General features: G+C 60.5%; 105 protein-coding genes, 1 tRNA gene, 5 pseudogenes and 1 riboswitch (2 of these 112 running past the window's edge). Of the genes and pseudogenes, 54 read left to right on the top strand and 57 right to left on the bottom strand.

All coding sequences use genetic code 11. The annotated features are described in order from the left end of the window. The 6 genes and pseudogenes from prsK to IPK20_03325 all read left to right on the top strand — a co-directional run. A protein-coding gene (gene prsK / locus IPK20_03350; GenBank protein MBK8015840.1) for a PEP-CTERM system histidine kinase PrsK crosses the window boundary here: on the top strand, window positions 1-516 show its 3' end. Its footprint begins 1,590 nt before the window's first position; only the last 516 of its 2,106 coding nucleotides appear in the window; the start codon falls outside the window, past its left edge; the stop codon is at window positions 514-516. Next, window positions 513-1,880: a PEP-CTERM-box response regulator transcription factor gene (gene prsR / locus IPK20_03345; GenBank protein ID MBK8015839.1), complete on the top strand. Its 1,368-nt coding sequence runs from the start codon at window positions 513-515 to the stop codon at window positions 1,878-1,880. The genes prsK and prsR overlap by 4 nt, the downstream gene beginning before the upstream one ends. Before the next feature lie 73 nt (window positions 1,881-1,953). After that, window positions 1,954-3,236, top strand: a pseudogene (locus tag IPK20_03340) (nucleotide sugar dehydrogenase). Beyond that, window positions 3,224-4,291, top strand: a complete 1,068-nt coding sequence (locus IPK20_03335; GenBank protein ID MBK8015838.1) for an SDR family oxidoreductase — start codon at window positions 3,224-3,226, stop codon at window positions 4,289-4,291. Before IPK20_03340 ends, IPK20_03335 begins: the two are co-directional and overlap by 13 nt. A 258-nt stretch (window positions 4,292-4,549) precedes the next feature. After that, window positions 4,550-5,659: a tetratricopeptide repeat protein gene (locus IPK20_03330; protein ID MBK8015837.1), complete on the top strand. Its 1,110-nt coding sequence runs from the start codon at window positions 4,550-4,552 to the stop codon at window positions 5,657-5,659. Between the two features lie 1,257 nt (window positions 5,660-6,916). Beyond that, window positions 6,917-7,360, top strand: coding sequence for a tetratricopeptide repeat protein (locus IPK20_03325; protein MBK8015836.1), 444 nt, complete (start codon window positions 6,917-6,919; stop codon window positions 7,358-7,360). A 64-nt stretch (window positions 7,361-7,424) separates the two neighbouring features. Here IPK20_03325 and IPK20_03320 read toward each other — a convergent pair whose 3' ends face one another. The 3 genes from IPK20_03320 to IPK20_03310 are packed head-to-tail and all read right to left on the bottom strand — an operon-like array spanning window position 7,425 to window position 10,022. Beyond that, entirely contained in the window at window positions 7,425-8,492 is a 1,068-nt protein-coding gene (locus IPK20_03320; GenBank protein ID MBK8015835.1) for an SDR family oxidoreductase, read from the bottom strand. Beyond that, on the bottom strand, window positions 8,489-9,616 hold the full coding sequence (locus IPK20_03315; GenBank protein ID MBK8015834.1) for an AMP-binding protein: 1,128 nt from the start codon (window positions 9,614-9,616) through the stop codon (window positions 8,489-8,491). Before IPK20_03315 ends, IPK20_03320 begins: the two co-directional genes overlap by 4 nt. 52 nt (window positions 9,617-9,668) lie before the next feature. Next, on the bottom strand, window positions 9,669-10,022 hold the full coding sequence (locus tag IPK20_03310) for an AMP-binding protein (GenBank protein MBK8015833.1): 354 nt from the start codon (window positions 10,020-10,022) through the stop codon (window positions 9,669-9,671). 541 nt (window positions 10,023-10,563) lie between these two features. Here IPK20_03310 and IPK20_03305 point away from each other — a divergent pair. Continuing rightward, window positions 10,564-11,148, top strand: coding sequence for a hypothetical protein (locus IPK20_03305; protein MBK8015832.1), 585 nt, complete (start codon window positions 10,564-10,566; stop codon window positions 11,146-11,148). After that, complete coding sequence (locus IPK20_03300) at window positions 11,145-11,438, top strand: PEP-CTERM sorting domain-containing protein (protein MBK8015831.1); 294 nt, start codon at window positions 11,145-11,147, stop codon at window positions 11,436-11,438. The genes IPK20_03305 and IPK20_03300 overlap by 4 nt, the downstream gene beginning before the upstream one ends. A gap of 142 nt (window positions 11,439-11,580) precedes the next feature. Here the strand turns inward: IPK20_03300 and IPK20_03295 are convergent, their stop codons facing one another. From IPK20_03295 to IPK20_03270, 6 genes are all read right to left on the bottom strand, one after another. Further along, the gene (locus IPK20_03295; protein MBK8015830.1) at window positions 11,581-12,282 is read right to left on the bottom strand and encodes a 2-oxo acid dehydrogenase subunit E2; all 702 of its coding nucleotides are present in this window, start codon (window positions 12,280-12,282) and stop codon (window positions 11,581-11,583) included. 189 nt (window positions 12,283-12,471) lie between these two features. Further along, entirely contained in the window at window positions 12,472-13,692 is a 1,221-nt protein-coding gene (locus IPK20_03290) for a glycosyl transferase family 1 (GenBank protein ID MBK8015829.1), read from the bottom strand. A gap of 15 nt (window positions 13,693-13,707) precedes the next feature. Then, window positions 13,708-14,919, bottom strand: coding sequence for an ABC transporter permease (locus IPK20_03285; protein MBK8015828.1), 1,212 nt, complete (start codon window positions 14,917-14,919; stop codon window positions 13,708-13,710). 34 nt (window positions 14,920-14,953) lie between these two features. Continuing rightward, window positions 14,954-16,246: an ABC transporter permease gene (locus tag IPK20_03280; GenBank protein MBK8015827.1), complete on the bottom strand. Its 1,293-nt coding sequence runs from the start codon at window positions 16,244-16,246 to the stop codon at window positions 14,954-14,956. A 92-nt stretch (window positions 16,247-16,338) separates the two neighbouring features. After that, entirely contained in the window at window positions 16,339-17,886 is a 1,548-nt protein-coding gene (locus IPK20_03275) for a hypothetical protein (GenBank protein ID MBK8015826.1), read from the bottom strand. After that, window positions 17,883-18,653, bottom strand: coding sequence for an ABC transporter ATP-binding protein (locus tag IPK20_03270; protein MBK8015825.1), 771 nt, complete (start codon window positions 18,651-18,653; stop codon window positions 17,883-17,885). Before IPK20_03270 ends, IPK20_03275 begins: the two co-directional genes overlap by 4 nt. A 180-nt stretch (window positions 18,654-18,833) precedes the next feature. Here IPK20_03270 and IPK20_03265 point away from each other — a divergent pair, with 180 nt between their 5' ends. Then, window positions 18,834-19,631, top strand: coding sequence for an outer membrane lipoprotein-sorting protein (locus IPK20_03265; GenBank protein ID MBK8015824.1), 798 nt, complete (start codon window positions 18,834-18,836; stop codon window positions 19,629-19,631). Between the two features lie 7 nt (window positions 19,632-19,638). Here IPK20_03265 and IPK20_03260 read toward each other — a convergent pair whose 3' ends face one another. Together IPK20_03260 and IPK20_03255 are read right to left on the bottom strand one after the other, a co-directional pair. Next, window positions 19,639-20,868, bottom strand: coding sequence for a hypothetical protein (locus tag IPK20_03260; GenBank protein ID MBK8015823.1), 1,230 nt, complete (start codon window positions 20,866-20,868; stop codon window positions 19,639-19,641). A 62-nt stretch (window positions 20,869-20,930) separates the two neighbouring features. Continuing rightward, window positions 20,931-21,872 (bottom strand): 2-oxo acid dehydrogenase subunit E2, encoded by a 942-nt coding sequence (locus tag IPK20_03255; protein MBK8015822.1) that lies wholly within the window; start codon window positions 21,870-21,872, stop codon window positions 20,931-20,933. 203 nt (window positions 21,873-22,075) lie between these two features. On the opposite strand from IPK20_03255, the gene prsT reads away from it, so the two are divergent. Together prsT and IPK20_03245 are read left to right on the top strand one after the other, a co-directional pair. After that, the gene (gene prsT, locus IPK20_03250) at window positions 22,076-24,877 is read left to right on the top strand and encodes a PEP-CTERM system TPR-repeat protein PrsT (protein MBK8015821.1); all 2,802 of its coding nucleotides are present in this window, start codon (window positions 22,076-22,078) and stop codon (window positions 24,875-24,877) included. A 434-nt stretch (window positions 24,878-25,311) separates the two neighbouring features. Further along, complete coding sequence (locus tag IPK20_03245) at window positions 25,312-26,070, top strand: PEP-CTERM sorting domain-containing protein (GenBank protein ID MBK8015820.1); 759 nt, start codon at window positions 25,312-25,314, stop codon at window positions 26,068-26,070. A 128-nt stretch (window positions 26,071-26,198) separates the two neighbouring features. On the opposite strand, the gene IPK20_03240 is transcribed toward IPK20_03245, so the two are convergent. From IPK20_03240 to IPK20_03205, 8 genes and pseudogenes are all read right to left on the bottom strand, one after another. After that, entirely contained in the window at window positions 26,199-27,215 is a 1,017-nt protein-coding gene (locus IPK20_03240) for a sulfurtransferase (protein ID MBK8015819.1), read from the bottom strand. Window positions 27,216-27,256: 41 nt separating this feature from the next. Beyond that, window positions 27,257-28,669, bottom strand: coding sequence for an apolipoprotein N-acyltransferase (lnt, locus tag IPK20_03235; protein MBK8015818.1), 1,413 nt, complete (start codon window positions 28,667-28,669; stop codon window positions 27,257-27,259). Between the two features lie 117 nt (window positions 28,670-28,786). After that, complete coding sequence (locus IPK20_03230; GenBank protein MBK8015817.1) at window positions 28,787-29,620, bottom strand: CBS domain-containing protein; 834 nt, start codon at window positions 29,618-29,620, stop codon at window positions 28,787-28,789. Between the two features lie 38 nt (window positions 29,621-29,658). Further along, entirely contained in the window at window positions 29,659-30,114 is a 456-nt protein-coding gene (gene ybeY / locus IPK20_03225; protein MBK8015816.1) for an rRNA maturation RNase YbeY, read from the bottom strand. Continuing rightward, window positions 30,114-31,050, bottom strand: a pseudogene (locus tag IPK20_03220) (PhoH family protein). The gene ybeY and the pseudogene IPK20_03220 overlap by 1 nt, the downstream one beginning before the upstream one ends. A gap of 24 nt (window positions 31,051-31,074) precedes the next feature. Further along, window positions 31,075-32,412, bottom strand: a complete 1,338-nt coding sequence (miaB, locus tag IPK20_03215) for a tRNA (N6-isopentenyl adenosine(37)-C2)-methylthiotransferase MiaB (GenBank protein MBK8015815.1) — start codon at window positions 32,410-32,412, stop codon at window positions 31,075-31,077. Between the two features lie 11 nt (window positions 32,413-32,423). Further along, a complete protein-coding gene (locus IPK20_03210; GenBank protein MBK8015814.1) occupies window positions 32,424-32,651 on the bottom strand; it encodes a hypothetical protein in 228 nt (75 codons plus the stop codon). A gap of 166 nt (window positions 32,652-32,817) precedes the next feature. Further along, a tRNA-Met gene (locus tag IPK20_03205) sits at window positions 32,818-32,893 on the bottom strand. Window positions 32,894-32,980: 87 nt separating this feature from the next. Here IPK20_03205 and IPK20_03200 point away from each other — a divergent pair. The 3 genes from IPK20_03200 to IPK20_03190 all read left to right on the top strand — a co-directional run bounded on the left by IPK20_03200 (window position 32,981) and on the right by IPK20_03190 (window position 35,701). Then, window positions 32,981-34,147, top strand: a complete 1,167-nt coding sequence (locus tag IPK20_03200) for a UbiH/UbiF family hydroxylase (GenBank protein ID MBK8015813.1) — start codon at window positions 32,981-32,983, stop codon at window positions 34,145-34,147. Between the two features lie 93 nt (window positions 34,148-34,240). Next, window positions 34,241-34,933, top strand: a complete 693-nt coding sequence (locus IPK20_03195) for a DsbC family protein (protein ID MBK8015812.1) — start codon at window positions 34,241-34,243, stop codon at window positions 34,931-34,933. A 321-nt stretch (window positions 34,934-35,254) separates the two neighbouring features. Then, the gene (locus IPK20_03190; protein ID MBK8015811.1) at window positions 35,255-35,701 is read left to right on the top strand and encodes an energy transducer TonB; all 447 of its coding nucleotides are present in this window, start codon (window positions 35,255-35,257) and stop codon (window positions 35,699-35,701) included. Between the two features lie 98 nt (window positions 35,702-35,799). On the opposite strand, the gene IPK20_03185 is transcribed toward IPK20_03190, so the two are convergent. Continuing rightward, window positions 35,800-36,963 (bottom strand): murein transglycosylase A, encoded by a 1,164-nt coding sequence (locus IPK20_03185; protein MBK8015810.1) that lies wholly within the window; start codon window positions 36,961-36,963, stop codon window positions 35,800-35,802. 121 nt (window positions 36,964-37,084) lie between these two features. Here IPK20_03185 and IPK20_03180 point away from each other — a divergent pair, with 121 nt between their 5' ends. Beyond that, on the top strand, window positions 37,085-37,243 hold the full coding sequence (locus IPK20_03180; protein ID MBK8015809.1) for a hypothetical protein: 159 nt from the start codon (window positions 37,085-37,087) through the stop codon (window positions 37,241-37,243). Window positions 37,244-37,273: 30 nt separating this feature from the next. Here the strand turns inward: IPK20_03180 and apaG are convergent, their stop codons facing one another. Further along, the gene (apaG, locus tag IPK20_03175) at window positions 37,274-37,657 is read right to left on the bottom strand and encodes a Co2+/Mg2+ efflux protein ApaG (GenBank protein ID MBK8015808.1); all 384 of its coding nucleotides are present in this window, start codon (window positions 37,655-37,657) and stop codon (window positions 37,274-37,276) included. Window positions 37,658-37,740: 83 nt separating this feature from the next. On the opposite strand from apaG, the gene rpe reads away from it, so the two are divergent. The 7 genes and pseudogenes from rpe (at window position 37,741) to IPK20_03140 (ending at window position 44,706) form a co-directional block, all read left to right on the top strand. Then, complete coding sequence (gene rpe / locus IPK20_03170) at window positions 37,741-38,406, top strand: ribulose-phosphate 3-epimerase (GenBank protein MBK8015807.1); 666 nt, start codon at window positions 37,741-37,743, stop codon at window positions 38,404-38,406. A 5-nt stretch (window positions 38,407-38,411) separates the two neighbouring features. Further along, on the top strand, window positions 38,412-39,092 hold the full coding sequence (locus IPK20_03165; GenBank protein MBK8015806.1) for a phosphoglycolate phosphatase: 681 nt from the start codon (window positions 38,412-38,414) through the stop codon (window positions 39,090-39,092). A gap of 158 nt (window positions 39,093-39,250) precedes the next feature. Beyond that, a complete protein-coding gene (locus IPK20_03160; GenBank protein MBK8015805.1) occupies window positions 39,251-40,729 on the top strand; it encodes an anthranilate synthase component I in 1,479 nt (492 codons plus the stop codon). A 12-nt stretch (window positions 40,730-40,741) separates the two neighbouring features. Beyond that, window positions 40,742-41,314, top strand: a complete 573-nt coding sequence (locus IPK20_03155) for an aminodeoxychorismate/anthranilate synthase component II (GenBank protein MBK8015804.1) — start codon at window positions 40,742-40,744, stop codon at window positions 41,312-41,314. Then, a pseudogene (gene trpD, locus IPK20_03150) lies at window positions 41,311-42,337 on the top strand (anthranilate phosphoribosyltransferase). Before IPK20_03155 ends, trpD begins: the two are co-directional and overlap by 4 nt. A gap of 11 nt (window positions 42,338-42,348) precedes the next feature. Next, window positions 42,349-43,137 carry an indole-3-glycerol phosphate synthase TrpC gene (trpC, locus tag IPK20_03145; GenBank protein MBK8015803.1) on the top strand — a complete coding sequence of 263 codons (789 nt, stop codon included), beginning with the start codon at window positions 42,349-42,351 and terminating at the stop codon, window positions 43,135-43,137. Window positions 43,138-43,476: 339 nt separating this feature from the next. Next, window positions 43,477-44,706, top strand: coding sequence for a porin (locus IPK20_03140; protein MBK8015802.1), 1,230 nt, complete (start codon window positions 43,477-43,479; stop codon window positions 44,704-44,706). A 132-nt stretch (window positions 44,707-44,838) separates the two neighbouring features. Here the strand turns inward: IPK20_03140 and IPK20_03135 are convergent, their stop codons facing one another. From IPK20_03135 to IPK20_03115, 5 genes are all read right to left on the bottom strand, one after another. Next, on the bottom strand, window positions 44,839-46,065 hold the full coding sequence (locus IPK20_03135) for an MFS transporter (protein ID MBK8015801.1): 1,227 nt from the start codon (window positions 46,063-46,065) through the stop codon (window positions 44,839-44,841). Between the two features lie 178 nt (window positions 46,066-46,243). Next, complete coding sequence (locus tag IPK20_03130; GenBank protein ID MBK8015800.1) at window positions 46,244-49,057, bottom strand: valine--tRNA ligase; 2,814 nt, start codon at window positions 49,055-49,057, stop codon at window positions 46,244-46,246. A 125-nt stretch (window positions 49,058-49,182) separates the two neighbouring features. Then, complete coding sequence (locus IPK20_03125) at window positions 49,183-49,734, bottom strand: hypothetical protein (GenBank protein ID MBK8015799.1); 552 nt, start codon at window positions 49,732-49,734, stop codon at window positions 49,183-49,185. Continuing rightward, entirely contained in the window at window positions 49,731-50,159 is a 429-nt protein-coding gene (locus tag IPK20_03120; GenBank protein MBK8015798.1) for a DNA polymerase III subunit chi, read from the bottom strand. Before IPK20_03120 ends, IPK20_03125 begins: the two co-directional genes overlap by 4 nt. 6 nt (window positions 50,160-50,165) lie before the next feature. Continuing rightward, on the bottom strand, window positions 50,166-51,653 hold the full coding sequence (locus IPK20_03115) for a leucyl aminopeptidase (protein ID MBK8015797.1): 1,488 nt from the start codon (window positions 51,651-51,653) through the stop codon (window positions 50,166-50,168). Between the two features lie 97 nt (window positions 51,654-51,750). On the opposite strand from IPK20_03115, the gene lptF reads away from it, so the two are divergent. After that, complete coding sequence (gene lptF, locus IPK20_03110; GenBank protein MBK8015796.1) at window positions 51,751-52,833, top strand: LPS export ABC transporter permease LptF; 1,083 nt, start codon at window positions 51,751-51,753, stop codon at window positions 52,831-52,833. Then, window positions 52,830-53,906: an LPS export ABC transporter permease LptG gene (lptG, locus tag IPK20_03105; GenBank protein ID MBK8015795.1), complete on the top strand. Its 1,077-nt coding sequence runs from the start codon at window positions 52,830-52,832 to the stop codon at window positions 53,904-53,906. The genes lptF and lptG overlap by 4 nt, the downstream gene beginning before the upstream one ends. Before the next feature lie 121 nt (window positions 53,907-54,027). On the opposite strand, the gene IPK20_03100 is transcribed toward lptG, so the two are convergent. Genes IPK20_03100 through IPK20_03085 form a run of 4 tightly spaced genes read right to left on the bottom strand, consistent with a single transcriptional unit; the run spans window position 54,028 to window position 55,839 of the window. Continuing rightward, entirely contained in the window at window positions 54,028-54,489 is a 462-nt protein-coding gene (locus IPK20_03100) for an RDD family protein (protein ID MBK8015794.1), read from the bottom strand. A gap of 5 nt (window positions 54,490-54,494) precedes the next feature. After that, entirely contained in the window at window positions 54,495-54,920 is a 426-nt protein-coding gene (locus IPK20_03095) for a DUF3106 domain-containing protein (protein ID MBK8015793.1), read from the bottom strand. Then, on the bottom strand, window positions 54,893-55,279 hold the full coding sequence (locus tag IPK20_03090; GenBank protein ID MBK8015792.1) for a DUF3619 family protein: 387 nt from the start codon (window positions 55,277-55,279) through the stop codon (window positions 54,893-54,895). Before IPK20_03090 ends, IPK20_03095 begins: the two co-directional genes overlap by 28 nt. After that, the gene (locus IPK20_03085; GenBank protein ID MBK8015791.1) at window positions 55,276-55,839 is read right to left on the bottom strand and encodes an RNA polymerase sigma factor; all 564 of its coding nucleotides are present in this window, start codon (window positions 55,837-55,839) and stop codon (window positions 55,276-55,278) included. Before IPK20_03085 ends, IPK20_03090 begins: the two co-directional genes overlap by 4 nt. Before the next feature lie 171 nt (window positions 55,840-56,010). Here IPK20_03085 and IPK20_03080 point away from each other — a divergent pair, with 171 nt between their 5' ends. From IPK20_03080 to xth, 8 genes and pseudogenes are all read left to right on the top strand, one after another. After that, window positions 56,011-56,574, top strand: coding sequence for a YqgE/AlgH family protein (locus tag IPK20_03080; protein ID MBK8015790.1), 564 nt, complete (start codon window positions 56,011-56,013; stop codon window positions 56,572-56,574). Continuing rightward, window positions 56,574-57,047, top strand: a complete 474-nt coding sequence (gene ruvX, locus IPK20_03075) for a Holliday junction resolvase RuvX (protein MBK8015789.1) — start codon at window positions 56,574-56,576, stop codon at window positions 57,045-57,047. The genes IPK20_03080 and ruvX overlap by 1 nt, the downstream gene beginning before the upstream one ends. Continuing rightward, window positions 57,034-57,543 carry a bifunctional pyr operon transcriptional regulator/uracil phosphoribosyltransferase PyrR gene (gene pyrR, locus IPK20_03070; GenBank protein MBK8015788.1) on the top strand — a complete coding sequence of 170 codons (510 nt, stop codon included), beginning with the start codon at window positions 57,034-57,036 and terminating at the stop codon, window positions 57,541-57,543. The genes ruvX and pyrR overlap by 14 nt, the downstream gene beginning before the upstream one ends. After that, window positions 57,533-58,486 carry an aspartate carbamoyltransferase catalytic subunit gene (locus IPK20_03065; GenBank protein MBK8015787.1) on the top strand — a complete coding sequence of 318 codons (954 nt, stop codon included), beginning with the start codon at window positions 57,533-57,535 and terminating at the stop codon, window positions 58,484-58,486. Before pyrR ends, IPK20_03065 begins: the two co-directional genes overlap by 11 nt. Window positions 58,487-58,489: 3 nt before the next feature. After that, window positions 58,490-59,758, top strand: coding sequence for a dihydroorotase (locus tag IPK20_03060; GenBank protein ID MBK8015786.1), 1,269 nt, complete (start codon window positions 58,490-58,492; stop codon window positions 59,756-59,758). Window positions 59,759-59,848: 90 nt separating this feature from the next. Beyond that, window positions 59,849-61,880: pseudogene (locus tag IPK20_03055) on the top strand (M3 family metallopeptidase). 33 nt (window positions 61,881-61,913) lie between these two features. Further along, window positions 61,914-62,531 carry a DUF4124 domain-containing protein gene (locus tag IPK20_03050; GenBank protein ID MBK8015785.1) on the top strand — a complete coding sequence of 206 codons (618 nt, stop codon included), beginning with the start codon at window positions 61,914-61,916 and terminating at the stop codon, window positions 62,529-62,531. Window positions 62,532-62,541: 10 nt separating this feature from the next. Continuing rightward, a complete protein-coding gene (gene xth, locus IPK20_03045; GenBank protein ID MBK8015784.1) occupies window positions 62,542-63,312 on the top strand; it encodes an exodeoxyribonuclease III in 771 nt (256 codons plus the stop codon). A gap of 47 nt (window positions 63,313-63,359) precedes the next feature. Here the strand turns inward: xth and ntrC are convergent, their stop codons facing one another. From ntrC to glnA, 4 genes are all read right to left on the bottom strand, one after another. Then, window positions 63,360-64,766 carry a nitrogen regulation protein NR(I) gene (ntrC, locus tag IPK20_03040; GenBank protein MBK8015783.1) on the bottom strand — a complete coding sequence of 469 codons (1,407 nt, stop codon included), beginning with the start codon at window positions 64,764-64,766 and terminating at the stop codon, window positions 63,360-63,362. Window positions 64,767-64,776: 10 nt separating this feature from the next. Continuing rightward, on the bottom strand, window positions 64,777-65,886 hold the full coding sequence (locus tag IPK20_03035) for a PAS domain-containing protein (GenBank protein ID MBK8015782.1): 1,110 nt from the start codon (window positions 65,884-65,886) through the stop codon (window positions 64,777-64,779). Window positions 65,887-65,986: 100 nt separating this feature from the next. Next, window positions 65,987-66,460: a DUF4124 domain-containing protein gene (locus IPK20_03030; GenBank protein MBK8015781.1), complete on the bottom strand. Its 474-nt coding sequence runs from the start codon at window positions 66,458-66,460 to the stop codon at window positions 65,987-65,989. A gap of 148 nt (window positions 66,461-66,608) precedes the next feature. Next, complete coding sequence (gene glnA, locus IPK20_03025; protein MBK8015780.1) at window positions 66,609-68,018, bottom strand: type I glutamate--ammonia ligase; 1,410 nt, start codon at window positions 68,016-68,018, stop codon at window positions 66,609-66,611. Window positions 68,019-68,094: 76 nt separating this feature from the next. On the opposite strand from glnA, the gene IPK20_03020 reads away from it, so the two are divergent. After that, window positions 68,095-68,304 carry a hypothetical protein gene (locus IPK20_03020; GenBank protein ID MBK8015779.1) on the top strand — a complete coding sequence of 70 codons (210 nt, stop codon included), beginning with the start codon at window positions 68,095-68,097 and terminating at the stop codon, window positions 68,302-68,304. Further along, a complete protein-coding gene (locus tag IPK20_03015; GenBank protein MBK8015778.1) occupies window positions 68,279-68,731 on the top strand; it encodes a rhodanese-like domain-containing protein in 453 nt (150 codons plus the stop codon). Before IPK20_03020 ends, IPK20_03015 begins: the two co-directional genes overlap by 26 nt. 58 nt (window positions 68,732-68,789) lie before the next feature. Here the strand turns inward: IPK20_03015 and IPK20_03010 are convergent, their stop codons facing one another. The 3 genes from IPK20_03010 to thiD form a co-directional block, all read right to left on the bottom strand. After that, window positions 68,790-69,614 carry an undecaprenyl-diphosphate phosphatase gene (locus IPK20_03010; GenBank protein MBK8015777.1) on the bottom strand — a complete coding sequence of 275 codons (825 nt, stop codon included), beginning with the start codon at window positions 69,612-69,614 and terminating at the stop codon, window positions 68,790-68,792. A 194-nt stretch (window positions 69,615-69,808) separates the two neighbouring features. Beyond that, window positions 69,809-71,680 carry a phosphomethylpyrimidine synthase ThiC gene (gene thiC / locus IPK20_03005; GenBank protein ID MBK8015776.1) on the bottom strand — a complete coding sequence of 624 codons (1,872 nt, stop codon included), beginning with the start codon at window positions 71,678-71,680 and terminating at the stop codon, window positions 69,809-69,811. Between the two features lie 126 nt (window positions 71,681-71,806). Next, on the bottom strand, window positions 71,807-72,658 hold the full coding sequence (thiD, locus tag IPK20_03000; protein MBK8015775.1) for a bifunctional hydroxymethylpyrimidine kinase/phosphomethylpyrimidine kinase: 852 nt from the start codon (window positions 72,656-72,658) through the stop codon (window positions 71,807-71,809). After that, window positions 72,643-72,731: riboswitch (TPP riboswitch) on the bottom strand. (Overlaps the previous gene by 16 nt.) Window positions 72,732-73,045: 314 nt before the next feature. On the opposite strand from thiD, the gene IPK20_02995 reads away from it, so the two are divergent. The 4 genes from IPK20_02995 to IPK20_02980 are packed head-to-tail and all read left to right on the top strand — an operon-like array spanning window position 73,046 to window position 76,013. Then, complete coding sequence (locus IPK20_02995; GenBank protein MBK8015774.1) at window positions 73,046-73,699, top strand: protein-L-isoaspartate O-methyltransferase; 654 nt, start codon at window positions 73,046-73,048, stop codon at window positions 73,697-73,699. Beyond that, on the top strand, window positions 73,699-74,022 hold the full coding sequence (locus IPK20_02990; protein ID MBK8015773.1) for a sulfurtransferase: 324 nt from the start codon (window positions 73,699-73,701) through the stop codon (window positions 74,020-74,022). Before IPK20_02995 ends, IPK20_02990 begins: the two co-directional genes overlap by 1 nt. A gap of 35 nt (window positions 74,023-74,057) precedes the next feature. Beyond that, the gene (locus tag IPK20_02985; protein MBK8015772.1) at window positions 74,058-75,395 is read left to right on the top strand and encodes a TolC family outer membrane protein; all 1,338 of its coding nucleotides are present in this window, start codon (window positions 74,058-74,060) and stop codon (window positions 75,393-75,395) included. Between the two features lie 12 nt (window positions 75,396-75,407). After that, on the top strand, window positions 75,408-76,013 hold the full coding sequence (locus IPK20_02980; GenBank protein ID MBK8015771.1) for a 5-formyltetrahydrofolate cyclo-ligase: 606 nt from the start codon (window positions 75,408-75,410) through the stop codon (window positions 76,011-76,013). Window positions 76,014-76,207: 194 nt separating this feature from the next. On the opposite strand, the gene waaA is transcribed toward IPK20_02980, so the two are convergent. Both waaA and waaC read right to left on the bottom strand, forming a co-directional pair. Further along, window positions 76,208-77,473 (bottom strand): lipid IV(A) 3-deoxy-D-manno-octulosonic acid transferase, encoded by a 1,266-nt coding sequence (waaA, locus tag IPK20_02975; protein ID MBK8015770.1) that lies wholly within the window; start codon window positions 77,471-77,473, stop codon window positions 76,208-76,210. Further along, on the bottom strand, window positions 77,470-78,492 hold the full coding sequence (gene waaC, locus IPK20_02970) for a lipopolysaccharide heptosyltransferase I (GenBank protein MBK8015769.1): 1,023 nt from the start codon (window positions 78,490-78,492) through the stop codon (window positions 77,470-77,472). Before waaC ends, waaA begins: the two co-directional genes overlap by 4 nt. A gap of 167 nt (window positions 78,493-78,659) precedes the next feature. Between waaC and IPK20_02965 the strand changes: the two genes are divergently transcribed. From IPK20_02965 to IPK20_02940, 6 genes and pseudogenes are all read left to right on the top strand, one after another. Then, complete coding sequence (locus tag IPK20_02965; protein ID MBK8015768.1) at window positions 78,660-80,057, top strand: FAD/NAD(P)-binding protein; 1,398 nt, start codon at window positions 78,660-78,662, stop codon at window positions 80,055-80,057. 12 nt (window positions 80,058-80,069) lie between these two features. Then, window positions 80,070-80,699, top strand: a complete 630-nt coding sequence (gene cysC, locus IPK20_02960; protein MBK8015767.1) for an adenylyl-sulfate kinase — start codon at window positions 80,070-80,072, stop codon at window positions 80,697-80,699. A 51-nt stretch (window positions 80,700-80,750) separates the two neighbouring features. Further along, window positions 80,751-82,257 (top strand): annotated as a pseudogene (locus IPK20_02955) (radical SAM protein). Between the two features lie 132 nt (window positions 82,258-82,389). Continuing rightward, the gene (locus tag IPK20_02950) at window positions 82,390-83,385 is read left to right on the top strand and encodes a kinase (protein MBK8015766.1); all 996 of its coding nucleotides are present in this window, start codon (window positions 82,390-82,392) and stop codon (window positions 83,383-83,385) included. 31 nt (window positions 83,386-83,416) lie between these two features. Next, window positions 83,417-84,442 carry a thiamine pyrophosphate-dependent dehydrogenase E1 component subunit alpha gene (locus IPK20_02945; protein MBK8015765.1) on the top strand — a complete coding sequence of 342 codons (1,026 nt, stop codon included), beginning with the start codon at window positions 83,417-83,419 and terminating at the stop codon, window positions 84,440-84,442. Between the two features lie 14 nt (window positions 84,443-84,456). Further along, window positions 84,457-85,497: an alpha-ketoacid dehydrogenase subunit beta gene (locus tag IPK20_02940; protein ID MBK8015764.1), complete on the top strand. Its 1,041-nt coding sequence runs from the start codon at window positions 84,457-84,459 to the stop codon at window positions 85,495-85,497. A gap of 61 nt (window positions 85,498-85,558) precedes the next feature. Here the strand turns inward: IPK20_02940 and IPK20_02935 are convergent, their stop codons facing one another. From IPK20_02935 to IPK20_02895, 9 genes are all read right to left on the bottom strand, one after another. Next, window positions 85,559-86,443, bottom strand: a complete 885-nt coding sequence (locus IPK20_02935) for a hypothetical protein (protein ID MBK8015763.1) — start codon at window positions 86,441-86,443, stop codon at window positions 85,559-85,561. Between the two features lie 148 nt (window positions 86,444-86,591). Continuing rightward, entirely contained in the window at window positions 86,592-87,296 is a 705-nt protein-coding gene (locus tag IPK20_02930; protein ID MBK8015762.1) for a glycosyltransferase family 2 protein, read from the bottom strand. Window positions 87,297-87,309: 13 nt separating this feature from the next. Further along, on the bottom strand, window positions 87,310-87,954 hold the full coding sequence (locus tag IPK20_02925; GenBank protein ID MBK8015761.1) for a TVP38/TMEM64 family protein: 645 nt from the start codon (window positions 87,952-87,954) through the stop codon (window positions 87,310-87,312). Between the two features lie 160 nt (window positions 87,955-88,114). Beyond that, window positions 88,115-89,977 carry a hypothetical protein gene (locus IPK20_02920; GenBank protein ID MBK8015760.1) on the bottom strand — a complete coding sequence of 621 codons (1,863 nt, stop codon included), beginning with the start codon at window positions 89,975-89,977 and terminating at the stop codon, window positions 88,115-88,117. A 69-nt stretch (window positions 89,978-90,046) separates the two neighbouring features. Continuing rightward, window positions 90,047-91,444: an ABC transporter ATP-binding protein gene (locus IPK20_02915; protein ID MBK8015759.1), complete on the bottom strand. Its 1,398-nt coding sequence runs from the start codon at window positions 91,442-91,444 to the stop codon at window positions 90,047-90,049. Continuing rightward, window positions 91,434-92,180, bottom strand: a complete 747-nt coding sequence (locus IPK20_02910; GenBank protein MBK8015758.1) for an ABC transporter permease — start codon at window positions 92,178-92,180, stop codon at window positions 91,434-91,436. The genes IPK20_02915 and IPK20_02910 overlap by 11 nt, the downstream gene beginning before the upstream one ends. Window positions 92,181-92,392: 212 nt before the next feature. Beyond that, the gene (locus IPK20_02905; GenBank protein ID MBK8015757.1) at window positions 92,393-93,370 is read right to left on the bottom strand and encodes a GDP-mannose 4,6-dehydratase; all 978 of its coding nucleotides are present in this window, start codon (window positions 93,368-93,370) and stop codon (window positions 92,393-92,395) included. A gap of 27 nt (window positions 93,371-93,397) precedes the next feature. Next, a complete protein-coding gene (locus IPK20_02900) occupies window positions 93,398-95,152 on the bottom strand; it encodes a hypothetical protein (GenBank protein ID MBK8015756.1) in 1,755 nt (584 codons plus the stop codon). Next, window positions 95,149-95,331, bottom strand: a complete 183-nt coding sequence (locus IPK20_02895) for a hypothetical protein (GenBank protein ID MBK8015755.1) — start codon at window positions 95,329-95,331, stop codon at window positions 95,149-95,151. The genes IPK20_02900 and IPK20_02895 overlap by 4 nt, the downstream gene beginning before the upstream one ends. Before the next feature lie 154 nt (window positions 95,332-95,485). Between IPK20_02895 and IPK20_02890 the strand changes: the two genes are divergently transcribed. Next, on the top strand, window positions 95,486-95,857 hold the full coding sequence (locus IPK20_02890) for a hypothetical protein (GenBank protein MBK8015754.1): 372 nt from the start codon (window positions 95,486-95,488) through the stop codon (window positions 95,855-95,857). A gap of 127 nt (window positions 95,858-95,984) precedes the next feature. On the opposite strand, the gene IPK20_02885 is transcribed toward IPK20_02890, so the two are convergent. Continuing rightward, the gene (locus tag IPK20_02885; GenBank protein MBK8015753.1) at window positions 95,985-96,560 is read right to left on the bottom strand and encodes a hypothetical protein; all 576 of its coding nucleotides are present in this window, start codon (window positions 96,558-96,560) and stop codon (window positions 95,985-95,987) included. An 84-nt stretch (window positions 96,561-96,644) separates the two neighbouring features. On the opposite strand from IPK20_02885, the gene IPK20_02880 reads away from it, so the two are divergent. The 3 genes from IPK20_02880 to IPK20_02870 all read left to right on the top strand — a co-directional run bounded on the left by IPK20_02880 (window position 96,645) and on the right by IPK20_02870 (window position 99,602). Further along, the gene (locus IPK20_02880) at window positions 96,645-96,953 is read left to right on the top strand and encodes a hypothetical protein (protein MBK8015752.1); all 309 of its coding nucleotides are present in this window, start codon (window positions 96,645-96,647) and stop codon (window positions 96,951-96,953) included. A 1,201-nt stretch (window positions 96,954-98,154) separates the two neighbouring features. After that, the gene (locus tag IPK20_02875; GenBank protein MBK8015751.1) at window positions 98,155-98,886 is read left to right on the top strand and encodes a hypothetical protein; all 732 of its coding nucleotides are present in this window, start codon (window positions 98,155-98,157) and stop codon (window positions 98,884-98,886) included. Next, a complete protein-coding gene (locus IPK20_02870) occupies window positions 98,883-99,602 on the top strand; it encodes an FkbM family methyltransferase (protein MBK8015750.1) in 720 nt (239 codons plus the stop codon). The genes IPK20_02875 and IPK20_02870 overlap by 4 nt, the downstream gene beginning before the upstream one ends. A gap of 25 nt (window positions 99,603-99,627) precedes the next feature. Here the strand turns inward: IPK20_02870 and IPK20_02865 are convergent, their stop codons facing one another. The 8 genes from IPK20_02865 to IPK20_02830 all read right to left on the bottom strand — a co-directional run bounded on the left by IPK20_02865 (window position 99,628) and on the right by IPK20_02830 (window position 108,064). Then, the gene (locus IPK20_02865) at window positions 99,628-100,449 is read right to left on the bottom strand and encodes a class I SAM-dependent methyltransferase (protein MBK8015749.1); all 822 of its coding nucleotides are present in this window, start codon (window positions 100,447-100,449) and stop codon (window positions 99,628-99,630) included. 139 nt (window positions 100,450-100,588) lie between these two features. Beyond that, complete coding sequence (locus IPK20_02860; protein ID MBK8015748.1) at window positions 100,589-101,251, bottom strand: hypothetical protein; 663 nt, start codon at window positions 101,249-101,251, stop codon at window positions 100,589-100,591. Window positions 101,252-101,296: 45 nt separating this feature from the next. After that, window positions 101,297-103,438: a glycosyltransferase gene (locus IPK20_02855; protein ID MBK8015747.1), complete on the bottom strand. Its 2,142-nt coding sequence runs from the start codon at window positions 103,436-103,438 to the stop codon at window positions 101,297-101,299. 69 nt (window positions 103,439-103,507) lie between these two features. Continuing rightward, window positions 103,508-103,873, bottom strand: coding sequence for a hypothetical protein (locus tag IPK20_02850; GenBank protein MBK8015746.1), 366 nt, complete (start codon window positions 103,871-103,873; stop codon window positions 103,508-103,510). Between the two features lie 11 nt (window positions 103,874-103,884). Then, the gene (locus IPK20_02845; protein ID MBK8015745.1) at window positions 103,885-104,952 is read right to left on the bottom strand and encodes a hypothetical protein; all 1,068 of its coding nucleotides are present in this window, start codon (window positions 104,950-104,952) and stop codon (window positions 103,885-103,887) included. A gap of 276 nt (window positions 104,953-105,228) precedes the next feature. Then, on the bottom strand, window positions 105,229-106,167 hold the full coding sequence (locus IPK20_02840) for an NAD-dependent epimerase/dehydratase (protein ID MBK8015744.1): 939 nt from the start codon (window positions 106,165-106,167) through the stop codon (window positions 105,229-105,231). 33 nt (window positions 106,168-106,200) lie between these two features. Continuing rightward, on the bottom strand, window positions 106,201-106,905 hold the full coding sequence (locus tag IPK20_02835; GenBank protein ID MBK8015743.1) for an NTP transferase domain-containing protein: 705 nt from the start codon (window positions 106,903-106,905) through the stop codon (window positions 106,201-106,203). A gap of 4 nt (window positions 106,906-106,909) precedes the next feature. Continuing rightward, window positions 106,910-108,064 carry a DegT/DnrJ/EryC1/StrS aminotransferase family protein gene (locus IPK20_02830; GenBank protein ID MBK8015742.1) on the bottom strand — a complete coding sequence of 385 codons (1,155 nt, stop codon included), beginning with the start codon at window positions 108,062-108,064 and terminating at the stop codon, window positions 106,910-106,912. Window positions 108,065-108,812: 748 nt separating this feature from the next. On the opposite strand from IPK20_02830, the gene IPK20_02825 reads away from it, so the two are divergent. From IPK20_02825 to IPK20_02800, 6 genes are all read left to right on the top strand, one after another. After that, window positions 108,813-109,169, top strand: coding sequence for a hypothetical protein (locus tag IPK20_02825; protein MBK8015741.1), 357 nt, complete (start codon window positions 108,813-108,815; stop codon window positions 109,167-109,169). Continuing rightward, window positions 109,159-109,746 (top strand): NUDIX domain-containing protein, encoded by a 588-nt coding sequence (locus IPK20_02820; GenBank protein ID MBK8015740.1) that lies wholly within the window; start codon window positions 109,159-109,161, stop codon window positions 109,744-109,746. The genes IPK20_02825 and IPK20_02820 overlap by 11 nt, the downstream gene beginning before the upstream one ends. An 87-nt stretch (window positions 109,747-109,833) precedes the next feature. Beyond that, entirely contained in the window at window positions 109,834-112,614 is a 2,781-nt protein-coding gene (locus IPK20_02815; protein ID MBK8015739.1) for a polysaccharide biosynthesis C-terminal domain-containing protein, read from the top strand. Then, the gene (gene gmhB, locus IPK20_02810) at window positions 112,611-113,165 is read left to right on the top strand and encodes a D-glycero-beta-D-manno-heptose 1,7-bisphosphate 7-phosphatase (GenBank protein ID MBK8015738.1); all 555 of its coding nucleotides are present in this window, start codon (window positions 112,611-112,613) and stop codon (window positions 113,163-113,165) included. The genes IPK20_02815 and gmhB overlap by 4 nt, the downstream gene beginning before the upstream one ends. Before the next feature lie 453 nt (window positions 113,166-113,618). Next, window positions 113,619-115,052, top strand: a complete 1,434-nt coding sequence (locus IPK20_02805; GenBank protein MBK8015737.1) for a hypothetical protein — start codon at window positions 113,619-113,621, stop codon at window positions 115,050-115,052. Between the two features lie 88 nt (window positions 115,053-115,140). Continuing rightward, window positions 115,141-115,343 carry the start of a DUF268 domain-containing protein gene (locus IPK20_02800; GenBank protein MBK8015736.1) on the top strand. It continues 583 nt past the right edge of the window, so only the first 203 of its 786 coding nucleotides appear in the window; the start codon lies at window positions 115,141-115,143; its stop codon lies beyond the right edge, outside the window.

Genomic DNA, 115,343 nt, shown 5'->3' with positions numbered 1-115,343 from the left:
CGACTGCTGATGCAGCTCCGATCGGGGGCCGACCCCGTGGAAAACGCCTCCCCTGTCGATCTTGGCGCGGTCATTGCAAGCATTCGTGACGTTTGGGCTCGACATGGGCGCAACGTCGCAGTCTCGTTGACGTCTGACTGTTGGGTGATGGGGCATGCGGAGAAGCTGGAGCGGGTATTGGGGCATCTTGTGCAGAATGGGTTCGATGCGATGGACGGAAGTGGGAGCGTAAAAGTCTCTTCACGGTTGGTTGATCGATTCATCGTCTTGGACGTGGAGGATCAAGGGAAAGGGATGACACAGGAGTTCATACGTGAGGAACTCTTCAAGCCATTTCGTTCCACAAAGTCCACTGGCATGGGAATCGGGGCCTACGAAAGTCAGCAGTATGTGCAGGAAATCGGCGGCCGGATTGCCGTTGACAGCCGGGAGGGCGAAGGTACGACGTTCAGTGTCTACTTGCCCGCGAGACATCGAAACGAGGCGAGCCGTCAAAGCGACTCTACTGTGGCATGACTGATAAGCGTAAGCCGTTGTTGGTGATTGAGGACGACCCAGCGCTTCAGAAGCAGATGCGCTGGGCGTTCGACCAGTACGAAGTCATCGTTGCCGATGATCGTGACTCGGCAATTGCCCAGTTGCGCCGTTTCGAGCCAGCCGTTGTGACCATGGATCTGGGGTTACCCCCGCATCCTGATGACACCACGACCGGCTTCTTGCTCCTGCAGGAGATTCTGTCGCTAATACCACAGACGAAGGTGATCGTGATCACCGGACAGCACGACAGAGCAAATGCGGTTAGATCGATAGCACTTGGCGCCTACGACTTCTGTGAGAAGCCGTTTCAGCCGGAACTGCTAAACCTAATAATAGAGCGTGCATATCGCGTCTATGAGCTGCAGGAGGAGAACGTCCGTCTCCAGAATGCCGCTGTCGCACCGGGAAACGCCGGAATCATCACCCGAGATCCTGACATGCAGAAGGTGTGCAGGACCGTGGAAAAGGTTGCGGGAACGAGTGCTACGGTGATGCTTCTAGGGGAATCCGGAACCGGCAAGGAGTTGCTGGCACGCTCCCTTCACGTGAACTCCCCGAGAAAATCCAATAAGTTCGTTGCCATCAACTGCGCGGCGATTCCTGACAATCTCTTGGAGAGCGAACTTTTCGGGTACGAGAAGGGTGCGTTTACGGGGGCCATCAAACAAACGCCCGGAAAGATCGAGACGGCCAACGGAGGAACGCTCTTTCTCGATGAGATCGGCGATTTGCCTCTTTCGCTACAGGCGAAACTGCTCCGCTTCTTGCAAGAAAGAGTCATCGAACGAATTGGTGGTCGAGACGAAATTCCCGTCGACGTGAGGATCGTCTGTGCTACGCACCAGGATCTCCATGCACTCAGTTCTACTGGAAAGTTTCGCGAAGATCTCTATTACCGACTGGCCGAAATCGTTCTAGAGATCCCGCCCTTGCGGTCGCGAAAGGGTGACGCAAGCCTGCTCGCACATGCATTCGTTCGTAAGTTCGCCTCTGAGCAGCGCACAGGTACCATCACTCTGTTGCCTGAGGCGATAGATGCCATCGAGGCCTATCAGTGGCCAGGCAATGTCAGAGAGCTTGAGAACCGCGCAAAGAGGGCGGTAATCATGGCCGAAGGTAGCGCCTTGAAGGCTGAAGACTTCGGGCTACGGCTTACGACGCCTGAGCCGGAACTTTTCAACCTGCGGCGTGTGAGAGATGAAGCTGAAAGGGAAGCGATCGTTCGCGTTCTTAGCCGTGTCAACAGCAACATCAGCAAGGCCGCAGAGATGCTGGGCGTGAGTCGCCCGACTCTCTATGATTTGATGGACAAGTACGGGCTCCGCGCCCCGCAAACGGCCTAATTCAAGGCGGGCGGCAACCGACACTACGAAGCAGGATTGCCTAAACATTAATCTAACGGATTGGTTCGAAAAAATGGTCGAGAACGTTGCTGTGGTTGGTTTGGGTTACGTGGGGTTGCCACTGGCAGTCGAGTTTGGAAAGAAGGGTCCCACAATCGGGTTTGATCTATCTGCGTCAAAAGTGGAGTCGTATCGGAAGCACATAGATCCCACTGGCGAGGTGAGTCGCGAGGATCTTGCCGCCGCGGTTCACTTCACTCCGACCACAGATCCGAACGCCCTCGCGAATGCCGACTACATCATTGTCGCGGTGCCCACGCCGGTCGACGACGCGCACCAGCCCGACTTCAGCCCGCTCGTTGGCGCGAGTAAGTCGGTAGGAAAGTACATGAAGAAGGGTGCCATAGTCGTCTTTGAATCCACCGTATATCCAGGCGCCACAGAAGAAGTGTGTGTGCCCATCATGGAAGAGGTTTCTGGGCTTAAGTGGAAAAGGGATTTTTTTGTTGGCTACTCTCCTGAACGTATCAACCCAGGCGACAAAGAAAGGACGGTCACCAAAATAAGGAAGGTCGTGTCCGGGGACACTCCCGAAACCCTGGATCGAGTCGCTAGACTCTACGAGTCCGTGATTACTGCGGGGGTCTACCGCGCCAGTAGTGTCAAAGTGGCTGAAGCAGCCAAGGTCATCGAGAATACGCAGCGCGACCTGAACATTGCTCTGATGAACGAACTCGCGCTCATATTTCATAGACTGGGCATCGACACAGTCGAAGTGCTCGAGGCGGCGGGCACGAAGTGGAACTTCCTTCCATTTCGCCCGGGGCTCGTCGGCGGGCACTGCATTGGAGTAGATCCCTATTACCTGACGTACAAGGCGGAAAAGGTCGGATATCACCCACAAGTGATCCTCGCCGGGCGCAGAATCAACGACGGCATGGGAAAGTACGTGGCAGAACAGACTGTCAAGAAACTTATCCATGCCGGATTCCCCGTGAGGGGAGATGACGTGATCGTGATGGGATTCACGTTCAAGGAAAACTGCCCCGACACTCGGAACACACGTGTCATTGACGTGGTTCAGGAACTCCAGTCGTATGGTGCAGAGTGCACATCTACGATCCCGTAGCTGACAAGGATGAGGCGCGACACGAGTATGGCGTCGAACTCAGCGAATGGGGAAACCTGCCCAAGGCGGCGGCGGTCGTCTTTGCCGTAGCTCATGATGACTTCCTCACCAAGTCGGCTGACGAAATGGTTTCGATGCTCCGTCAAGGTGGCGTGGTCATTGATGTCAAGAGCAAGACCAATGCAGATGCTCTTAAGGCCAAGGGTGTGGAAGTATGGCGTCTGTGACGCCGACCAATTCGGAGCCGGCGGCCCGGATCAGTGCCGCCCTGTCCGACCGAGCGAAATGGCTGGTTACCGGGAGCGCGGGTTTCATTGGGTCTCATTTGCTTGAAGAATTGCTCCACGCGGGACAAACGGTCGTTTCACTGGACAACTTCTCAACCGGGTTCAGACGCAATTTGGAGGAGGTGCGTCTGTCGGTCGGAGATGCGGCTTGGAGCAGGCATCATTTCATTGAAGGTGATATCAGAGACATTTCCACGTGCGAGGCTGCAGTCAAGGGAGTCGACTACGTTCTTCATCAGGCCGCTCTTGGATCCGTTCCTCGTTCGATCAAAGATCCGGTCGCATCAAATGCCTCCAATGTGACTGGATTCTTGAATGTATTGACAGCTTCCAAGAACGAGGGCGTCAAGCGATTCGTGTACGCATCCTCGAGCTCGGTGTATGGGGATCATCCAGGTCTACCAAAGATCGAGAGCAGTGTGGGTCGGCCGTTGTCACCATATGCGGTGACGAAGGCGGTGAATGAGCTCTATGCGGATGTGTTTGCGCGAACATACGGGCTTTCCGTTGTGGGGTTGCGCTATTTCAACGTTTTCGGGCCCCGCCAAGATCCTGACGGCCCTTACGCTGCAGTCATTCCGCGCTGGGTGAAGGCGGTCCTGAGGAATGAAGAGATTACCGTCAACGGTGACGGCGAGACATCCCGCGATTTTTGTTTCGTCAAGAATGTCGTGCTCGCGAACGTGCTGAGTGCCACCAGCCCATTTCCGGACAGAGCCGCCAGAGTCTTCAATATCGCCGTCGGACAACAGACCACCTTGAACGACCTGATCAAGAGAATTACGGCACTACTCTCCAAATGCGATGGCATTACAGCCAAGTCGTGCGTTCGCCATGGTGAGTTCAGGTCAGGGGATGTGCGGCATTCGCTAGCAGATATCAGCCGCGCCCGCAGCGAACTGGGATACTTGCCAGAATATGATCTTGTCCGTGGACTGGAAGCCGCTCTTCCCTGGTATCTGGGACAGTTTGGAAACGTCCCGTCCACAGGGTGACGTATCCCTTCAGTCATGCGATGTCGCGTTTCTGACTAGACGAAGTCGGGTTACCGATGCATCTCCTCACTGGACCAGTGTTCTGGGGTCTCCCTGTTTGTTCGACGATGACAGGCACTGCAAATGAGCTTCCGTCGATTGCTTCTCTTTCAAGGAATTCTTAGAAACTGATCATGAGGACCTACAAAGGTTTCTTGAACGTCGCCAATGAATCGCTGCCGTCCTAATAGCGGCCCGAGTCTACAGAGAGAACGTCTGATGATCCCACTTATGCCCTTGCACATTCGGAAGCTCTTCAGCTGGATCCTGTGCTTGTCGTTCGCCCTAGGAATGCTATCCGGTTGCGGCAAATCGGACGGTGGCGACTATCTCGCGTCCGGGTCCAAGCGGGCCGCCGATGGGGACTACATTGCTGCGCTAATCGATTTCCGCAATGCTGTGGCACGCGATCCACAAAGTGCGGAGGCGCGATTCAAACTGGGTTCTACGATGCGGTTGCTAGGTGACTATCCTGGTGCCGGGATTGAACTCAAGAAGGCAGAGGAATTGGGATACGACCGTGATGCGGTCATTCTCGAGCAGCTAATGCTGCACTTGAACGCAGGTCAGTTCGCCGAAGTGCTTAATGAAGGTAGCGCACGTGCGCTGTCGTCACCGGACGCAAGGGCTAGCCAGGCTGCAATAAAGGGTGAAGCACTAATTGCGACGACCAATGATGCAGAGGCTCGATTGTCGTATGACGAAGCCTTGAAGCAGGCGCCGGACAACGGGTTGGCGACCTTGGGTATGGTTCGCCTGGCTTTGATTTCGGGAGATACAAGAACTGCCACAGAAAGGATCGATTTCTCTTGCAGAAAAATCCGGGCACTAACGGGGCTTGGTATCTCAAGGGAATGCTCTTGGCCTCGCAAGGCGCAGCAGAAGGCCGCCGTTGCGTTTGAGAGCGCGGTGAAAGTCCGCCCCGGGGATCTGGCGGCGCGTTTCGCACTTGTTCAGGCCCGTATATCTATGGCCGACTTCGACGGAGCATTTCAGGAAGTTTCTCAACTGAAGAAGCACTATCCAAATGCCCCCATGAGTTCATATGCGGAGGCACTCGTTGCATACCGCAAGGGAAACAAGGGGCACGCGTTGGATGCGATCCGCCAGGCGCTGAAGTTGGCACCTGAAGATCAAGGCGTCTTGATGCTTGCTGGAATACTTGAGCTAGAGCGAGGAAACTTTGCGTCAGCCGAGAGCCTGCTCAGGAAGGTCGTGAGCGCGAGTCCCGATGACGCACAGGTCGGAGGCTCTGGCCGCCGCACTGCGAGGGCTCGGACAGTACAAGCAAGCGCTCGATCTACTGCAACCACTGACGAGAGGCGATAGCTCAGATGCCCTTTCCCTCGAAGTTGCAGGCGATGTCGCCGGAGCAATGAAGAATTTCTCCTTGGCACGGACGTACTACAAGCGCGCAGTCGAAGCGAAACCGCCTAACTTGGAGCTCGTCCTAAAGTATGCCGACTCGTCAGGAAGGTCGGGCAGCCTGGAAGACGCCGTCAGGATTCTGCAGTCTGCCGATGCTCAAGTTCTCGCCGCGAAATCGAATTCGATGGTCTTTCGACCTCAAACTGGCAGAATTATTTCTTCTCACTCGCCAGTTCGAAAAAGGCGCTCAGGCTGTTGGTGATCAACTCGTTCAGAGATTTCCATCGAACGCCAATGGCTACTATATCGTGGGAACGGCTCTGCTCGGTCGGAAGGACCAGAATGGCGCTCGAGCGGCCTTCGAGAAGGCCGTCGAACAAGATCCCGGAGTTCTTCCCTGCCATTAGGAGTTTGAATTCGCTGGATGTAGAGGGGAATTCGCACGCGCCAGGTCAAGACTAGCTGCATACCTTCAACAGCAGCCCCGCGACGAGGATGCTGGGCTCCTCTTGCTGGACGTTTCCAAGAAGATCGATCCGGACCCGAAATCGCTCGTATCAACCCTTGAAAGCTTGTGGTAGGGCCAATGGAACTTCTACCACGCTGCAGTCGATGTTTATCAGTACGCTTATCGCTTCGGGTGATTTCAAACGAGCCCTGGACGCTGCGCGAGCAGCCAAGCTCTCCTGCCTCGAGAAAAGGACATCAGGCTTTCCTCTTGGCCCGCGCTCAGTATGCCGCCGGTCAGACCTGCCAGGCATTGGCGACGTATGCAGGCTTGCAACAGAGCATCCCAAGTCTCCGATACCACTGCTTGGGGCAGGCCGAGGTACATGCATCAGAGAAGAAATGGGCCGACGCGGCTGTTGCTCTGGAAAGGCGCGCGCAGTTGGAACCGGAAAACGAGGGGATTGAACAGTCTGCGATTCAGCTCATGCTTCAAAGCGGTGACATGACTCGAGCGCTTGACCGTGCCCGCGCGTACCAAGCAAAGTGGCCCACTTCCCTTTCGGCTACGAAATCGAGGCCCGAGCGCTGGGGGCAGCGAATAAGGACTTGGTCGGAGCGGTGGCGGTTCTGCAGAAACGGGCTAGCGAAGACCAATAACATAAAGATAGCCGTGACATTGTTCGACTTGCTCCTCCCAGTCTGGAAATCAGGCGGGAGTCGAAGGGCCTTCTTCGAACCTGGAGCTCGAAAAATCCCAGAGATGATCGCTTGCTGGCTTTGCTGGGGACGCGACCGCTTCCAAGGAGCGACTGGAACCAGGCAGAAACCTACTACCGCAAGGCCTCGACGTCGATTCTAAGAACGTGCGAACCGCCAACAATCTGGCCTGGGTGCTCAGTCGAAAAGGGTTCACCCGATGCAGTCCGATTCGCGCAGCAACTTATTCAGAAGGCGCCAGACAATCACCTGATCCAAGACACCGTTGGAACGATCTACTTGGATGCGGGTGATACGCAAAACGCAGTGAGACTATTGGAGGCAGCGGCAAAGGGTTTACCGAATATGGCGTCGGTGAAGTTGAACTATGCACGCGCGCTCATCGCGACCAACCGAAAAGAAGACGCTCACCGTCAGATTGAATTGGCCCGGCCTCTGGTGAAGAGCAAAGCTTCGCAGCAATATCTGGACACACTGGATGCCCAAACACGCTAGGTCAGATCAGCTTTGAGGATACTTTGCTACCAGATAGGCATCGAGCACCCGGCCGAGATACTCGTCAGTGGATTGAAGCGAGTCCCGCTTCTGCAAGTAGCGGGACAGTGACAGTGTTGGCGAAATGTTGGTCACTCTCGAGATAATCCAGGAAAACCGGGAGAGTAGATAAAGCCTTGCGCGACTTCTTCGCCAATAGAAAGCCCAACACTGGAAGAACCATCCTCAGCAGGCGGACGGGCACGGGAAGTAGGTGAGGAATCCGTTGCCCTTTGGACAAGAACCGCTCCCTCGCGATCCGCTGAAGCTGTTCCAATCCGATCGCTCCCTTCTGCCCACTGCATAGGTGAAGTATCTTCCCATCGGTTGAATCGTTCATGCATGACCAGACGATCGCTTTTGCGACGAAGTCACAAGGCACAATGTCCAGCTGAGCTTTGCCGAAGTGCGGGTGGAATCCAAATGTTCGCCGCCCCGTCACGAATTCTACGAGATGATAGAACACTTGAAAGTGGACGCTCTTTCCAGTTCTTGAGTCACCAACGACCATGCTCGGGCGATGCACGGTAATACGCCAATCCTTGCAACCGGCCGACTCCAGGAGCGCTTCCGCTTCGGCTTTCGATTGTTCATAGGTGTTGTGAAATTCCCGCGGCTCACCGATCCAGCGCTCGGGAACTTCACCGGCCATCCTGCCACCCACGCCCACTGTGCTGATGAACTCCGTCTTCGGAGGGGATCCCGACGCCTGGCGGCAATCTGTTAGGAATCTCAAGAGGGCCTTCGCGGAGCCTACGGCAGACTTTCTCGCGTCTTCGAGTTCCAAGTTCATTCTTACCGCACCGGCCGAATGAATGACATGCGTGCAAGCGGAACATAGCCTATCGTAGGCGTCATCGCTCAGACCAAAGCGAGTGACGGAAGTATCGCCGATCAGTGCCGACACCCGCGTCGCGATAGATTCACGGTCGACCTCGCAGAACTCGAACAGTCGATCAACTCTCGAGTGCAACTCCGACTCGTCGGATGCGCGAACCAGCAGAACGACCTCGTCCACTCCCTGTGACACGAGCTCGCGCAACACTGCGCTGCCGACCACTCCAGTCGACCCTGTCAGGAAGATGCAGCTCACAGAAATATCACCACGGGTCCTTGAGACCCTGTCCGATTCTCCATGCGGTCCAGCATTGAGTATATGTCGTCCATGGCTTGAGCATACTTCGATTCAATTGCCTTCCGTCGCAACTTCAAGTTGGTAGTGATTTCTCCTTCTGCAACGGAAGGAGATCGGTTTATCAGGATCATCCCGGCGACCCGTTGATACTCGGGCAAGTCGCACAACCGCTCGTTGACCTCAACCCGGAGCCTACGCGAGTACTCTTCGCGTTCCGCAGAATCTGCAGGCAGGGTCGACGCAAAGAAGATCGCCAGGGCGGCCTTCTTGGCCGACCCCACGACGACTGGCAAGTCGATCCCTTGCACGCCCATCAGTCGCTCTTCGGTCTCTCGAGGCGATACCCAGCGACCCGTGGACAGTTTGAAATTCTCTGTCTTACGACCTTGGAGAAACAAGTAACCATCGCGAATGTAGCCAAGATCGCCGGTTGCCCAAGTTCTTGAGTTCTCTCCAAGGGTCTCGCACGCAGTGGGCGGGGCGTTGACATATCCGCCAAAAACTCCGGCGCCGGTAATATGAATCTCGCCATCATTTTTTATGACTAGATGGTTCTCTGGAAGGGGAATGCCGACGCTACCTGCCCGACGTTTGAACGGAACGTTCATGGCGATCGGAACAATGCACTCGCTGACCCCGTAAGCCTCATAGATTGGCAACCCGATTGACTCAAAGAAGCGACTCACATCCTGCGAAAGCGGAGCTGAACCGCTCATCAAGTAGCGGATTCTCCGGCCAAAGAGGCGCCTTACTCTTCGCAAGACCAATAGCTCAGCGAAGAAGAGCTTTATTCGTCTGGGAAAGCGTGAGGATCCGGCGAAGCAAGGTGGTTGTGACTGGCTTGCCACTCGAAGAGACCAATGTCCGAGTAGCCGGATTGGCAAGGGTGCTTTGTCAAAAGTGTCGAGGACTTGCCGGTATACGCGCTCATAAAATCGCGGCACGCCCACCAACAGCAGCGGTTCGGCCCTCTTGATGCCGCTGATTACGTCTCGGGATCGTTCAGGAGAAATGTAACAGCGCCCCGACGAACTGCGCAGAAGTTGATCATTCTCTGGAACAGATTGGCGAGAGGCAGCCAACACAATAAGGGACTATCCTGAGGAATGTCTTCGTAAGCATTCAGAATGCACTCTACGGCAAGCAGAACTTGACGATGTAGTACTGAATGGGTTTTGGGTCGTTTGTCGTCCCTGATGAAAATACGATGATGGCCGGATCGTCGGGGTCCGGCCCCATCAAGTCTTCGTCTGCCGGGCCACCGGTTGCACGTGATACCGGAGACTTCCCCGCGTCAAGGCACTGGTCAAGGCCGATCACAAAACTAGAAGGGAACTCTGACGCCAGACGTTTCGCTTGCTCTCTATCATAGACGAACAACCCTGCCAGACCGCATGTCTCAATCAACCGGTCAAGAACAGAAGCAGGGTAGTTAGGATCCAGTCCCACCACGCACGCCCCGCAATGCAAAGCGGCGTGCTGCACCACCTCCCACTCCGAGACAGTTCGGGGCGACTATTCCGATGCGGGTGCCTCTCCGAACTCCGTACTTTGACAGGCGTGTCGCGCAATCTAGTACGTTCCTTTGGAACTCCGTCCAAGTAATCCTTGACCAGTTCCCCAGATCGTGAGGTCTGGAAGTAGAAACCCACGGCATCCGGAGTGGCGGTCACTCTTTGATGGAGGAGTTCTTGGAGCGTATTCATCGAGGCGCAGTCAAGTTTGCAGGGCTATCGGGGAAACGTTGGCCAAAGGTTCCTTTGAGGTCAGCAGACGCATCACTTGGCGACCACGTCGGCAAAGTGGGGAGACGAATCATTATGCCTAGAACTGCGAACCTAACAGACGGCGCGCATTCTATCGTCTGCGGTGTCGCTTCGGTTTACAGGTCCGACAAGACTTCGGCTCGTGAAGTGCCAATCAGCTGTTTTTATAGAGAAAATGTGCTGGCATCCAAGATGCTTGATAGGGGTGTGCACGAAAGTGTAAGCCGTTTTAGCAACGATCAAATCCTCCTGAGGAGCAAATGATGAATCTGTTCAAGACCGCAATCGCGGGTGCCATGCTGGCAGCAGCCGCCACGTCGGCCCAAGCCATTCCCACGTTCACCGCTCCGGGCGGAGCCGTTTACGATCCGATCGGTAGAATCGATTGGTCGGCGGGTGGAACGGCGTGGACGAGTGACTTTAACCAGACGAAAGCAATCGCTGGGACCCCGTTTGCAATGACGACCAGCTACGCGGCGTTCGCGAAGGGGACGACCGGCATTGGAACAGGTGGCGCGTCGAATGTTGATTGGAACATTCCCAATCTGATCGGAGGCACTCCTCCCCCTGGAGGAAATGACTTCGAGTTGACCGTGTTTGCCACGTTCAATGAAGTTGCAACGTGTTTGGGTGGTGGAGCATTCTGCGGATTCACCGTGACTTCTGGTTCATTCACGGTCTACATTGACGAGACCCCGGATGCTCAAGAGGGCGCAGCCGAGGCGAATTTGTCAGACTATACGAACGGGAACGTACTGTTCTCCGGTACCATCAATCCGGGGGCCGGCAGGAGGTTTCTTCGCTTTCGTTCTCGAACAACGGCGCTCAGTCGTTCTTCGGACAAGTGACGTACACCAACCCCGCTTACATTACCCCTGCTTTGGTCGCTACCACGGCCGGTACGGAGATCAAGATCGGGCCCGCCACCACCAGCTGGCAGCGTTTCGGCTTCCTGCCGGCGGACGGTTGCGCGGTCAATGGAAGTGGTGACAACATCTGTAGGCTCAATTTCCAAGCCGACGGCAACCAATCTTTCGCCGTGCCGGAACCCTCAAGCCTCGCACTTCTTGGTCTGGCGGTGGCTGGCATCGTCCGCTGGACGCCGCTCGCAAGGCAGTCTAAGTTCCTGATCGTGTAGTAACTCCAGAAAACGCAGCCGGTGACACTGTCACCGGCTGCGTTCTTTGGATGGACGCAGTAGCATCGAATCGCAGATACAACATCCAACGAGTGACCAAATAGAATTGCGGTGTCGATCTTTGACTTGGGAACTCGGTTTACTATAACTTAGTTCCGCGACTCAAATTCTCCGTAAAATCGACAAAGAGACGACTCGCCGGCCCCCCTCCCATAATCCTCCGATCAAAGACCATTCCTACTGGCATCGTGCGGCGCGCTGTCACCGCGCTGTCGACAACTAGTGGTCTGTCCTTCACGACCCCAAAGGTAAAGGTGATCGGCCATGGCCACGTTGTCGTAACCGCATCAACGCCGGCTTTTGATGGCGCATTGACCCAGCATGCGCAGCCTCTATAGCGAACCCAGAGAGACGGAAACCAATGCGGTGCGTGTACGAGCCAAGTGCTGATGGGGCGAGGCACATAGCGCAGGACGCGCATATACGCTCGGTACTCTTCGGAGTTCTCCTCATTCACGTCGGGGAGTGCCCGCAGCGCCTCTGAAAGGTCGTCAAGACTTCGTGAATCCGCTGATCGCAAAGGTGCGATGAAGGCGTTCCCGGGCAAGTAAGGCAAGTGCTTCTCTATGGCCACGGCGATGTCTGCCGCCTCGAACTGGACCAGTCTGCGCCAGAACGGAGGGCCCAAGATCGCCCTGTTTGCCTCTGGATGACGCTTCATCGTCTGGCCAGCAGCCTTGATCACAAAGGCGGTGTACGATGGTGGTCGCTTTCCTTCGCGACGAAAGCCATCTCGGACCTCCTCGATGCCTGACGCATCGATTTCCCCGAACATGGTGACCATGTTCGCCGGGACAAGAATCCCATTCAGGCTCCACGCAGTTTTCTCAGCCCTCCCCGCGGGAAGCCATCGGTATGTCGCAGTCGCTCTTGAGGGTTCGCTCTCGCGGTCATGAGTCATTTCGAAGCCGTCACGAAAGTGAATAGAAGAAACTTGACGCGCATATTCGGCACCTTGAAAGCATCTGGGGAACTAAGATGTAAAGCGTGATCCGTCGCATTCCAGCAGTACCGATTCCAGCACCTCAACCGGTTTCCTTGCAGCGAAAATGCTCTGCATGCGTCGAGCTGCATTCGCGTAAGAGCTGTCCTGAAGCAAGGCATCGATGCACTTCGAAATGCGAGCGGACGTAATGGAGTCGGATCGAGCGGAAAGGCCGACTCCCGTCGACACGATCCCCTGCATGTTGAGTAACTGATCCAAGTTGGTGGGGATCCCGAGTACGGGCGTTCCCTCGAGCAGCGCCTGATGGCATCCAGGGCTCCCTCCGTTGCACACGACCACGCGTGACAGCCGGGCAAGCACGTCACCCGGCGCCAGAGAAACGAAGTGAATCCGATCCGAGGAGTCCAATCCCTCAACGGGCTGGCCCGCTACAACAACTTCAGCGTCCGCATGGGCGGTCAATGCCTTTACTACTGTAGACACGACGCTTCGGTCGCCCGAACTGCCAAGGGACACGTAAACGAGTGGCAGGCCATCGAGCCTTCGCGTCGAAAGATGGGAAGGCAGCGGAACTTTAGGTGACCAAACGACGGGCCCCACATATCGGTATCTATCCTGCGGCGCACTAGGCTGTGTGGGAGCCAACTCCGGGACATCTGCGAACAGGGTGACGTCAGCCTCGGTGAATACTTTCCTAAGGTCGGGTCCAAGAGGTGACATTCCGTGGGCTCGAAGCAATCGATTCATCGGGGCTGCATGGTGTCCCAGGATCAACCCACTGATGGGCCGAAACAGGGCGTTCGCAAGGCGAGCTCCCAAAACCCGGGTCGCGGGGTGTGCCGGAATCTCTATTCTTGTACTGGAAAAAGGACTCCAATATGCGTTTGAAATCAGAACGTAAGGTACTCGGGCGAGTCTCGCACTCACCGCTAACGACAAACGAAAATCTCCGACGATGACATCGGGCTTGAATGCTTCAATATGTTGAAGGTCCTCTCGAACGTACCCTTCGAGGACCTCATACGGAAAGACCACTCGACCACCGGCAACGGCGGCGAGATACCTTCTGGTCCCGATGGCATCAAGGCGCCGGACGCAAAGCCCCAGATCCCGTGCCACGTTCTCGAAATCCGGGCCCGTCGCGAACTCGACCTCGAACCGACTCTTGTCTAGCCCCGATGCGAGAACTGCCGGCCGTGCAACATGGGCAAGGGTCGCTGGTTCGCCGAAGAAGAGAATCTTCTTCACTTCGAGATCTAGGCCTCAGACTCCACTTCGGAGTGCGCGAGAAATATCGATTCTCGCCAAACGGATACCTGGCACCAGCGACGCTATCGTGGTCGTCGCGACACCTAGAGCGAACGCGAGGAGCACAGGGGGCCAAGAGAGCCGCACGAATGCGACGTACGAGAGATCGGAATTGGGGGGCGGGGGCATCGGGATTCCCACAATGGATACCAGATAGGAAACTCCAAGTGCGAACAGGATACCGACAGTTGAACCAGCAACTCCAAGAATCACGCTTTCCAACACGATGATTCCGAAAACGGTCTTCCCCCGGTTTCCCAATGCTCGCATGGTGCCGAACTCGGAGGTCCGCTCGAACACGGTCGTGTTTACGGAGTTCACCACGCCCAACAACACCATCAAGAGAATGATTGCCTGGAGACCTCCGAACTGGATGCGATACATGTCCACAGTTTTCGGATAGAAGTCATTGAGGTCTTGCCAGGTCTTGACGGTCTGATCGCGCCAAACCGTGCGTTCCCTGAGCAACCGGGCTACGTCGGCAGTCTTCTTCGTCTCATGAAGGGTCACGACCAAGGTATTGGCACCCTTGGTATTGAGGAGCTGCTGCGCGGCGCTCAAGGGAATCTTGATCGCGCGATTGTCGTACTCCTTGGAGAAGCTCTGGAACACCCCGACAACGTTGAGATCAAGACTGTTCATTGCGCCGTCGGAAGTACTCATGACGAGTACGACTGAGTCGCCCGGCGAAAGCCGGAGGGATTTCGCCACGCCCGCGCCCACCAGAGCACCAAACTGATCGCTGTCCGCGAGACGTCTACCGGTCACGATTCGCAGAAACGTCCCCAGTCTCGCTTCCTTCTCGGGTTCGATCCCTTCACCGATCACGGAGAGGTCGGCGCGACCATTGTTCAGAAGTCCAGAGAATGACAGGCGCGCCATGGCATCGGACACTTCCGGGATCTTCATGATGCGCTTCTTGTCCCCTTCAGGATCCTCGACTAGATAGCGTTCCGGCTGATGCGCACCATGCTCGAAGAATCCTTCGCGAGCCAACTGGATGTGCCCGGATTGCGAATGCACGATCGCTTCGCCCAATTGAACGAAAGTGTCCTCGACGAAACCCTTGGCAAGCACAATCGACGCGACGCCAAATGCGATCGCGGCAAGCGTCGTCGCCGTTCGGCCTTTTTGCCTCAGCACGTTTCGCCCTGCCAGCCGCAACAAGGCCAGAAAGGGCAATATTGTGCGCTTGGTGCGCTTAGCGGGCGTGACGGAGGGCATCGACGATCGGCATCCTCGACGCCCGCCATGCGGGATACAGTCCGGCGAAGAATGCGGTCAGAGTAGCAAGAAGCACGGCCTTCACGACGATCCAGGCAGTGACGAAGATGGCGGCGCGTATTCCAGTGGTCATTCCTGGCGGTGGAGGGAGGGGTATGCCGATCTTGCTGATGATCTGGGCGAGCACAATGGCCAGAACGACTCCAGCGACGGCACCGAATACCCCGATCAACGTTCCTTCCGCAAGGAATCTTCTCAATACGGTTCGCCGACTGTCGCCGAGTGCCATGCAGGTTCCAATCTCCCCGATGCGCTCTCGGACGTTGTTCATCAGGGTGTTGGAGATGCTGAGCACGATGATGATGGCGATCATGAATGTCAGCACATTTACTTGTCGCGTGAACAAGGTGACCGTCTTGCTATAGAAATCCGCGGCTGGTGTCTCATGCCAGGGCACAAGCTCGAGATCCGTGGATTTCATCTTTGGCGCCAGCTTGGAGGTGAAGCGATCCGTTCTGTCCGTATCGTCGAGCAGTACGAGCCAACTGTGAACGCCATTCACCTTCAGAAGTCGCTGGGCCGTCTTCACCGGAAGGCGAAGTGCGAAGTCATCGTATGCCTTGCTAACGGAACGGAACAGGCCGGCGATCTTGACTTCCACGGCGTTGATCCCGCTCTTCCCAGTGGAGCAGAGGAGAACCACTGTTTGCCCCACGTCCACTCCGAGGTTTTCCGCAAGACCTTGTCCTACGATCACCTCGTTTCCATCCGCATTGGAGAGTCCTACGCCCTTTACGATCGTCAGGCCGCCGCTCAATTCCTTTTCACGCGCCGGATCGATTCCATCTCCTATGAAGGCGACAGTCGAATCACCAGCGCTGATGAGTCCGGTCATGGAAAGCCGTGGTGCAACCGTAACTACGTTCGGCGCCGCCTCGAGGAGAGACCGGTCTTCGGAAGTGTCGGGTATGAGGTAGGCGAAGGGATCTGCCGTGCCGTCTTTCAGGAACCCCTTCTTTGCCACAACCACATGACCGATCTGGGCACGTATGATGCCCTCACGCATCCCGACAAAATTCCACTCGAAGAATCCCGACGCCAGCACGAGAGCAATGACTCCCGTGGCAACGGCGACCAGACCGAAGGCACTGCGCCTGAACTGGCGCAGGATGTTCCTGCTCGCCATGGTGTAGTCAAGGCGAGCGGTGGCCCATGCCGCGCGCAGTTGCTCGCGCCGTTCGTCGGTCAGGAATCGATCGAGAAGGCTCATTCGTTCAATCGAACCAGGGTGCTCGTCAGGCGTCGCCGTGAATGCAAGCCGAGATGCCCTCGTGCATGCGCTGACCTGCTCCAAGAAGTGGATCAGAAGTCATAGCGAGTCTCCACGTAGATGCGATCCCGATCCCTGAATCGGCCGATTGCTCCCGTGGAAGGGCCGTTGAATACGTCGATGCCTGCCGTCAATCGCAGATTCGACTGAACCTTCCAGACGACCTTGGGACGCAGCAAGTTCTCCCAGCGATTCAGGCTCTGAATCATGAGAAACTCCGCTTCGATCTTGGCGTTGATCTTCCGGTTGTAGAGCAGGGTGCCACCAGACTCGAAGCGATCCTGAAGCATGTCTTGATCATGCGAAAAGAATGCACGCTGGAAGAACTGCAAGTTAAGGCGACTCTCGTCCTCGAAAGGAAAATCCAGGCCCACGGCGAAATCCAGCGTCTTCGATCTCACAAGGCCGTTGGGAGCGCTCAATCGCGTGACCGAGAAACTCCGTCCGGTGGTCACTACAGCCTCCGCTTTGAGGACACTGCTTCCGAGGTCCTTGCCCAGCGTTCCACCAAACTGATTGATCCTGTCGTGGCGCGGGGTGTATGTGATCGTGGTAGTGGGTCCGGGCACCACGTCTCGATAGAACGTCGCGCCAGTGTCCATGCTTGAATAGAAGAAGGCCGAGAGGTCCCACCCCCCGTTGAGGGTAGAACCGCGAAATCCGAAGTTTGAATGGGAAAGACTGCGCGACGGAATTTCCTCACCACGGACCTGTTGGACCACGCCCGGCGTGGGGACGATTCGCAGCGGAAAGAACTCGGCTTCAGGCTTTCCGATGTTGTCGAAACTGGTGTACGGAACCCACACCATCTCCAGGTGAGAATCGCCGATGAATGACTCACCACGAACGGCCCATTGCGGGATGCGAATAAGCTCGAAGGCGGGCAAGACGAATGACCGCAAATCCTTTGCCGTCACGACATCGGCGAAAAAGAGTCCCACCATCTCGCCCCAGACGATGTTCTGGCGTCCGATTCGGAGATCAAGACCCTTGACCGCAGTGTCAATGTACGTCTCACCAATCAGCGCATCTGCACGTTGATCGTGTCGCACGGGGTCAGGATAGAAGTCAGTCCATGCATAGACCGGGTCAACCTCGCCTCGAATCGTCGCCTTCCATCTTATCTGATCAGACCACTGACCATTCGTGCTCACTTGCGCCCGGAACGCAGCTCGTGACCAGTGCGCGACATCGGCGTAGGTGTAGGCTGACTCTTGCATCAAGAAGCCGTGAAATCGGGATTCCTGCTTGTCAGGCTTCTTCAGTCCGAGTAGGTCCTTCCCCAGGTCGAGACTGACGTCTTCGTCCGCAGAACCTGGGGATGCTTCCTTTTCATCGACAGCAGTGTCCGGAACCGGATCGCTGTCATCGGTCTTGTCGGGCGTTGCCTGCGCGACCTTCAAGACGTGTTTCGATGGTGTCCCCCCAACTTCCTGCCGGCTCGCCCCGTGCTCAGGCGGCTTTGTGGATGCAATGGACCTGACTGGCCTTCCGGCAGCGATACCGTCGGGAATCACCAGGAGGAACTGCGACAGGCCCACTGAAATGGCGACTGAGAAACTAACCATCCGCGCGTTCATTGTTGAGGCTCTCCCGAGGGTCCCTGGGGCCGTGGCCCAGCGGTCGTGCGTGCCAGATTGGTGATCTTCCATTGACCGTCCTGACGCGCTCCCAGCAATCGAATCGTGCCATCTTCGATGCCGATCAGCCGATCCGCTGCATCAATGACCTTCTTGTCATGGGTGGAGAAGATGAAGGTGGTTTTCAGCTTGCGGTTGATTTCCCGCATAAGCGCCAGGATGCCTTCCCCGGTCTTGTGATCCAGATTCGCAGTGGGCTCGTCTGCCAGCACGATGTCCGGCTGAGTGACAAGCGCTCGCGCGATGGCAACGCGTTGACGCTGTCCGCCGCTCAGTTGATTGGGTCGATGCTTTCCAAATTTCTGCAACTGAACCAGTTCGAGCATCGCCTGAACGCGTTCCGCGCGGTCCTGACGATCGAGCTCGGGCATCTGCAGCAAGGGGTACTCCACATTCTCCTCCGCGGACAGAACTGGCAGGAGGTTGAACGTCTGGAATATGAACCCGATCGTGCGAGCACGCAGATCGGCCAACTGGTCTGGGGTTCTGCCGCTGACGTCATGACCTGCCACTTGGACCTTGCCGCTCGTAGGAGAGTCGATGCAGCCGATAATGTTCAAGAGGGTCGACTTGCCGCTGCCAGAAGGCCCGGCAATTGCGAGGAAAACGCCTTTCTCGATCGATATGGAGACGTCGTCGAGGGCCTTTACCATATGATCCCCGAGTCGATATTCTTTTGTAACGTGCTCTACGGTGACGATGGACATTGAAGACTGATCCAAGGTGGCGTGTGCAAGGTGGCTGGGCTTACCGTTTTCGGATCTGGAGCACGAAATGGGTGATGGCGTTCCGACGCCGGCAATGGTTTTTCGCCCAGATTCACGTGATCTTGAGAGCGACTTGCCGGACAATGATAAGGTGAATTCCGTGGGAATACGAGGGCTTGCATGAGGACATTAAAGTGGGGGTTGGGGATGATGTTCCGTTCTGCGTCCGGATGTCTTGTCGCGGCCGCCTGTCTCCTTGCCCAGGCCCAGACGCCGCCGCCCGAACAAGACGGAAAGGTCTCGGACGACTTTGCAAAGACAATTCTTCAGAAGGCCGACGAGATTCGTTTCCCTGCGCAGGGATTTGAGGTCAACGTGAAGATCCGATCCGTGGATGGGGGAGGCGAGCCGGAAGTGCGGGAGTACCGCATCCTGTCAAAGGGCAATGACAATACAATCGTTGTGACCACGCCGCCGGCGGCGGAAAGAGGGCAGATTCTTCTCATGAAAGGCAGGGATCTGTGGCTTTTCCTGCCGTCGGTATCGCAACCAGTCCGGCTCTCGCTGGCCCAACGACTGACGGGTCAAGTGTCGAATGGTGACATCGCCCGGGCCAATTTCTCCGGGGACTACAGCCCCCGACTGGTTGGCACCGAGAAGATCGGTGACGACAAGGCGTTCGTTCTGGAACTCACGGCAGTGGATCGGACAGTCACCTATCACCGGGTGAAGTACTGGGTTCGAGAGAACGGTTATGCGCCAATAAAGGCAGAGTTCTACTCATTGTCGGACAAGCTTCTCAAAGCTTGTAGCTATGAAGGCTACAAGCCGTTGGGTGGAAGGACCAGGCCTGCTCGCCTGGTGATGACGGACGCGATCAAAGCAGATACCAAGTCCGTTCTGGACTACGACGCGATGAAGAACGTAGATCTTCCGGACAAACTGTTCACGAAAGAATACCTTCGTAAACTTCAATGATGTCCGGTCACGCTCTTCCAGACGTCAAGTGGTCGAGCACTTCGCGGATTCGATTGACCGTCCATTGATCACCACCCGCCATCTCGAATTGACTGCGGCAGTTCTCTGCTGCACTTCGTGCCGGACAATTGCCGAGCATCGACTGCGCCATTGACCTGATCCGTTCTTCATTCATCGTCAAAGAAAGGTCACCGAAGACAGCGCCGGTTCGTGCGTAGTCCTCTACCGAGAGCGCCTGATCGAGGTTCGTGTAGAGAGCCAGATATGGTTTGCCGGTTGTCAGCGCAGCCAAGATCGTTGCGGTGCCCCCGTTTCCGATCATAAGATCGGTCACGCGAAGCGCAGATCCCACCGGAACGAACTTTCTCACAATCGTTCTTCGTGGGCGTATCTTCAGGATCGTGTCCGGTGAGGCATGCGTGACGATCAGTGTTCCCGGCCAGTCGGAGAATGCCTTTGCGATTCTGGGTACAAGCGTCTGATCGCCGGAACTGCCTAGCGATACGAAAACCGCCGGGCCTTCGATTTCCTCCAGTTCCTGGTCTGCTTCGCTGTTCGCCATTGTGCCCTCCCACACGAGCGGGCCGACCATCAGATGATTGGCGGGAAAAGACGAGAGCGCTTGTTGTGGAAGCCCGACATAGAGCACAAAGTCGCCATCACAATAGGCCTCGCGCATCGATCGGTATCTTGGAAAGTCGTGCCGTGCTCGAACTTGATTGAGAGGGTCGATCGCTTTCTTCAGAAGAAGAGGTGTGAGCCAGCGCGAGAACATGCTGGCCATTCGAACCCCGAACAGTCGGGTGGGCGCGGAATCCGGTACGGGATACCTGGAGCGGACGTATGTGCTCCAGTGCTGATTGACCAGCGTCAGACAAGGAACGCCCCGACTCCTGCAGGCCATCGGCAGAGTCATTCGAACATCGCCAATGGCTGCTGTGGGCGCAAATCGGTCCAGTAGCTGAATATTCTCGTGGAACTGTGACTCCAGTTCCGCAGTCGTTGTGAAGAACTTGCCGGTATCCAAACGCCTGAGTACTTCGGCCGTCGGAGGAGACGAGATCGTGATCTTCTCGACGCCCGGCAAGTCTCCGATGTACGGCAGATACTCCGCGCTAGTCCCGTAGACGACTTCGGCGCCCGAACGTGCTACCAACTCAGCCAATTTCGCGCATCTGGTTGGGTGGGCGAGTGTTCCACCTTCTGCAAGGACAAGGACTCTCTTATTCCGGGCCATGGCGTCTCCGCGTCATCATGTGATTCTGGTGGCTTCCCTGTACGAAAGGCATGATCGGAAAGTTAGCAAGCACTCCCCGGGTCAACGGTAGAAGTCTGGCAGTGGGGTAGCGTGGTCCTCTTGCCCATGGTAGGAAACGATAGAGTCACAAGTTCATCGACCAACTCCCGCTCGAGGGCTTCGCGGAATCTGTTCAGAAACTGTCCGGCATACCGGCCGTTGCAAACACGGTGGTCTACGGAACACGTTACCGTGCCCAAGCTCTTGATCGTGTCCCCATACGAGGATGATCTGCTGTTTGCGCCGCGATGGACATCTCCGATGGAGATTACTGGCCCACCAGAGATTCGTGCGAGATGGAACTCATCCAGAGCGGGTACGATCGTAAGAACCGGTATGCAGAATGTCATCGCGTTTGTCGTGGGGGACAGTCTTGCGGCCACCGCCACTGCCAAACCGAGCAGTTCCACAGGTACCCAGGACGGGATCCTCTTAAGAAAAGCGAAGGGACCGATTTCCCCGTTCCTGATTGCGTCGCCGCGAAGCCGCAAGTCGGTCGTCAGTTCTGTCAGGCTCTTTTCGTGGGCATTCTCGAACACTACGGGAACTGCGTATGCGTCGCTCAGGGCAGAATCGACGGGGACTGCGATCCGGACGATTTCTGGAATCCAATAGCTCCTGTTTCCCGGTACTTGCCGCATCAGCGGGTATGCGGAAAGAGAAATGCTTGCCGCCTTGATCAGGATGGCCGCCAAGGAGACATCTGCATCTGGCGGATTCAGTTCCGCTCTTGCCTTATGGACTGCACTGAAATCGACGGAAACTCGTGCAACGAAGTCGGCATCGCGGTTGACCCGACTTCCAATGGAGTTCATGTATCGATCGAATGGTGTCCGTGCGTACTTCTTCATCGAGATCGTCGCTCCCCATCCAAGTGTTGTCCAGAAACCACCCTGGTCGATGACGGCATCGGCCAGGCTTTGCAGTGACTCAGATGATTCCATTGCCACTACGCGTTCGACCGCGTGCGGGCGGATAGAATGAAGATCGTTCGTGGGCAGCGGTTATGGCGCTTGGGTACGGTTGCACAATTATTGCCTCATCCTACGGTTGCATGGATACCACAGTATCTTTCTTCCAACAAACTCGCGCTTTGTACAGATCCTCCAGGCCCGTAGCAGTATCGGTGAGGGAGGAGTCAAGGTCCGTGGTCAGGTTGTTTGCCGCTGGTCTTTGCAGTCTGCTTCTTCTCTGGGCACTTGGTGCATTTGCGAACAATGATCGCGCGGCCGGTTTCTACGAAGATGCCGTGAGACGGCTGGACCGCCGGGGCTTGGCGGGGGCGATCATCCAGCTGAAGAACGCGTTGCAGGACAATCCTTCCATGTTGGCGGCGCATGTTCTCATCGGCCGTGCTTTTCTGGAGAACTTCCAGCCCGAGGGAGCGGAGATCTCTTTCGAGCGTGCTATCAAGCTCGGCATTGACCGAACTGAAGTGGCCGTGCCGCTGGCACAAGCCCTCTTGATGCAAGGGAAGGCGAGGGAAGTATTGGAGCGTTTTGCACCTGAGGTGTTGATCGGTACCCAAAGGGCGCAGTTGATGGTTCTCCGCTCTCAGGCGCACAAGCAGTTGGGCGAACTCGGGATGGCGGCGACCGCGTTGGAGGAGGCGAGGGCGCAGGATCCGGGCTCCGTCCTCGCCCAGCTGGCCTTGGCTGATCTGCTGTCCGAAAAGGGTCAACAGAAAGACGCATTGGCGCTTGCGAGCAAGGCGCTCGAAGTGGCGCCTTCCGATCCTCGTGCCTGGTACGTCATTGGGTCGATTCATCATTTCAGCGGCGATGCACCCAAGGCGCTGCAGGCGTACGACAAAGCGTTGCAGCTGGCGCCCCGGTATGCGGATGCCCGGATCGCGAGAGTGACCCTGCTCATGTCCACCGGACGCCTGAGAGAGACAGCCGCGGACTGGGACTTCTTCAGGAAGGAGCATCCCGATGAACCACGAAGCAACTACCTACGCGCAGTTTATTCGGCCCGCATTGGAGACATCGCAGGTGCGAAAGAAGGTCTATCGAGAGCAGCGAAAGTCCTTGGCGCCATTCCGCTCGATGTGATGAAGCAGCGAGCGCCGGATGTTCTCGCGCTGACCGGCACCGTGTATTTTGGGCTCGAAGAGTACGAGAAAGCGCGCAAGTATCTGGAAAGCTACATCGCGATTGTCCCGAACGAGGTCCCAGGTCGCAGAATGCTCGGGGCTGTGTATATCCGACGGAACGATGCAGTTTCGGCCATCAAGGCGTTGGAACCGGCATACCGACTTGCACCCCGCGACCCGGGAGTATTGACCTTGTTGGGTGAAGCTTACCTGGCAAGGGGTCGTGGTCAGGCTGCGATGGAGCTGTTCCAAAAGGCGGCCGACATTCGGGGTGCGACACCCGCCTTGCAGACGACCCTGGCGTTGAGCATGCTGCAAGTGGGGCAGCCGGAATCCGCCATCGAGCAGCTTGGCTCGGTGTTGGGTCGGGATTCAGGGCAGCGCGGCGCGTCGGTGGTGCTGGCGTTGACGTACCTTCGTGCGGGGGAACCGCGCAAAGCCGTCGCGGCTATGGAGAAATCGGCGCTCAGACACCCCGAGGACCCCAATGTCCTCAACGTCCTGGGCGTTTCTCATATGGCCGCTCGAGACATCACAAAGGCCAGAGCCGCGTACGAGAAGGCACTCCAGTTGGCTCCGGCGTTTGAACCTGCAGCTCTCAACCTCGCCAAGCTGGAGGTTTACGAAGGCAAGCACGATAGCGCGCGAGCACGCCTGCGGACAGTCCTGCAATCCAATGGACGTTCAGTGCAGGCAATGCACGAGTTCGCAAAGCTGGAAGCCACAGCAGGCCGGGCGGCCGAGTCGCTTGCGTGGTACGAGAAACTGATCACGATGGACTCCCGCTATCTGCCTGGTTCGATCGGACTGGTTGAAGCGTATCGTGATCGGGGCGAGCACCAGAAGGCGTTGGATCTGGTCAGAAACCTCGGGAATGATTTTCCAGAGGACATGGACGTGCTTGCTGCGGAGGCATCAGTCCACCTGGCGATGTCCAACTTTCAGGCGGCCCAGACGGTTCTGGCCAGGATGGATAGATTGACGAAGGACCCTGTGCGCTATGTACAGGTGGCTTCGATGCAACTGCGCGCGGGCAATCCTGGGGGAGCGGCGTACAGTCTGGAAAAGGCCCTGTCGATCTATCCCGATCTCCTTCCCGCGCAGATTCTGCTCGTCGAGGCAGAGTCTGCGCGTGGTAATGCATCCGCCGCCGAGGCACGCGCTCGAGCTCTAACCAAGACGACTTCCGGCGGCGCGGCCGGGTACCGGCTGCTTGGAGACATCCAGTTTCGGCAGGGAAGATTTGCCGATGCGCTTGCGAGCTACCGCTCTGCCCTGACGAAGGAACGTACTACAGAGAACGCACTACGGAACGTTGCTGCAATGCTCAAGATGGGCAGCGGCCCGAAGGCCGTCGAGTTTCTCGATGCGTGGATCGCTGAGCATCCCCACGACCTGGTGGCCAGGCGCGGTTTGGGCGACTTGCATCTTCGTCTAGGAAATATCGCCACAGCGCAGGGTACATACGAAGCCTTGCTTGCCGTCAACGCTCGCGACGTGGCGTCACTCAATGGCCTGTCGAACGCGTTCATGCGTAGGGGAGAGTACGCGAAGGCGGTGCAAACGGCGGAAAAGGCGGCGAAGGTAGCCCCCGAAGATCCCATTGTTCTGGACACCCTGGGATGGGCGCTCGCGAAGTCCGGAGCAACTGACGCAGCTCTGTCCCGTCTTCGGGACGCCCGTTTGAGGAATCCCCGCCTCGAAGAGATCCGGTACCACCTGGCTGCTGTTCTGGCGAAACTTGGGCGGGACAATGAGGCAGTCGATGAAATCGGGAGCGCGATCGGTCCGAACGCAGACTATCCGGAAATCGAAGACGCCAGAATGCTGGCACGCAGACTTGGCTTGAGGTAGAGACTTGCTGTCGGCTTGATTGACACCGAGGAGCCAGCGAGCAAAGTATTCTAAATAAAGTAATGATTTATATAAAAAAAACTATCGGCTCGCAAATTGCTTGAATCGTGACATCGGAAACGGACTCCCAGTCCACATTCCCTCAGAGAGGAAGCCCAACAATGTCGCAGATTCTTTCCCGAGGCGGCCTACTGTTCGTGGGGATGCTTCTATCCCTTGGGGCGCAGGCCGCGACTACGTGGACTTTTGATATCCCACCCCCAGGCAGTGCCCCTTGCACTGCGAGCAGCACCACTTCCGTAACCTGCACGCCAAACGCAGGTACTACGGACGTTACGGCCAGCGCAATTGCAAATACCAAACGAGCAAGTCCCGTTTCGAGTTCCACCACATCTAACGGCGACACCTCGACATACACGATCGAAAGCGCCTATGTGACGGTGTATTCAGGGGGGGTGGGCGTTACCAATCAAGGGAAGTCATCAACGGCAGCGAATCAATCGAACGCTGTCGATGGCGGAGAGGGATCAGAGCCCGAACATGCGATAGATAACAACGGCACCAACAGCAATTCCACCTCTGCGAGTTCTTCGCAAAGAACGTCGAATGCCAACAAGGCCATCTATGACATGGTTCTCTTGGTTTTCGATGAAGCGGTGAAACTGACGGGTGTCAAGATTGGCTGGCCTACCTCGTTGAACGGTACTACTCGTGATTCCGATATCACATTGCTGGCTTATAACGGGACGCTTCAAGCCGGAAGCAGCATATCTTCGACGCTCTTGGGAAAAACTTACTCCGCCATCGACACTGCGGATAGCGGTGGAAATGGTTGGACTCACGTTGAACACATTTCCGATCTGGCGAGTGGCGTATTCAATTCGACCGCAGGGGATTTCTATTCCCGGTATTGGCTGGTCGGCACTTTCAATCCCGTCATAAACACGACAAGCGTGCTGAACAACAAGAGCTTCAACGGCATGTGCAAGGACGCCACGACTGGCGTGACGGAAGCCTGCGATGTTGGAAACGACTATCTGAAGCTGCTCGCCGTGCAAGGTGACGTTTATTCCCCGCCCCCCGGTCCTCCTGGGTCGGTGCCGGAGCCAGGCACGATCTCACTGTTGGCGGCCGCATGCCTTGGCGTATTCGGGGCTCGCCGTCAAATGGCCCGCAGGACGACTACCGGGTAACGGCCGTTTCTTGGTGGTACGCGAAGACGCGCGCCGTAGGCGCGCGTTCTTGTTTTCAAGGCGTAACCACGGGGACCGCTGTCGCTGACTCGCGATCAGTTTCGGACGCAGTGAGATACTTCCAAAGCTCATTTCTTGTGGCTGGTCTTCAGTTCGGAGATCTGCGACTCCAAGTCCTCGATTCTTGACTGAAGCGCATTGAGCAGGTTGTTCACCCGCGCGACGTTGAAGTAGGACACGCTCTCGGCCGGGGCGTCCAATGTATTGCCGTATCCCAACCAGGAAGAATCGTAAACCTTCACATTGGCGAATCCTAGAGACTGCAACACGGCGGCGGTATTTGATGCACGAACTCCGCTCTGACAATAGACGATCGTCTCCTTCTCCGGATCCAGTCCTGCGTACAGGTCCTTCAGCTGCTCTATCGGCTTGAGATTCATGCCGTCCTTGTTCGCGACCTGTTTCCGAGCCAGCTTCCGCGGCGTCTCTGGATCGACCCAGTTCGTTTCGTAGGGAATGTTGATCGCCCCCGGAATATGTCCTCCTCGAAGCGCCCGAATGTCGTCACCACTGAACTCCCGAGATGTTCTCGCATCCACGATTTGCACGTCCGGACGCCCTACGCGTTGAACGACTTGCGCGGTAGAGAAAAGGAGATCGTCGCGCGGATTGAGACTGAGGGATACTGTTTCAAGCTTGGCGGCTTCAGTGGACAATGACTTGCCTGCCGCCTTCCAGTCGTCGAGCCCTCCGTGATAGACACTTACATTCGTGCCACCGAGCCACTGCAAGGTGATCATGCCGAAATATGCAGACACAGCGGCTTTCGGGCCGTAGAGAATGATTTCTCTGCGGGGGTCAATTCCGTTCTCGGCAAGCAACCGTTCCAGCTGACTCACCGGAAGATAGTCTTCGCTCTTTGGCTCCCGGAACTGGGCCAAGATGTCATCGATGTTGATTGCGCCAGGTATGTGTCCACGGCGGTAGTCTTCCTCGGCACGGACATCCCATATGATCGCGCCTCTTTCCAGAGCTTGTTCCACTTCTGAGGTGCCGACGATGCCGGGCTGCTTCGCGGCAGCACCCGCAGAAACTGTCAGCAATACCGCTGCGAAAGCAATAGAATGTACAAGATTCGAGATCATCCCAGTCTCCGCTTGATGAATCGATGCTCTAGTTTGCCACGTCACCAGGATCGACTCTGCTCCCGTTCTCGGCGCCGTCTCCCGTGCCTTTCATGGATCAGCCAGACCATGACAATAAAGGATGAACCAAGAATGATCGGCCAGTTCGAGAGGCGCACATACGGTGTGACTCCGCTTCGCCCTTGGACCGGGAGCGAAAGAACACCCTTCTGAAACTGAGGGAGCGCGTCCAGCACGAATCCCTTGGCGTCAATCGCCGCCGTCACACCGGTGTTCGTCGCGCGCAGCATCCAGCGACCCGTTTCCAGGGCGCGCGCTTGAGAGATCTGAAGATGCTGATCGGCCGCCCACGAATGTCCGTACCACGCATCATTGGTCACGTTTGCCAGTGCATTCGCTCGCGGTAGTTGCCGAATGATCTCTTCACCGAATACGTCTTCGTAGCAGATGTTGACGGCGACTCTCAGTCCCGCAACGAGGAGAGGCTGCTGGTGCGATGCCCCTCGGGTTTGATCCGACAAGGGAATGTGAAGCCAATCGTGAATCACAGGCCCCAACACCGACTTAAGCGGGACGAACTCGCCGAACGGCACCAAGTGATGCTTCCGGTACGTCTGTCGGGGAGACGTGCCCAGGCTGATCACGGAATTGAAATACCGGTCGCTGCCTTGGGGATCGTTCTCGAAAACGCCGGTAACAAGATCTCCGCCACGGGATGTGACATGCCTGCGCAGGCGCTCCACGTATTCACCTGGAATCTCGTGAACGAAGAGAGGAAGCGCCGTCTCGGGTAATACAACGAGTTTCGCATCAGTCTGTTCGACGGCCTGCGCATACTCCACGAGGGTTCGTATCAGAACATCATCGCGGAACTTGATGTCCTGGTGAATGTTTCCCTGGACCAAGGCCACTCGCACAGGCTGGCCATCAACCGCCGTCCAGGGAATCGCGCCTACCAAGGGGCCGGTTCCAGCGACTAAGACCACTGCCACGAGAGAACTGACTCTTCCGGGCCCCTTCAGAATGCGCGGAAGAGATGCGCCAACAAACGTCGTGGCAAACGTAGCACCATAGACTCCCAGCAAGGGGACGAACCCTGCGAGCGGACTATGGGGAATTTGTGAGTACCCCAAGGCGAGCCAGGGGAAGCCAGTGAACAGCCATCCTCTCAACCACTCACTCAACGTCCAGCCGGACGCGAAGACCAGAGGCCAGACAGCGCCACCGAAGTGTGCTCCGATCCAACAGCCTAGAGCCGGGAAGACGGAGAGGTACCCGGCAAAAAGAAGCAAAGCCCCGGTAGCGAGGATCCATGGCATTCCGCCGTAGTCGTGCAGCGCAATGTAGATCCAACATATGCCTGCACCGAAATACCCGAGGCCAAAACTGAATCCAAGCCAGAACGCATCGGACCGCCTTGGTGCCCGTTCAAGGAGCTGCGCCAGGAAAGCAATGACCGCAACGGCGAGGGGGAACCACCCGACTGGCGCAAAGCCGAGGACGGCAACCGATCCGCCTCAGGAACGCGGCGAGGCGGCCGCGCCACTGACTCCGTTGACCGACCTCGGACGTCATTCCCCGCCGGGCAGCCGATCCACCAGCAGCGAATGGACACGGCGGCTGTCGGCGCGCAGCACTCTGAAGCGCAACCCTGCCAAGGTGATCTCTTCGCCCCGCTTCGGCACGCGTTCGAATTCGTTCACGACAAGGCCGCCGATAGTGTCGAAGTCCTCGTCGCTGAACTCGGTCCCGAACGCGGTGTTGAAATCACCTATTTCGGTGACCGCCTTGACGCGGAACTTGCCTCCGGCCTGAGAGACGATGTTGTCTTCAGTCTCGTCGAAATCGTATTCGTCTTCGATATCTCCGACGATCTGCTCCAGTACATCCTCTATGGTGAGCAATCCGGAGACGCCGCCATACTCGTCCACGACTATCGCGATGTGGTTGCGTGTCGATCGGAATTCCTTCAACAGCACGTTGAGCCGCTTGGACTCCGGAATGAAGATTGCGGGACGCAACATCTCACGCACATTGAACTCTTCGCCAGCGTAGTAACGGAGCAGGTCCTTGGCCAGAAGAATGCCGATGATCTTGTCTTTCGATCCGTCTATCACCGGGAAGCGCGAGTGCGCGGTTTCTATCACCTTTGGGACGAAAGCGTCTGGAGTCTCGCTTATGTCGATGACGTCCATCTGTGCCCGCGGAACCATGATGTCGCGTGCTTGGAGTTCGGACATCTGCAGCGCCCCCTCCACCATGGACAGGGCATCTGCATCAAGGATGTGTCTTTCGAACGCTGAATGGAGCAGCGAAATGAGCTGATCGCGGTCCTCGGGTTCACGCATCAGAAGCGCGCCGAGTCGCTCCAATAGGGAAGGCTTTTCCGGAGGGTTGCTTTCCATTGACGTGCGGGTCGCCAGGGGCGCACCCACTGCGGCATTCAAGCCGCTATGCGATATGGGTCAGGATACCCGAGTTCGCGAAGAATTTGTGTTTCACGGCTTTCCATGATCTCTGCATCCTCCGGGTTCTCGTGGTCGTAACCTTGAAGGTGCAGCATCCCGTGAATGACGAGGTGCGCCCAATGGGCCTCTGGGTGCTTGCCCTGCTCCCGGGCTTCGCGCTTGACGACCGTGGCACATAGCGCAATGTCGCCGTCGGTCAGCGGTTGGTCGGTGTACACGAAAGTGAGTACGTTGGTGGCGTATGAGCGCCCTCTGAATTGCTGATTCAGAGCCAGCGCTTCGGGGCGACCGACGATCCGAATGGTGACGCGGCAGTCCTGCTCGGCTGCGGCTCTTGCCCATGAGAGGACGATGTCCTGGGGAGGGACGCCCGTGCACCGGGTGGCCACTTGGAACTCCACCTGCACGTTCTTCTGCCGCTTGCTGCCCACTAGCCAGCGTCGCTCTTCCCGTTGAACGACTCGTACGCATTCACGATCCTTTGTACGAGCGGATGCCTCACGACATCATGGGATGTGAATCTTGTGAATGCGATGCCTCGGACCTGGGCCAGGACCTCCTGAGCCTCCTTAAGGCCGCTCTTCTTGACCTTTCGGAAGGTCGATCTGCGTGATGTCCCCGGTCAGAACGGCTTTTGATCCAAAGCCGATGCGTGTCAGGAACATCTTCATCTGTTCCGGCGTGGTGTTCTGGGCTTCATCGAGAATCACGAACGAGTGATTCAATGTGCGTCCGCGCATGAAAGCCAGAGGCGCAATTTCGATGGCCCCCCGTTCAAACTGTTTGCCGACCTTTTCGAATCCCATCAGATCATAGAGCGCGTCATACAAGGGGCGCAGGTACGGGTCCACCTTCTGAGTCAGGTCTCCCGGAAGGAATCCTAGTCGCTCCCCCGCCTCGACGGCAGGACGAACAAGGACGATTCGCTTCACCGCCTCCCGTTCCAGAGCGTCCACCGCGCAGGCCACCGCGAGATACGTCTTGCCCGTACCGGCAGGGCCTATGCCAAAGGTGATGTCGTGCGCGAGCACAGCGCGCAGGTATTCGGATTGTGTGGGGGTACGGCCGTGGAGATCGCGACGTTTGGTCGTAAGGACGGGCTCGTCCTGCTGGACTGGTTCGCCACGGCCGAACTCAATGAGTCCCAGTTGAACGTCTTCTACGGAGAGGTCGGCATCGGCGCGATCGTAGAAGCGCCTGAGCACATCTGCAGCCAGCTGTGTCTGCATCGAATCGCCAGAGATCCGGAAAACATCGCCTCGACGAGCAATGTTCACATCCAGCGCGTTCTCGATCTGCCGCACATTCTCGTCCAGCACACCACACAGTCGGGCGCGCCGATCGTTGTCCACTGGATCGAAGCTGATTTCGAGCGAGTCTCTGTCTGAACCTCAGTCGTCCCCCGACAACGGGAGTCGACCACGCAGCGAGTGCGGAAGGGCTCCAGTGATATCGAGGTCCACGAATGCGCCGACGAGACGTGCATTTCCGGCGAAGTTGACGATCCGGTTGTTCTCCGTCCGACCCGCAAGTTCACTGGGATCCTTTCTGGAAGGCCCTTCCACCAGAACGCGCTGGCGAGTTCCCACCATCGACCGGCTGATCGATTGTGCGTGTTCCTCCAGCTTGGCCTGAAGGACTTGCAGCCACTGGAGCTTGTCGTCTCTTGGCACCGGATCGGGAAGCGAGGAGGCGGGCGTACCGGGGCGAGCACTGTAGACAAAACTGAAACTCGCATCGAATCCAACGTCCTCCACGAGCTGAAGCGTCTGTTCGAAGTCGGAGCGGGACTCCCCGGGAAAACCTACGATGAAATCGGACGAAATGCAGATGTCCGGTCTGGCAGATCTCAGGCGTCGGATCACAGACTTGTATTCAAGAGCCGTGTACCCTCTTTTCATGGCCATGAGCACTCGATCCGACCCCGACTGCACGGGAAGATGGACATGCGACACCAGTTTCGGTAGTCGCGCGTATACGTCGATCAAGCGTTGCGTGAATTCCTTCGGGTGCGATGTGGTGTACCGGATGCGCTCTATCCCCGGAATCTCCGACACGTACTCGAGCAACAGGGCGAAGTCCGCAGACTCGCCATCAGACATTGTCCCCCGATAAGCGTTCACATTCTGTCCCAGGAGCGTGACTTCCTTCACACCCTGATCGGCGAGGTCCGCGATTTCGGTCAGGATGTCGTCAAAGCGGCGAGAACTTTCTTCTCCACGGGTGTACGGCACCACACAGAAGCTGCAGTACTTGCTGCAGCCTTCCATGATGGAAACGAATGCCTGGGCTCCCTCAACCTTGGGTGGGGGCAGGTGATCGAACTTCTCGATCTCAGGAAACGACACATCGACCTGCGGGCGGCCCGAGTTGCGTCGAGCGTTCAACATCTGCGGAATGCGGTGAAGTGTCTGTGGGCCAAAGATCAGATCAACAAACGGAGCTCGCGCAACGATGCCGGCCCCTTCCTGGCTGGCAACACATCCGCCCACGCCGATCAATACTTCCGGTCGTGCTGTCTTGAATTGCCGGACTCGTCCCAAGTCGGTAAAGACCTTCTCCTGCGCTTTTTCCCTGACCGAGCAGGTATTGAACAGAATCAGATCAGCCTCGGAAGGATCGTCAGTCTTCTCGAATCCGCCGTTTGCCCGAAGAACGTCGAACATCTTGTCCGAGTCGTACTCGTTCATCTGACAGCCGAACGTCTTGATATAGACCTTTTGTGTCATCGATCGCAGGGTCAGCGAGCCGTGTCTCGAGCTTCGAAGACCGCAATCTCCGACGGCGTCAGAAGCCATATGCCGAGAACCTGTCCGAGTTGATCCAGCGTGAAAGCGATCTTGCCTGAACGCGGCGCCGAGACGGGAACCAGGATGCGATTGTCTCGGTCGCGGAACCGGGACCCCGGCGCCAGCCGGAAAGTCTTGCCGCTGATCTTGATGAACGGAGGGGCCAGATCTTCCAACATGCCGAATGCTGCGTTCTGGGGCAGAACGCGGAATGCCCGGGCGGGACTGGCGCAGAGCGGAGCCAGCAGCGCCCCGGCTGTCGTGAGGAGCCATCGGCGACGCATGGAGGCAGACTTCTCGGGAATCTGGACCATACGCGCCAGCGTGAACTCTTCGAGGGAAGGATGGTGGCGAATCAGGGATTTGAACCCCGGACCAACGGATTATGATTCCGCTGCTCTAACCACTGAGCTAATTCGCCACGTGTCTCGCGACAGGGGCGCAAAATTTACTGACCGGATACGATATTGTCAACCTACGCAAGCTGGCTGTTCGCCACGGGCACGACGTGACCGTGCGGGATGTAGCGATCATCGGTTCAGGTTTGGTCGGCGCCACGGCCGCACTTGCACTTTCACGCGGGGGGCTGGACGTCGCTCTCGTGGGAGCCGACCTATCTGCGGCCGGTGAAAGACCGCCTGAATCCTGGGACCCGCGCATCTACGCGATCAGTCCGGGCAGCAGGAGCCTCCTGGAACGGGTGGAGGTGTGGTCGAGTCTGCCGGTCGACCGGATCCAGCCGGTGCGTTCGATGCGCATCCAAGGCGACGCAGGAGGTGTTCTCGGCTTCGAGGCCATGGATTCCGGGGTCGAAGCTCTTGCGTACATCCTCGAGTCCCGACTTCTGTCCGAGGCGCTCCACCGGAAGGCGCGGTCGTCAGGAATCGAACTGAAGATCCCGGCCCGGCCGGTTGCCATGGAGCAGGCCGCGGACCACATGCGGGTCGACCTGGACAACGGCGCGGCGATCACCGCGAGGCTGGTAGTGGGAGCGGACGGCGCTCGGTCATGGGTTCGTCGATGGAGCGGCATTCCTTGCGACGTTCGAATCTATCCTCAGACTGCCGTCGTGGCCAACTTCGAGTCAGAGTTGTCTCATGGTGGTGTCGCCAGACAGTGGTTCAGGGAAGACGGCATCCTGGCGTTGCTCCCGCTTCCTGGAAGGCGGGTTTCCATGGTGTGGTCGGCTGCTGAGGGCAAGGCCAAGGAGCTGCTTGATTTGCACCCTCAGGCTTTGTCAGCCGCCGTGAGCCAAGCTTTCCAGGGCGTTGCCGGGGAACTGACGTCCATTACAGCCGCGGCGAGTTTTCCGTTGCGTCGTCTGAACTGCGCTCGCTACATCGCGCCTCGACTGGTACTGATCGGGGATGCTGCCCATAATATCCACCCGCTTGCCGGCCAGGGACTCAATCTGGGTTTGCGAGATGTCCAATCGCTGGCGGACCTTCTGACCAACCGTGGCGCGGACAGGGATTGCGGCAGCCTTTCGCTGCTTCGCCGATATCAACGAACGAGAAGGGAGGACGTCTCAGGCATGATCGCAGTCACGGACGGTCTCCAGAGGTTGTTTTCCAGCCGGTCGCCGGGAGTGCCGACACTACGAAATCTGGGCTTGAGCCTGACGGGCCGTGTGCCGATGATTCGAAGGGCGCTTGCGCAACATGCACTGGCTTGAGCTGTCCAACCGCCGTACCCATTCTCCATCCAGACAATAACGGAGCTCACGAGCATGACCGTTTCGACATTCGCGCGCGCCTTGCCCCTGCTTATGCTTGCTTCGGCTCTATGTCATGCCGACGAGGCTTCCGTCAGAAAGGCGTTCTCCGCCCGGTTCCCGAAGTCTTCCGTGGAAAGCGTCACGCGGTTGCCCGACTTGAACCTCTACGAGATCGTCATTGCCCGAGGCGACGAACCGATCATCGTCTACACGGACGAGGAATTTCGTTTCATGTTCCAGGGCAGTCTCGTCGAAACCAAGACGATGACTGATATCACGGAGAAAACCCGGAATCGTCTGACTGCCATCGATTTCGAAAGCCTTCCACTCGACCGAGCGATCAAGAAGGTCAAGGGCAATGGGGCACGCAAGATTGCCGTCTTTTCCGATCCTGACTGCCCGTTCTGCAAACGTGTCGAGCAGGAGTTCGAGAAGTTGAACGATGTGACCATCTACATCTTCCTCTATCCTCTCGAGCAATTGCATCCCAAGGCTCCGGAACGCGCGCGCGCAATCTGGTGTTCGCCCAACCGGCTCAAGGCTTGGGACGATTACATGCTCCGGGGTACTTCGCCGACTGCCAAGGGAGACTGCAACAATCCTGTCGGTGAGCTTGCCGAACTGGGCCGCAAGAAAGGCATCAACGGAACGCCTACGCTTGTATTCTCCGACGGGACACGAATCGCTGCGGCGCTCAATGTGAGCCAGTTGGAAGCGCAGTTGGCGAATTCGGCCGGGAAGTGACCTCCGGATCTGTCCGGTCGGATGCCGGTACGGAGTGACGATTCGCCAACGTTCGTGAGCCTCGGGCCTGGTTCTCGTCTTGGGCTGGCGATCCTCTTCTCTGCAGGAGCCCATCTGGCGGTGTTCTTCGAGGCGCCAGTTTCTGCGCCCCATCGGCGATCTGCGCCGAGCTCGTACTTGGCGGTCGTCATTGCTCGAGACCCGGCCACGCGGGTGTCGGTCCCCGGGACAAGCGAACAAAAGGCAGTTGGCTTTGCGGATGGGTCGAGCGGCACGGACACGCTTGCACCTGGCGGGCCTGCATCCAAGGAAGCGGTTTCAGTGCCGGAACAGCCTCCTGTGCCGATCGACGTGCCTGCGGAGTCCGGTGCCGAGGCCGCGGAGGTCTCGGCTGCGGTTAGCGAGAGCGAACCGGTTTCCCGCACAATCGAGGTGCCCCACATAGAGGATCCGGAGTTCTTGCCGGCCCGGCTTCTGGATGTTGTTCCCCGCCCGATCGCCGAAGTTGATCTACGGTATCCGGAACAGGCCGCGGGGATGAACGTGAGTGGCATCGTCACGCTACTTCTCTACATCGATGAACTGGGCGTTGTGACGGACGTCACGGTCCTGGCCGCGGAGCCTCCGGGTTATTTCGAAGAGGCCGCCGTGGAAAGCTTCAAAGGCGCATTGTTCGCTCCCGGCCAGAGAAACGGCCGTCCCGTCAAGAGTCGGATTCCCGTCGAAGTCACGTTCGAAGCCAAGACCGACTCGACCAAATCGCCCTAGACGGTCGAGTCACGAGCGAGAAGGAATATCCGTCGTCTGCTTCACGAGCATGTCCGGGTGGGCGAATTGGGTCTAGGCAGGTCCAGTTCTAGTCTTCCTCATGGCACATCCGCGCGCGGCAGCAGTACCCACATCTCCAAAGGCTCGCGCATTCTGCCTGCGATTTCTTCCGCCTCCGGCCCGAAACCCCAGAACAGGTCGGCGCGGACGGCGCCTTTGATCGCCCCTCCGGTATCTTGGGCGACTGTGAGACGTCGAAGAGGCTTGCCGGAGCCGGGCATCGTGGAGGCGATGAACACCGGCGCGCCCAACGCCACTGCCGATGGATCTACTGCGATGCTTCTCCCCCCGGTCAGTGGAATACCCATCGAACCCGGAGGACCCTCCAGGCTGGGCGGAAGTTCGCGGAAGAATACGTAGGAAGGATTTTCGGCCAGCAGGGAGGCAAGGCGATCCGGGTGGCGTCTGCCCCACGCCTTGATGGCCTGCATGGATGCCTGGTCCGCGGTAAGTTCGCCTCGCTCAACAAGCAACCGCCCGATCGACCGGTAAGGATGCCCGTTCTGGTCTGCATAGCCGAGCCGCACCACATCGCCGTTCTCGGTCTGCACTCTTCCTGACCCCTGGACATGAAGAAAGAAGAGATCCACGGGATCGTCTACCCAGACGATTTCCTTGCCGGTCAACGGAGCTGCGCCTTCGTCGATCTCCGCTCTTGACCAGTATGGAAGGATTTTCCTGCCGACAACCCGTCCTCTCAGGCGCATCTTCCTGGTTTCCGGGGCGACAGAGGACAGATCCACCGATACGAGATCGTCCGGGGTAGAGTAGACGGGTACCTGGAAGGGCCCGGAAGGTGTACGGCTCCCGCGCAGCAACGGTTCGTAATATCCGGTCAGGAGGCCCTGCGCCTTGCCGTCAGGGCTCGTAACCCGGTGCGGGACAAGAGTGCGTTCGAGGAACTGCCGGGCCGACTCGGAACTCTCAACCTGGGATCTTGCGGCGGCCGTGCAAGCGGGTCGCCAAGATTCGCCTGTCGTGATTGCCGGGCAACTGCGCAGGAACGCGCGAAAGGCGGGGAGATGATCGTCCTCCCCCCAGCCAGGTACATCTGCATAGGTAACCGGAATCAGCTTTACGATCGGCACGGCGCCACCGGACTCCGCCTTCACGATCGCTGGAGCTGCCGCCTGCGGGCCGGGAGCTTGGCGGATCGTGGGCCGCTCCATCCGTGGTGTCGTGCACCCGGTACCGAGTGCCATCAGGAACCCGGCGAAAACTCCGAATCGCAGGCGTTCGAGAAACTTTGCACATCGTGCCGCACGATCAAGGCTCATGAGGTGCCCGTGCCCTTCCGGGGCCGGGGCCTTCGGGAGAAGAAGCATGGGATGGCTATTGCTGGAGGCGGGACTCGCTCTGTTCATCGGCCTGTTCATCGTGTGGTGGACATGGCCACGCACGGCAGCAAGGGGCGGCAATTCCGATCACGCAGTGAAGGAGGGTGTGACTGACGTCAAGCAGTCCAGTCGCCCGAACGGCTGACGCCCATCTTCTCTTCGGGGTGTTCAATCCTCAATGGAGGACCCGTGGCATGGACAGGATGAACTCGGGAATGACAGCGTCGAAGACATGCCCGTCGACCGCCTCCATCCGGTAGCTGCCGCGCATCGTTCCCACGGGGGTGAGGATCGCGGCTCCACTGGTGTATTCGAATTGCTGGGAAGGCTCGATCGTAGGTTGTTCTCCGACGACACCCGCTCCCCTCACCTCGTGCACGTGATTGTTGGCATCGGTAATGATCCAGTGCCGGCTGACGAGCTTGGCGGCGACGGTCCCGGTGTTTCGGATGGTGATGGTGTAGGCGAAGACGTACCGGCCTTGTGCCTCGTCCGACTGTTCGGGCACGAACTCGGTGCGCGTGGTGATGGCGATCTCGTAACGCTTGGGGCTCTCCATGCGCATATTCTGCCCGTCGCAAGGCGAAAGCCGCAATTGTGTCCTCCACCGTTAGAATTCGGGCTTTTCGAACACTTCCCGCCATGTACCGAATTGCACCCAGTATCCTTTCTGCCGACTTCGCCCGGCTAGGCGATGAAGTTCGAAACGTGATCGCGGCGGGTGCCGACCTCATTCACTTCGACGTGATGGACAATCACTACGTCCCGAATCTGACCATCGGGCCGCTTGTCTGCGAGGCGATCCGGCCGCATGCGACGGTCCCGATCGATGTGCATCTGATGGTGAAACCGGTAGACGAACTCGTCCCGGCCTTCGCGAAGGCCGGCGCGAACATCATCTCCTTTCACCCGGAGGCGTCGGAACATGTCGATCGCACATTGACGTTGATCCGCGACCATGGCTGCCGCGCCGGGCTCGTCTTCAATCCCGCGACACCGCTTCACTATCTGGACCACGTGATGGATCGGCTCGATCTGATTCTGATCATGTCGGTCAATCCCGGATTCGGGGGGCAGAGTTTCATCGAATCCGCACTGGAGAAATTGCGCCAGACCAGGAAGCGGATCGACGCGACTGGCCGAGACATCTGGCTCGAGGTGGATGGCGGCGTCAAGACCGACAATATCCGCCGGATCGCCGCCGCAGGTGCCGATACGTTCGTCGCAGGATCGGCGATTTTCAAGAGTGCCGACTACCGGTCGACCGTCGAGCAGATGAGATCCGAACTCGCCGCCGCCCGGGCTTGAACCGGATGAAAGGCGGCTTTGGGCGCATTCGGGGGGTGGCGTTCGACCTGGACGGAACGCTGCTTGACACTCTTCCCGACATCGCCAACTCTGGAAATGCCATGTTGTCGGCCGTGGGCCGGCAGCCGGTGTCCCACGAGACGGTGCGGGGTTTCATCGGCGACGGCGTCGCGGTCCTTGCGAAGCGACTGCTGACTGGCCACATGGATGGAGAGCCCGAGAGGGAGCTTTTTCGGCGCGCGCTCGCAGCGTTCGAAGAGCACTACTCGACGCATCTCAGCGTCGCGACCCGCCCGTTCGGTCGCGTCGCCGAAGGTTTGGCGATGCTTCGATCCAGCGGCTTTCCCATGGCTTGCGTGACAAACAAGCCCGAGGCCTTCGCTTGCACGCTGCTCGAACTACAGGGCATGCTGTATTACTTCGACCCGGTGATTGGCGGAGACTCGCTCCCGCGCCGCAAACCGGATCCGCTGCCTCTCCTGCACTGCTGTGCCCTCTGGAACATCCCGCCGTCCGAACTGCTGTACTGCGGAGATTCGATCAACGACGTGAAGGCCGCCCGCGCCGCGGGTTGTCCCATCGTTTGCGTGCCTTACGGTTACCCGGGCGGGGTGCAGGTGCGGGATCTGGGAGCCGATGCTATAGTCTCGGACGTGGTCGAACTCGCTCGGTGTCTTTCCGCATGACGACAGGCATGCAACTCCATCCACTTTGTCTCTCTCTCGGTCCGGTACTGCCGGCGGATCATTGGCGGCGTTGGCGCCCGGTGATCAAAGCTTGGCGCACGCACTGAGGCGTGCATCCGTGAGAAGTCCAGAGATCAGAATGCGGCACAGGAGTTGTCATGACCGAAGAGGAATTCAAGCAGTTCGCCCAACGCGGCATTAATCGCGTCCCCGTCGTACTCGAGACGCTGGCCGACCTCGATACACCGCTTTCCGTCTACCTCAAGCTAGGCAACCGCCCATACTCGTACCTTCTGGAGTCAGTCCAGGGGGGAGAACGTTTCGGGCGCTATTCGTTCATCGGATTGCCTGCCGAGATCCGCTTCGAAGTCCGCGGCCACATTTGCAGCGAGTACCGGGGCAATGTGCTTCTGTCGCAGACCGAGCGAGAAGATCCCCTGGAGTGGGTCCGCGAATGCCACGAACGGTTCAACGCAGCCGTCCTTCCCGGACTGCCGCGATTCGCGGGAGGACTGGTCGGCTATTTCGGCTACGACACTGTTCGGTACATCGAACGCCGGCTCGCCGATGCGCAAAAACCGGATGTTCTGGGCTGTCCGGACATCATGTTGATGTTGTCCGACAGACTTGCTGTGGTGGACAACCTGTCCGGCAAGCTGTTCCTGGTGGTCTACGCGGACCCGCGGCAGGAAGGAGCCTACGAACAGGCGCGTCAACAGCTCGATGCACTGCTGACGGCGCTCAGGCAGCCTGTCGGCATGCCGATGGAAGTGCCGATGACGCCATCTCCTGCGGCCTCGGAGTTCAGTGAAGACGCGTTCGTCGATTCCGTCGAACGTGCCAAGCAGTACATCTTCGACGGCGACATCATGCAGGTTGTCTTGTCGCAACGGCTGTCACATGCATATCCCGCCTCACCGCTTTCCCTCTATCGCGCCCTGCGCGCGTTGAATCCCTCGCCGTACATGTTCTATTTCGACATGGGCGGCTTTCATGTCGTGGGCGCGAGTCCGGAGATACTCGTCCGGCTCGAAAGCGGGATGGTCACGGTAAGACCGATTGCGGGGACCCGGCCCCGCGGGCGCGATCGTGAACAGGATCTTGCGCTCGAGCAGGAACTGCTGGCCGATCCGAAGGAGCGCGCCGAACACGTCATGCTCATGGATCTCGGACGCAATGATGTCGGCAGGGTGGCCGAGGTCGGGAGCGTCAAGGTCACCGACAACATGACGATCGAGCGGTACTCCCATGTGATGCACATCGTGTCCAATGTGGAGGGCCGCCTGCGAACCGACCTGGATGCGATGGCGGTTCTTCGTGCGACGTTTCCTGCGGGAACGGTCTCGGGGGCGCCGAAGGTGCGCGCCATGGAGATCATCGACGAACTGGAACCTTCCAAGAGAGGGATCTACGCAGGGGCCGTCGGCTACCTGGGTTTCAATGGGGACATGGATCTGGCGATCGCCATTCGGACCGCCGTCATCAAGGATGGGCGCTTGTACGTCCAGGCAGGCGCCGGCATCGTTGCCGATTCCGTCCCCTCAAGCGAGTGGACCGAGACTCAGAACAAGGCAAGAGCGGTGCTGAGAGCTGCGGAAATGGCGCAGGCTGGCCTTTTCTCCGGCAAGAGCGCTTGAGGAGAACCGGCCATGCTCCTGATGATCGACAACTACGATTCCTTCACCTACAACCTCGTGCAGTACCTCGGCGAACTGGGCGAGGAGGTGCGCGTGGTGCGCAATGACGAGATCACGCTCGACGAGATTGCCGGTCTCGCGCCGGCGCGTATCGTGATCTCTCCGGGTCCCTGCACTCCGAAAGAAGCCGGTGTGTCGGTGCCCCTCATCCGCAGATTCGCCGGACGTATCCCGATCCTCGGCGTTTGTCTGGGGCATCAATCCATCGGGGAAGCGTTTGGCGGTCGTATCGTCCACGCGAAACAGTTGATGCATGGAAAGACCTCACCGGTTCATCACAGCGACGTCGGCGTATTCAAGGGACTGCCCAATCCTCTGACGGCTACCCGCTATCACTCGCTCGTGATCGAACCGGAGTCCAAGCCGGACAGCCTGGAAGTCACGGCTTGGACCGACGATGGAGAGATCATGGGAGTTCGTCATCGGCAACTCATGGTGGAAGGAGTGCAGTTCCATCCCGAGTCGGTTCTCACGGAATCGGGGCATGCCCTGCTGAAGAACTTCCTGGAGGAGAGCCGTAAATGAGCCCCCAAGACGCTCTGCTGCGCGTGATAGAGCACCGGGAGATCTTTCACGAGGAAATGCTCGCACTGATGCGGGCGATCATGAGCGGCGAGGTCTCTCCAACGCTGATCGCGGCCATCCTGATCGGATTGCGGGTCAAGAAGGAAACGATCGGAGAGATAACGGCGGCTGCCCAGGTCATGCGAGAGTTCGCGACCAAGGTGGAGGTCGCGGATCACGCGAATCTCGTGGATACGTGCGGGACAGGCGGTGATGGCGCTCACACTTTCAACATTTCCACGGCTGCCGCGTTCGTGGCTGCCGCAGCAGGCGTCAAGATTGCGAAGCACGGCAACCGCTCGGTATCCAGCAAGTCCGGCAGTGCGGATGTCCTCGAAGCGCTCGGTGCCGCCATTCAATTGCCGCCGGAGCAGATCGCGCGCTGCATCGACGAAGTCGGCGTAGGGTTCATGTTCGCGCCCAGTCACCATGGCGCAATGAAGCACGCTGCACCGGTGAGACGCGAACTGGGCGTCAGGACGCTCTTCAACATCCTGGGTCCGCTGACCAATCCGGCAGCGGCTCGCAATCAGGTCATGGGCGTGTTTCACCCCGATCTCGTCGGCATTCAGGCGCGGGTCCTGCAGCGGCTGGGCAGCCGTCACGTGATGATCGTCTATGGCCTGGAGGGACTGGACGAGATTTCGATCACCGGGGAAACCATGATCGGTGAGCTGAAGGAGGGCGAAGTCCGTGAGTACGTCATCCGCCCCGAGCAGTTCGGTTTGGACAGCGCGCCGATCGAGGCCATTCGCGCTCAGGATGCGCAAGTGTCCAGGGAACTGGTGCTCCAGGCCCTGGCCGGTGTTCCCGGTGCAATTGAGAGACATCGTCGCCCTGAACGCCGGGGCAACGATCTACGTGGGTGGAATGAGCGACAGTCATGAAGCAGGTGTGAGGAGGGCGCTGGAGATCATGGCTGCGGGCGCCGCCAGTCGAAAGCTGGACGAATTCACGCGATTCACGCGTTCGTTCTCTCAATGAGGCAGGCGCCCGTGGCGGACATCCTCGACAAGATCATTCTCGTCAAACGCCAGGAGGTGGCGGCGGCACAAGAACGCATCTCCCATGGGGAACTGGAACGCCTGTGCTCGCAATTGCCGCCAGCGCGCGGGTTTGCCGGCGCGCTGCAGAGACGTGTCTCCCAGGCGCAAGCGGCCGTGATCGCCGAAATCAAGAAGGCCAGCCCCAGCAAGGGTCTCCTGCGCGAAAACTTCGATCCGCCTGGAATTGCCGCTTCGTACGAGAAGCACGGCGCCGCGTGCCTGTCCGTGTTGACAGACGAGCAGTTCTTCCAGGGACACCGCGACTACCTGGTCGAAGCCAGGACGGCCTGTCAGCTTCCCGTTCTCCGCAAGGACTTCATGATCGATCCGTATCAGATCGTGGAATCCAGGGCCATGGGAGCCGATTGTGTGCTGCTCATCGTGTCCGCACTGGAACAGCGGTTGATGGAATCGCTGGAGGAAATTGCGATTTCACTGGGTCTTTCAGTCCTCGTCGAGGTACATGACTCCGCCGAACTGGACAGGGCGCTGTGCCTGCGTACGCCTCTGATAGGGATCAACAACCGCAATCTCCGGACTTTCGAGACTTCGCTGGACGTTACCCTGGGTCTGCTCGATCGAATCCCATCGGACAGGCTTGTCATCACAGAAAGTGGCATCCATTCGCCGGTGGATGTGGCGAACATGCGTTCGCACGGCGTTCATGCTTTCCTGGTCGGGGAGGCTTTCATGAAGGCGCCGGACCCCGGGGTGGAATTGGAGCGGCTCTTTCGCTGAATCCACCCAGGGTTGCTCCGTGTTGCGCGCACCAGACGGTTGGTGCGCCGCACAATAAGAAAATGGGTGAGGAAGTGTTCGTAACTCCCGAATCAAGCAACCAAAACCATTTTGTCGACTAGGATCTGGTGCTGGGGTCAATTTCTGTTGCGTAAACGCAACAAAGACACGCTGACCCTGAAAAAAGTCCCTTCCGACCGCTTGTGCCGCCCTATCTCGATGTGCACAATCCGCCCACCCCTCCAACCTGGAGTGGTATCTGTGGGGTGCGCGCGTAGCGCGCCTCGGGGGAGGTGCGGTATTCGCGCCCAACATGATTCCCAACCATCAGGAGATGAGATGAACAAGAAGCTTCTCGTTCTGGCGCTCGCTGGCGCATTCGTTGCCCCGGCCGCCATGGCGGACGTGACGATCAGCGGCACGATCAACATGGGCCCGCAGTATGGTTCCGGCGGTGACTCCACCGCAGCCGCTCCCGCTGGCACGCACGTGCAGAGCGCAGCGTCCATCGGTGCCTACGGCGCGCAAGGTTTCAGCAACCTCGGTCTGACGTCCAACTACTCGAACGTCAACCTGAACTCCACCGAAGACATCGGTGATGGCAACAAGGTGGTGTTCAACGCTCAGCTCGACTTTTCCAACACCGGTTCCACGGTGCACGACACCAGCGGCGCCCTGCGTCAGCGCAACACGTATCTCGGCTTCGAAGGCGGCTGGGGTAGCCTGCGCATGGGTATCAACGAACACATCTACGAACGTTACATGTACCAGTCCGACTTGTTCGACGGCGCAGCGGGGATTGGCGGTAACCTCCAGATGCTCGGTAACGCCGGTGATGGCCGCGCGTTCGAAAATGGCAACAGCGGTTGTTCGGCCGCGTCGCCCTGCCATTCGTTCTATCGTCGTCAAGGCCAAAGCATTTTCTACGATAGCCCTGATATCGGTGGTTTCACGTTCGGCGTCGCCCAAGGCCTGAATGCGTACCAGGGTTCGAACAACGGCACGAAGCCCACGTTCACGTCTCTCGGTGCCCAGTTCAAGCCGGCCGATATGCCCTTCTTCGTGAACGTTGCTTACGAGCGTCACAAGGACTTCTTCGGTCTGAACGCTCTGACCAGCTCCACGACCGGCACGGGCTCGACGGATACGGGTATCCAGATCGGTGGTGGTTTGACCCTCGGCGATTTCAGCCTGTTCGCTCGTTGGGAATCCTTGAAGTACAAGACCAACGGTCAGGCATCCACCCTTGTTAGCGAGTACAAGCGTGACGCCACCTGGTTCGGTGCCAAGTACAACGTGCCGACCGGTTACGTCGCCGTTCAGTTGGGTCTTGCCAACGACGGTAGCTGCTCGCGTGGCGACGGCTCGACCTGCTCCGCCAGCGACACGGGCGCCACGATGTTCAGCGCCGGCTATGGCCACAACCTGAGCAAGCAGACCCAGCTGCTGTTCTACGGTTCCATCACGAACAACAAGCAGTACGCCACGTATCTGAACATCGGCAGCCCGATGACCGGCCCGGGTTCCGATGGCCGCAGCTTGGCCCTGCTCGTGAAGCATTCGTTCTAAGAATCGCGAGTTCGGTTGTAGAAGACGGGCACCTTCGGGCGCCCGTTTTTTTTTCGGCGGCCGGTGCTGAGGGACCGGATCGGCGCTTCGATCGGATTGGTCACCGCTTGACGATTGTCCCGACGAACCGGTCTACATCGGTCTGGCATCGCCGCGCGGTATGTCGAACGATGCGCGCCAAGTCCATGCTGCGAATGCCAGCGAAGCCGCCATGCAGGTTCCTCCGCCCAGCGAAAGCACAACACGGACGCTCGTAATCTCCGCAAGCAAACCCGCCGACAGGGCTCCGAAGGGTGCCATGCCCAGGAAACTCGCGAGGTAGAGCCCGATCACGCGTGCCCGAATCGGCTCTGGCGTCGTTGTCTGGAGCATCACGTTCACCGAAGCCGCTGTCACGATGATTCCGAATCCGATGAACGGCATGCAGAGAAGGCTCAGCCAATACTGTTCGCTGAACGAAAATGCCAGCAAGCTCGATCCTGCGGTTCCGCAAGCACTCGCAGTCAACCTCGGCAGGCTCTTCATATCGCGCCACGCGGCAAGTGTTGCGGTGCCGACAAGACCGCCAAGACCCGCGGCACCGACAAGATAGCCCAGTGTCTCCGAACTGTTGTCGAACGACTCCCTGACGAGAGCGGGCATCAGTGCCACATATGGGCTGGCGAAGAAGCTCACCACGGCCACAATGGGCAGCAGCGTTCTGGGCACTCGATGGGAGAGCGCATATGAGATACCCGCGCCGAAGGCCTGGAACTGACGGGTTCCTCCGCCGGCAAGACCCGCTTCGTGTCGCCACGGAACAGAAGCGATTGCAGCGATCGCAGCCAGAAAACTGAAGGCATTGATCAGGAACGCCACGCCTTCCTGAACGTGCACCAGCAACATGCTGGCGATCGCGGGACCGACGAACCGCCCGCTGTTCATCAGGAACGAATTCAGCGCGATGGCGTTGGGCAGGTCTGCCCTTTCGGGAACGAGTACGTTGAGGAACGACTGCCGTGCCGGAGTTTCGACTGCGGCGATGAATCCTTGGACTGCTGCCATGATGAGCAGCCACGTCACCTGAAGGACGCCCAGACTTACCGTCACGCCCAGCAAGGTGGCCTGAGCCGCGAGTGCCCACTGGGAGATAAGCAGGACCCTCTTCCGATCATGCCGGTCGATAAAGCCGCCTGCGACAGGGCCAAGCAACAGGATCGGGGCTTGAGTCAGGAAGGCGGTCAGTCCGAGCAGGCTGGTGGAACCCGAAAGGCGGTAGACGAGCCAGGACAACGCGATCGATTGAACCCAGGACCCTACGATCGAAACGCTCTGCCCGGCATAAAAGCGTCTGAAGGCTGCGTACCGGAAGGCGCGCAACGCATGGGGAACACTCTTGCTTGCAGAAGAGTCGATCCCGCGCCACTTCATTGGTTACAGAGCCCACGAGGCGGTCATGCGATAGATCCGCTCGTTTCCACCGATGCCTAGTCGTGTGCTCAATCGGAGCCGTCCGTGACCGCTCCGCCATGCTTTCGAAACGGAGACCGCCTCCGTGTCATCTTGAAAGGAGTTTGGCCAACTGCGGGCGCAGTTTTTCGACGGTTGCCTCAAACCCTTTCAGACGCTCCCGTTCCTGCTGAACGACCGCCGCAGGGGCGCGGTCGACAAAGGAGGGATTGGCGAGCTTGGTCTCACACTTGCGGATCTCATTCTCCAACCGCTCGATTTCCTTCGTGAGCCGCTGGGTCTCCACGGCAACATCGATTTCCACATGCAGTAACAGTTTTATGTCGCCCACGACCGCCACCGGAGCTTCGACATCGGGCAGTGCATTCGCCACGTGCACGTCCGACAACCGGCAAAGTGCCTTGAGATAGGGAGCGAATTCGAGGAACGAATCCGGCGCTGCTGCATGCAACGGCACGCGCTCTCCGGGTGGAAGACCCATCTCTCCGCGCAGGTTGCGTGCGGCATCCGTGAGAGATTTGAGCTGCGAAACCCACGCATCTGCCGCGGGATCGATCTTCTCTGCCTGCGATCGCGGATAGGGTGCCACGCAGACGCTCTCGCCCTTTTTGCCCGCCAGGGGTGCAACGTGCTGCCAGAGTTCTTCCGTGATGAAGGGGATGACCGGATGGGCCAGCCGCAAGACTGCTTCGAGCACTCGCAGCAACGTGCGGCGGGTGCCGCGCTGAGCTGATTCGTCTCCGTTCTGGATCTGAACCTTGGCAAGTTCCAGATACCAGTCACAGTACTCGTCCCACACGAACCGGTAGATGGCGCTGGCCACGTTGTCGAGGCGATAGTCGGCGAATCCTTTCTCGACCTCCGCTTCGGTTCGTTGCAGTCCGCTCACGATCCAGCGGTCCACGGCGGAGAGACTGACCGGCGAAGATTCATCCAGCCCACAGTCCTTGTCGACCGTGTTCATCAACACGAATCGCGTGGCATTCCACAACTTGTTGCAGAAATTGCGGTAGCCCTCGCAGCGCTTTAGGTCGAAGTTGATGTTGCGACCCAGGGTGGCGTATGCGGCCATGGTGAATCTCAGAGCGTCCGCGCCGAACGGCGGAATGCCCTCCGGAAACTCCTTCCTCGTCTTTGCTTCGATGCGCGGCGCATCCTCCGGTTTGCGCAGGCCTGTGGTGCGCTTTCCGACGAGCCGCTCGATATCGATGCCGTCGATCAAGTCGACCGGATCCAGCGTGTTCCCCTCGGACTTGGACATCTTCTTGCCTTCGGCGTCCCTGATGAGGCCATGGATGTACACATCGCGGAACGGAACCTTGCCCGTGAAGTGGGTCGTCATCATGATCATCCGGGCGACCCAGAAGAAGATGATGTCGAACCCCGTGACCAGAACCGTCGACGGCAGGTAGAGATTCATCGCCTGCACGTCATCGCCTTCCGGCGTGGGCCAGCCCAATGTCGAGTGGCACACCAGCGCTGACGAGAACCATGTATCGAGAACGTCGGCGTCACGGATGAGCGGTCCGGACACCCCGGCATCGCGAGCCTTTGCCAGAGCCTCATCCGCGTCCCGCGCCACGTAGACGTTGCCGGACTCGTCGTACCAGGCAGGGATCTGATGGCCCCACCACAACTGGCGGGAAATGCACCAGTCCTGGATGTTCTCCAGCCACTGGTTGTACACGTTGACCCAGTTCTCCGGCACGAAACGAACGTCGCCGCGGTGAACCACTTCGAGCGCCACTTGAGCGATGGATTTGCCGGGATGCAATGTGCCCTCCGGCGCGGCCTTGGACATGGCCACGAACCACTGATCCGTCAGCATAGGCTCGACCACGGCACCGGTCCGGGCGCAACGGGGAACCATCATCCGATGCGCCTTGCTACCCGCCAGCACGCCTTGAGACTGGAGATCTTCCAGGATCTTCCTGCGCGCGTCGTATCGATCCAGACCGCGATACGAAGCCGGGCCGTTCTCGTTGATGCGGGCATCGAGCGTGAAGATGTTGATCATCTCCAGCGCATGGCGGGTTCCGACGGCATAGTCGTTGAAGTCGTGCGCCGGTGTGATCTTCACGCAGCCGGTACCGAACTCGCGCTCGACGTAGTCATCCGCGATCACTGGAATGGTCCTGCCGGTCAGTGGAAGCGACAGGCGTTTTCCCACGATGTCTCGGTATCGCTCGTCTTCAGGATTCACTGCGACGGCGACGTCGCCCAGCATCGTTTCGGGGCGTGTGGTCGCGACAGTCAGGCCACTCATTCCGTTGACCGGGCCATCCGCGAAGGGGTAGACGATTTCCCAGATGCGCCCCTCTTCCTCTTCGCTTTCCACTTCCAGGTCCGATACGGCGGTCTTCAGGATGGGATCCCAGTTCACCAACCGCTTGCCACGGTAGATCAGCCCCTGCTCATACAGCCTGACGAAGGTCTCCAGGACGACCCGCGACAGCTTCGAATCCATGGTGAAGTACTCTCGGGACCAATCGCAGGAATCCCCCAAGCGCCTCATCTGGCCGGTGATGGTCGAACCGGACTGCTCCTTCCATGCCCAGACCTTTTCAACGAAAGGCTCGCGGCCGAGTTCGCGCTTGTTCGTCCCCTGAGCCTCGAGTTGCCGCTCGACCACGATCTGGGTCGCGATGCCGGCGTGGTCCGTACCCGGAAGCCAGAGCGTGTTCTGGCCCAGCATGCGGTGATACCGGGAGAGGGCGTCCATGATCGTTTGATTGAACGCGTGCCCCATGTGAAGCGTACCCGTCACGTTGGGTGGCGGGAGCTGTATCGCGAACCCGGGTTGATCCGGCTTGTAGGTCGCTTGGAAGTAGCCCTTGGATTCCCAGAAGGGATACCAGCGGCGCTCTATTTCGGCAGGTTCGAAACTCTTTGGAAGATCCATCTCGGGAAACCGGGCAGGCGAACAAGCCTTGGATTATCCCGAATTCTGCAGCGCAACGTCAGACAGATGCCGCTTTCCAGCGCATTGCAGTGATGGTGCCGCAGAGGCGCGCCTTTTCAGGGAGGTCAAACGTCCTGTGTCGGATCGTCACGTCTTGCCCAACGATCTTCCTCCAGGGCCTCCTTTACGATCCGCCGGACCTGATCGCGCATGACCGGAAACGCTTCACTCAACATGTGATTGAGGCCCGATGTGAGTTCACTCCGGATACGTGTTTCCAGTAGCGCCGAGATATCCGCTTCCAGCCTCGCCTTCAGAGTGGCAATCGCTTCTTCGTTCAGGGGCGGAAGAGGCACTTGTGACAAGGATTGAGGATGCTGCGGCGCGAGGCCCCCGACCAATGGTGGCGTCGGGGCCGGATCTGACGATTCTCCCGGTTGTTCTGGCGTCGGCGGTACCGGGGAAGGCTGCGCCGGGTCGGTATCGAGGGGGCGGGTCCCGGGACTCACGAGATCGGTAAGAAGGGGGATCTCGTCGAGGTCGCGGGGCGAGGATCGTGCGGGCTGCCCAGGCGGGTCGCCCACACCCTTGTGGCGGCGCATCAGATAATCGGCACGCAAGAGCACTTCTTCCTCGTCCTCGTCCTCCCCAGGCCTTCCAGCCGCATCCTCGTTCATTGACGTACCTCGCCAAGATCGTGCGTTCTGATCTCGTAACCGCGGTCACGATAGAAACGATAGCGTTGCCGGCCCGCGTGAACATCTTCTTCGTCATTCGATACGATCTCGATGAGGCGTTCGAAGCTGCTGAATACGTCGGGGGCATCTGGCCGGAGGTTGACCAGAAGCCCGCGCCGGTCGATTCCTTCGAGTTCATGATCCAGGATCACCGGCGTAACGGGCGCCAGGCGGTGACGAGCACGTACGTGCGGGAGGAATCCGGTGGCGGGGTGCATCCACATGGCGCGGTCGACCGCCTCCGTCATGGCGGAATCCGCCGTGGCCACGACCACCGGAATGCCTCGGCTCCATGCCTTGCCGCAGAGGATGCATGCCATCCTCAGGCGGTCTGACGCCCGTGTATAGAAATCAATCTGGGTCATGAGGCGCTACTGCATGGCCCGACGCATCAGAAAGGCTGTGAGCAAGGGGACTGGGCGACCTGTCGAACCCTTGTCCTTGCCCGATTTCCATGCGGTGCCCGCGATGTCCAGGTGTGCCCAAGGATATGCACCCGCATAGCGGGAAAGGAAGCAGGCGGCGGTCACGCTTCCTCCGGGGCGGCCTCCGATATTGGCCATGTCGGCAAAGGGACTCTTGATCTGCTCCTGGTAGTCATCGAGCATCGGCATGTGCCAGACGCGGTCCCAGATGAACTTTCCCGTGTCCTCCAGCTCCTCGGCAAGCGCATCCATGTTCGCGAACATGCCGGTCACCACGTGACCAAGCGCAATGACGCACGCCCCCGTAAGAGTGGCGATGTCGATGACGGCTGCGGGCTGGTAGCGCTCAGCGTAGGTCAACGCATCGCAAAGAATCAGGCGACCCTCGGCGTCGGTGTTCAGGATCTCGATTGTCTGACCCGACATGGACGTCACGATATCGCCTGGTTTCGTGGCAGTTCCGCTCGGCATGTTCTCGCACGCCGGAATGAGACCCACCAGATTGATCGGCAGATCCATGGCGGCGACGGCCTTGAACGTGCCAAGGACGCTGCCGGCTCCGGACATGTCGTACTTCATCTCGTCCATTTCAGCAGAGGGCTTGAGAGAGATGCCGCCCGTGTCGAACGTGATCCCCTTGCCCACCAGCACCACCGGCTTGTCCTTCTTTCGTCCTTTGGAGTACTCCATGACGATGAACTTCGGCGGTTCCTGGCTTCCCTTGGTCACGGACAGGAAGGAGCCCATGCCGAGCTTCTCCATGTCACGGCGCTCGAGAACGGTGGTCTTGAATCCATAGGCTTTCCCCAGATCCCGGGCGGTCTGGGCAAGATAGGCGGGTGTGCAGATGTTGCTGGGAAGATTGCCGAGATCCTTGGCCAGGGACACGCCCTCCCCCAGGGCGGCCGCCTGCACCAACGCTCTCGTTTCGGCCGCGCCAGGGCGGGTTTCGAGACCTATGCCGACCTTGTCGAGAACGGCGGCGGAAGCGTCTTTCTTGCTCTTGAGATGGTCGAAGCGGTACGCCCCGTCTGCCGCGACGAGAACCGTATGCATGATGCGGTCCGCCATGGTCATGGACACCGTGTCCCATTCCGCCGAAAAGCACATCGCTTCGTTCGCACCGCTCGACGCGGCTGCCCGCAAGCCGGCTGCGGCCGCCTCGCGAAAGGCCTTGGTGGACAGGTCCGCCTTCTTGCCCAGCCCTACGACCGCGACTCGAGCCGCCGCGATTCCCGGAACAGCGTGAAGCAGGGCGCAGCTTCCTGCCTTGCCTTTGAGATCGTCACGGCGAAGCAGTGCGGTCAGATGACCGGACGCCGCCTTGTCGATCGCAAGCGCCGAAGGCGCCCAGGAACCGTCGTCATATAGTCCGACCACGACGCAGGCGCTGCGGATCCGATCCGCCGAAGTGTGTTTGAGGCTGAATTCCACGGGTTCTCCTGTTAGGATTGGGCTCAATCGCCGCAACTGGATGACTGGGCATCAAGGCGAAAAATTATCCTCGCCGCCTCGGAGAAAAGTCAAAGTCGTGCTCTTCCATCGCGCGCTCCGGCGCGAATTCATGAACACCGGGGTCGTGGTGTTCGCTGTGCTGCTCATGATCACCGTCACCACCCAGCTCATTCGAATGCTGGGATGGGCGGCGCAGGGCGTCATCCCTCCCGACGGGGTGCTGATCCTGCTCGGTCTTGCCGCACTGCGCTACCTTCCGATACTGCTCGCGCTGACCGTCTTCATCTCGGTGCTGACGACGCTCACAAGGAGCTATCGAGATTCCGAGATGGTCGTCTGGTTCGTGTCCGGCCGCAGCCTGCTCTCCTGGATCCGGCCGGTCCTGTCCTTTTCCCTTCCTTTCATCTTCACCATCGCGCTGCTGTCGCTCGTGCTGTCGCCCTGGGCTGTGGAGAAGGCGGACGTATATCGTCACCAGATCGAGAGCAGGGACGACGTGTCGGTGATTTCGCCCGGCGTCTTCAAGGAATCGAAGCAGGCGGACCGGGTGTACTTCGTGGAGAAGCTGACCGCTGATCTGTCGATGGTGGCCAATGTCTTCGTGCACTCCAAGCAGAACGGGCGTGCCGGAGTCATGGTAGCGGCGAGAGGCTACGCGGAGACCGTCGCCAACGGCGATCGGTTTCTCGTCCTGCTGAACGGACGTCGATACGAAGGGCAACCGGGCAGCGCGGACTACCGGGTGACTGAATTCGAGCGTTATGCCGTCCGGATCGAGACACACGAATCGAGCAAGTACATCCCCTCCATCAGTTCGGTTCCCACGCTGGATCTGCTACGCGATCGAACTCCCTCGCACCACGCCGAACTCACCTGGCGGGTCGGCATTCCCGTGAGCGCGCTCATCCTGTCGCTGATTGCCGTCCCCATGAGTTTCGTGAATCCGCGTGCGGGCCGATCACTCAATCTTATCCTCGCCATGCTTCTCTACATGGTCTACAGCAACCTGCTGTCGGTCTTCCAGTCGTGGGTCGGACAGGGGCGGATTCCGATCTGGCTGGGATGGACCGCGGTACACGCCGCGATGCTCGCCGTCCTGGCCTTTCTCCTGTGGCGACGGCAATCGGTCGTACCCCTGATCCGCCGGAGGCGGAAATGAGGACCCTCAGGCGCTACGTGAGCCGCCAGGTTTTCGGCTCCACCCTCCTCGTGTTCCTGGCGCTTCTCATGCTTTTCTCGTTCTTCGACTTCATCCAGGAACTGGGCGACGTCGGCAAGGGAAAATACCGGTTGTCCCTTGCGCTCCTCAAGGTGGCTCTGTCGGTGCCGGGACATCTCTATGAGCTGTTTCCCATTGCGGCCTTGCTGGGGACGTTGTTCGCCGTAGCCCAGATGGTGGCCCACTCCGAGTACACCGTGATGCGGGTTTCGGGGGTGTCGGCCCAGGCCATGGTCGTTGCCATCCTTCCATTGGGCTTGCTGTTCGCCGCGGCGACCTTTCTCATCGGGGAATTCGTTGCCCCGTACTCGGAGACGGCGGCCCAACGGTTGCTCCTGCGCGCCACGAACACGGGCGTGGTTGCTCAGGAATTCCGTTCGGGACTGTGGGTCAAGGACGATGCAAGCTTCGTGAACGTCGCCCAGGTGAGCACCGATGCCGCTCTGACGGGCGTGCGCATCTACGAGTTCGACGACGCCTATCGGCTGCGCACCATCAGCGAGGCACGCTCCGCGGAGTACCAGGGTGCCGATCGTTGGCGTCTGCGGGACGTATCCCGCACGCGCTTCCATCCGGATCGGACCGAAGCCGGGCATCTGGACGAGATTCAGTGGCATTCGGTCCTAAACCCTTCCATTCTGAACGTGCTGATGGTGGTCCCCGAGCGCATGTCCTTGTTCGATCTGTACAGTTTCATCGGACACTTGCGCGAGAATCAACAGGCGACGGCGAGGCACGAGATCGCGCTCTACTCGAAACTCGTGTATCCGCTTGCAGTGATCGTGATGATGGTCCTGGCCTTGCCCTTTGCTTACCTCCGTGTCCGCGAGGGCGGTATCAGCGGCAAGATTTTCGGTGGGATCATGCTAGGCCTCGGTTTTCACCTCGTTTCGAGGCTGTTCGGGCACCTGGGATTGCTCAACGCCTGGTCGCCGCTGTTCAGTGCGGCATTCCCCACCACGTTGTTCTTCGCGCTGGGAGCCCTGCTGCTTTGGCGCGTGGAGCGCCGATAGGGGAAATCTTGCGGCGACTCGTTTCCGGGACCGCGGCGTTCAGCGACCCCCGGACCTTGCCCGGGGCGTTCGAGCCAGGCGAAGCTTCGATGCGCAAAGGCCTCCGGAGGGGGGGGCGGCTTCAGATCGGCGCTTTGACGATTCTGGTGCGCATCAACCGGTCATGCAGAAACTGGCGATCAGCGTCCACGAGAGCCCACAGGAAGCCCAAGGCGCCACACAGCGTTCCCGCGAGCGCCAGCAGATAGCGGGCGAATGCCTTTCGGGGCGACAGGCCACCACCCGTCTGGTCCACCAGTCTCAGTCCCCAGGTCTTCATGGCCAGGGTCTGCCCCGTGCGCAGCCAGCAAAACATGAAGTAGGCGCCAACCACGGCCGCCAGATAGAGCTGGTACCCGAACCTTCGGGGGCCCGCCGTGGAGTCGCCCACCAGGACGACAAAGATCCAGGACGCAAGAAAGGTCACGCCGAAGAGGAGTATCGCGTCATAAACAAGAGCTCCGAATCGAGGCCAGAGCGGCGCCAGGGTGAGCGGCAGGGCATCGGCAGGTGCCAAGGTGTCTGGTGATCGTGTCACTGACATCGGGCTCATGGCTTCTTCATCCTCGCGGCGCGGAGTGCCTCCTTCAACTCCGGGGGAAACTGATCGTACTCCTGCCACTTCTGCATCAACTCGCGGCGTTTGTCGGGCGGGAGTTGCTGAATCTGCTTGAAAAGTGAACGGGCTTCGGCACGCTGCTGCGGCGACAGCGATGCCCAGCGCTGCATTCGTGTCTTCAGCCGTTGCTGCTGTTCCGGATTGAGCGTGGGATATTTCCTTGCGACTGCCAGCCAGCGCTCGCGCCGTTCAGGCTCCAGAGTGTCCCAATCTCGTTCGAAAGGCTTGAGGATCTCTTGCTGTTGCGGACTCAACTGCACCCAGGCAGGCGGTTGAGCCTGCGACTGAGCCGCGACAGGGGCTGTGCCGAGGGTCCCCGTCAGCACCCCTATTGCTGCAATGAGCCGGAAATCCATTGGTGAAAGCCCTTGTCCAGGTAGGCGTTGATGGGGAGTTCGTCGGCCAGCAGATCCAGTTCCTCGGTCTCGGGAGGCGACACGGACTCCTGCCACAGGTAGATGGCGAGCAGCAAGGCCAGCAGGAAGAACCCCGTCATCAGGAAGCTTCGGCTGTGCGAACCGGAATCGCGCTGCACGTCCCGTCCGGACCCACCACCGGCCAACGCAGGCGCCGTGGCTACCGTCTCGACATCCGACATCCGGGACAGCGCGACCATCCTGGCCCGTTCCAGCCGTTGGACGACAGCAGGGGAAAGATCGGCCACGCCGTCGTCGAGATAGCGGGCTATCTGCCGGCCATTCTCGTGTTCGTTCATGGCTTTACCCCTCTTTCCCGAAGATAAGAAGCAATGGCATGGGTCGCCCGAGAGCAGTGCGTCTTCACGCTGCCCTCGGAGCAACCCATGGCTTCGGCGGTTTCTGCAACATCCAGTTCCTCCCAGTAACGGAGCAAAAACGCCTGGCGTTGACGAGGAGGCAACCGCTCGAGCGCGCGACCGATCAAGTCAGCCACTTGTGCCCGTTCGAGCTGTTCGGCCGGGGTGCCGGCCCGGTTCGCACCCTCCTGGATCTCCATCCGCTCGAGCGGATCCGAGTCTTCCTCGTCATCGGGAGACAATGACGAGAGCAGCGTACCCCAGAGGCTCCGGACCTTCTGCCGCCGGAAATGGTCCCGGATCGTGTTCTGCAGGATTCGCTGGAACAGAAGCGGAAGCTCGTCTGCGGGTTTCGTCGAGTACTTGTCGACCAGCTTGAGCATCGAGTCCTGGACGATGTCCAGCGCCACCTGCTCATCCCGGACCGCAAACAACGCATGCTTGTAGGCGCGCCGTTCGACCTCCGCAAGGAAACCGGCGACTTGTTGTTCGGTAGCCAGATCGCGTGTTCTCCGGTGATTTCGTGCCCCGGACTGGGCCGGGACGAGGCAAGATCGGCGATGATCTTAGCATTGGCGCGATCCGCGACGCTGGCAGCTTCCTCGCCCCGCAGCCATCGGCCCGGAGGTGCGGGAGCCCCTCCGGCGGGATAAAATGCGCCTTACGGAAGGTTGGAGACGCACATCAATCTGACTCATCATTTTCTGATCGCCATGCCCAACATGGCCGATCCGAACTTCTCGAAAACACTCACCTACGTCTGCGAACACAACGAGCGTGGTGCGCTCGGGGTCGTGGTCAATCGTCCGGTCGACCTCACGCTCAAAGCCCTTTTTTCCCAGATTGACCTGGATCTGCACGATGACTCACTCGGTGCCCGGCCGGTCTATTTCGGCGGGCCTGTCCAGGTCGATCGCGGCTTCGTTCTCCATCGGCCGGCCGGCGATTGGCAATCGACGCTCGTGGTGGCGGAGGATGTGGCGTTGACCACTTCGCGCGACATATTGCAGGCCGTATCCTCGGGCGGAGGGCCGTCGGATCTTCTGGTCACGCTGGGATATGCAGGCTGGGCACCCGGACAGCTGGAAGAAGAGATACGGCAGAACGCATGGCTCACCGTGGCCGCGGTTGCCGACCTGATGTTCTCGGTCGTCGCATCGGACCGCTGGGCCGCGGCCATGGGTCTTCTGGGAGTCAATCTGGCGACGCTTTCCGACGAAGCCGGTCACGCCTGATGCGCACCACGGAGAACGGAGGGGAAACGTCCAGACCGTCGCTGCCTCCACGGGGTACGGTGCTCGGCTTCGACTTCGGGACCGCCCGCATCGGGGTGGCGGTGGCCGAACTGGAACTGGGCATTGCCCATCCTCTGGAGACAGTTCGCTCGACGGATGAGGCCACCAGGGATCGGGCGTTGGACCGGCTCGTCCACGAATGGCGCCCGGTCGTCCTGGTCATCGGTTTGCCCGAAAGCCGCGATGGCCGAAAGCACCCGCTGGCGGAGGTCATCGGGCGATGGGCGGAATCGCTCGGTCAACGTCACGGCGTTCCCGTCTGCTTCGAGGACGAATCGTTCACGTCCGCACAGGCCAGTTCGTCGCTGAACGAGAACGGCATCTGGGGCATGAAGCAAAAGCGGCACCTCGACACCGTCGCGGCCCAGCACATCCTGCAAGCATTCCTCGAGTCACGAAATGAAGCTGCCTGACGCAGAACAACTGCTCGAAGCCCTTGCGGCCCAGTTGCGCCCGCATGTGGACGAAGAAACCGGCCTTGTGGGCATCCATACCGGGGGGGTGTGGGTGGCCGAGCGCCTGCATTCGCTCCTCGGCATGCGACTGCCGCTGGGCACGCTCGACATTGCGTTCTATCGGGACGACTTCGACAAGAGAGGTCTGAAACCCGGCATCCAGGCTTCGAAGCTCGCATTCGACGTGGAAGGCCGGGACATCATCCTGGTGGACGATATTCTCTACACGGGCCGGACGGCCCGCGCTGCACTCAATCTCCTGTTCGACTACGGCAGGCCGGGCTGCGTTCGGCTGGCAGCGCTGCTGGACCGTGGCGGCCGTCAACTTCCCATTTGCGCTCAGTTCGTCGGAGGGGTGCTGGAACTGCCCCCCCACACGCCCATGGTCGTTCTCGCCAAGACATCCAACGGGCGTCTCGCACTCACGCTGGAGGAATCGACGGATGCTCGCTAGTCCGCAACTGGGGCGCAATGGCGAATTGCGCCACCTGCTGTCCATCGAGGGCTTGCCTCGTGGTGTCCTGCTGCAGATCCTCGACACGGCGCGTTCGTTCGTCTCTGTCGCGGAGCGCGAGATAAAGAAAGTGCCGTTGCTGCGCGGAAAGTCGGTGTTCAATCTGTTCTTCGAGCCCTCCACGCGGACCCGGACGACCTTCGAGATCGCCGCCAAGCGACTATCGGCCGACGTCGTCAATCTGAACATCGCAACGTCCTCCCAGACGAAGGGCGAGACGCTCCTCGACACTGTGGCCAATCTCTCGGCCATGCATGCCGACATGTTCGTCGTCAGGCATGCCTCCAGTGGTGCGCCTTACCTCATCGCCCGTCATGTCGCACCCGAGATCCACGTCATCAATGCGGGTGACGGCCGGCATGCGCATCCGACCCAGGGCCTTCTGGACGTTTACACCATCCGGCATTTCAAGAACGATTTCTCGAACCTCCGCGTTGCCATCGTGGGTGACCTTCTGCATTCCCGCGTTGCGCGGTCCGAGATCCATGCGCTAACCACGCTGGGCGTGCCCGAAGTCCGCGTGATTGCACCGAGGACGCTCATGCCTCCTGAAGTCGAGAAACTGGGAGTCCGGCCGTATCACGACATGGACGAGGGGCTGCGCGGTGTGGATGTGGTGATGATGCTCCGGCTGCAGAATGAGCGGATGAACGGAGCCTTGCTGCCGTCAGCCTCTGAGTATTTCAAGACGTACGGACTCACTGCGGAGCGGCTCGCCCTGGCGGAATCCGACGCCATCGTGATGCATCCCGGGCCCATGAACCGGGGTGTGGAGATCGACTCGAGCGTGGCGGACGGGCCTCAATCCGTGATCCTGCCCCAGGTCACGTTCGGTATTGCGGTTCGCATGGCCGTCATGGCCATTCTTGCGGGAAACGGTTAGACGATGCGCATCACGATCAGTGGCGGCCTTCTCCTGGATCCATCGAGCGGCCGCGAGTCCACCTCGGACCTGCATCTGGCCGACGGTCTCATTGCCGCGGTAGGTGCTGCGCCCGCGGGATTCGTTCCTGACCGCAGCATTGATGCACGCGGTCTTGCAGTCTGCCCGGGACTCGTCGATCTGGCGGTAAGGTTCCGGGAGCCGGGCTTCGAACATCGCGCGAGTCTGGAAAGCGAGCTTGCCGCAGCGGCCGCGGGAGGGATCACGGCTGTGTGCTGCCCTCCCGACATGGACCCTCCTCTGGACGAACCCGGCCTGGTTGAAATGCTCGCCCGGCGGGCTCAAGCCATTGGTTTGGCACGGGTACTCCCCCTCGGGGCATTGACAGCGGGACTGCGCGGCGAACGACTGGCTGAACTGGCTGAACTGGCCAGCGCGGGATGCGTCGGATTCTCCCAGGGCGATCGATCCCTGGGGGATCACGCGGTGATGCTCCGGGCCATGCAGTACGCCGCCACCTTCGGACTTTCCGTGTGGCTGAGACCGCAGGACGGTGCTCTGGCCAGGCTGGGCGTGGCCCATGAAGGGATGATCTCCACTCGTCTCGGATTGCCCGGAATTCCAGCATTGGCCGAAACGCTGGCGGTGTCCGCCCTGTTGCTCATGAGCAAGGAGACCGGGGCGCGCCTGCACCTTTGCCGGCTTTCGTCCGCCGACAGCGTCGCGATGATCCGGCAGGCGAAGGCGTCCGGTGTTTCCGTGACCTGCGACGTTTCGGCAGCGCACATTCATCTGTCCGAGATCGACATCGGGTACTTCGACTCCAACTGCAGACTCTCTCCTCCATTGCGTGCGCAGCGGGACCGTGATGCCTTGCTTGCGGGACTGGCGGACGGAACCATAGATGCTGTCTGTTCGGACCATTGTCCCGTGGATGAAGACGGCAAGACCGTACCCTTCGCGGAGGCGGAACCCGGAGCCACGGGCCTCGAGACCTTGCTTCCTCTGACGATAATGAGATCGCAGCCCACGAGTCTTTCAAAGCTTCTGTCTGTCGTGACCGTGGGACCGGCCCGCATTCTCGGGTTGCCCGTGCCCCGGATGGAACCGGGCGCTCGCGCGGACGTCTGTATATTCGATCCGGACCATTGGTGGCGCGTGGATGCTGCAGTACTGCTGAGCAAAGGCAAGAACACGCCGTTCGCGGGAACCGAAGTCCGTGGCCAGGTGCGTTACTGCCTCGTCGCAGGTTCGGTGGTCTTCGAACGTTGAATTTCCCGGGGGCCACCGATGGGCTGACCCGCCGGCCGAGGATCCGTTGCATCCGTTCGGATCGCATCTAAACGAAACGGTTTTCGACTCATGAATCCACTACTCGATTTTTCCGGGCTGCCTCGCTTCGCCGAGTTCAAGCCGGAGTTCGTGACACCGGCGATAGACCAACTGCTGACGGAGAACCGCAGCCTCGTGGAGCGCCTTGCGGGGGAAGGTTCCGGTGTGGATTGGCAGACGTTCGTGCAACCTCTGGAAGACGCCAACGAACGCCTCTATCGGGCCTGGGGCCAGGTTGCCCACATGAACGCAGTCATGAACAGCCCGGCGCTTCGCGAGGCCTACAACTCCAATCTTCCCAAGATTTCGAAGTACGGCACCGAACTGGCCCAGCACGAAGGGCTGTATCGGAAATACAAGGCGCTTCGCGATTCAGGCGCCTTCGCGAATCTCGATCCGGCAAGGCGTCGGATCGTCGACAACAGACTGAGGGATTTTCGCCTCGGCGGCGCAGAGCTGTCCGAGGCCGAGAAGCCCCGGTTCAAGGCTCTGGCCGAACGGCTGGCCGAGCTTTCTTCCCGATTCAGCGACAACGTGCTCGATGCCACGAACGCCTTCGCAATCCTCGTCCAAAGCAATGAAGAGGTGGCGGGCATTCCCGAGGACGTTCTCCAGGCAGCCAGCGCTGCGGCCAGAAGCGAGGGGCGCAGCGGTTGGAAGTTCACGCTTCACATGCCCTCGTATCTCCCGGTCATGCAGTACGCCGAGCACCGGCCCCTGCGGGAAAGGATGTATCGCGCCTACACGACGCGCGCGTCGGAACTCGGTGATCCGCGTTTCGACAATTCCGGGGTGATCGACGCGATCCTGCGTCTCCGGCGCGAGGAAGCCGAGTTGCTCGGTTACCGTACATTCGCCGAGGTCTCGCTGGTCCCCAAGATGGCGCGTTCTCCGGATCAGGTGCTCGAGTTCCTGCGTGATCTGGCGCGTCGCGCGCGACCGTTCGCGGAGGGAGACTTCGCGGACCTGCGCACCTTCGCGTCCGAACGTCTCGGATTGAAGGACCTGCAAGCATGGGACGTCGCGTGGATATCCGAGAAGCTGAGAGTCGAGCGGTACGCGTTCTCCGAGCAGGAAGTGAAGCAGTACTTCCCCCGAGGCCCGCGTGATAGAGGGCATGTTCCGCGTTGTCCGGTCTCTCTACGGCCTGGAAATCGCTCCCGACAAGGCGCCGCTCTGGCACCCCGACGTGCACTTCTACCGGATATCGACGACGGATGGCCGGATCGTCGGGCACTTCTATCTCGATCTGTATGCGCGAGCCAGCAAGCGCGGTGGGGCTTGGATGGACGACGCCATCACCCGTCGCAGCATCGTGGGGGGCACGCAGACGCCGGTGGCCTATCTGAACTGCAACTTCTCCGGCCCCGTCGAAGGGAAGCCAGCCCTGTTCACGCACGACGAGGTAATCACGCTCTTTCACGAGTTCGGCCACGGTCTTCACCATCTGCTCACGCGTGTCGACGAGTTGGCCGTCTCCGGCATCAACGGAGTCGAATGGGACGCCGTCGAACTGCCCAGCCAGTTCATGGAGAATTTCTGCTGGGAGTGGGAAGTGCTGCAACACATGACGGCGCATTGCACTTCCGGCGAGCCGCTGCCGCGAGCGCTGTTCGACAAGATGCTGGCCGCGAAGAACTTCCAGAGCGGCATGCAGACGATGAGGCAGATCGAGTTCGCCCTGTTCGACATGGAACTTCATCATGTCTTCGATCCCGCAGGCACGGCAACGGTCCGCGCGCTGCTGGACAGGATCCGGTCGGAGGTCGCTGTCGTGCAGCCCCCGCCATTCAACCGTTTCCAGAACAGCTTCTCGCACATTTTCGCTGGAGGGTATGCGGCGGGCTACTACAGCTACAAGTGGGCGGAGGTTCTCTCGGCAGATGCCTATTCCCTGTTCGAGGAAAGGGGCGTTCTCGACGAGAACACCGGCCGTCGGTTCTGGCAGGAGATCCTGGGTGTGGGCGGCAGCAGACCAGCGATGGAATCGTTCGTGGCATTCCGCGGGCGGGAACCGACGATCGACGCGCTGCTCAGGCACAATGGCATGGTCGCGGCCTGACCGCGCTCCGGCGGGCATAGGGAGAGTGACTCGATGATCAAGGCGATTTGCGTTGCGGTTGCGTTGATGTTGCCGCTGGTTCCGGTCGCGGCCCAGCAGAAGCTCTATCGTTGGACAGATGCTTCAGGGCAGGTCTTCTATACCGACAAGCCCCCGCCCACGTCCGCACGCAGCGTGGAGGAGAAGAAATTGGGAGACAAGGCAGGCAGCGGGCCCCTTCCGTATGCGCTGCAGCGTGCAGTCCGCGCATTTCCCGTGACCCTTTTCACGGCGGACTGCGGAGACGCCTGCACGAGCGCCCGCAAGTTTCTCGAGAGTCGCGGTGTGCCCTTCACGGAGAAGAATGCGCGGACGGCCGAGGTTCAGGCTGAAGTGAAGAAGCTCACGGGATCCGAGGAAGTGGAGGTGCCGATGCTCATGGTGGGCCGATCGCTCACGCGTGGTTGGGAGGAGGGGCAATGGAACGCAGCGCTGGATGCGGCCAACTATCCAAGGACATCCCTGTTGCCGCCCAAGCCATCCACATCGAAGTCGCAAGCGCGTGGGGCCCAGCCGCCCAAGTCGCCGCCGGCGGGTAATCAGGACGGCCCGGCGGAGACCGTACCGCCTGCGAAGGGTGAAGGCACTGCATCGAGCGCCTCATCGAAGTGATCGTCGTTGCATGAAGATCGCCACGTGGAACGTCAACTCGCTCAAGGTCCGGCTTGGTCACCTGCTCGAATGGCTGTCGCGCGAGCATCCGGATGTGGTCTGCCTCCAGGAAACAAAGACGGAGAACGCCTCGTTTCCCCAGGCTGAACTGGCGGTCGCCGGTTATCGTGCCGTCTATTCTGGTCAGCGCACGTACAACGGCGTGGCGATCCTGTCCAGGCAGGATGCCGTGGACGTCGTGGAGGGGATTCCAGGCTTCGATGACGAACAACGACGGGTGCTCAGTGCAACGTTCGACGGAGTCAGAATTGTCTGCGCCTACGTTCCGAACGGCCAGAGTGTCGACTCCGACAAGTACCAGTACAAGCTCCGGTGGTTCGAGGCCTTTCGCGCATGGTTGCGGTCGGAGCTACCCGTCCATTCGCGGATGGCCGTGCTTGGCGACTACAACGTCGCGCCGGCTGATGAAGATGTGCACGATCCAAAGGCCTGGGAAGGGCAGGTCCTGGTGAGCGAACCGGAAAGGGTCGCATTCCGTTCACTGCTCGGCGAAGGCTTCAAAGACGGCTTCCGGTTGTTCGAGCAACCATCCGGATCCTTCAGCTGGTGGGACTACCGGATGAATGCGTTCAGACGGAAGATGGGTTTGAGGATCGACCACATTCTTCTTTCGGAAGCCCTCGCACCCGCCTGCACATCGTGCCGGATCGACGCGGCCATGCGCGCCCTGGAACGTCCCTCCGATCACGCGCCCGTCATCGCCGAGCTGGCGGTCGGCTGACCATCCGCCCGACGTTGGGGCGGTGCGAAGACCGGATCGAGGATGTCTCAGGCCGCGTCCGGGTGCGCCCGCTCGTCGATGCCGAGTTCCTGTATCTTGCGCGTAAGGGTGTTTCTTCCGAGGCCGAGCAAATTTGCGGCTTCGATCCGGCGTCCGCCGGTATGCGCGAGCGCCTTCAGGATCAGGGCTCGTTCGAAGGCCTTGGTCATGTCGTCCATGATCCTGCGCTCGCCTCGCTTCAGCGCACTCTCGGCCTCGCGTTCGAGTGCGTTGATCCAGCTCTCGGTGGTGGTTCGTGCCGACCGTTCCCGAATCTCCGCAGGAAGATCCGCGATGTCCACGTTGACACCGGGAGCCATGACGGTCACCCAATGACAGATATTCTCGAGTTGACGGACGTTGCCCGGCCAGTCGAGAGCCGTCAGATACTTCATCGCGGCATCGGTAAGCCGCTTGGGCTCCACCCCCAGCTCCCGGGCACTCTTGCCGAGAAAATACTTCACAAGCAGCGGGACGTCTTCCCGCCGCTCTCTGAGGCTCGGCAATCTCAGCCTGATCACGTTCAGCCGATGGAAGAGATCCTCACGGAACAGTCCCTGTTTGACTCGCAACTCCAGATCCTGGTGTGTGGCGGCAATGATGCGCACATTGGCCCGGATCGGCTGGTGACCTCCGACACGATAGAACTGTCCATCGGATAACACGCGAAGCAGACGGGTCTGCAGGTCTGGCGGCATGTCTCCGATCTCGTCCAGGAACAGAGTCCCGCCTTCGGCCTGCTCGAACCGGCCTCGCCGCGTCGTCTGTGCACCCGTGAACGCCCCGCGCTCATGGCCGAACAGTTCGGATTCCAGCAGATCCTTGGGAATCGCGGCGGTGTTGATTGCGACGAATGGCTTGGAAGAGCGGGGGCTGTGCCGGTGCAATGCGCGCGCCACCAACTCCTTGCCGGTGCCCGATTCGCCATTGATCAGAACCGTTGCCTGCGATTGCGTGAGTCTTCCGATCGCGCGGAAGACTTCCTGCATCGAAGCGGCCTGCCCGAGGATCTCGGGGGTGACTTCCTGCGCTTCGATCACTTCCTCGCCTTGCGACACTTCCGTCATCGCGCGCCGGATGAGATCGACGGCCTGGTCCACGTCGAAGGGCTTTGGCAGATACTCGAACGCGCCGCTCTGGAAGGCCGACACAGCGCTTTCGAGGTCGGAATACGCGGTCATGATGATCACCGGCAGCGCGGGAAAGCGTGCCTTGATCTGCTGCAGCAGCTCCAGTCCCGAGCCGCCCGGCATGCGGATGTCGCTCACGACCACCTGGGGCGGCGCGCTGGAAAGCGCGGACAGTGCCTCGGGAGCGCTGGAGAAGGTCTTGAACGGGATATCCTCGCGCGTGAGCGCTTTCTCGAATACCCACCGAATCGAGCGGTCGTCGTCGATGATCCAGACAGGTCTCATGGTTCAGGGTCTAGCGTTGCGGTTTTTCATCGCCGGAATTCACGAGCGTTTCCGTGAGCGGCAACAGAAGCGTGAAACAGGTACGGCCAGGCTGGCTGTCGACTTCGATGAGTCCATGGTGCTGGTGCACGAACGTCTGCGCGATGGTGAGCCCGAGGCCGGTACCACCGTCACGACCCGAGACCAGCGGAAAGAACACGCGATCCTTGATCTGCTCCGGTATGCCCGGACCGTTGTCGATCACGTCGAGGCAGATCGCCAGCCTGTAGTGCTTCTTTGCCAGCGTGATGCGCCGGGTCACTCGAGTACGGAACATGATGGTGCCGTGACCCTTCATGGCCTGTGCGGCATTGCGAGCGATGTTGAGCACCGCCTGGATCAGTTGTTCACGATCGCCGATGACGAAAGGGAGGCTCGTGTCGTAGTCCCGCTCGATCGAGACCCCGGGAAATTCCGCTGCAATCAGGCTGCGGACATGTTCCGTGACTTCGTGGATGTTGAGCTGAACGAGCTTGGGCAGGCGGTGCGGTGTCAGCATCCGGTCCATCAACGATTGGAGCCGGTCGGCTTCCATCATGATCACCTGCGTGTATTCGCGCTGTTCCGGCTGCTCCAGTTCCCGCTCCAGCAGTTGCGCTGCGCCACGAAGCGCGCCGAGCGGGTTCTTGATCTCATGTGCCAGATTGCGGACGAGTTCGCGGTTGGCCTGAGTCTGATCCAGCAACCGCTCCTCGCGAGCGATTCGCAGTTGCTGCTGGGCAGGAGCGAGTTCGATCAGCACTCCGTTGCATTCCGGCAGCTCGTAAGGTGTCACCGTGCACGTCAGGACCTGCTTCTGTGGAACGCTCGCGTTGGCTGCAGTGAGCGTAAGGTCGTGCTGGGTGAAGCTTGATCGATCCCGTCGTGCCGTCTCCACCGCGGTCTCCAGCGCCTGTGATTCTGCGAAAGCCTCGCGGAGCGGCTGGCCCACCATGCTCTTGCGACTTGCCCGGAAAAGATTCTCGGCGGCCGGATTGAGGTGCGTGACGCGCAGATGACTGTCCAGCAGCAAGACTGCTGTCGACAGAAGATCGAGCCCTTGGAGAGCATCGGGCTTCATCTGGATTTGCTCCGGGGCCATGCCCTCGGAATTGCAATTAGCGCGCCATCAGAGACGCCGCCCGAGGAGCGTCGTTCAGCGATGCAATCGAGTGGCGGAAAAGAAGGCGCGAAGGCGCGATTCAGCGAGCAGCCGCCAGTTCGCGGCGAAGTGCATCGATATTGCGTTCGTGCCTCTGAACGGCGTCGGATACCGGCCCTAGCCGCTCCAGCACTTGCGCAGCGGCGCTCGACGACTGTGAACGGGTCTGATCCCCCTGCAGGAACAGACGCTTGGCTTCTTCGAGCAAGCGGATCTCCTCTGCCAGTTCCTGCTGCAGGATCCGCTGGCGATCGAGGTCGCGTCTTTGCTGGACATCCGGCTCGACCTTCGCCGACGGCTGAGGTTGTGAAGGCGTCGATGGCTTGGGCGTCGCCTGAGTGACCCGTTTTGGTGCGGGTGGCGGCACCGGATCGAAGCATGCGACCTTCCGGGCATTCTTCACCGGAACGTTGGCAAAGGTGATCCGGCCTTCTCCATCCACGTACTTGCAGGTTGCGCCCGCCCACGCAGGTCCGATCAGACTGAGCAGCACGAGGGCAAGAACGGTACGCATCGATTGCAGGCCTTGACGGAGTTGCGGCGGGTCGTGCCCGGTTCCGATCGAGTCTATGCGAGCAGGGGCGGGTCTGCAATTGGGCTCTCCGAAGTGAAAAAGGCGGGGTCGCCCCCGCCTTTTCCGCAAACACCGACAGCAAAGATGATCAGGCGCTGTAGTACATGTCGAATTCGACCGGATGGGTCGTCATCCGGAAGCGCGTGACTTCTTCCATCTTCAGCGTGATGTAGGCATCGATCATGTCGTTGGAGAAGACGCCGCCACGGGTGAGGAACTCGCGGTCGTTGTCGAGGTGTTCCAGTGCCATATCGAGCGACGAGCAGACGTTCGGCACCTTCTTCGCCTCTTCCGGCGGCAGGTCGTAAAGGTTCTTGTCGATCGCATCGCCCGGATGGATCTTGTTCTGCACGCCATCGAGACCGGCCATCAGCATTGCGGCGAAGGCCAGGTAAGGGTTGGCAGTGGGGTCCGGGAAGCGGACTTCGATGCGGCGAGCCTTGTCGCTCTGCACAAACGGGATCCGGATGGACGCGGAGCGGTTGCGAGCGGAGTAGGCCAGGTTGATCGGAGCTTCGAAGCCGGGTACGAGGCGCTTGTACGAGTTCGTTCCCGGATTCGTAATGGCATTCAACGCCTTGGCGTGCTTGATGATGCCGCCGATGTAGTACAGGGCGAACTCGGACAGGCCGGCGTAGCCGTTGCCGGCGAAAAGGTTCTTGCCGTCTTTCCATACCGACTGGTGCACGTGCATGCCGGAGCCATTGTCTCCCACGATAGGCTTGGGCATGAACGTCGCGGTCTTGCCGAACTGGTGCGCCACGTTGTGGACCGTGTACTTGAGGATCTGCAGCCAGTCCGCCCGCTGGACCAGCGGGGCGAACTTGGTGCCGATCTCGCACTGTCCGGGAGCCGCGACTTCGTGGTGATGCACTTCCACTTCAACCCCTTGTTCCTCCAGCGCGAGACACATGGCGGAGCGCAGGTCCTGCAGGGAATCCACGGGGGGAACGGGGAAGTAGCCGCCCTTCACCGGGGGGCGATGGCCCATGTTTCCGCCTTCGAGATCGAGACCGGTCGACCACGGGGCCTCACCGGACGTGATCTTCACGAAGCAACCGGACATGTCCACGTTCCACGTGACTGCATCGAAGATGAAGAACTCGGGTTCCGGTCCGAAATAGGCCACGTCGCCGATGCCGGAGGACTTGAGATAGGCATCCGCGCGCTTGGCAATGGAACGGGGGTCACGGTCGTAGCCCTTGCCGTCCGCCGGTTCGATGACATCGCACGTGAGAATGAGGGTAGGCTCGTCGGTAAACGGGTCCAGGTGGGCGGTGGCCGCGTCGGGCATGAGCAGCATGTCGGAGGCCTGGATTCCCTTCCAGCCGGCGATCGAGGAGCCGTCGAATGCGTGGCCGTCGACGAACTTGCTGTCGTCGAACGCTTTCACGGGTACCGAAACGTGTTGTTCCTTGCCGCGGGTATCGGTGAAGCGGAAATCAACGAATTTGACTTCGTTGTCCTTGACCATTTTCATGACGTCGGCTGGGGACATCCTATTTCTCCTAGAGCTATGAACTGTTACGAAAAAAGACCGGGAAGTAGACACGGACTCGGCAAACGAGCCCGCGATGGTGCAGGTTCTGTGCCACGGCTTCTTGCCGAAAAAGCATTGTGCCACAATTCCTTACGTGACCGCAGCAGGGCAGCGCAGCACTCTCTTGGTGCCGATTATTTCCGAAACGCACCACATCGGTGCGTTTCGTCGGGCGCTCGAGGCGGCCAATCCTTCATTTCCTCAAACTGGAGACGAGCATGGGAAGGTTGACCCAGATACTTGAAACGGCCCAGGAACGAGCCCGTACCAAGGGGCTTCCCTACGACGGAGCTCTTACTCCAGCCGAAGCCCAGGAACTTCTGACGCTGGCCCCCGGAGCCAAATTGGTGGACGTCCGCACGCGCGCGGAATGGGATTGGGTGGGCCGAGTGCCGGGCAGCGTCGAGATCGAGTGGCAGACGTATCCCGGAGGTCAGCCCAATGCCTCCTTCACGGCCGAACTCAAGCAACAGGTCGATCCGGAATCGCTTGTGATGTTCCTGTGCCGGAGCGGCGGCCGATCGCACGCGGCAGCCTCCGCCGCAAAGCAGGCGGGCTATACGGAGGCATACAACATTCTCGAAGGGTTCGAAGGGGACAAGGACGCGGCAGGACACCGCAATTCCGTGGGGGGGTGGAGGAAGGCGGGGCTTCCGTGGGTTCAGAGCTGAATCCGGTCGGCCAGACATACCGCATTCCAGGCGCGACCGCACATCGTGCCGACCTTGACTAGTCCGCTACCCACCGGACCCAACCGGCCCAGGAAGTCCAGAGTACAAGCCCGCCGAACACGATCCGGTACCAGGCGAACACGGTGAAGTCGTGGTGAGCCACGTACCGGATCAATCCTCGGACGGCAATCAATGCGCTGACAAAGGCCGCCGCGAAACCCACCGCGAACACGCCGATGTCATCCTGCGAAAGCAGCGCACGATGCTTCCAGAAGTCATACAGCGCCGCCGCGCTGAGCGTCGGGATGGCCAGGAAGAACGAGAACTCCGTGGCTGCGCGGCGGGACAATCCAAAGAGCATACCCCCGATGATGGTGGCGCCGGACCGCGACGTGCCAGGAATGAGCGCGAAGGTTTGTGCGATCCCCACCTTCAGCGCATCCGACAATCGCATGTCGTCCACTTCGGCAACTCGCACGGGTCGCTGCCGTCGCTCGATCCACAGTATGAGCAGCCCCCCCACGACGAACGCGATCGCGACCGGGATGGGATGGAACAGATGCGCCTTGATGTGCTTGCCAAGGAGCAGGCCCAGGATGGCTGCCGGGACGAACGCGACAGCGACATTCAAGACGAATCGCCTCTGTTTCGTGCTGGACCCCAGGCCGCCGATGGCGTCCCTGATGCGCTGACGATATTCCCAGCACACCGCCAGGATGGCACCGAGCTGGATGAAGAGAGCGAAGACCTTCGCCTTTTCGCCGGAGAAAGACAGGAGCTGCTCGGCGATGATCAGATGACCGGTGCTCGATATCGGCAAGAACTCCGTGAGCCCTTCCACGATGCCAAGCACCAACGCCTTCAGGAGAATGACGAGATCCATGAGGGACGCGATTATAGCGGCCCTTCCATCGTGAACAAGCCGGAACCTTCTTGCTGGGACCCTCTGCGAACAGGGAGACGCGAGCGGCTTTCAGGTGCCGGCACCGGCCACGGCGTGGTCATTGCCGTGGCCGAGCATGCCAATACCGATGGATCGAGGTGGCCCGGTTTGCCGGCGGCCCGTTCAGCGAAAGCTCATGTGCGCCGGTAGATCTCTGCGCCCTGGTTCAGGAATTCCACCGACTTCACTTTCATCCCGCGCTCGAGCGCTTCGCTTTCCTTGACGCCGGCCGATTGCGCGAACTCGCGAACGTCCTGCGTGATCTTCATGGAACAGAAGTGCGGACCGCACATGGAGCAGAAGTGCGCGAGTTTGGCTCCCTGCTGAGGCAGGGTCGCGTCGTGAAACTCCTTCGCCGTATCGGGATCCAGCCCCAGATTGAACTGGTCCTCCCAGCGGAACTCGAAACGCGCCTTGGACAGCGCGTTGTCGCGGATCTGAGCGCCCGGATGGCCCTTCGCCAGGTCGGCTGCATGTGCCGCGATCTTGTACGCGATGATGCCGTCCTTCACGTCTTTTTTGTTAGGCAATCCTAAATGTTCTTTGGGCGTGACGTAACAAAGCATCGCGGTCCCGAACCAGCCGATCATGGCGGCGCCGATGGCGGAGGTGATGTGGTCATAGCCAGGCGCGATGTCGGTTGTCAGCGGCCCGAGCGTGTAGAACGGCGCCTCGTGACAGTGCTCCAGCTGCAGTTCCATGTTCTCCTTGATGAGATGCATGGGCACGTGACCCGGGCCCTCGATCATCACTTGGCAGTCATGGCGCCAGGCGACCTGTGTGAGTTCCCCCAACGTCTTCAACTCGTTGATCTGGGCTTCGTCATTCGCATCGTAGATCGAGCCCGGCCGAAGCCCGTCGCCGAGCGAGAACGCGACGTCGTAGGCCTTCATGATGTCGCAGATGTCCTCGAAGTGCGTGTAGAGGAATGATTCCTTGTGATGAGCCAGACACCACTTGGCCATGATCGATCCGCCCCGGGACACGATGCCCGTCATGCGGTTTGCGGTCATCGGAATGAAAGGCAGGCGCACTCCGGCGTGGATGGTGAAATAGTCCACGCCTTGCTCGGCCTGTTCGATCAGTGTGTCCCGGAAGATCTCCCACGTGAGTTCCTCGGCCTTGCCGTCCACTTTCTCGAGCGCCTGATAGATGGGGACCGTGCCGATGGGAACCGGAGCATTCCGCACGATCCACTCGCGCGTCTCGTGGATGTGCTTGCCCGTGGACAGATCCATCACCGTGTCGCCACCCCATCGGATGGCCCACGTCATCTTCTCCACCTCCTCGCCGATCGACGAAGTGACGGCAGAATTGCCGATGTTGGCATTGATTTTCACCAGGAAATTGCGGCCGATGATCATCGGCTCCGATTCCGGGTGATTGATGTTGCTGGGGATGATGGCGCGCCCGCGCGCGACTTCGTCGCGCACGAACTCGGCCGTGATTTCCGTCGGCAGTTTCGCGCCGAACGAGTGGCCGGGATGCTGGCGGCGCAGCAGTTCGGTGTACTCGCCGAGACGCTGATTCTCGCGAATGGCGACGAACTCCATCTCGGGCGTGACCATTCCTCGGCGCGCGTAGTGCATCTGCGTCACGTTGCGTCCGCTCGCCGCTCGCCGCGGCAGCCGCTGCAGATTGAAGCGCAACGAGGCCAGATCCGGATCGGCAAGCCGCTCCTGCCCGTAGCCTGAGGTGGGACCCTTCAGCACCTCCGTGTCGCGGCGCTCTTCGATCCAGAGAGCGCGAAGGGGGGGAAGTCCGTTGCGGATGTCGATGGATGCTGAAGGATCGGTATAGGGGCCCGATGTGTCGTACACGAATACCGGAAGGTTCGATTCGGTTCCGGCGATGCCGGCCGTGTCGGACTGGGAAATCTCGCGCATCGGCACACGGATATCCGGCCGTGAGCCCGAGACGTAGATCTTGCGAGAGCGCGGCAGAGGTTGGATCGCTGCATCGTCCACGTGTGCCTGAGCGGCGAGAAATTCCTTGGGTGCATTCATGGTGTGCCTCCGTGATACGGTCGGGCCGCGCCCCGGAACACCGCTTCCGGTCGCGGGACGCTCTCCGTCGAACGATTGAAAGTTGCGAGCTGATTTATCCTGACGCAGCGTCTTGTCGTGTCGGGTTCAGGCCTGGTGTGCCGCCGGATGGCCACGCCGCCAGACGAGATGAAAATGGTTGAGCGGTCCGTGCCCCGAACCTACATCCAGGTCATTCGATGCCCGGATCGCACCCGCTACGTATTCGTGTGCGTCCCGCACCGCCTCCGCGATCGAGTCCCGCTGTGGCAGCAACGCCGCAATGGCGGAGGAAAACGTGCATCCGGTCCCATGCGTGTTTCGCGTATCGATTCTCTCGCTGCGAAACTCGGCGAACGCAACGCCGTCGAACAGCACATCCGTGAGAACGCGGTTGTTCCCATGTCCGCCCTTGAGGAGAACCGCCCGGGCACCCATGTCATGGATGCGTTTTGCGGCATCGCGCATCGACGCCACGTCCTCGCCCACCGGCCGTTCCAGCAGATCGGAGGCCTCGGGAAGATTGGGAGTGACGATCGTCGCGGCCGGGAGCAACCGTGTGCGCAGTTCCATGACCGCGTCCCGCATCAGCAGGCGATCTCCGCTCTTGGCCACCATCACCGGGTCGAGCACCACGAAGGGAGGGCGATGGGCGGCCAGCGCCTGCTCCACGACCCGAACGAGCGCCGCGCTGGCGAGCATTCCGATCTTCACCGCGTGGATTCGGACGTCGGCGAACAGGGTGTCGAGCTGCGCTTGCAGAAAGGACGGCGGAACCTCGTGGATGGCCGAGACCACACGCGTGTTCTGGGCGGTCAATGCCGTGACGGCACCACAGCCGAAGGCGCCGAGCGCCGAGAACGTCTTGATGTCCGCAAGCAGGCCCGCGCCACCCGAGGGGTCGACGCCTGCAACGGACAACACGTTCACGATCGAGCTGGAGGATTGCGGCCGAGACATCTTCCTACGCCGGTGTGGACCGGATCAGGTTCGAAGGGACTTTCTCACCGGGCGCCGGCCCCGGACGTGCGTCCGGAGCGCAACAGGCACCCGTACCCCTGTGTCTGAATCGAGACTACAGGAGCGGACCGGTGGTTGCAAACCTCCGCTTGAGACGCCGGGGTGTTCCCGTCGAACCGGGGTCCTGTGCCATAATCCCCCGTTGGAATTCAGGGCGCCTGAGTCTGCAGGCAAGACTCCGCAGAGGCGTGCGGCGCCCGCCGCCGGCGACCGCCGTTTGGCAGAGCCACAGCGTATGGCAAGACGTCGGCCGGGGCGCGCCGGGCGGGCGTGTCCGGACGGGGCGGAAGCTCCGCCGCGCTGTTATACATGGGTTGGTATTCGAATATGGACATGGAATTGGCGCGGGCCAACATGATCGAGAGCCAGGTGCGGACCTGGGACGTGCTCGATCAGAAGGTGCTCGACGTTCTGGCACAGGTCAAACGAGAAGACTTCGTACCCCCCGCACACCGCGGACTGGCCTTTGTCGACATGGAAATACCCATCGGCCACGGGGAAACCATGCTGTGCCCCAAGCTGGAGGCACGGCTGACTCAGGAACTGGGGCTGGCGTCGACTGACCGGGTTCTGGAAGTCGGCACCGGATCGGGATACCAGGCGGCGCTCTTGTCCCGCCTGTGCGCTCACGTCTATACCGTGGATGTCGTCGAGGAGTTCTGCGAAGGCGCGCGGCGCAAGTACGCGGCCCGGGGCATCGGCAACGTGACGGTCGAGACGGGAAATGCAGCAGAGGGCTGGGCAAGGCACGGGCCTTACGACGCCATCCTGCTGACCGGTTCCGTGGGCCGCCTGTCCGACGAACTGCGGCGGCAGCTGGCTCCCGGCGGTCGCTTGCTCGCTGTCGTCGGCCGCGCGCCGATCATGACCGCACAGTTGGTCACGTGCACGGCTCCGGGGACCTACCGCTCGGAAGGTCTGTTCGAAACTTGCATCGCGCCACTCAAGCTGGCGCGGGAACCCGAGCGCTTCGTCTTCTGATGCAGCAACTGGCGCCCGCCGAGCTCAAAGCGTGGATGTCCGATCCCGCGCGCACGCCGCCGGGCGTACTCGATGTGCGCGAGCCCTGGGAGTACAAGCTCTGTGCCATCGAAGGATCGAAATCGATGCCCATGTCCCGCATCGCCCAGGACGCTGCCGGTCTTGATGCCGAGAGGGACTGGGTAGTCGTCTGTCACCACGGAATGCGCAGTTTCCAGGCCTGCATGTACCTGCAGCGGTTGGGGTTTGCAAAGACCCACAATCTGCAGGGCGGAATAGATGCCTGGGCGCGCGATGTAGAGCCGGGCATGGCCCGCTACTGAAACGTACACGTTATAAGGGATTGACCGGACTCATGATGCGAAAAGCCAAGATCGTCGTCGCGTTGATCGCTCTTTTCGGCGCAGAAACCTCGACAGCCGCCGACCTCGTGTCGATCTATCGCGAGGCCGCCGTGTCCGACGCGCAGTTTGCCTCCGCCCGTGCGGCGTATCTCGCCGGCCAGGAGCGGGCCGTCCAGGGCAAGTCGGGTCTCTTGCCTCAGCTCACGGCCAATGCGGCGCTCAACTACACGAACCTCGACGCGCACTTCATCGGCGGAAACCAGTTCGCGGGAGGGCAGCGCGACTTCGGAGGCCGATCCTACGGCGTGCAGCTCACGCAACCGCTGTATCGCCCGCAGAACTGGGAAACCTACGAGCAGGGCAAGCTTCAGGCGCAAGTAGCGGAGATCCAGCTGAGCGCCGCCGCACAGGACCTGATGGTCCGAGTCTCCCAGGCCTACTTCGATGTCTTACTGGCCCAGGAAAACCTGACGTTCATTCGCGCGCAGAAGTCCGCTATCGCCGAACAGCTCGCCCAGGCCAAGCGCAACTTCATCGTCGGAACGGCCACGATCACCGACACCAACGACGCGCAGGCCCGATATGACCTGGCCACGGCGCAGGAAGTCGCCGCACTCAACGATCTGGAGGTTCGCAATCGCGCGCTTGCCGCCATCATCGGCAAGAATGCCGGTGGCCTCGCAGCGCCGGTGGAGCCGATCGTCCTGACGGCACCGGATCCGGTGGATATGAATGCCTGGGTCGGGCAGGCGCAGACGACGAGCCTGCAGGTCGAGATCCAGCGCGCGAACGTCGCCATCGCATCTCGGGAAGTGAAGAAGCAGCGCGGTGGACACATGCCAACGCTGGATGCGGTGGCGAACTACACCGATACACGGGCGAATGCCAGCACGTTCGGCTTCGGCAGCGAGGTGAAGCAGACCGTGGTCGGCGTCCAGCTCAATGTGCCCCTCTATCTGGGCGGGCTCGTGACATCCCGTGTACGGGAGTCCACCGCCAACCAGACCCGGGCGGAAAAGGATCTCGAGCAGGCGCGCCGCACGGCCATCCTCAATACCCAACAGGCCTATCTCGGCGTGACGTCCGGACTTGCGCAAGGCAAGGCGCTCGAACAGGCGCTTCAATCGTCGCTGGTTTCGCTCGAATCCACGAAGCTGGGCCGGGATGTCGGCGTGCGAACCTCTGTCGATGTCCTGAACGCCCAGCAGCAGGTGGCCAACGCCCGGCGCGATCTTGCCAAAGCCCGGTACGACACGATCGTGGCTCAGCTCAAGCTGAAACAGGCTGTCGGCCGCCTGACGGTGGACGACCTCGAGGCCGTGAACCGCCTGCTCAAGACCGAAGGGCGCTAGTCGGATACAGCGGTGCCCGCAGATCCGTCGATCGCGGAAGCGAAGCGCCGTCTGCGGGATGCGCTGAAGCGTCGCCGTGATGCCATGAGCCCGCAGGAAAGGGCGACGTCCTCTGCGGCGATCACCGACCGGTTGTGTGCCCTCGTCGCCCCGAAAGCCCAGGCCCGGCTGCTGAGTTACTCCTCGTTCGGATCCGAGTTCGACACGTCCGCCTTCCACGCGCGCATGCGGGATCGCGGGGTCCGGCTTCTGCTGCCAAGAATCGATCCAGCGACTCGTCGCCTCGACGTCTTCGAGGTTCCCGACGCACTGGAATGTCTTCTGCCGGGTCCCTGGGGAATCCTCGAACCGGATCCCGGACGGTGCAGCGCTGCGAACGGCGTCGTTCCCGACTGGGTGCTGGTCCCCGGGCTCGCATTCGACAGGAAAGGCAATCGCCTGGGATACGGCGCCGGCTTCTACGACCGCCTGCTGCCCGAGATTGCCGGCGCACCACGTTTCGCGGCCGCCTTCGATCTGCAGATCGTCGACGAGATCCCCGTGGATCGCCATGACCAGCGCGTCGGCATGCTGGTCACGGAATCCGGTGTGATCCACACCGGCCAGATTGCCCACTGATCTTCCCCCGCAGCATCCTGGGGGGGCGAGCGCCATCGCTCCGGTCATGGGCGAACAAGCGCCCGGGTGCTCCTGCCCTTGGGGTCGACGATCCGAAGGACGGCCGAGTGGAAAGAATTCATCGGTCGACTCTTCCTTCGGCACGTCTCGGCTTCGCCACCGCTTGCCGCTGCGGCTCGCCGCCGAATGACCGTTCAGACCGAAACCCGAGCCTCGACGAGCGCCATCACACGAGCCGTGGCGCCTCGATGCGCCTGCGCGAACTGCCTTCCCGCATCGGACATACGCCGACGGTCATCTGTCGAGGCGAGCAGGCGGGACGCCGTCTCCATCAGATCGTCCGCATCGTGGACCAGGCGAGCGGCACCTGTGGCCAACGCCTGAGCCGTAGCGTCCCGGAAATTGAAGGTGTGCGGACCCACCAGCACGGGTGTGCCTACCGCGCATGCCTCGATCAGATTCTGACCGCCCAGCGGCAACAGACTTCCGCCGACGAAGGCGATATCGGCCGAAAGGTAGTAAGCGAACAACTCTCCCATGCTATCGCCGAGGACCACCCGCGTATCGGGCTGGACCATGCGCTCGTCGCTGCGGCGCTGATAGCGCAGTCCGGCCGACCGGAGTGCCTGTTCCACGTCGGCGAATCGTTGCGGATGGCGCGGTACGATGACGAACAATGCGTCTCGCGGCTGCAATCGCGAAAGCGACGAGAGAAGCAATTGCTCCTCGCCTTCCCGGGTGCTCGCTGCCAGGAACACGGGCCGGGCAGTGCCGAACAGATCCCTCAGTCTCTGCCCCTGTTCACGGGCCGAATGAGGAGGCTCGATGTCGAATTTCAGGTTCCCCGCAATCTCGACGGTGCGTGCCCCCAGAGACTCCAGCCGTTGGGCGTCTGCGGGCGTCTGCGCGGCGATGCCCGCGAGATGACCGAGCGTCATCCGGGTAAGGCGGGCCATGCGCCGATATCCGCGGGCGGACTTTTCGGACAGGCGTGCGTTGACCAGAAATACGGGGATTCCGCGGCGGGCGGCCGCCATCGTCAGATTGGGCCACAGTTCCGTTTCCATGAGGACACCCATCGCGGGACGGAAGTGATCCATGAACGAAGCCACTGCGCCGGGGAGATCGTACGGGAGGTAGATCCTCACGACCGTATCGCCGAATAGCGACTCCCCCGTTTCCCTCCCGGTGGGCGTCGTGTGCGTCATCAGGATGCGATGGTCCGGATAATGTTCTGCAAGTTTCTTCACGAGCGGTTGTGCCGCACGGGTCTCGCCCACCGACACGGCATGGACCCACAAGCAGGGTTGCGGGGGGACGCCTTCGTAACGTCCGAACCGCTCGGCGATGTGCAGACGGTATGCCGGTTGACGTCTGCCACGCCACCACAGATGCAGGAGCGCGGCTGGCACCAGCGCCAGCAGGACCAGTCGATAAATGGCCAGCACCAGGCGGTTCATTGCAGATTCTTCAGCGCGTAGAGCACGTCCACCAAAGTGGGCGGGTTCCCCTTTCCACCCACATTCACTCCATTGCCGGGGGCCAGCACGCCCGTCGCCTCGGGATCCGTTGCAACGTAGATTCCAACGGTCTTCGTTCCGAGTGCCGCCGCGAAGTGGGTGAGTCCGGTGTCAACTCCGATGCAGAAGGCTGCTTTGCCGATCACTCCCGCCAGCGTGCGCAGTCCCAGACGGGGCGCGACGACCGCATCGCGAAGTCCTTCGGCCAGAGCAACCGCACGCGCGTGTTCTCCGGCCGATCCCCAGGGCAGGACGCTTGCGAGCCCTTCACCGGACAGATGCGCGATCAATTTCTTCCACTGGTATTCGGGCCAGAACTTGGCCTCTGCGCTCGACGCATGAAGCAGGACGGCAAATGGCTTCGACGGAAGCCACGAGTGCCGCTGGGATTCCGTGAGCCATGGCCGATCCGGATCGGCGGGCGAATCGTCATCGGTTTCCGCGGGCGGGAAATCAGGCGGGCGGATCCCGTAGTGGAGTCCTGCCGGCACGGCGTACCCGAGGGCCATCGCGGCCAGTTCCCGATTGCGCACAACCGCGTGCCTGCCCCAGGGCACCTTGTGGACACGATCGTAGAAGAATGAAAGCGGTTCCCGCGAACTGCGCCAGTCGAGTCCGTGATGGACGCCCGAGGAGGCGAGTCGCGAAACGAGGGCGCTCTTGAGCAGTCCCTGCGTGTCGATCACGGCGTCGTAGGTGCATTCATCGAGTTCGTGGCGAAGCTGCCGGATGTCGGCGCGAGTACCTGTGCCGAAGGGCCGCTTTCGCCACGCCCGGACACTGCACCCGAGGACCCGGTCAACGCCCGGATGCAGAGACGGAATCGACGCGAACGCACGCTCGACGACCCAGTCGATGCGAGCCTGCGGAAAAGCGGTCCGGATGTCCGAAACCACCGGCAGGTTGTGCACGACGTCGCCGAGTGAGGATGTCTTGACGAGAAGTATGGCGGGAGGCAATCAGCCGTGCCCGGAGGGGTTGAGATTTTGCCGGGTCATTATAATCAGCCCTTCCACGAGCCAGAATGCCTGATGCATCCTTCTTCCTCCACTGCTGGCCCATCCGGCGTGCCTGTTCCTGAATCGATCGAGTGCTCCGAGGGCAAGACCAGCGGCCCGCCACGACCATGACGAAGACGGTGGCGATCATCGGCGGGGGGTTCAGCGGCACTCTGGTCGCGTTGCACCTGTTGTCGGAATCTTCCTCCACGTTGCGCGTGGTTCTGGTGGAGCGGTCCGGCGCCGTGGGTCCAGGCCTTGCCTATCGAACCGACCGTCCCGAGCATCTGCTCAACGTTCCAGCCGGCAACATGAGCGCGCTGCCCGACCGCCCAGACGATTTCGTCGATTTTCTGCGCAGCCGGGACCCCGGCGCGGATCGAGGCCGGTTCGCGTCGCGCCGGGCATACGGTGAGTATCTTTCGGGCCTGCTGCAGCGATGCGCCCCGGAGGAATCGAATCGCAGGTTTACGGCGATGACCGGCGACGCCCACTCCATCCGGAGGGAGGAGGACGGTCGTGCCAGGATCGGGCTGGCGGACGGAACGATGCTCGTAGCCGATGCCGTCGTCCTCGCCATGGGCCACGGCAGCATCAGGATGCTGGAGTGCATGGGACGGCCGAAGTCCGGAGAGGGCTACATTCACGATCCCTGGCAGCCTGGGGCACTGGAGGCGGGCGCGCGCGCGTCGCGCGTCCTCGTGGTGGGGTCCGGCCTGACCGCGCTCGACGTGATGCTCACCCTGTCTGCCATCAATGACGGCGCCTCGATCGAATCGTGGTCGAGGCATGGACTGCGCCCCCTCGCACACAGGAATCCTGCAGCATTGCCCCGGGCCACCGCGATATCGGAGCGTCTCATGTCCGCACCTGCCTCCGTGCGCGCCTACATGCGCTTGCTGCGCGACGCCGTGCGCGAAGAGCAGGCTGGAGGGGCGGACTGGCGCGACGTGGTGGCGGGCATGCGTACGATCACGCCCGCGCTATGGCGGCGCCTGCCCGCCACCGAAAAGGCAAGGTTCCTGCGCCATGTGCAGCCCTACTGGGATGTGCACCGGCATCGATGCGCGCCGGAGCAGATGGCAGCGCTCGAGGATCTGGAGGGTGACGGCCGGGTCGTGTTCCGTGCTGCGCGGATTCTCCGGATCGTGCGCGATAGTGGCGAGGGCACCCCGTGGAATGTCCGGTACCGGCTCCGGGGCAGTGTTGAGGCGAGGACCTCGGAATTCGATCTGGTCGTCAATTGCACGGGTCCGCAGACGGACTTGCTGCGCATCGACGATCCCCTTCTCGGACAGCTCGCCCAGGCCGGCCGGCTGGCCGTGGACTTCCACGGGCTGGGCCTGCAGGTGGATGCGCGATATCGTCCCGTGGGCGCCGATGGAACGGTCATGCCGAACTGGTTCTATGCCGGGCCTTCCCTCAGAGCGATGGATTGGGAGGCGATCGCGGTTCCGGAGTTGCGACATCATGTGGTCCACGTGGCACGGCAGGTGATCGAACACCTTCGAGTGGGGAGGTCGTGAGGTGACGCGCCGATGAGCGGCATCCGGACGACGGGCCCCGTCCAGTGGCAGAACGGGAAGGTGGCAAGGTCCGACCGCGAACGTCTGCTCGGACAGCACGCGGTCACGGTGTGGCTCACCGGCTTGTCGGGTTCCGGCAAGACGACGCTGGCATTCGAACTAGAACGGCGGCTGGTGCAGGCGGGCCGGGCCTGCTACGTACTGGACGGCGACAACGTGCGCCACGGACTCACCGCGGATCTCGGGTTCTCGCCCGCGGATCGGAGCGAGAACATCCGGCGCGTCGCGGAAGTGGCGAACCTGATGAACGACGCCGGGCTCATCGTCATCACGGCCTTCATTTCCCCGTCGGTCACCGACCGCGCGCGCGCCCGTGCCGTCATCGGCAACGACCGGTTTCTCGAAGTGTTCCTGGCGGCCGACCTCGCGGTCTGCGAGGCCCGGGATCCGAAGGGACTGTATGCAAGGGCGAGAGCGGGGCAGATCCCGGAATTCACCGGAGTGTCGGCGCCCTACGATGTCCCGGAGTTTCCCGATCTGCTGCTCAGCACGGGCCGCGATTCAGTGGATCACTGCGTGGATGAGGTGATGCGGCTCATGACGGACAGGTTGTGGCTTAGCGGGCCGTCGGACCGACGGTGACCGAACTTTTTCTGGTATCTTGCAACATTCAATCGAAGGCAGTGCGTTGTCATGGCGAAAATCGCGGTCGACGTGTTGATGGTCAATCCTGGAAGTCGTGCGGCGGTTTACCAGGAACTGGGAAACGAGTTCTCGGCGATCGAGCCGCCTTCCCTTGCCGGATTGTTTGCCGAATACCTGCGTCGTCGGGGAAGAAGCGTGGCGATAATCGATGCTCCCGCACACAATCTCAGCCCGCAGCATGTGGCTGACGCGGTTTGCAGGGACTACGCGGCGACCTTGGTGGTCATGGTCGTCTATGGATTCCAGCCCTCCGCTTCCACGCAGAACATGCCTGCAGCCGGCGAGACCTGCCGTGCCATAAAGGCACTCGATCCGAACTGCCGCATCATGATGACGGGTACGCATCCGGCCGCGCTTCCGGAGCGAACAATGCGTGAGGAAGACATCGATTTCGTGTGTGACCGGGAGGGTCCCGAGACGATCCTCGGAACGGTACAGGCACTCTCCGGGAAAGCGATCGATTTCAGCGGGATTCCCAGCCTCTGGTACCGGCGGGACGGAGCGATCCTGTCCAATCCGCCGGGACCGCTCATGGATGACCTGGACAATGAAATGCCCGGCGTCGCCTGGGATCTGCTGCCGATGGACAAGTACCGGGCTCGCACTTGGCACTGCTTCGAGCACATCGACGACCGCCAGCCCCTATGTGTCCATGCACACGAGCCTGGGATGTCCTTACAAGTGCACCTTCTGCTGCATCAACGCGCCGTTCGGCAAGTCTTCCTACCGCATGTGGTCCCCCGAAGCCGTGATCAAGGAGATCGACATCCTGGTCAACCGCTACGGCGTGAAGAACATCAAGTTCGTGGACGAGATGTTCGTGCTCAACCGGGCGCACGTGATCGGCATCTGTGATCTCATCATCGAGCGCGGCTACGATCTCAACATCTGGGCATATGCGCGGGTGGACTCGGTCAAAGACGAGTTTCTGGACAAGCTCAATCGGGCTGGCTTTCGCTGGCTCGCGCTGGGCATCGAATCGGGCAGCAAGCACGTGCGGGATGGTGTGGAGAAAGGTCGTTTCGGGTCTTCGGAGATCATTGAGGTCGTGCGCAAGATCCAGGATGCGGGAATGAACGTCATCGGAAACTACATCTTCGGCTTGCCCGACGATACCTACGAATCCATGGAAGACACGCTGAATCTCGCCATCGAGGCCAATTGCGAGTTCGCCAACTTCTACTGCGCAATGGCATATCCTGGCTCAAAGCTCTACACGCTCGCGTCCGCCAACGGCTGGGATCTGCCGTCTAACTGGATCGGCTACTCTCAGCACAGCTACGAGACGTTCCCCTTGCGCACTGAAGCGCTCACGAATGCGCAGGTACTCAAGTTCCGAGACGAAGCGTTCCATCGGTATTTCACGAATCCTCGCTATCTCGAGCTGGTTGAGCGCAAGTTCGGACCCAAGGTTCTGCAGCACGTGAAGGACATGACGGCGATCAAACTCAAGCGTCAGCTCTACTCGGACGCGTCCGTTGCTGCGGCAGCCTGAGACCCGTCGCAGCGCCTCATCTGTCCGGAAGCCATATCGGGGACAGAGTTCGATTCCGTGAGAACCGTGCGTGGCGGTTCCGTACCAATTCGCGGGAAACCGTAACAGCGATCGGCCGCAGAGCTGACTCTTATGATCATCACCAGAACACCCTTCAGAATTTCGTTCTTCGGCGGTGGAACAGACTATCCGGCTTGGTATCGGTCAAACAGCGGTGCCGTTCTCGCGACGACCATAGACAAGTACTGCTATGTATCTTGCCGGTATCTGCCGCCGTTCTTCGAGCACAAGCATCGGCTCGTGTACTCGAAGATCGAGAACGTCAAGACGGTCGACGAGATTGTTCACCCCGCCGTGCGTGCGATCCTTACGGACATGGGGTGCGAACGTGGACTGGAGATCCACCACGACGGCGATCTTCCTGCAAGATCCGGGCTGGGCTCCAGTTCATCGTTCACAGTTGGCCTGATTCATACGCTGCTTGCCTTGCAGGGTCGATACGTCTCCAAGGAGTACCTTGCCTCCGAAGCCATCCGGATGGAACAGGAGGTCATGCGCGAGCACGTTGGATCCCAAGATCAGGTCTCGGCCGCGTACGGCGGTTTCAACGTGATCGAGTTCACTCGGGACGACACATTCATCGTAAACCCGATGATAGTTTCCAAGCCTCGACTGGACGACTTGCAGAGTCATCTCATGCTCTTCTTCACGGGGCTTTCCCGGTTTGCCTCGGAGGTGGCGAAGTCCAAGATCGACAACTTCGGAAAGAAGGAACGCGAGCTTCTGCGGATGCGCGAAATGGTGACGGAAGCCATCATGATCCTTCAGAACATGGATGCTCCGATCACCGAATTCGGTGAACTGCTCGCTGAGGGTTGGGAGCACAAGAGATCGCTTTCGGACAAGGTGTCCACACCCGAAATCGACGAGATCTACGATACCGGTCGCAAGGCCGGTGCCATCGGCGGCAAGCTCCTGGGCGCGGGCGGAGGCGGATTTCTACTGCTGTTCGCCCAGCCTGAGAAGCAACCGGCCATACTCAAGGCGTTGAAACAACTCGTGCACGTGCCCTTCCGGTTCGAGAGTGCCGGCAGCAGGGTGGTGCTCTATCAGCCGAACGGCCTGTGAGCCGGCGGCAACGTCATTTCGGGAGCATTCGTTGATTCGATACCGCTACGAGGGCACCGGGTTCCACGACTGGGAAACCCGCACCCTGAATGCATCACCGGACCAGCTGCTGGGCCTGCTGAAGTCGATGATTCGCATCCGTGTGATCGAGGAAGAGATCGAACGGCGTTATCACCAGGATCAGATGAAGACGCCGATCCATCTGGTGATCGGACAGGAAGCCACCGCTGTCGGCTTTTGCGCTGCGCTGACCAGGGAGGATCTGCTCTACAGCGGTCACAGGACGCACGGAGCCTATCTGGCCAAAGGCGGCGATCTCAATGCGATGCTTTGCGAAATGCACTGCCGGATCAATGGCTGCGTGGCGTCCCGGGGAGGTTCGATGCACCTCATCGACAAGAGTGTCGGCATGGTCGGCACCTCCGCGATCGTGGGGGGGGCGGTGCCGATCACAGCGGGAGCGGCCCTGTCGCTCAAGATGCGCAGGTCGGATCGTGTGGCGGCCGTGTTTCTGGGGGATGCGACGACCGAAGAGGGAGTGGTGTCCGAGACGCTCAATTTCGCCGCGCTGAAGGCCCTGCCGATGATCTTCTTCTGCGAGAACAATTTCTATTCGGTGCAGTCGCCCCTGGCCACCCGGCAACCCACGCGAGACCTGCGTGACTGGGCGGCAGGTCACGGCGTCACGAGTATTCGGGTGGACGGCACCAATGTTCTGGCGGTGAGAGAAGCCGCGCTCGAAGCCGTCGCCCGGGCGCGGGCCGGGGACGGTCCGACGTTCATCGAAGCCCGTGTTTACCGTTACCGCGCGCATGGCGGAGCTGGCGACGACAGCAAGACGGGATACCGCGACATCGCCGAGAGGGAGCACTGGGAAGCCGTCGATCCCATCTCAAGGTTCAGCGAATTTCTTTCCCGCCGCAACGTTCTGGGGGAAGGCGTGGCGGCTCGCATGCAGGCAGAGGCTCTGGCGGAAACGGAGAAGGCCTTCGAGTTCGCACTCGCGAGCCCCAATCCGGAAGAGAAGGATCTCTACACCCATGTGTACAGCGATTGAGTGGAGCGTGAGCCATGCCCTGGGATGAAGGACTCGTCAACTCCCTCGTATACGAAGGGCCTGATCCGTCGGAAGGACGGGTATTGAGCTACCCGAAGGCCGTAAACGAGGCCTTGACGCTCGCGATGCAGCACGACTCGGGTGTGTTCGTTCTGGGGCAGGGAGTCGACGACCCGAGTGCCATGTTCGGCACCACGCGCGGCCTACAGGAAATCTTTGGGGCCGAGCGAGTCTTCGATACACCCGTCGCAGAAGAGTCGATGATGGGCATGTGCACCGGCGCTGCCATGAACGGCATGCGCCCGGTCTACATGCACAATCGTCCGGACTTCATCCTTCTCGCGTTCAATCAGTTGGTCACGCACGCATCGAAGTTCCACTTCATGGACAACGGCCAGACGACCGTGCCGATGGTGGTGTGGGCTGCGATTGGACGGGGCTGGGGATCGGGTGCGCAACATTCGCAGGCGATCCAGGGACTTCTCCTGGGTGTGCCGGGGCTCAAGATCGTCATGCCGTCCACTCCCGCGGACGCAAAGGGGCTGCTGCTGGCTGCTATCGCGGACAACAACCCGGTCCTCGTATTCGAGCACCGTTGGCTCATGAAGAAGGACGGCGTCGTTCCGGAAGGGATCTACCAGGTGCCCCTGGGTCACGGCGTGTATCGCCGGCGCGGCAAGGATCTCACAGTGGTGGGCGCGTCGCATGCCATCGAACTTGCGGGACAGGCGGCCGACCAACTGGCGGCGGACGAAGGTATTGATGTAGAGGTGATTGATCTTCGCACGCTGAAGCCGCTCGATGAACGCATCATCGAGGAATCGCTTTCCAAGACGGGGCGCCTGATGGTCGTGGATACGGGATGGTCCATGGGAGGTGTCTGCGCAGAGATCGGTTGTCTGGCGGCGGAGAAGTGGTTCCACTTGCTGAAAGGTCCCATCCGTCGCGTCGCATTGCCCGACATTCCCACGCCTGCGGGATTCACACTGGAGCAGGTCTACTATCCGGATGTGGCGCGGATGAAGGCCACGTTCAAGTCGGCAGTGCATCGTTAGCGCGGATGTCGACCTTTCATCGCTCCGTGACGTCGGGCATCGTACCTCCTGTACCCGGCGATCAGCGTCTCAGAGGCCCGAGCCAGCCTCGCGCTGCCACGTAGCGGCCGACGAACCAGTACCAGAGGAACGCGCGCCACCGGATCGGGAGGTCTTTGTCCAACAGGAAAATGCGTGTGTAGAGGATCACCGCTCCAGCGATGCTCTCCGCAGTGCATGGATTCGAGGGGGTGAGATCTGACGCCCCCGGGGACTCGCCATGAATGACGCGAAGCAGCCGGCGCGCGCCGGATTTTCTGGTGCCCGCGAGAGAAACGAACGTCGGATCGTCTTTGAAGCGGTCTCTCCGCTGGTAGGTTTCGTCAAAGGCACCCTTGCCGACCCGGTAGTGAAGATGCTCGAAGATCACATCGGGCAGGTAGCGAATCCGAGGCTCCCCGGCTTTTTGCAGTCTCTGAAAGATATCCACGAGGTGGGAGTCGATGAAGGCACCCCGGTAGACCGGGGGATACGGCTCCGCTAGCAGCTCGCACGTTCGTCTCGACAACACTGGAAACGTGCACCACGCGCGGTTCTTGAAGAGATCGTTGCCATACGCCAGATAGATCTTGTCGGCGAATTCCAGATCCACCTGTCGCAGACGGTCGTCCCATCCTCCGGTCCGCATCACCATGTCATCGTTGGCGAGCATGATGATGTCGCCGCGGGCTCGTTCGAGACACTTGGTGTTGTAGGCGCCCATCGTGTCAGGAGGCCCCACGATGCGAACCACCTGCAGCACCTCGTCAGCCAGACAATGGCTCGGTGCGTCGTCCTCGTCGACATACAAGACGACTTCGATCCTATCCAGCTGGTGGGTTGTCTCCCGAATGCTCTTGAAGAGCCGCTCCACGAGTTGGGGTCTGCCCCGCGTGGGCAGGAGCAGCGAGATGAATCCTGAATTCATGGATGGACGGTGCTGTTGGGTGGGTACTCGTCCCGAACGGCCTGTTCTGCGTGCGTAGTCGCAGTCGACAATTCTCGTGCTCGGCTCAGCAGAATGGCGTGCACCCTGAACAAGCGGGTTGCTGGAAGGGGGCCAGGGCGGTTAATGCTCATCTCCAGCAGAACAACTCACGAAGGAACTGGAAATAGTATGCGGCGCCCCATTTGAGCACCTGTAGTTTTCGCTTTCCTCCGATCCTGGGTGGTTCGTCCCCTGGGATCTCGGTCACCCTGAGACGCTTCTTGGCGGCCCGCACGGAAAGCAGTGGTTCCCAGCTTATCTTGGTGCAAAACAGCTTCTCCGCCGTGGAATACGCATCGTCGCGGTCCAGTTCCAACTTGTACACCAGCTCCTTTCGATACGCGCGAAAAATGACCATCGCGTCGGTGTAGCGGCCACCGTGGAGAAGATTGACAGTCTTGGTGAACAGCCAGTTTCCGAAGCCTGTCACCAGGCTGTCGTCTGTGCTCTTTGCGCCATCGAGATAGCGAGACGCGATCACCATGTCGTATCCCTGGGCCATCGTCCGGATCAGATCCGGAATGAGCGACGCTATGGAATTTCCGTCCGGGCTGAACGTGATGATCACATCGCCAGTGACCAGAGGCATGACCTCCGTATACGCATGACGAAATCCTCGCTGCTTCTGGATATACACCTCGTATCCATTCTCGCGCGACCATTCGATCGTTCCATCCGTGGAGCCCCCATCGACGACGATGATCTGATCACACCAGCTTCTGTTCACCTGGGGCATGATGGCCCGCATTCCGTCGATCTCGTTGAGGGTCATCACGAGCAGGGTTGTTCTCATCGATATCATTGATTCAGGAATGACGGGATAGATGCTTGCGCAGCAGCGGCGCGCCGAAGGCAATCGCAGTGACAACGGCCGAAGCGGTCATGACGTTCACGACCAGCGCACGGGTTTCACCGGCCAGGACCAAGCTGCCTACCGACGCGCCGATGGCTGCAATGAACATTGCTGGAGGTGCGACAAAGACGAACGTCGCCCAGAAGTAAGGGCAGACGCGAATGGCGCTCACACCGAACAGCCAGTTGACGGGACCGAAAGGAAAGATCGGATTCACCCGGGTGAATGCCACGGTCTTCCACCCCGGGCCGGCGAGTTCGGTGGCAAGCCAGTTGCGTGTCCTTCCTCGTGCCAACCTCAGCACGTGATCGCGCAGCAGATACCTAGCTGTGAGGAACGCGAGCAGCGCACCGAGCGTGGCGCCAATCACCGTGTAAAGCGTCCCGAGATATGTGCCCCACAAGAATCCGGCAGCCAAATTCATCGGCAGGGTCGGTAACAGCGCAAACACCATGATCGCGTACACAGACACGAAGAGCACGGGCGCGATAGTGGGATGTTGTCTGAGCAGCGCCAGGACTGTCTCTGGAACGAAATAGCCGCGCTGTTTCATGAACAGAAGCGCTGCGACCGTCAGACCAAGGACGACGATGAACAAGAGGTGCTTCAGGCCGAATCGAGGCGCGCTGCGAACGTGAACCTCCACTGCGTCGTGTTCGGTAGAGATGACGCACCTGCCCGCTTTGCGGTCGACACAAGAACTCGAGCGCGTCACCTGGTGGGAACCAGTCTGATCGATCATCTGGGTTGCGAACCGTTCAGGAGAGCCAGCTCCGGAAAACGCGCAGCGGCGCCGTGAGACGCCATGACTTGGATCCGAGAATGAATCGGATCCTCTGCTGCAGTTCCTCGATCTCGTGACCAAGCGCGATCAGCCGCTCGTTGGCCACGGTCTGCTCGGCCACCATTCTCGCTTCCATCTGGCGTTTCTGTTCAAGCGAGGCCTTCACTTCATCCATCTCCAGATTGCGGCGCGCAAGCTGCTCATCGAGCGACGAAATACTGGATCGCAACGACTCGGCTTCCGCCAGGTGACCCTCGTTCTGTCGCCGGAGATTCTCGAGTTCCGCGACAGTGCTGCCCAGTTGTCCGGCCAACTCCACATGCCGGGCTTCGTCTCGCTGCGACTGCACTTCGCGGGACTGCAATCGGACAAGCAGCGCATCCTTCTCGGCTCGTTGACGGTCCAGTTCAGATTCGGCACTCCTCAATTGCGAGCGCAGATCTTCCCGCTCCGACTGCTCCTGGCTGCGCAAGGAGTGGACTTCCTCAAGTTTCGTCAGCAATTCCCTGGCGGCTTGATCGTGCTGGCGGAGCTGGGCTTGAAGATCCTCCGTGTGTCGGGCGTGAGCCTCCACCAGCAGATCCGTCGTAGAGCCTCGCTCATCCAACTCTCCACGCAGGCGTGAGATCGTCTCCGCATACTTCGCGAGATCGTTCTCCAGCGATGTGATGCGCTGCGCGTGTCCTTCCTCGACGCGCAGGCTGCGTTCAAGAACTGCGTGCAGGGACGCGAGGGCCGAATCGACGTCACTGGAGGTCGAGGCACGCGCATTCAAGCTGCCTTCCAGAGCGGCGAGCTTTTCCTCCATCCTTGCCACGGTTGCGCGAGTCAACTCGTTGTATGCCGTCGCATCGCGCACCTGCACCGCGATCGCCATCTGGCTTTCGTGGATTCTGAGATACAGGCCGCGAATGGCACTTGGAGAGAATACGAAGTCGCTGCTGATCGGAATGGGCAACGCGTCCGGTCCCTCGGGGGAATCGCCCGATGTGCCAGCCTTTTCGAAGCGGGGCACGCACGGCGCTCGGGTCGATTCGAACGCTCTCAACACGGCGCCGGCCCTTGTCGGAGTCTGCTCGGCAAACTGGAGGGAAGAGATTGCGATGAGCTCCTCAAAGAGCGCGGAACTCCAACTGTCCAGTTCTCCATCGGATCGCTGGCGTTCCAGTCTGCGTTCCGGAAACGCTCTGTTCAGTGCAGTACCGACGAGGGTCTCGAGCGCATCCTGGACGTGCGTCTCGAACAGATCGGGGTAATGGAGGAAATAGATCTCGCGACCGGACCGTCTGAGGCCCAGAACGCGCAGGTACATGTTCCTCCAGCCCTCATACAGGTCTGCTACGCTGATCCGGAGGTCATGCAGGTACGAAGCGCTTTGAGCCTCGTGCAGAATGCTCCGGACGACGGCACCAGGATGGCGAAAGACGCAAAGTGCCACCGACCCCGGTGCGGAATCCATCCATGCGTCGATAGTGAAGCAGAAGCGAGGGTCCTTGTACGCAAAGGGCGTACGGGCAGTGAGCGCCGAGATCTGGGCCGACTGACTGACGGTGGGGTGACAGCGGAACTCGGCGGGAAGCCTTGCCAGCCAGTATTGGCCGTCGCGGTAGTAGCTCTTGAGAAAGGCGGAGGCCTCTGCGCCGAACGATTCCTCGACCGACGAGACGACGATGCTCTCGTTGAGGGTGTTGATCGTCCAGTTCTCGAAGAAGCCCTTGGGATTGGCCTCGCGAGGCTGATAGAGGTCATCTCCCTGAAAGTAACCGCCATCGGAGAACATGCCGGCGAGCATGCTGGTTCCGCTTCGGCCGGATCCGCAGATGAAGACGCTTCTCATGAGAAACTGAGCATACCTAATGAGTGTGAAGATGTCCGGGCAGGCGTTCGGACGTAAACATCGTTCCGGTCAAGAGTACAGTCCACCAGCAACAGTGTCGTTGGCACAGGCCGGTGACCCATTGTCTCGCCTCAACTGCAGTCGGGGAGGCTCGGCGGCGGAATCGAGGAGGCCGAATGCGTACTGGCGCTCTGGTGAGAGCATCCGGAACATCGCCTTGTCGACGATGCGATGCAGGCACTGGGGTTCATGATTGGACCACACGCCACCTCCGATGAAATAGCATCCTGGCGGCAACCGCATTTCCACGCGGAATCTCACTTCGAAACGGGAGTTCGAAGGCACCCGCTCAAGTGTCTCGCCCTGGTGCGGATACCGCTGACCCGCTACGACGATGCCGTTGATGCTGCGCAGATGGATCCCGAAATGCACGAGCCTGGCCTCGCCGTGAAAGATGCCTGCCGAGATCACAGTGTAGGCACGACCTGGCTCGAGCACGTTCACGACGCGACCCAAGTCATCCACGATCCGTATGTCCTCGATTTCAGCGCCCTGAACCGGATAGGACACGGTCGATGTGGGCACCAGATCCGGGTCGAAGCCGCATAAGGATGGTGGGGCCGCCTCTTCCTCTTGCGGCGATGATGCCGACAAGGTCCCCGGACTGTCCAGGGACTGACGGGAATCGCCCTCCTGCATCTGGCGCGCGAGCGACTCCTGCTCCTCGCGCGGCGCATAGATGAGGCGCTGGTACGCGCGGACAGTCGCCAAGGGAGCTCCCATTGCGAGACGCTGACCATGATCGAGCAGAAGGACTCGGTCACACAGGGACAGCACCGTCTCGGCCACGTGCGAAACGAAAAGGATCGACGTCCCCTTGCGTTTCAGATCCTCGATCCGGGCAAAGCACTTCCGCTGGAAGCGCTCGTCCCCCACGGCAAGAGCTTCGTCCACCACAAGGATGTCCGGTTCCACACAGGCCTGAATGGCGAACGCCAGGCGCACCACCATTCCGCTCGAGAAGGTCTTGATCGGTTGGTCGACGAACTCGCCAATTTCCGCGAAATCGATGATCTCTTCGTACCTCCTTTCGAGTTCCGCGGTGGAAAGGCCCAGGATGGAACCATTGATGAAGACGTTCTCCCTGCCCGTGAAATCGGGGCTGAAGCCGGCTCCCAGTTCCAGCAAGGCCGCCACGCGGCCCCGGACGTCGACCTCTCCCTGGGTTGGTGTCAACGTGCCGCAAACAATCTGCAGAAGAGTGGACTTGCCGGAGCCGTTGCGGCCGATGATGCCGACAGACTCGCCGCGCCGAACGTCGAATGACACGTTCCGTACAGCCCAGAACTCCCGGTAAAGCGACTTGCGCCCGGAACTCAAGAATTGAAGGAGTCGATCGCGGGGTTGGCGGTAGATGTGATAGCACTTCCCCACTCCTGAAACGCGGATGGCGGATTCAGAGGACATCTGCGAAGCCTCTTCGGGTCTTCTGGAACCATGAGAAGCCGGCCTGCGCCACGCACAGGCTCACCAGTGCGTACGCGCCCAGTCGAAACCAGGCGGGATTGTTGCCGACCACGACGACGTCTCGTACCTGCTCGATGATAAAGGTGAGTGGATTGAGGAACAGCAGCGGCCGGATCTCCTTGGGCAACACCGAGGCCGGATAGAAGATGGGGCTCATGAACAGCAGCACGGTCACGGCGATGTTCACCAACTGTCCGATGTCTCGCACGTACGTGCCCAGGGACGCAAGAAACCAGCTCACGCCCATCGTGAAGACGATCAGCGGAGCGAGAATCAACGGAAGAAACACGACGGTCCAGTTGATTCCCCCATAGATCCAAGCGTAGCCAGTCAGCAGTACGATGACGCTCAGGAGAGAGTGGATCAGAACCGACCCCATGGAGACCCACGGGAGCATCTCGAGAGGAAAGACGACCTTCTTTACATAGTTCGGATTCGAAAGAATAAGCGAGGGCGCTCGGACGACGCACTCTGCGAAGAGCCCGTGAACGATGAGCCCGGCGAAGAGAAAAAGTGCGAACTCGGTCTTCGACCCGGTCTCGGCTCCCCAGCGGGCTTTGAGCACGAAGCTGAACACGAACGTGTATATGGCCAGCATCAGGAGCGGGGTGAGGAACGACCACACGATGCCGAGCACGGAACCTCGATAGCGGCCGATCACCTCCCGACGCGTCATCTGCCAGACCAGTGCACGATGATTCCAGAAGCTCTGCAGAATCGGTGGAAGCTTGGTCATGAATGCGCGAGGATGCTGGTAGACGATAGGATGCGGTCCGAGTGCATCGGCTGCGGCGCGCAAGATCCGCACGACCGCGAGACAGTAGCCCGTCGCGCATCTGGCGCTGTCTCCGGGAGCCGTGGACGGATGACTTGCAGCACGGTGAGCCTTCAGTCGCGTGCCGTCTTTTCCATCAGCGCCTTGCTCATCCTCTCGATGACGCCACGCATGCGGATGCGGGGCTCCCAGCCGAGACTGACGCGCGCTTTGCTCGGGTCTCCACAACTCCACGCGATGTCGGCAGGTCGATACTGGTCGCGATGCGTCTTCACGTGATCATTCCAGTCCATCCCATGATCGGCGAAGGCCTCCCTCACGAAGTCGGCCAGGGAATTCGCCTCTCCCGTTGCGACGATGTAGTCGTCGGGAACGTCCTGCTGAAGCATGCGCCACATGGCGTCCACGTATTCCTCCGCCCAGCCCCAGTCTCGCACCACGTCCAGCCGCCCGAGGGTCAGAGTCTCGCCGGAGCCGTTCACGATACGCGCGGCGGCCGATACGATCTTCTGTGTCACGAATCGTTCCGGACGAAACTGTGATTCATGGTTGAAAAGTATGCCGTTGCAGGCGAACAATCCGTAGGCATCCCGGTAGTTGGCCACCAGCCAGTGCGCCGAGGCTTTGGCGACGGCATACGGACTTCTCGGTCGGAACGGCGTTTCTTCAGTGGCCGGCACGTGACCAAGCTCCCCGAAGCACTCGCTCGAACTCGCGTGGTAGATCCGGATGGGTCTTTCGAGGAACCGGATTGCCTCCAGAAGGTTGAGCGTTCCGGAAGTGATGCTCTCGAGGGTCTCGACAGGCTGTTCAAACGACAGGCCGACTGAACTCTGCGCGGCCAGAAAATATACCTCATCGGCATTGCTTTTCGTGAGCGCCGAAAGCACGCTCCTGAAATCGTTCGGCGCCATGGAAAGCAGGGTGACGCTGTCCTTGACGCCCAGTTCCTGAAGCGTGGAGAACCGAGATATCTGGGAGTCGCGCGACGTTCCCCATACCTCGTATCCTCTGCCTAGAAGATGCACCGCCAGGAGGCTGCCATCCTGCCCGCCAATACCGCAGATCAACGCTCTTCTTGCCTTAGCCACGACGCATGGTCTCTGTCTGTCACCGGTTCAGGACCGGATTTCGTTATCGCCAGAATCCGTCGAATGCGATGCGCCGGGGAACACCGGCAACTGCGGATTCAATGTCCACACCGAGCCATTGTCCCATCGTATCGATTCAGTGCTCTTGTCGTACCGGCCCGACAGCTTCCAGGCCGGCACCTCGAGAGTATCGCCTTTGTCGGTGGCGGCAGCCCGGTCGCCAGCACCATTGACGACGTACAGGGTGCCTTCGTCGGAGAGCGCGATATAGGCTTTGCGCCGGAGATCGGCATACCCGCCCTCGTCGTAAAGGCCGACCCAGACCCGCATCTGGCCAGGCGTTCTGCCCGCGGGATCGGCCCTCGCCGCCGCCAGTCCGGCGGCGAGGGCCGGCAACCTGGTGGAGAAGCACATGATGGTGACCACTCCGTCATTCCGCGCCACGCGGTCGTAATAGTCGAATTCCCACGGGCAGACGCGCGTCTCCTGAAGCAGATACTCCAGTTCAAAAGGCAATTCTATGCGATCGAGGTTCTTTCCGAGACGCAAGAAGTCTCGGGTTAGCTCGCGCAGGTTGTAACGGGCGGACCGCGCATCCGTCAAGGCGAACTTGTTCGTCTTCATCAGGAAGATATCGGAGAGTGTTTGCGCTCTGCGCGGATAGTAGTGATAGTCCTTGTAGGCGTAGTTCGTGGAAACGAAGTTGGCGAAGTTGGCCGTGATGAGCATGCCCATGCCGAGCAGGAGCGCCGGCAATGGTCCGCGGTGCGTTCCGAGCATTGTGGTCACGAGAAGGACGAAAGGCAATCCGGTGAAGACACCGTACCAATACACTCCCCAGATCGGATGCGGTGTGATCCACATGAGTCCGCCGTGGAATAGCAGTGCCGACGCAAACAGCAGAGTCGCGCGCCAGGCCCAACGGGACACCGGCCCCGTTTGCCCGGCATTGACCTGTCCGGAGCGGGTCCCCTGCCGCAGTCTCAGATATAGCGCAACCGTCAAGGCAGCGAGGGTCGCGATCCCGAGGAACTTCAGCAGGCCCCATCCTGGTGCCCACATCAGAGCGAGACCTGACAGGTCTCGCAACGCCAGTCCCGCGTCCACCATCACTGCCGTACCCAGTTCCGCGTACCCGCTCGCCGTCTGATCGAGCGTGAATATCGACAGGGCCTTGTCCAGCAGGTTGTACCGGCCGTTGCTGCAGTGATGGAAGCATGTGACCGGAAAGCCTGCCATGGCATGCAGGGCCGGAAGTACCGTCGTCGCGATCCACAGATAGGACAGCGCGACTCCGGCTGCCAGGATAGGCAGCGCGAACGCCATGCGGCTACGGTTCCACGGGCAAAGGCAGGCGATCACGAATAGAGAGAAGAACGCGATCTCGTCGGTGAAGAGAGAGACGAGGAGCACGAGGCAGATGACTAGATAGGCGCGCGTCACTGCCCACCTGCTGGAATGAGGTGACAGCGTCACGTGAAGACGAACGGTAAGGTAGGCGAGTGCATTGATGAAGCACAGTGCCATGGCTTTGCCAGGGCGAAACCCCATGGCAACGAGAGAAAGCACGGCAGGCGAGGACACGAATAGTGCCGTGCCCAGCAATGACTGCCACGAGGGGCGCCCGAGGCTCCGCAAGGTCCTGTACAGGAACCAGGGGGCGAGCGTCAGTGCGAAGATCCACGCTATCGAAAAGGAGGGATGCGGCAGCGCGAATTCGGCGAACCAGCCCCGCAGACGGGTGTCCACCAGTTCACCAGCACTCGATAGAAGACGCGTCATTCGGGGGCGCCGGCCTCCCAGACGGGCCAGTTGAACATGTCCCGGATCCCCGGACCGCCCGACCCTGTCCAAGCCAGCATGGCCTCGCGTTTGACGAGATTTTCCGGGTGGGCCCAGACCACCTGATAGTCGCCCAGGAAATGCAGGATCGTGCCGAACGAGAGCGCGAGGATCCCCACGCAACGATGTTCAGGTATATTTCACGATTGATCTTTTCGAGGCATCTCATGCTCGAGCGACGACCCCGTCTTGTCGCCTTGACGTCCGGGCTGCCGCGCTTCGACTACTCGCCCGACGGGCGTGGATCCGACAACCTTATCTTCGGGAGTGGTGATGATGCGGGAATGGATCGTCGTGCCGGCAATGATCATGGCGCTTGGCGGTTGCGGCAAGAGCGAGGAACCGGCAAAGCCCGCGGAGACTGCGCCGTCCCAGGTCGCCGCCGCGCCAAAGTACGACATTCCGTCGGATGCCGGCGAAATGAAGCCTGGTGTTATCAGTGGCGATTGGAACGTGGGGGCCGAAGTGGCCAAAGTGTTGGTGGAAGGCGATGCGCTCGTCTGCGTCAACGAAAAAGGCCTGCGGAGCAAGTGTGCGATCGAAGAAGACAAGGTCCTGGTGGCCGCGGATTGGCGGGTCCACGCGTTTCTTCTCGGCGGTGGCAAGGTTCTGAAGTGGAGCGACGGCAGCGCCTGGGGTCGATGACACGTGCGGCGGCGGAAACGGCGGGCCATCTCCGCATGAATGCGTACCGTTGGCGGACTAGCGCCCGGCTCCACTCCGGAGCACTGCGACCTGTGGTGTGGTGGTCGAGGCCTCGAAGGCTGCCTGGTCACGATGCCTCCCCCGTGGGACCGTCGCCGACGAATCTCAGTAGTTTCATGCTCCATTGGGCGTTTTCCTCGAACAGCTCTTGCACCATGGCTCGATATGCCGCAATCAGTCCAGGCTCGTGCTGGCGGCCCCGACGCACGGTCATCGCAGCTTGCGCCGCATCAAGCCAGGCACGGTTCGGTTCCAGCCCCAGAAATGACGCCATGCCGGACAGCGAGAGGCGCGAGATTTCGAATTCGAAGAAGGAGTGAAACCGGTCCGGGTGCTTTTGTTGAAGTTCGCCGAACCAGGCCAGCTCGCGCAGGACAGCACGAAGCACGTCGGTCGTGGAGGCGCGTTTCGGCAGATCCGGGAACAATGCCGCGTGTCCGGTTGCCATGTTCGACGCAGCGCAGTCCAGCGGGTTACGCACGGGCATCATGAACCTGAGACGCGGTTCGGCGTGCAGCAGGGCGCCGACATCGATGCCGTGTTGCCTGATGTGGAGAGAGGTGCGCAGGGATTCTTTCCAGAACAGGCAGTCGATGCGTTTCTTGAGCGGCCGTCCATCGACACTCGTGTAGAGGGCGCGCATCGGGTGGATATCATCGAAGGCGTGGGAGAGCAGGATGGAACCTCCCGCGTCTCCGCGTTCTCCGCCTAACGACATCTCCACGGCGTGGGTCAAGAAACGATCGACGGTGTCCTTGGAGTTGTGCAGGAGAAAATCGTATCGCGCATCTCCGAGGATCCTGCCTCCCGCGTGATTGAGCACCTGGCACCCCGGATGGAGGAAAAGCGTGGCGGCGGTGAGCGTGGTGAGATTGCGATAGGGGCCCAGTGCGAGGCAGACGGTGTGACAATTGCGGATGTCGATCATGTGGAGTTCGCGTGCGATGAGCGCGGCGGTGACACGCTGGAGGGACGTTCAGGATTCCGGATCTGTAAAATTCGGCACCGGAATAGGGAACTTGAACAGGAAGGGTAACACTCCAGCCAATCCCGCTGCTGCGATGAAGCTCTCACGTTGTGCAATCCTCTCCTGCCGGGTGTGCAGAGGGCGTTGGATGTTTCCGCGCATGCCCAGGTATATGTACCGCGGTTGCCGATGAACAACGTGTACTCCTCTGCCCGGCAAGTCCCGCAGTTCGCCGGTCTCCTTATCGTCTGGAGCGTGCTGGCCGGACTCATACTTCCGTGGCATGCGGTAAATTCGCAAGTCCCGATATGGGATGGCGCGAACTTCGTCGAGAACGCGCTCAAGATTGTCGAGCGCTTCGACGTCGGATTCTGGGAAGGCCTCAAGGGCTTGTACCAGGTCAGAGGGTGGCGTCCGATCTCGTTTCCGGCATTCTGCGTACCCTTCTTCGTTATCGCCGGCGGCAAGATCATTCCCGCAGTCGCCTTGTCACTCACGGTGGCCGCGCTGCTCACGGCCACGTATGCGTTTCGTCTGCTCTGCGTCTTCGTTCGTGTACCCTGGGCGATCGTGGGCAGTCTCGTCGTCTGCACCATGCCATGGTTCGGGAAGTACACGACGAGTTACATGTCGGAGATGCTGTGGCTCGGTATGACCCTCGGTTGGTTGTTCCACCTGCTCGAAGCTTTCCGCACGGGAAATCGCCGTCACTTCGTTCTCGCGGGCCTCTGGCTGGGAGGAATGTCCACGGTGCGGCCCATCGAGACGGCTCTCACTTGCGCGCTGCCGATACTAGTCAGTCTGATCGCCGGGATGAGGAAGGGTCTGATAGACCGGCGCGATCTCGTTCTGGTGTGCATGTTGACCGGCGGTGCCATCCTGACGGGATGGCTGTGGGGTACGGGTGCCGGTTCGCGGACTCGCTGGTTGACGTTCACTTGCCTCTGCGTAGCGATCGGCTATTTCGCGAGGCGTATCTTCATCGTTCGTCCGCTGTTGGCCTCGGTCTTAGGAGGAGTGATCGTGGGCTTGGCCTGGTTCCTTCCGTATTTCACCGTTCTGTACGCATGGGCCTACGAGACGTCCCTGGGCGACCTGGCGCGGCTGACTGACAGGCGCCTGGCGGGTGTCGACATCGGCGCTGCCCTGCAACAGACGCTTTCCTATTACTCGCCCCCGGTGCTGGCCGCTTTGCTACCTCTGGCCGTCATGGCGTCCATCGGGGGTGGCGACGGCGGCGAAGGCGCGGGGTCCTCGGAAGCGATTCCGCGTGCTGGGGACCGGCCTTGCGATGTTTCCGGTGATGTTCGGGCTTCTGCTCTATACCGGAACGGGAGATCCGCGCCGGATCATGGCCGGAATGCTCGTAATAGTGACCGGTGCCGTGCTCGTCATACTGGCCCCGGGCGGCATGTTTCCGTGGCTTCGGCGGTGGCTGCTCGGGCTTCTTCTGGCCGTTCTCTACGTGTCCACGCTCGCGAACAATCTGGCGTTCGACTTTCCCGTCACGGCTCGCCTGTCGACGCTCACCCAGGGAATGCTGCCACCCGCGAAGGACGCCGACCGGAATGTCATCGTCGCCGAAGGCCTCGTTCGTCTGCTGCAGCACGGATACGTGGCAATTCATACGCACTGCTACCGGGCGCCTCAGGCACACTGTACGGAACGAGGGGTTCCCTGGTTCGATCCGCACGCCGTCAACACGCTCCTGCAGGAACGGCGAAGCAAGGTGAGGGCACATTTCACCGGTGCGGCGATCGATTTCTCGAAGCCCGACAACATACAGGGCTGGCTGATCGCCGAGGGGTTCGACCATGTCCTGGTAGATGAACTGCCATTGCAGCCAGGCCTCAACACGATCGACCCGTACGTGACGAACACGGAGGGTTTCGTTCGCCTGCTGGCCCAGCTCCCCCCCGTTCTCAAGGAAGCTGGAAGCATAGAATTCCAGGGCCGAAGACTGCATCTGCTGGCCTTGACCAGAAATCAGGACGGAAGATGAACGATCAACTCATCATTGACCTCGGCATGAACACCGCCCAGGACACCAGGTTCTACCTTCGCAAGGGTTTTCGCGTGGTTGGCGTTGAGGCTAATCCGATGCTTGCGGAAGAAGTCTCCCGGCAGTTTGTCTCCGAGATCACGGCCGGGCGTCTGGTGGTGGAAAACATCGGCGTCGGACCGCAGCGTGGCGAGTTCAACTTCTGGGTGAACCACACCCACCATGAATGGAGTTCGTTTCACGAAGACATCGGCTCACGTGGAGGCGCATTTCACGTCATAAGGGTTGCAACGGTGCCGCTGGCTGACCTGATCCAGCGCCACGGCGTACCTCACTATCTCAAGGTCGATATCGAAGGCATGGATCTCACCGTCCTGAAGGCATTGCATGATTTCAGTGAACGGCCGCGATACGTCTCCGTCGAGACGGGGCCGGGTCTGAAATGGCTCGATGAACTCGACCGTTTGGGCTACCAGCGGTTCAAGCTGATCGACCAGAGACTCGTACCCGAGCAACTGCCCCCCGATCCCGCCAGGGAGGGTGCCTACGTGCCTGCTGTTTTCGAATGGGGGTCAACGGGGCTCTTCGGAGACGAGCTTCCCGGAATGTGGTGTTCCGTCGATGAGCTTCGGTCGCAGTGGATGCAAGTGCTCGAGTCACCAGGCGAGGGAAATCCGCTCTGGTACGACATCCACGCCTGCCGAGACCAGGCATAGCCGCCCTCGAACCCGGCGATAAGGATCAGCGCGGCGACCTGAGCCGCGTGGCGAGCGGACGGCCGATCTTTCGCGCAAGCGTCAGCAGCCATGGGCGGCGCTTTGCCCACTGCTGAATCGACGTCATGATCTGCCAGCTCGTGCTCCTTTCGATTTCTTCCAGACGGCTGCGCAGCGCGTGCACTTCAGCATTCGTTGCGAGGCGGTCGAGCATCTCGCCAGGGGATGACGCGCCTAGCCGCGCAGCGTGGAGCGTCTCCACAAAGCCTTCCGGATGAACAACGTCCAGGGCCATGAATTGTGCCGTGTCGCCTGTTATCGACGCCCGGTCCATGAGCGCGCGAGCCACCTCTCCACGAGCGAACAGGACCATGCCTTGGCGATAGCGCCAATCGATCCGATCGTCGTACCAGGACTCCGCGCGCAGAAGGTCATGGCACGTGTATCCGACCCGACGGAATCGTGCCGCCCAGTAGCCGAGCCACTGTTCATTGGAACCTGGAATGCCGCCCTGACCCGGGATTCCCGCGCTGAACAGAACCACGTCGCTCAATCCGGTCAGATTCGATATCAGGGTGTCGGCACGCTCATGCGCCACGTACTGTGCGACTTCCAGACAAAGCGCGAGATCGAATCGCTCCTCCAACTCGAGCGACGAGGAGACATCCCGGGTCAGGCATTCGGACGAATCGACATGCATCAGGTCGTCATCGGGAAAGCACAGATCCAGACCCAGGACGCGATCGACTCCGCACAAACGGAACTCGTTCAACCAGCATCCGGTGCCGCAGCCGACATCGACAACGGACCTCAGACCCGGCAGCAACGTGGCCAAGCGTCGTGCCACCACGGATGCGGATCGTGCCGAGACTGCGATTCGCGAGGCATGATAGCCGCGGTCGAACGGGGAATCGAGATCCTGCGTCAACGAGCGCTGCACGAATCTACTCTGGACCACGTCGGTCCGAATCTGCAAAGACTCGCACTCACGGGGCAAAGGGATTTTCGGACTGACCGTATTGAGCGGACTTGCGCACGATATAGGGCATCGTGATCCACTCGCCCAGCTCCCGCTGATCGCCGGAACGGCGGAAGATCAGCGACTTTCCCATGTCCAGCACCAATTCGAAACCCGGCTGTTCGAGCAGCATTCGGCCCAGTTCCTTGACCGAATGTAACTGCATGTCGTCGATCATCAGGAATCCGCCCGGCCGAAGCAGGTAGTTGCAGTAGAAGAAATCCAGAAAGACAAGAGGCCAGTTGTGACTTCCATCGATCAGCGCGAACTCGAACAAGTCGGTCGCAAGCCTCAATTCGGCGAGCTTCGGCAGAATCCACTGAGAACAGTCGACGTAAGCGGACAGAGGGGTTTCATCGATGCCGTTCTCCGCACAGAACGCGCGAATGCGTTCAAAAAGCGCCGGTTCCGGCGCGATGGATACGACCTCGGTCGGCTGCAGGAAAAGAAAGGTGAGAGTCGAATTGCCTGCACCTGTTTCCAGGATCCGGGGCCGTGGCCCGACATGGCTGCGAATGAACTCGTGGAGAGCTTTCAGTTCCTGACCGGAGAATCCCCCGGTGTTCCATGTCAGCCCGCCATCCCACGAATGAAGGCTAGGTGGAGAGGACACATACTGGTCGAAGTTCATTCGGGCGCTGTCCCTGATTGGCCTGTCGGTGGCGATGGATTCACATCACCCGTGCATTGTGAGCGCGACTTCACGGTTCCGACCCGGCTGTCGACAAATAGGACTTCGAAGAATTTCCGAGAGCCGGGCTATCACCTCGCTTCTCTCAATGGACCGGCGAAAGTCTGCACTCCGGTAGCGCCCGATGTCCCCCTCGCGAAACGCATCCACGAGCTGGACCATCGCGGCAGCGACTTCGTTCGGGTCTTCGTTTTCTATCAGCACACCCAAATTGTATTTGGCGGCAAGTCTCCCGACAATGCTGTTTCTGGTCGCAATGACCGGTCGGTTTCCCCATGCGTAGTTCGGCAGGACCCCGCTCATGCAATTGCGCTGGTCTTCCTGATACAGCAGCATGCCCACGTCCGTCGCGTTCATGAACTCGCCAAGTTCACGTTCCGAAAGCACGGCGTAATTCAGTGGGTCATCGGAAGAGCGCAGCGCAACGTGAGCATCGTAACCGGCACGCTCGACCCTACCGCAGACCTCATTTCGCGTGATGTCCTTCGCCCGGCCACCGAGGAGCACGAAGATTTCGCGGCGTCGCGCAGGCGGCACGCGATCAAGGGCATCGAGCATGAGTTCGATTCCCTTGCCCTTCCTGGCTTCCCCGAGTGCAGAAAAGATCACCTGCCCTGGCCGTGCACCGATTCGGCTTTTCACGAGGGTACGATCCCGCCCTACGTAAGAAGCGTGGGTCGGGTGAAGAGGCAGGTACTCCACGTCGTCCAGACCGAACTCCGATTTCAACCGCTCGGCCATCGCCTCCGCCAGAACCATCATGCGAACACGCGAGGAAATCTGCTGGAGATTGGACGCGTGATTGCTGTCCCACGGAAAGCGGTGAAGGATTCCGAAGACCGGCACTTCTGTTTCGGTCAGGAACCGCTTGAATCGGGGCCAGCTGGGGCCGTAGACGAACGCTTCGAGACTCAGGAATGTCACTGACTCCAGAGTCCCGCCTTCCATGAGGTGAAGGAGCTCATCCAGATCCGTGTCTCGCGAATCCCACAGACTGCCTGCCAGTCGGACAAGCTGGCTGGCAGGCAAGTCGCCGTACGCGTCGTACAGAAAGGCATGCGACGAAGAAGCGTCGACGAACAGGTGTTTCGTGGCGTTCGATATCGGTGTGACGAGCCTTCCGATTCCGGATGTCTGCGTGTGCCTGGCCGGGACATGATCCTGTGCAGGTGCGCGCACGAGCGAGTGGGAGAGTCTCTCGAACACCTCGTCCGGCTCGGTGTTCGCGTTGAGAAGGAGCAGCAGCAGGTGGTAGATGAAGTCGATCTGCGCACCGAACGTGCGGGAGTCTCCGTCACAGGCAAGTCGTTCGACCGCCACTTCGATTCCCAGGGCACGAGCGGAGCGCATCAGTTCGTCGCGAGATTGCTCGGCCCACCAAAGTGGGGAGTCGTGAATGAGCGTGGAGACCGCCTGCCACGCCATGCGAGACCGGAAGTAGTTGCGGCGGATGCGATTCTCGTGCACAAGGTGAGTGACGCGCGCATCGGCTGCATAGTACGAGGCCTTTCCGTTTCGCTTGATTTCCAGCTGCGTCCGAATCTCCTCGTCGCTTAGCAGGGTGCGATTTCCCGTGCGCCCAAGGCTCACGTCGAACCCACCGGCGCCGCGCAACGCCTGGACATCGAATGCCATGTTGGTCCCGTACGCGAATTCGAACTCGCTCAAAGGACGGCTTTCCGGCCCGTAGTCGAGCACGGTCAAGCATGCGATGTACTTGTCAGGTACCCACGAGGGGCGCGGCCGGGGCCACTCGGGCTCGATGGGTCCCGCCACAACCGCGGCGCCGGAGGTCCGAAATGCAGCGACCAGCGCTTCGAGCCACTTCGGATCTGGAATTGCGTCATCGTCCATGAACGCGATGAACGGAGTGCGGCATAGATTCATGGCGACATTGCGCGCACGCGAAAGCCCGGGCGGCTCCGACGTCGCCACCTCGATACCCATCTCCCCGGCCATGCTGGCGGCAAACGCGCGTCTTTGCTCCGCATCGTCGGTGTTGTCGACAACGAGCACGCGAAACAGGCGGCGATCCAGCGTCTGTCGGGAAAAGGAACCGAGCGCCCGGTTCAGCAACTCGTATCGGCGATAGGTGCAGATCGCCACAGTGATGATTTCTTCGATCATGCTTGCCCCTCTTCGACTTCTTCGGCAGGATTTTCGCTCACGGTGGCTCTCAGCGCGGCGATATCCGTGTCAAATGACTAGAAGGCCTATGGTGTCACGCGCTCCTGCCATGAGGTAGTGATACCGGGAGAACAGCGTGCCGGTGACTACAAAGAGTGCGTCAGCCTGGGCCGCAGGCATGAGAACAAGAGGAACATCTTCCGTCCGTCGTACCACTCGAACGTGAGACCTGCGAATGATCCCCATGGCGCCGAGCAAGCGTAGAAAGGCAGCCTCCCGCCAACTGTCCACCAGCACCACCACCACTTGCGACGGCTCGAGATGCCGCTTCAGAATGGCGAGATTCACCAGCAGCGCCTTGAATGTTGAGTGACGCAGATGTGTTTCGAGCACGAACTGGCGCCAGCGGGAGGTGATGCGTCGAGCGACACTCAAGGTGGAGTCTCCTAGTGGGCAATTCGACGTGCCAGTCGACGGCGCAAGAACAGGTAACCGAGTCCGGCTGCGCGGGAAAGGTACGTTGCGGCGCCGATTACCGGCATGAGCAGGACAAGTGAAAAGGGAACTTGCTGCCTCAACAGTCGCCGCATCTCCTCCTCTGATGTGCACCTCAGTTCCGCCGTTAGCCGGTGGTCTCGCAGGCGAAGATCGTCGAGAACGCGCGGGTATGCGACGAGTTCACCATCAATCGACTCCATCACGTATCCGTGCCACAGCTCGCGACGAGGTAGATCTGGCACCCAGCGGTCGTTGCGCTGCAACGTACTTCTGCGCCACTCGTCCCGGTACTCGAAGCGGATACGAAACCCGTCCTGGGCATTAGCCCCTGGGACAGCTTGTCGAAGGGCTCGAATCGAGTCGTTTTCGACCAGGGGGAACACTCTTCCTCTGGCCAGTGCATCGAGCGCAGTCGTGGACACTTGGCGGCCGTCATGAGGACCCAGATAGTTGTCAGTGCCTGCCTGACCCGGATGCCAGCTGTGATAGAGGAATTCCTCGCGATGCCAGACCTCCCGCAAACCCTTGTTGACGAGTCGAAAAGTCATGTCGTAGGGCCCACAGACATGTCCGAGGTAGTCTCGATGCTCGTCAGATCCGCCGATGGCGATCAGATCTTTCCTCCGGGCACACATGCAGGCACCGTAGTTGCGCTCGTGTATAGGGTCACGCTCGTCGGACAGTCCGCTTGTAATGCCGCCCGCGTTGTTGATACATCCGCGTCCTGTCACTTCCTCGAATGTGGGATAGGCGAAGGGATAGAGATCCTTGCGAATGTTGCGGAACTGGTCGAGGTGCAGGACCATGTCCGGCGCGAGAGCGAACGCATCGATGATCGCCCGGATGAATCCCGGGCGAACCATCGCATCGGAGTCACAGATCACGCAGATATCGCCGTTGGCGACGAAGATCCCCGCGTTGTACATCAGATGCTTGTGGTAGTAGCAGTCTTCCGGCATCCCCAGAAGCAGCCAGGTGTCCACCTGATCCTCGACGCTGCGGACCGCATTCGACACACGCGGTAGTACTCCACCACGATCACTTCGAACCACTCTCGCGGAACGTCCTGGAGGCTGAGATAGTGCAGCAGGTGGAAACTCTCGCGCACGCTCCAGTCGAGCAGGATAAGGCTTACACGAGGGTTCCGACGCTCGCTCCGTTTGATGAAACTGGGCGCACCGGCATAGCTCGCCGTCGACGGCCGGGAAGTACTGCAGCCGCGGGCAGGCAGCGTTGATTCGTCTCGGTGCCTGGGGCGACCAGCCAGTGTGGCGGGGTTTGAGCCCACCGCCTCAGACGTTTCCGTAGATGGAGTTCTTGATCATCGTGAAGCCTTTGATCAGTTCGGCGATCCCCGCATCCAGAGACATGGACGGTTGGAAACCGGTTGCCTCAAGCTTTGCATTGGACACGATGTAATTGCGTTGGTCCGGATCCTTTCCGACCGGAGCATCGATGAACACAAACTGGGGGAGCTGCTTCTGAATGTGTTCGCAAAGTTCTTTCTTAGAGACGTTGGCGTCGGACAGTCCCACGTTGTAGATCTGCCCGCGCATGCTGCCGAAGTTGGCGAGACCATGCTGGAAGACTCGAGATACGTCGCGAACATGGATGTAGTTCCGCTTGAACGAGCTTTCGAACAGGACGACGAAACGGTCATGGACGGCACGGTAGGTGAAGTCGTTGACCAGCAGGTCGATCCGCATCCGGGGCGACATCCCGAACACCGTGGCGAGCCGGAAGGAGATGGCGTTCTCGCGCTGCATCAGCTCCTGTTCCACGGCAACCTTCTCCTTGGCATAGAGCGAGATCGGCCGCAGCGGCGATTCCTCGGTACAGAAATTGTTCTCGTCACCCGTCCCGTACGCGCTGTTGGTGGTCGGCATCAGCACGCGCTGTTCCTTCGACAGCAGCCGCAGCATGAGGGAAATCGCGTCGTGATTCGTCGTTGTCGCACCCACGGGGTCGAGCGTGCATAGAGGGAGCCCCACGAGAGCGGCCAGCGGTATGACGACATCGGCCTTGGCGAGCAATGGCGCCATCGTGCTCTCGATGCGGATGTCGCCTTTCACGACGTTGAAGCTGGCCTGATGACACACGTGGTTCAAGCTGGACTGCTTGAACATGAAGTTGTCGATCACGGTCACCCGGTGGCCTGCGGCGAGAAGGTCGGGGACCAGCGTCGATCCGAGGTAGCCCGCACCGCCGGTCACGAGGATGTTGTAGGTCATTTCAGCTCCCTGCTGTTTCGTCGAAGTGTGGAATCAGTTCTGCAGCACCGCCGGAGCACGGTGGTAGTCCGCGGGCACGCCGATGTCGATGAAGGTTGCCTGAAACTCCAGGCCGAAGAAGCGCTGATCTGCAGCGAGTGCCGTGGCGAACACCTCTTCCTCGAGTGAGAGCTTGTCACCAGCTCGCAGATCCAGCGCTGCCAAGGATCGCGGGTGCACTAGATAGACGCCACCGTTGGCGAGCCGTCCGATGTCCTCGGTGTTGGATCGAAGCGAGGTGATCCTGCCGTCGGCCTGAACCTGCATGCCCATGTAGCGGCCCGCCTCGCCGGCCCGGAACAGTGAAAAAGTCCAGTCGGGGTCCTCGCCTTGTGCGAATGCCGCAAGTTCCCGCAGATTCACGGCGAAGTAAGTGTCCCCGTTTAACAACAGGAAGGGGGCGTTCGAGTGCAGTTCCCGCGCGGCAAGAACAAGGCCGCCTCCTGTGCCCAGGGGGGTTTCCTCGATCGAGTAGCGAACTGGAACACCGCGATACCGTTCGCCGAAGTGGGCGCGAATCACCTCGTGCATGTATCCCACGGAGAGCACGAACGATCCGACTCCCTGGCCGATCCAGTAGTCGAGAAGGTATTCGAGGAAAGGCCGCCCCTCGATGGGCGCCATGGGTTTTGGCACGTCCGGCACGGTGCTTCTCAACCGGGTGCCGAGCCCTCCAGCAAGGACGATGGCTGCTGTCATTCCTTCACACGGCGTTGAGGATGGCGCAGAGCTCGTCGATTTCGCTGTCCCGCAGATCGGGAAAATTGCCGATGTAAAAGCCGTAGAAGTGGATGTGTTCGGTCTGCGGGAAGTTCAGATGATGGTTGGCCGGGACGATGCCCTTCAGGTAAGGCTGTCTCACCTGGTTGCCTCCGCCGGCGCTGCCACGGCGAAACTCGATACCTTCCGCCCGCATGCGTTCCATCAGGCGCGTGACCAAACTGTCGTCGCCGCGGCGCAGGATGAGGTTGAAGGCGTAGTTGCTGGATCCCTCGGTCTTGAAGTCCGTCCGGTACTTGTTGCTGTCGATCCGGCCCAGGAATCGAAGGAGATTGCGCGTTCGTTGCGCCACATTGGCGTCCAGCCGCTTCAGCTGGCTCCGCCCGAGGATGCCGCCGATCTCGGTGTTGCGCGTGTTGTAAGCAGGGTACGCGAAGATGAAGTCGGGATTCAGCTCCGGATGGGTGCTCTGGTACGCAGCCCGCACCGACGGGTCATCTGCCTCACGGACCATGCCGTGAGATCGCAGCATACGGATCTGCTGGTAAACCTCGGGGTCGTTGGTGCACACCATGCCGCCTTCGATGGTGCTCATGTGGTGCGCGTAGTAGTAGGAGAAGTTCGAGATCCAGCCAATGCTGCCCAGCCTGCGTCCGCCGTGAGTGGCGCCGTGCGACTCGCAGACGTCTTCGATGAGCGGGACGCCCAGCCGCTCAAGCTCTGCCACCAGTTCGTCCGTCAACCCGTCGAACCCCTGGACATGGGTGAGAAACACGGCGCGAGTACGAGGCGTCACGGCGCGGAGAACAGCCGACGAATCCATCGCCAGAGTGCGCGGATCGACATCCACGAACACGGGGGTGAAGCCATTCTGGAGGACAGAAGCCACGTCCGAGATCCAGGTGAGGGGCGGAACGATCACCTCGCCGCCTTGCGGATGCCGGATCTTCAGCACGGCCATGGTGAGCAGGTTGGCCGACGCGCCTGAGTTCACGAATACGCTGTACTTCATCCCGAGCCACTGCGACCACTCGGCTTCGAAGGCCTTCACGTTCGCTCCGTGGGTAAGCTTTGGATCATCCTGCCGGAGATGCTCGATCACGGCGTCGAGATCCTCTCGGAGGATGTTGTTGCGCATCAGCGGAAATTTCATGATCTCCCTTTGAACGGGTGTGGCGCTCTTCTTCGGGCTCGCACGCATCGAGGCCCTGGAGGAAGAAGTCAACTCCACTCACAGCCGCTATTATGGCATCGGGAAGGTCCTTCGCGACGTCGCGCGATGGGCCGCAATGCCAGACGGATGGGAGATCTGCAGGCGATGACGGCCGAGACCGAGCACGTTGCGCTGGTGGGCGGGTCGAGCCAAGTGGCACGATTCCTGGTTCCAAGGTTGGTCCGCAGCGGACGGCGGGTCGACGTCTATTCGCGATCGCCTCCGCCGTGGCAAACGAGCGTTCCGGTCGACGAAGTGAGTCTGCATGAGATCCCCGCAAAGCTTCAGGTGGCCGGTCGTCCCGCAGCGCTCATCTGGTTGCCGCCCCTGCTACTGCTTCCCCCATTGCTCGAAGCGCTCGCGGAGGCAGGCGTCAGACGAATCGTGGCCTTCGGAACGACAGCCATGTTCTACAAAGCGCTTTCGCCGAGTGTCGAAGACCGGGAATTCGCCCGGCGGACTCAGGAGGCCGAGGCGGCCCTCGAGGCGGCTGCTGTCGCGTACGGCCTGGCCTGGACGGTGCTCCGTCCCACCATGACGTACGGGTGTGCCCGCGACGACAACGTGACCAAGATCGCGAACACTGTCAGAAAGCTTCGGTGTTTCCCCCTCGTGGGGGCGAGCGTGCGGACTTCGCCAGCCGGTACATGCCGACGACCTCGCAGCGGCATGCGTGGCCGTCCTGGACAACCCGCTTACGTTCGGCAAGGCCTATGGCGCGAGTGGCGGCGAGACTCTTTCCTATCGTGAAATCGTTGTCAGGGTGTTTCACGCTCTGGATCGCGTGCCTGTCCTGGTTTCGTTGCCCGAACCGGTCCTCAGAGGAATGATCGCGCTCTTGCGACGGCTGCCGCGCTATCGCGGACTGTCCCCCGACATGGCGAAGAGGATGCAACGGGACCTGTGTTTCGATCACGTTGACGCGGCAACGGATTTCGGATATTCGCCTCGGCCTTTCCACCTCGATGCGGAGGCGCTCGGGCTCGTCGGTCCAGTGACGACATCTGCCAAGGAAGAGCATGCCCAGTGAATCCAGGTCACGAATAACCCTAAAGACCCGTCGCCTGATTGCCGAGAACCAGGTGTTCGACGTGTACTTCGATCACATCGTGGAAGACGGCGGAGCCGAAGTCCCGGCCTACCTTGTGGTGGCGCCCAAGGCGGTCTCGGAAGACCTGGTCACCGGCGCGAGCGTGTTGCCGGTCATGGAGGGACGGATCGGATTGCTTCGCCTCTACCGCCATGCGATCGGCGAGCTCACGTGGGAAGTCCCGCGAGGATTCGTGGAGGCCGGTGAATCGCCGGGAGATGCCGCGGCCCGCGAACTCGAGGAAGAGGCGGGCTTGATCGTGGACAAGGACGACCTGATCGATGCCGGACGAATGACGCCGGAGGCGGGCATTCTCGCTGCACGCGTGGCGCTGTATATCGCACAGGACTGCCGGCGGGTGAGGGAATACGCCGCCGATGAGCTCGGGCACACGGATTTCGTCTGGTTCTCGATCGACGAGGCCCTTGACATGGCGCATGGCGCGCAGATCCAGGACCCGTCGACACTGCTGCTGATTCACCGATTTGCCCTCGATCGGTCGCGCCGGGGGCGGTAGTCGCGTTTGATCCTACGGATGCACACCATCCACAAGAAGCGTTCGACACAAGAACCGCAGTTTCCCAGTCCCTTCGGCCTGTGGACAATGGCTTTCCTCTACGCCCTGGCCACCGCCCTCGCGTTCCAGAAGGTCGTGCTGCCGCACATGCCGGCCCTGCATGGCGCCCATGGCCTCCTCAAGAACGACGCGTTGTTCTTCCACGAACGAGCCGTGGAACTCGCGGCGCGGATCGGCGAGGGAGGATGGTCCGAGCTCGGCTTGCTGTCCTTCGGGGGCCTCTCCGGAAACATCAAGCTCCTGGCCGCGGTGTACGCGCTGTTCGGGATCGACCCAGCCTGGTTCCTGCCGATCACCTGCGCCCTCCATGCGCTGGCGGCGGTGCTGCTTTATCGCCTGGGCGCACTGCTCTGGCCCGGCAGGACCGGTCAGCTCGGCGGACTGATCGCGGCGATCCTTTTCACACTCTCGCCCACATCCCTTCAGTGGTACGGCCAGAACCACAAGGATTCGTTCGCGATCGCCGGCACCCTGCTCATCGTGTCCGGCTGGATCCGGTCGCTGGTTCCGGACTGGAGTAGCATCCGGCAACTCGCGCGCAGCGCCCTCATGACTCTGGCCGGCGCTCTTCTGGTCCTGTTCGTCCGGTCGTATCTCCTTCAGATCCTTCTGCTGGGCATGGTGGTGGGCACGCTCGCCGCATGGGTCGTCGGTGCGCTTCGAGCGCGGGTCGAGGAAGGCGACGCCCTGTCGATTCCGAGAGCGTTGCTTCCCGTCGTGATCGTGGCCGCGACGTTCGTCGCGTCACCGAAGCACGAGGTGGTCGAACTGGTTCTTGCGGTGGAAGACATCACTGCACCGGACAGCACACCGTGGGCGTGGCAGTCCACCGGCGGGATTCCCCGGTCCATAGATCATGCCCTGCAAAAGCTGTCCACCTCCAGAGCGCATTTCGCCTCCAGTGGCCATGCCGCGGGGTCCCTCGTCGATGGCGGCCGGCTGCCTGCCAACGCGTTCGATGCCCTGGCCTACATGCCCCGGGCGCTGGCCATCGGACTGTTCGCTCCCTTTCCCGGCTCCTGGGTGGAAAACCCCACCGCGGTCCGCTTGATCGGCGCGTTCGAAACGCTCGTGTGGTACGGCTTCTTCCCCGGCATTGCGTTGTTCGTCCTCCGCCGTCCCTCCGTGAAGCTGTTCGCCTGTCTGGGCTTTGCCGGCGTCTCGCTCACGATCATGGGCTATGCGGAGCCGGTCGTGGGGACGCTCTACCGTCTCCGGTTCGGAATCTGGACATTGCTGCTGCTCACAGGCGCAGCGGGCTGGGCTCATCTCGCCCTTCGCGTGCTGGACCGGCTGGACGGCAAGCGGGAGGGCGCATCCGGACATGGCTCGACCGGATCCCCGGGGCCGCGGAGCGTGCTGTCCCGCGTCGCCGCAGACGGGAGCGTCGTGATGCTCCTGTGGGGGCTCACGCTGATCGGGTTCCTGCTGCGCGACCTCGTGCTGATCGGTTCGGCGGGACTCGGCACCGCCACGGGCGCCTTCTTCGCGGCCGCCATGGTTCCGATGTTCTTCTTCGCGTTTCTCTCGGCGCCGATGTCCGATGCGATGACGGGTTCCTATCTCCACGCCAGTACCGAAGTACGTCGCGGAATCGTCCGTTCGATACTGGGGTGGTCGGCGCTTCTCTTCGCCTCCGTGGGCGGTTGTCTGTTCGTGCTCGCCGAACAAGTCATGGGGTGGGTCCTGTCAGGGGCCGATGCCGATACGGTTGCGGAGTCCGCCGGGATGCTGCGCTGGAATCTCCCGGTCTTCGTCTTTTCCGGCTGGACCGTGGTCGGTGCCGCCGTTCTCAATGCCGGCCGCAGATCCCGTGTGGTGGCGGTGGCCCAGTTCTGCGTACCGGTCGTCACCATTGCCACGTTCCTGGCGCTCGAGTCGCGGCTGGGCGTCAAGGCCATCATCTTCGGCATGCTGGGCGGCATGGCCGCCAACACGTTGATCGTCACCCTGGCGGCGGCGCGCAGCGGTGTGGCGTTGCTGCCGTCCCTGGCTCTGAAGGGACTGCCTGTGCGTGTGATCGGTCGGCGATACGTGGCGCTGGGATTCGCAGCGCTCTTCACGGCAGCCATCGTCCCGCTCAATTTCGGATTCGCCGGGGCACTGGGGTCGAGCGAAGTGCCCATCTGGGCCTTCGCGTCAAAGCTCGTGCAGGTGTTCACCACCACGGTGGGCTTTGCCATCGGTGCGGTCGCGCTTCCCCACCTGGCCACACTTGCGGCGTCTCACAGCCGCGCTCAACTGCGGGATGACACGTGGTTCCTGCTCGTCATCGGCACCTGGCTCTGGTCTGTGCGCCCTGCTGGTCGATTCCTGGCCGAGCCGGTGGCGCTCGCGCTGCTGGTGGGAGGCAACGTGACGGCCCCTGACGCCCTGCAACTGGCCGACGTGCTGAAGATCGGCGCACTGCAGTTGCCGTTCGTGGTGACCAGCACCATCCTGATCAAGACGGCTGCCGTCGCAGGTGCGGCGTGGCGCGCAACGCTGTCCGCGGCTGCCGGTCTGGGAGTGAACGCTGTGGCGAACCTCCTGCTTGTTCCCGACGGCGGAGTCCACGGCCTTGCCCTGGCGTCCACGGCGGGAGCTGCCATGACAGCCGTGACGCTTCTGCTCCTCGCGCGCAGGCGCGCCGATCTGGCATATCGCGAGGTAGGTCTCATGTGCGCCGCCTGGCTGGGCGTCGCCTGCCTGGGAGCGGCGGTAGGCGGCGACAACGTCGTTCTGGCTCTGGTTTCCGTCACCGCCTTGATTGTCCTCGTCCGGTTGCACTGGACCACCATCCTCGAACGCACAAGGGTTGTCTCATGACGCATGCGGCCCGAAAGGCTGTGTTTCTCGACCGCGACGGCACACTCAACGTCGAGAAGAACTACCTTTACCGATACGAGGACTGGGAGTGGATTCCGGGAGCGCAGGCCGCCATTCGCTCGCTCAACCGGCTCGATCTGGACGTCATCGTCGTCACCAATCAGGCAGGGATCGCGCGGGGGTACTACAGCGAGGCGGATGTGCATCGACTGCACGCGCAGGTCGACAGGGATCTGGCCGCCTCGGGAGCTCGCGTGTCCGCCTACTACCTCTGTCCCCACCATCCGGAGTACGGCGAGAGGGTCCATTGCCTGTGCCGCAAACCTCTCCCCGGCATGCTGGTGCAGGCCGCCCACGAACACGGGATCGACCTCACGCGATCCTGGATGGTGGGTGACCGGGAATCCGACATGGAGGCCGCCCGCCGATGTGGCGTTCGGCCCCTGCTCGTGGCGACCGGCTACGGCGAGCAGACCCGGCACCATTTCGAGCCCGACGTTCCCTATTTCCCTTCCGTCGCGGAAGCCGTGCGCTGGATTGAAACGCACTGATCCGCGCTCGGAACGGATCACTCACCGCTCAGCGCCCGCGGTTTCCGGGGCTGCGAGTGACGGTAACTCCTTCCTGAGTGCCGGGTCGCCCCGCCTGGACATCGTCGAATGGATCCGGGGCCTCTACAATCGAGAAAATGCGATGGCATTCGTCAGTTGCCCATCGCACGCCGGTCGCGGCCGACCACAGCCTGGTCGCTGCATGGACTGGTGAACGTAGTATCGAGGCAGGATCACCATGACCCAAAGCGCATCCGCGCAAATCGATCGGCGGACTTACGGAGGCGCATGCGCCTCGGTCCACGGTACTCAACAAGGACGGCAACGGCCTGAAGGGTGCCATGTCCGTCGATGCTGCGGAGCGTTGCGAGGCGCATTGGCCACGGAGAGCGGGCGGGTGGGCGGGAACCTGGATTCATTGAGGTCGTGTCGGGAAGGCCGTCGCACGGAAGCATGAAAGCTCTTGCCACTGTCGCCTCGGGGAGGGTGCTGCAACTGCTTGCGGCATACCTCACGTTGAAGCTGTCGACGAGCCTGATGACGCCGGAACAGCTTGGGCAGTTCAACCAGATGCTCGCTTTCGCAACCCTCCTGGCCACCGGCATCGTCGTTCCTCTGGTCGTGTACTTCGCCAGAGGAATCGTGGGCTGGGTGGAGTCCCGCCAGTTCCGACGCAAGCTCCGGATGGTCATGGCAGCCATTGCCGCGGCGACGTTCGTCCTCGTTCCAGCCGGCGGTGTCGTTCAGCACTCCCTGCAGCTCGTATACGGGGTGGGTTCCGGCTGGTTCCTGCTGCTGCTGACGGTGTACGTCTTCGGTTTTCCTTCCTATACATTGATGCTCAACTGCTGTTCCATTCTCGGTCAACGCGTCCGGAGCGCCGCCTACGCCAATGTGGCCGCCTGGGGTGGTCTCGCGATGGCCGTGGTCCTGTTCGGCGCCGGCGGCACGCCCTGGCACTGGGCGCTGGGTCTGTTCTGCGGTTATCTGCTTTCCGCACAGTCGTTGTGGATCATCGCTCCCGACGCAGGCTGGCGTGCGGCGGAAACGCCGGCAACGCCGCTTTCGCTGCGTCCGCGGGCGGTGTGGTCGTTCGTCTGGCCGCAGGTGGTGATCTTCTCCCTCTGGTGGACGCAGTCCCAGAGCTATCGTTTCGTGCTGGCAGATGTCAGCTCCGTGGCGGCAGTCGGTCTCTTCTTCGCCGCGTACTCTCTCGTCTCGGTTCCGTTGCAGACGTTCGAGGCGGCGTTCAACGAACTCTATTCCCCCCTGCTGTATCGCGGGTTCGATGCCGGCGGCGGCGCCGGGCCGGTCTCTCAGTGGAATCGGTACGTCGCCGCCTACATGCCTGCCGTTGCCCTCTTCGGAGGGTGTCTGGCGGGCTGTGCGCCGCACTTGTCGCGCATCGCCCTGGGCGACGCCTTTCAGCCAGCTGCAGCGTTCTTCGTGTGGCCCGCCATTGCCGAGATCGGCCGTGCGCTTTCCTCGGTCAATCACACGCTCGGCGTGGCGAAAGTCGATATGCGTCACGCGATCGTTCCTGCCGTGGTGGGCGCCATTGCCGGACCTCTGCTTGTCGCGGAATGGGGTCCGGGAGATCCCCTGGCCGGAACGGGTGCAGCCCTCTGTGCGGCAAGTTTGCTCGTGCTCGCAACGGTCTATGTGGTCACCCGCCGAACGGCCGGTGTTCGCTGGCCATGGTCACGTCTCTTGTCGGGCGTGGCGGGCGGCGGCGCCGTGTGGCTCGCAGGCCTGTGGCTGGACTCGGTCATGCCCGGGACCGCCTGGGCGGCAGCGGGCGCCTGTCTGCTTCTCGTCGGAGTCACGAGCCTGGTGCTTTACGTCATGGCACGTCCGTGGCTCCGGCAACTGCGCGCAGTCAGGTGACGGCGCACAACTCCGCCGCATTCCTTTCGCCCGGCGGTGCTCCCGACAACCGTTGGCCGTTAAACTAACGGTTTTCCGACGATATTCCATGCCGATCGGTTTGCACCCCACGCTGCGCCTGCTTCTTCGCTGGTCCGGGATCGCGGTGAATGCGCGGGGCCTCCTCTCGCTGCACCGATTGCCGCGCTTCCTGTCGCAGTGGAGGCGATATTCCGCGTCGGCAGACATGCCCGCTCCGCTGCTCGATTCCTATCCGTGCCTGTCGGATGCGACACCTCGAACGCCCTTCGA

The organism is Betaproteobacteria bacterium (genome assembly GCA_016713305.1).
Taxonomy (GTDB): domain Bacteria; phylum Pseudomonadota; class Gammaproteobacteria; order Burkholderiales.
Note: the sequence above shows the minus strand (reverse complement) of the source record. Positions and strands in the feature narration are given on the sequence as shown.

What these genes read in the sequence shown, in the direction of transcription:
- prsR (MBK8015839.1), top strand. Translation starts at nt 513, where the DNA reads ATGACTGATAAGCGTAAGCCGTTGTTGGTGATTGAGGACGACCCAGCG.
- IPK20_03335 (MBK8015838.1), top strand. Translation starts at nt 3,224, where the DNA reads ATGGCGTCTGTGACGCCGACCAATTCGGAGCCGGCGGCCCGGATCAGT.
- IPK20_03330 (MBK8015837.1), top strand. Translation starts at nt 4,550, where the DNA reads ATGATCCCACTTATGCCCTTGCACATTCGGAAGCTCTTCAGCTGGATC.
- IPK20_03305 (MBK8015832.1), top strand. Translation starts at nt 10,564, where the DNA reads ATGAATCTGTTCAAGACCGCAATCGCGGGTGCCATGCTGGCAGCAGCC.
- IPK20_03295 (MBK8015830.1), bottom strand. Translation starts at nt 12,282, where the DNA reads ATGGTCACCATGTTCGGGGAAATCGATGCGTCAGGCATCGAGGAGGTC.
- IPK20_03280 (MBK8015827.1), bottom strand. Translation starts at nt 16,246, where the DNA reads ATGAGCCTTCTCGATCGATTCCTGACCGACGAACGGCGCGAGCAACTG.
- IPK20_03275 (MBK8015826.1), bottom strand. Translation starts at nt 17,886, where the DNA reads ATGAACGCGCGGATGGTTAGTTTCTCAGTCGCCATTTCAGTGGGCCTG.
- IPK20_03270 (MBK8015825.1), bottom strand. Translation starts at nt 18,653, where the DNA reads ATGTCCATCGTCACCGTAGAGCACGTTACAAAAGAATATCGACTCGGG.
- IPK20_03265 (MBK8015824.1), top strand. Translation starts at nt 18,834, where the DNA reads ATGAGGACATTAAAGTGGGGGTTGGGGATGATGTTCCGTTCTGCGTCC.
- IPK20_03260 (MBK8015823.1), bottom strand. Translation starts at nt 20,868, where the DNA reads ATGGCCCGGAATAAGAGAGTCCTTGTCCTTGCAGAAGGTGGAACACTC.
- IPK20_03255 (MBK8015822.1), bottom strand. Translation starts at nt 21,872, where the DNA reads ATGGAATCATCTGAGTCACTGCAAAGCCTGGCCGATGCCGTCATCGAC.
- IPK20_03240 (MBK8015819.1), bottom strand. Translation starts at nt 27,215, where the DNA reads ATGATCTCGAATCTTGTACATTCTATTGCTTTCGCAGCGGTATTGCTG.
- IPK20_03230 (MBK8015817.1), bottom strand. Translation starts at nt 29,620, where the DNA reads ATGGAAAGCAACCCTCCGGAAAAGCCTTCCCTATTGGAGCGACTCGGC.
- miaB (MBK8015815.1), bottom strand. Translation starts at nt 32,412, where the DNA reads ATGACACAAAAGGTCTATATCAAGACGTTCGGCTGTCAGATGAACGAG.
- IPK20_03210 (MBK8015814.1), bottom strand. Translation starts at nt 32,651, where the DNA reads ATGTTGGAAGATCTGGCCCCTCCGTTCATCAAGATCAGCGGCAAGACT.
- IPK20_03195 (MBK8015812.1), top strand. Translation starts at nt 34,241, where the DNA reads ATGCTTGCTTCGGCTCTATGTCATGCCGACGAGGCTTCCGTCAGAAAG.
- IPK20_03185 (MBK8015810.1), bottom strand. Translation starts at nt 36,963, where the DNA reads ATGGCACTCGGTACCGGGTGCACGACACCACGGATGGAGCGGCCCACG.
- IPK20_03180 (MBK8015809.1), top strand. Translation starts at nt 37,085, where the DNA reads ATGGGATGGCTATTGCTGGAGGCGGGACTCGCTCTGTTCATCGGCCTG.
- apaG (MBK8015808.1), bottom strand. Translation starts at nt 37,657, where the DNA reads ATGGAGAGCCCCAAGCGTTACGAGATCGCCATCACCACGCGCACCGAG.
- rpe (MBK8015807.1), top strand. Translation starts at nt 37,741, where the DNA reads ATGTACCGAATTGCACCCAGTATCCTTTCTGCCGACTTCGCCCGGCTA.
- IPK20_03165 (MBK8015806.1), top strand. Translation starts at nt 38,412, where the DNA reads ATGAAAGGCGGCTTTGGGCGCATTCGGGGGGTGGCGTTCGACCTGGAC.
- IPK20_03160 (MBK8015805.1), top strand. Translation starts at nt 39,251, where the DNA reads ATGACCGAAGAGGAATTCAAGCAGTTCGCCCAACGCGGCATTAATCGC.
- IPK20_03155 (MBK8015804.1), top strand. Translation starts at nt 40,742, where the DNA reads ATGCTCCTGATGATCGACAACTACGATTCCTTCACCTACAACCTCGTG.
- IPK20_03140 (MBK8015802.1), top strand. Translation starts at nt 43,477, where the DNA reads ATGAACAAGAAGCTTCTCGTTCTGGCGCTCGCTGGCGCATTCGTTGCC.
- IPK20_03130 (MBK8015800.1), bottom strand. Translation starts at nt 49,057, where the DNA reads ATGGATCTTCCAAAGAGTTTCGAACCTGCCGAAATAGAGCGCCGCTGG.
- IPK20_03125 (MBK8015799.1), bottom strand. Translation starts at nt 49,734, where the DNA reads ATGAACGAGGATGCGGCTGGAAGGCCTGGGGAGGACGAGGACGAGGAA.
- IPK20_03120 (MBK8015798.1), bottom strand. Translation starts at nt 50,159, where the DNA reads ATGACCCAGATTGATTTCTATACACGGGCGTCAGACCGCCTGAGGATG.
- lptG (MBK8015795.1), top strand. Translation starts at nt 52,830, where the DNA reads ATGAGGACCCTCAGGCGCTACGTGAGCCGCCAGGTTTTCGGCTCCACC.
- IPK20_03100 (MBK8015794.1), bottom strand. Translation starts at nt 54,489, where the DNA reads ATGTCAGTGACACGATCACCAGACACCTTGGCACCTGCCGATGCCCTG.
- IPK20_03095 (MBK8015793.1), bottom strand. Translation starts at nt 54,920, where the DNA reads ATGGATTTCCGGCTCATTGCAGCAATAGGGGTGCTGACGGGGACCCTC.
- IPK20_03090 (MBK8015792.1), bottom strand. Translation starts at nt 55,279, where the DNA reads ATGAACGAACACGAGAATGGCCGGCAGATAGCCCGCTATCTCGACGAC.
- ruvX (MBK8015789.1), top strand. Translation starts at nt 56,574, where the DNA reads ATGCGCACCACGGAGAACGGAGGGGAAACGTCCAGACCGTCGCTGCCT.
- pyrR (MBK8015788.1), top strand. Translation starts at nt 57,034, where the DNA reads ATGAAGCTGCCTGACGCAGAACAACTGCTCGAAGCCCTTGCGGCCCAG.
- IPK20_03065 (MBK8015787.1), top strand. Translation starts at nt 57,533, where the DNA reads ATGCTCGCTAGTCCGCAACTGGGGCGCAATGGCGAATTGCGCCACCTG.
- IPK20_03060 (MBK8015786.1), top strand. Translation starts at nt 58,490, where the DNA reads ATGCGCATCACGATCAGTGGCGGCCTTCTCCTGGATCCATCGAGCGGC.
- IPK20_03050 (MBK8015785.1), top strand. Translation starts at nt 61,914, where the DNA reads ATGATCAAGGCGATTTGCGTTGCGGTTGCGTTGATGTTGCCGCTGGTT.
- xth (MBK8015784.1), top strand. Translation starts at nt 62,542, where the DNA reads ATGAAGATCGCCACGTGGAACGTCAACTCGCTCAAGGTCCGGCTTGGT.
- ntrC (MBK8015783.1), bottom strand. Translation starts at nt 64,766, where the DNA reads ATGAGACCTGTCTGGATCATCGACGACGACCGCTCGATTCGGTGGGTA.
- IPK20_03035 (MBK8015782.1), bottom strand. Translation starts at nt 65,886, where the DNA reads ATGGCCCCGGAGCAAATCCAGATGAAGCCCGATGCTCTCCAAGGGCTC.
- IPK20_03030 (MBK8015781.1), bottom strand. Translation starts at nt 66,460, where the DNA reads ATGCGTACCGTTCTTGCCCTCGTGCTGCTCAGTCTGATCGGACCTGCG.
- glnA (MBK8015780.1), bottom strand. Translation starts at nt 68,018, where the DNA reads ATGTCCCCAGCCGACGTCATGAAAATGGTCAAGGACAACGAAGTCAAA.
- IPK20_03020 (MBK8015779.1), top strand. Translation starts at nt 68,095, where the DNA reads ATGGTGCAGGTTCTGTGCCACGGCTTCTTGCCGAAAAAGCATTGTGCC.
- IPK20_03015 (MBK8015778.1), top strand. Translation starts at nt 68,279, where the DNA reads ATGGGAAGGTTGACCCAGATACTTGAAACGGCCCAGGAACGAGCCCGT.
- IPK20_03010 (MBK8015777.1), bottom strand. Translation starts at nt 69,614, where the DNA reads ATGGATCTCGTCATTCTCCTGAAGGCGTTGGTGCTTGGCATCGTGGAA.
- thiC (MBK8015776.1), bottom strand. Translation starts at nt 71,680, where the DNA reads ATGAATGCACCCAAGGAATTTCTCGCCGCTCAGGCACACGTGGACGAT.
- thiD (MBK8015775.1), bottom strand. Translation starts at nt 72,658, where the DNA reads ATGTCTCGGCCGCAATCCTCCAGCTCGATCGTGAACGTGTTGTCCGTT.
- IPK20_02995 (MBK8015774.1), top strand. Translation starts at nt 73,046, where the DNA reads ATGGACATGGAATTGGCGCGGGCCAACATGATCGAGAGCCAGGTGCGG.
- IPK20_02990 (MBK8015773.1), top strand. Translation starts at nt 73,699, where the DNA reads ATGCAGCAACTGGCGCCCGCCGAGCTCAAAGCGTGGATGTCCGATCCC.
- IPK20_02985 (MBK8015772.1), top strand. Translation starts at nt 74,058, where the DNA reads ATGCGAAAAGCCAAGATCGTCGTCGCGTTGATCGCTCTTTTCGGCGCA.
- waaA (MBK8015770.1), bottom strand. Translation starts at nt 77,473, where the DNA reads ATGAACCGCCTGGTGCTGGCCATTTATCGACTGGTCCTGCTGGCGCTG.
- IPK20_02965 (MBK8015768.1), top strand. Translation starts at nt 78,660, where the DNA reads ATGACGAAGACGGTGGCGATCATCGGCGGGGGGTTCAGCGGCACTCTG.
- cysC (MBK8015767.1), top strand. Translation starts at nt 80,070, where the DNA reads ATGAGCGGCATCCGGACGACGGGCCCCGTCCAGTGGCAGAACGGGAAG.
- IPK20_02950 (MBK8015766.1), top strand. Translation starts at nt 82,390, where the DNA reads ATGATCATCACCAGAACACCCTTCAGAATTTCGTTCTTCGGCGGTGGA.
- IPK20_02940 (MBK8015764.1), top strand. Translation starts at nt 84,457, where the DNA reads ATGCCCTGGGATGAAGGACTCGTCAACTCCCTCGTATACGAAGGGCCT.
- IPK20_02935 (MBK8015763.1), bottom strand. Translation starts at nt 86,443, where the DNA reads ATGAATTCAGGATTCATCTCGCTGCTCCTGCCCACGCGGGGCAGACCC.
- IPK20_02930 (MBK8015762.1), bottom strand. Translation starts at nt 87,296, where the DNA reads ATGAGAACAACCCTGCTCGTGATGACCCTCAACGAGATCGACGGAATG.
- IPK20_02920 (MBK8015760.1), bottom strand. Translation starts at nt 89,977, where the DNA reads ATGAGAAGCGTCTTCATCTGCGGATCCGGCCGAAGCGGAACCAGCATG.
- IPK20_02915 (MBK8015759.1), bottom strand. Translation starts at nt 91,444, where the DNA reads ATGTCCTCTGAATCCGCCATCCGCGTTTCAGGAGTGGGGAAGTGCTAT.
- IPK20_02910 (MBK8015758.1), bottom strand. Translation starts at nt 92,180, where the DNA reads ATGACGCGTCGGGAGGTGATCGGCCGCTATCGAGGTTCCGTGCTCGGC.
- IPK20_02900 (MBK8015756.1), bottom strand. Translation starts at nt 95,152, where the DNA reads ATGACGCGTCTTCTATCGAGTGCTGGTGAACTGGTGGACACCCGTCTG.
- IPK20_02890 (MBK8015754.1), top strand. Translation starts at nt 95,486, where the DNA reads ATGATGCGGGAATGGATCGTCGTGCCGGCAATGATCATGGCGCTTGGC.
- IPK20_02885 (MBK8015753.1), bottom strand. Translation starts at nt 96,560, where the DNA reads ATGCGCGCCCTCTACACGAGTGTCGATGGACGGCCGCTCAAGAAACGC.
- IPK20_02870 (MBK8015750.1), top strand. Translation starts at nt 98,883, where the DNA reads ATGAACGATCAACTCATCATTGACCTCGGCATGAACACCGCCCAGGAC.
- IPK20_02860 (MBK8015748.1), bottom strand. Translation starts at nt 101,251, where the DNA reads ATGAACTTCGACCAGTATGTGTCCTCTCCACCTAGCCTTCATTCGTGG.
- IPK20_02855 (MBK8015747.1), bottom strand. Translation starts at nt 103,438, where the DNA reads ATGATCGAAGAAATCATCACTGTGGCGATCTGCACCTATCGCCGATAC.
- IPK20_02840 (MBK8015744.1), bottom strand. Translation starts at nt 106,167, where the DNA reads ATGACCTACAACATCCTCGTGACCGGCGGTGCGGGCTACCTCGGATCG.
- IPK20_02835 (MBK8015743.1), bottom strand. Translation starts at nt 106,905, where the DNA reads ATGACAGCAGCCATCGTCCTTGCTGGAGGGCTCGGCACCCGGTTGAGA.
- IPK20_02830 (MBK8015742.1), bottom strand. Translation starts at nt 108,064, where the DNA reads ATGCGCAACAACATCCTCCGAGAGGATCTCGACGCCGTGATCGAGCAT.
- IPK20_02820 (MBK8015740.1), top strand. Translation starts at nt 109,159, where the DNA reads ATGCCCAGTGAATCCAGGTCACGAATAACCCTAAAGACCCGTCGCCTG.
- IPK20_02815 (MBK8015739.1), top strand. Translation starts at nt 109,834, where the DNA reads ATGGCTTTCCTCTACGCCCTGGCCACCGCCCTCGCGTTCCAGAAGGTC.
- gmhB (MBK8015738.1), top strand. Translation starts at nt 112,611, where the DNA reads ATGACGCATGCGGCCCGAAAGGCTGTGTTTCTCGACCGCGACGGCACA.
- IPK20_02805 (MBK8015737.1), top strand. Translation starts at nt 113,619, where the DNA reads ATGAAAGCTCTTGCCACTGTCGCCTCGGGGAGGGTGCTGCAACTGCTT.